The organism is Azospirillum doebereinerae (assembly GCF_003989665.1).
In the GTDB taxonomy this organism is placed as follows: domain Bacteria; phylum Pseudomonadota; class Alphaproteobacteria; order Azospirillales; family Azospirillaceae; genus Azospirillum; species Azospirillum doebereinerae.
The window spans coordinates 1-86,250 of sequence record NZ_RZIJ01000027.1 but is presented as its reverse complement, the minus strand read 5'-3'; the positions used below and the strand labels follow the sequence as shown (position 1 = coordinate 86,250).

Annotated in this window: 92 protein-coding genes, 1 pseudogene and 1 riboswitch; of the genes and pseudogenes, 60 read left to right on the top strand and 33 right to left on the bottom strand. The window is 67.8% G+C overall.

Annotated features, from left to right (window positions below; translation table 11 throughout):
- Positions 1-80: 80 nt before the first annotated feature.
- Both EJ913_RS25890 and EJ913_RS25885 read right to left on the bottom strand, forming a co-directional pair.
- Positions 81-356 carry a hypothetical protein gene (locus tag EJ913_RS25890; protein WP_127003385.1) on the bottom strand — a complete coding sequence of 92 codons (276 nt, stop codon included), beginning with the start codon at positions 354-356 and terminating at the stop codon, positions 81-83.
- Positions 356-652 carry a hypothetical protein gene (locus tag EJ913_RS25885; RefSeq protein ID WP_127003383.1) on the bottom strand — a complete coding sequence of 99 codons (297 nt, stop codon included), beginning with the start codon at positions 650-652 and terminating at the stop codon, positions 356-358. Before EJ913_RS25885 ends, EJ913_RS25890 begins: the two co-directional genes overlap by 1 nt.
- Positions 653-1,040: 388 nt before the next feature.
- Between EJ913_RS25885 and EJ913_RS25880 the strand changes: the two genes are divergently transcribed.
- The 3 genes from EJ913_RS25880 to EJ913_RS25870 all read left to right on the top strand — a co-directional run bounded on the left by EJ913_RS25880 (position 1,041) and on the right by EJ913_RS25870 (position 1,953).
- On the top strand, positions 1,041-1,265 hold the full coding sequence (locus tag EJ913_RS25880) for an AbrB/MazE/SpoVT family DNA-binding domain-containing protein (RefSeq protein WP_127003381.1): 225 nt from the start codon (positions 1,041-1,043) through the stop codon (positions 1,263-1,265).
- A 24-nt stretch (positions 1,266-1,289) separates the two neighbouring features.
- Positions 1,290-1,466, top strand: coding sequence for a hypothetical protein (locus EJ913_RS33290; protein ID WP_127003379.1), 177 nt, complete (start codon positions 1,290-1,292; stop codon positions 1,464-1,466).
- 82 nt (positions 1,467-1,548) lie between these two features.
- Positions 1,549-1,953 (top strand): carboxymuconolactone decarboxylase family protein, encoded by a 405-nt coding sequence (locus EJ913_RS25870; RefSeq protein ID WP_127003377.1) that lies wholly within the window; start codon positions 1,549-1,551, stop codon positions 1,951-1,953.
- Positions 1,954-2,001: 48 nt separating this feature from the next.
- Here EJ913_RS25870 and EJ913_RS25865 read toward each other — a convergent pair whose 3' ends face one another.
- The 6 genes from EJ913_RS25865 to EJ913_RS25840 all read right to left on the bottom strand — a co-directional run bounded on the left by EJ913_RS25865 (position 2,002) and on the right by EJ913_RS25840 (position 6,236).
- Complete coding sequence (locus EJ913_RS25865; RefSeq protein ID WP_127003375.1) at positions 2,002-2,817, bottom strand: hypothetical protein; 816 nt, start codon at positions 2,815-2,817, stop codon at positions 2,002-2,004.
- The gene (locus EJ913_RS25860; RefSeq protein ID WP_127003373.1) at positions 2,814-3,155 is read right to left on the bottom strand and encodes a hypothetical protein; all 342 of its coding nucleotides are present in this window, start codon (positions 3,153-3,155) and stop codon (positions 2,814-2,816) included. The genes EJ913_RS25865 and EJ913_RS25860 overlap by 4 nt, the downstream gene beginning before the upstream one ends.
- 324 nt (positions 3,156-3,479) lie before the next feature.
- Complete coding sequence (locus tag EJ913_RS25855; protein WP_127003371.1) at positions 3,480-4,622, bottom strand: AAA family ATPase; 1,143 nt, start codon at positions 4,620-4,622, stop codon at positions 3,480-3,482.
- Complete coding sequence (locus EJ913_RS25850; RefSeq protein WP_127003369.1) at positions 4,619-5,602, bottom strand: DUF7146 domain-containing protein; 984 nt, start codon at positions 5,600-5,602, stop codon at positions 4,619-4,621. The genes EJ913_RS25855 and EJ913_RS25850 overlap by 4 nt, the downstream gene beginning before the upstream one ends.
- A complete protein-coding gene (locus tag EJ913_RS25845) occupies positions 5,599-5,811 on the bottom strand; it encodes a hypothetical protein (protein WP_127003367.1) in 213 nt (70 codons plus the stop codon). The genes EJ913_RS25850 and EJ913_RS25845 overlap by 4 nt, the downstream gene beginning before the upstream one ends.
- Positions 5,811-6,236 (bottom strand): hypothetical protein, encoded by a 426-nt coding sequence (locus tag EJ913_RS25840; RefSeq protein WP_127003365.1) that lies wholly within the window; start codon positions 6,234-6,236, stop codon positions 5,811-5,813. The genes EJ913_RS25845 and EJ913_RS25840 overlap by 1 nt, the downstream gene beginning before the upstream one ends.
- A gap of 143 nt (positions 6,237-6,379) precedes the next feature.
- Here EJ913_RS25840 and EJ913_RS31885 point away from each other — a divergent pair, with 143 nt between their 5' ends.
- Positions 6,380-6,550, top strand: coding sequence for a hypothetical protein (locus EJ913_RS31885; RefSeq protein ID WP_185909935.1), 171 nt, complete (start codon positions 6,380-6,382; stop codon positions 6,548-6,550).
- A gap of 227 nt (positions 6,551-6,777) precedes the next feature.
- Here EJ913_RS31885 and EJ913_RS25835 read toward each other — a convergent pair whose 3' ends face one another.
- Positions 6,778-7,104 carry a hypothetical protein gene (locus EJ913_RS25835; protein WP_127003363.1) on the bottom strand — a complete coding sequence of 109 codons (327 nt, stop codon included), beginning with the start codon at positions 7,102-7,104 and terminating at the stop codon, positions 6,778-6,780.
- 104 nt (positions 7,105-7,208) lie between these two features.
- Between EJ913_RS25835 and EJ913_RS25830 the strand changes: the two genes are divergently transcribed.
- On the top strand, positions 7,209-7,952 hold the full coding sequence (locus tag EJ913_RS25830; RefSeq protein ID WP_127003361.1) for an XRE family transcriptional regulator: 744 nt from the start codon (positions 7,209-7,211) through the stop codon (positions 7,950-7,952).
- A gap of 51 nt (positions 7,953-8,003) precedes the next feature.
- On the top strand, positions 8,004-8,186 hold the full coding sequence (locus EJ913_RS25825) for a hypothetical protein (protein WP_127003360.1): 183 nt from the start codon (positions 8,004-8,006) through the stop codon (positions 8,184-8,186).
- Positions 8,187-8,301: 115 nt separating this feature from the next.
- Here EJ913_RS25825 and EJ913_RS25820 read toward each other — a convergent pair whose 3' ends face one another.
- Together EJ913_RS25820 and EJ913_RS25815 are read right to left on the bottom strand one after the other, a co-directional pair.
- Positions 8,302-8,610 carry a BrnA antitoxin family protein gene (locus tag EJ913_RS25820; protein WP_127003358.1) on the bottom strand — a complete coding sequence of 103 codons (309 nt, stop codon included), beginning with the start codon at positions 8,608-8,610 and terminating at the stop codon, positions 8,302-8,304.
- Positions 8,607-8,858, bottom strand: a complete 252-nt coding sequence (locus EJ913_RS25815; protein WP_127003356.1) for a BrnT family toxin — start codon at positions 8,856-8,858, stop codon at positions 8,607-8,609. Before EJ913_RS25815 ends, EJ913_RS25820 begins: the two co-directional genes overlap by 4 nt.
- 332 nt (positions 8,859-9,190) lie before the next feature.
- Between EJ913_RS25815 and EJ913_RS25810 the strand changes: the two genes are divergently transcribed.
- From EJ913_RS25810 to EJ913_RS25800, 3 genes are all read left to right on the top strand, one after another.
- The gene (locus EJ913_RS25810; RefSeq protein WP_185909934.1) at positions 9,191-9,964 is read left to right on the top strand and encodes a DUF433 domain-containing protein; all 774 of its coding nucleotides are present in this window, start codon (positions 9,191-9,193) and stop codon (positions 9,962-9,964) included.
- Complete coding sequence (locus EJ913_RS25805; RefSeq protein ID WP_127003352.1) at positions 9,961-10,617, top strand: PIN-like domain-containing protein; 657 nt, start codon at positions 9,961-9,963, stop codon at positions 10,615-10,617. Before EJ913_RS25810 ends, EJ913_RS25805 begins: the two co-directional genes overlap by 4 nt.
- Positions 10,618-10,843: 226 nt before the next feature.
- Positions 10,844-11,176, top strand: a complete 333-nt coding sequence (locus tag EJ913_RS25800) for a hypothetical protein (RefSeq protein ID WP_127003350.1) — start codon at positions 10,844-10,846, stop codon at positions 11,174-11,176.
- A 112-nt stretch (positions 11,177-11,288) separates the two neighbouring features.
- On the opposite strand, the gene EJ913_RS25795 is transcribed toward EJ913_RS25800, so the two are convergent.
- Positions 11,289-11,705: a hypothetical protein gene (locus EJ913_RS25795; RefSeq protein ID WP_127003348.1), complete on the bottom strand. Its 417-nt coding sequence runs from the start codon at positions 11,703-11,705 to the stop codon at positions 11,289-11,291.
- A gap of 133 nt (positions 11,706-11,838) precedes the next feature.
- Here EJ913_RS25795 and EJ913_RS31880 point away from each other — a divergent pair, with 133 nt between their 5' ends.
- From EJ913_RS31880 to nirK, 16 genes are all read left to right on the top strand, one after another.
- The gene (locus EJ913_RS31880) at positions 11,839-12,003 is read left to right on the top strand and encodes a hypothetical protein (protein ID WP_185909933.1); all 165 of its coding nucleotides are present in this window, start codon (positions 11,839-11,841) and stop codon (positions 12,001-12,003) included.
- A gap of 84 nt (positions 12,004-12,087) precedes the next feature.
- Complete coding sequence (locus EJ913_RS25790) at positions 12,088-12,942, top strand: phage antirepressor KilAC domain-containing protein (protein ID WP_211099042.1); 855 nt, start codon at positions 12,088-12,090, stop codon at positions 12,940-12,942.
- 6 nt (positions 12,943-12,948) lie between these two features.
- Entirely contained in the window at positions 12,949-13,368 is a 420-nt protein-coding gene (locus EJ913_RS25785) for a hypothetical protein (protein ID WP_127003346.1), read from the top strand.
- A gap of 224 nt (positions 13,369-13,592) precedes the next feature.
- A complete protein-coding gene (locus EJ913_RS25780; protein ID WP_185909932.1) occupies positions 13,593-14,210 on the top strand; it encodes a BRO-N domain-containing protein in 618 nt (205 codons plus the stop codon).
- 3 nt (positions 14,211-14,213) lie between these two features.
- Entirely contained in the window at positions 14,214-14,816 is a 603-nt protein-coding gene (locus tag EJ913_RS25775; RefSeq protein ID WP_127003342.1) for a hypothetical protein, read from the top strand.
- 3 nt (positions 14,817-14,819) lie between these two features.
- Positions 14,820-15,389, top strand: coding sequence for a hypothetical protein (locus EJ913_RS25770; protein ID WP_127003340.1), 570 nt, complete (start codon positions 14,820-14,822; stop codon positions 15,387-15,389).
- A gap of 100 nt (positions 15,390-15,489) precedes the next feature.
- Complete coding sequence (locus EJ913_RS25765; RefSeq protein WP_127003338.1) at positions 15,490-16,020, top strand: hypothetical protein; 531 nt, start codon at positions 15,490-15,492, stop codon at positions 16,018-16,020.
- Between the two features lie 40 nt (positions 16,021-16,060).
- A complete protein-coding gene (locus EJ913_RS25760; protein ID WP_185909931.1) occupies positions 16,061-16,594 on the top strand; it encodes a ProQ/FINO family protein in 534 nt (177 codons plus the stop codon).
- Entirely contained in the window at positions 16,591-16,848 is a 258-nt protein-coding gene (locus tag EJ913_RS25755; protein WP_127003334.1) for a hypothetical protein, read from the top strand. Before EJ913_RS25760 ends, EJ913_RS25755 begins: the two co-directional genes overlap by 4 nt.
- Positions 16,845-18,656: a hypothetical protein gene (locus EJ913_RS25750; RefSeq protein WP_127003332.1), complete on the top strand. Its 1,812-nt coding sequence runs from the start codon at positions 16,845-16,847 to the stop codon at positions 18,654-18,656. Before EJ913_RS25755 ends, EJ913_RS25750 begins: the two co-directional genes overlap by 4 nt.
- Before the next feature lie 25 nt (positions 18,657-18,681).
- Positions 18,682-19,650 carry a DUF6551 family protein gene (locus tag EJ913_RS25745; protein ID WP_127003330.1) on the top strand — a complete coding sequence of 323 codons (969 nt, stop codon included), beginning with the start codon at positions 18,682-18,684 and terminating at the stop codon, positions 19,648-19,650.
- Complete coding sequence (locus EJ913_RS25740) at positions 19,650-20,123, top strand: hypothetical protein (RefSeq protein WP_127003328.1); 474 nt, start codon at positions 19,650-19,652, stop codon at positions 20,121-20,123. Before EJ913_RS25745 ends, EJ913_RS25740 begins: the two co-directional genes overlap by 1 nt.
- The gene (locus tag EJ913_RS25735; protein WP_127003326.1) at positions 20,123-20,374 is read left to right on the top strand and encodes a hypothetical protein; all 252 of its coding nucleotides are present in this window, start codon (positions 20,123-20,125) and stop codon (positions 20,372-20,374) included. Before EJ913_RS25740 ends, EJ913_RS25735 begins: the two co-directional genes overlap by 1 nt.
- Positions 20,375-20,418: 44 nt before the next feature.
- Complete coding sequence (locus tag EJ913_RS25730; protein ID WP_127003324.1) at positions 20,419-20,694, top strand: excisionase; 276 nt, start codon at positions 20,419-20,421, stop codon at positions 20,692-20,694.
- Positions 20,695-20,722: 28 nt separating this feature from the next.
- Positions 20,723-21,829, top strand: coding sequence for a tyrosine-type recombinase/integrase (locus tag EJ913_RS25725; RefSeq protein WP_244939489.1), 1,107 nt, complete (start codon positions 20,723-20,725; stop codon positions 21,827-21,829).
- Between the two features lie 144 nt (positions 21,830-21,973).
- Positions 21,974-23,038, top strand: a complete 1,065-nt coding sequence (gene nirK, locus EJ913_RS25720) for a copper-containing nitrite reductase (protein WP_127003320.1) — start codon at positions 21,974-21,976, stop codon at positions 23,036-23,038.
- Here nirK and EJ913_RS25715 read toward each other — a convergent pair.
- On the bottom strand, positions 22,983-23,360 hold the full coding sequence (locus EJ913_RS25715; protein ID WP_185909930.1) for a hypothetical protein: 378 nt from the start codon (positions 23,358-23,360) through the stop codon (positions 22,983-22,985). The genes nirK and EJ913_RS25715 overlap by 56 nt on opposite strands.
- A gap of 198 nt (positions 23,361-23,558) precedes the next feature.
- Between EJ913_RS25715 and EJ913_RS25710 the strand changes: the two genes are divergently transcribed.
- Positions 23,559-23,855, top strand: a complete 297-nt coding sequence (locus EJ913_RS25710; RefSeq protein ID WP_127003318.1) for a hypothetical protein — start codon at positions 23,559-23,561, stop codon at positions 23,853-23,855.
- Between the two features lie 196 nt (positions 23,856-24,051).
- Entirely contained in the window at positions 24,052-25,041 is a 990-nt protein-coding gene (locus EJ913_RS25705; protein WP_238521271.1) for a sensor domain-containing diguanylate cyclase, read from the top strand.
- 70 nt (positions 25,042-25,111) lie between these two features.
- Here EJ913_RS25705 and EJ913_RS25700 read toward each other — a convergent pair whose 3' ends face one another.
- Entirely contained in the window at positions 25,112-25,492 is a 381-nt protein-coding gene (locus EJ913_RS25700) for a dihydroneopterin aldolase (RefSeq protein ID WP_127003314.1), read from the bottom strand.
- Positions 25,493-25,755: 263 nt separating this feature from the next.
- Between EJ913_RS25700 and EJ913_RS25695 the strand changes: the two genes are divergently transcribed.
- The 3 genes from EJ913_RS25695 (at position 25,756) to EJ913_RS25685 (ending at position 29,821) form a co-directional block, all read left to right on the top strand.
- A complete protein-coding gene (locus EJ913_RS25695; RefSeq protein ID WP_127003312.1) occupies positions 25,756-25,953 on the top strand; it encodes a hypothetical protein in 198 nt (65 codons plus the stop codon).
- Positions 25,954-26,402: 449 nt separating this feature from the next.
- Positions 26,403-26,628, top strand: a riboswitch (cobalamin riboswitch).
- A gap of 110 nt (positions 26,629-26,738) precedes the next feature.
- The gene (locus EJ913_RS25690) at positions 26,739-28,697 is read left to right on the top strand and encodes a ribonucleoside-diphosphate reductase subunit alpha (protein WP_127003310.1); all 1,959 of its coding nucleotides are present in this window, start codon (positions 26,739-26,741) and stop codon (positions 28,695-28,697) included.
- A 41-nt stretch (positions 28,698-28,738) separates the two neighbouring features.
- A complete protein-coding gene (locus EJ913_RS25685; RefSeq protein ID WP_127003308.1) occupies positions 28,739-29,821 on the top strand; it encodes a ribonucleotide-diphosphate reductase subunit beta in 1,083 nt (360 codons plus the stop codon).
- A gap of 6 nt (positions 29,822-29,827) precedes the next feature.
- On the opposite strand, the gene EJ913_RS25680 is transcribed toward EJ913_RS25685, so the two are convergent.
- From EJ913_RS25680 to EJ913_RS25650, 7 genes are all read right to left on the bottom strand, one after another.
- On the bottom strand, positions 29,828-30,952 hold the full coding sequence (locus tag EJ913_RS25680; RefSeq protein ID WP_127003306.1) for a Kelch repeat-containing protein: 1,125 nt from the start codon (positions 30,950-30,952) through the stop codon (positions 29,828-29,830).
- Between the two features lie 40 nt (positions 30,953-30,992).
- Positions 30,993-31,367 (bottom strand): hypothetical protein, encoded by a 375-nt coding sequence (locus EJ913_RS25675; RefSeq protein ID WP_127003304.1) that lies wholly within the window; start codon positions 31,365-31,367, stop codon positions 30,993-30,995.
- A gap of 182 nt (positions 31,368-31,549) precedes the next feature.
- On the bottom strand, positions 31,550-32,704 hold the full coding sequence (locus tag EJ913_RS25670; protein WP_127003302.1) for an iron-containing alcohol dehydrogenase: 1,155 nt from the start codon (positions 32,702-32,704) through the stop codon (positions 31,550-31,552).
- A gap of 28 nt (positions 32,705-32,732) precedes the next feature.
- Complete coding sequence (locus EJ913_RS25665; protein WP_127003300.1) at positions 32,733-33,179, bottom strand: acyl-CoA thioesterase; 447 nt, start codon at positions 33,177-33,179, stop codon at positions 32,733-32,735.
- Positions 33,180-33,258: 79 nt separating this feature from the next.
- On the bottom strand, positions 33,259-34,461 hold the full coding sequence (locus tag EJ913_RS25660; RefSeq protein WP_127003298.1) for an acetyl-CoA C-acyltransferase: 1,203 nt from the start codon (positions 34,459-34,461) through the stop codon (positions 33,259-33,261).
- A gap of 26 nt (positions 34,462-34,487) precedes the next feature.
- Positions 34,488-35,408, bottom strand: coding sequence for an SDR family NAD(P)-dependent oxidoreductase (locus tag EJ913_RS25655; RefSeq protein ID WP_127003296.1), 921 nt, complete (start codon positions 35,406-35,408; stop codon positions 34,488-34,490).
- Positions 35,405-35,887 (bottom strand): MaoC family dehydratase, encoded by a 483-nt coding sequence (locus tag EJ913_RS25650; protein ID WP_127003294.1) that lies wholly within the window; start codon positions 35,885-35,887, stop codon positions 35,405-35,407. Before EJ913_RS25650 ends, EJ913_RS25655 begins: the two co-directional genes overlap by 4 nt.
- A gap of 235 nt (positions 35,888-36,122) precedes the next feature.
- Here EJ913_RS25650 and EJ913_RS25645 point away from each other — a divergent pair, with 235 nt between their 5' ends.
- Complete coding sequence (locus EJ913_RS25645) at positions 36,123-36,764, top strand: TetR/AcrR family transcriptional regulator (protein ID WP_127003292.1); 642 nt, start codon at positions 36,123-36,125, stop codon at positions 36,762-36,764.
- A gap of 74 nt (positions 36,765-36,838) precedes the next feature.
- Here the strand turns inward: EJ913_RS25645 and EJ913_RS25640 are convergent, their stop codons facing one another.
- Positions 36,839-38,440: an AMP-binding protein gene (locus EJ913_RS25640; protein WP_244939488.1), complete on the bottom strand. Its 1,602-nt coding sequence runs from the start codon at positions 38,438-38,440 to the stop codon at positions 36,839-36,841.
- Positions 38,441-38,643: 203 nt separating this feature from the next.
- On the opposite strand from EJ913_RS25640, the gene EJ913_RS25635 reads away from it, so the two are divergent.
- Both EJ913_RS25635 and EJ913_RS25630 read left to right on the top strand, forming a co-directional pair.
- On the top strand, positions 38,644-39,381 hold the full coding sequence (locus EJ913_RS25635) for an enoyl-CoA hydratase/isomerase family protein (RefSeq protein WP_127003288.1): 738 nt from the start codon (positions 38,644-38,646) through the stop codon (positions 39,379-39,381).
- A 58-nt stretch (positions 39,382-39,439) separates the two neighbouring features.
- Positions 39,440-40,666 carry an ABC transporter substrate-binding protein gene (locus EJ913_RS25630; protein ID WP_127003286.1) on the top strand — a complete coding sequence of 409 codons (1,227 nt, stop codon included), beginning with the start codon at positions 39,440-39,442 and terminating at the stop codon, positions 40,664-40,666.
- On the opposite strand, the gene EJ913_RS25625 is transcribed toward EJ913_RS25630, so the two are convergent.
- Both EJ913_RS25625 and creD read right to left on the bottom strand, forming a co-directional pair.
- Positions 40,625-41,959, bottom strand: coding sequence for a glycoside hydrolase family 3 N-terminal domain-containing protein (locus EJ913_RS25625; protein WP_127003284.1), 1,335 nt, complete (start codon positions 41,957-41,959; stop codon positions 40,625-40,627). The two genes, EJ913_RS25630 and EJ913_RS25625, sit on opposite strands and share 42 nt — an antisense overlap.
- Positions 41,960-41,985: 26 nt before the next feature.
- Positions 41,986-43,338, bottom strand: a complete 1,353-nt coding sequence (creD, locus tag EJ913_RS25620; protein ID WP_127003282.1) for a cell envelope integrity protein CreD — start codon at positions 43,336-43,338, stop codon at positions 41,986-41,988.
- A 174-nt stretch (positions 43,339-43,512) separates the two neighbouring features.
- Between creD and EJ913_RS25615 the strand changes: the two genes are divergently transcribed.
- The 3 genes from EJ913_RS25615 to tyrS all read left to right on the top strand — a co-directional run bounded on the left by EJ913_RS25615 (position 43,513) and on the right by tyrS (position 47,346).
- The gene (locus tag EJ913_RS25615; protein WP_127003280.1) at positions 43,513-44,223 is read left to right on the top strand and encodes a response regulator transcription factor; all 711 of its coding nucleotides are present in this window, start codon (positions 43,513-43,515) and stop codon (positions 44,221-44,223) included.
- Entirely contained in the window at positions 44,223-45,881 is a 1,659-nt protein-coding gene (locus EJ913_RS25610; RefSeq protein WP_127003278.1) for a sensor histidine kinase, read from the top strand. The genes EJ913_RS25615 and EJ913_RS25610 overlap by 1 nt, the downstream gene beginning before the upstream one ends.
- Positions 45,882-46,062: 181 nt before the next feature.
- Positions 46,063-47,346 (top strand): tyrosine--tRNA ligase, encoded by a 1,284-nt coding sequence (tyrS, locus tag EJ913_RS25605; protein ID WP_127003276.1) that lies wholly within the window; start codon positions 46,063-46,065, stop codon positions 47,344-47,346.
- 35 nt (positions 47,347-47,381) lie between these two features.
- Here the strand turns inward: tyrS and EJ913_RS25600 are convergent, their stop codons facing one another.
- The gene (locus EJ913_RS25600; protein WP_127003274.1) at positions 47,382-48,209 is read right to left on the bottom strand and encodes an oxidoreductase; all 828 of its coding nucleotides are present in this window, start codon (positions 48,207-48,209) and stop codon (positions 47,382-47,384) included.
- Between the two features lie 111 nt (positions 48,210-48,320).
- Between EJ913_RS25600 and EJ913_RS25595 the strand changes: the two genes are divergently transcribed.
- Positions 48,321-49,226: a LysR family transcriptional regulator gene (locus EJ913_RS25595; protein ID WP_127003272.1), complete on the top strand. Its 906-nt coding sequence runs from the start codon at positions 48,321-48,323 to the stop codon at positions 49,224-49,226.
- A gap of 181 nt (positions 49,227-49,407) precedes the next feature.
- On the opposite strand, the gene EJ913_RS25590 is transcribed toward EJ913_RS25595, so the two are convergent.
- Complete coding sequence (locus EJ913_RS25590; protein WP_244939487.1) at positions 49,408-51,771, bottom strand: FdhF/YdeP family oxidoreductase; 2,364 nt, start codon at positions 51,769-51,771, stop codon at positions 49,408-49,410.
- Between the two features lie 243 nt (positions 51,772-52,014).
- On the opposite strand from EJ913_RS25590, the gene EJ913_RS25585 reads away from it, so the two are divergent.
- Complete coding sequence (locus tag EJ913_RS25585) at positions 52,015-52,746, top strand: cytochrome c oxidase assembly protein (RefSeq protein ID WP_127003270.1); 732 nt, start codon at positions 52,015-52,017, stop codon at positions 52,744-52,746.
- Complete coding sequence (locus EJ913_RS25580; RefSeq protein WP_127003268.1) at positions 52,743-53,261, top strand: CopD family protein; 519 nt, start codon at positions 52,743-52,745, stop codon at positions 53,259-53,261. The genes EJ913_RS25585 and EJ913_RS25580 overlap by 4 nt, the downstream gene beginning before the upstream one ends.
- On the opposite strand, the gene EJ913_RS25575 is transcribed toward EJ913_RS25580, so the two are convergent.
- Complete coding sequence (locus EJ913_RS25575) at positions 53,239-53,751, bottom strand: DUF2231 domain-containing protein (RefSeq protein WP_127003266.1); 513 nt, start codon at positions 53,749-53,751, stop codon at positions 53,239-53,241. The two genes, EJ913_RS25580 and EJ913_RS25575, sit on opposite strands and share 23 nt — an antisense overlap.
- An 81-nt stretch (positions 53,752-53,832) precedes the next feature.
- Between EJ913_RS25575 and EJ913_RS25570 the strand changes: the two genes are divergently transcribed.
- The 3 genes from EJ913_RS25570 to EJ913_RS25560 are packed head-to-tail and all read left to right on the top strand — an operon-like array spanning position 53,833 to position 57,319.
- A complete protein-coding gene (locus EJ913_RS25570) occupies positions 53,833-54,477 on the top strand; it encodes a cytochrome c oxidase subunit II (RefSeq protein WP_211099041.1) in 645 nt (214 codons plus the stop codon).
- Positions 54,474-56,990, top strand: a complete 2,517-nt coding sequence (gene ctaD / locus EJ913_RS25565; protein WP_127003262.1) for a cytochrome c oxidase subunit I — start codon at positions 54,474-54,476, stop codon at positions 56,988-56,990. The genes EJ913_RS25570 and ctaD overlap by 4 nt, the downstream gene beginning before the upstream one ends.
- Complete coding sequence (locus tag EJ913_RS25560) at positions 56,987-57,319, top strand: hypothetical protein (protein ID WP_127003260.1); 333 nt, start codon at positions 56,987-56,989, stop codon at positions 57,317-57,319. Before ctaD ends, EJ913_RS25560 begins: the two co-directional genes overlap by 4 nt.
- Before the next feature lie 6 nt (positions 57,320-57,325).
- On the opposite strand, the gene EJ913_RS25555 is transcribed toward EJ913_RS25560, so the two are convergent.
- A complete protein-coding gene (locus EJ913_RS25555) occupies positions 57,326-58,645 on the bottom strand; it encodes a hypothetical protein (RefSeq protein WP_127003258.1) in 1,320 nt (439 codons plus the stop codon).
- Between the two features lie 107 nt (positions 58,646-58,752).
- Positions 58,753-58,998: a DUF4167 domain-containing protein gene (locus EJ913_RS25550; protein WP_127003256.1), complete on the bottom strand. Its 246-nt coding sequence runs from the start codon at positions 58,996-58,998 to the stop codon at positions 58,753-58,755.
- A gap of 269 nt (positions 58,999-59,267) precedes the next feature.
- Between EJ913_RS25550 and EJ913_RS25545 the strand changes: the two genes are divergently transcribed.
- Positions 59,268-59,675, top strand: coding sequence for a VOC family protein (locus tag EJ913_RS25545; RefSeq protein ID WP_127003253.1), 408 nt, complete (start codon positions 59,268-59,270; stop codon positions 59,673-59,675).
- Positions 59,676-59,751: 76 nt separating this feature from the next.
- Here the strand turns inward: EJ913_RS25545 and EJ913_RS25540 are convergent, their stop codons facing one another.
- Positions 59,752-60,168 (bottom strand): hypothetical protein, encoded by a 417-nt coding sequence (locus EJ913_RS25540; RefSeq protein ID WP_127003251.1) that lies wholly within the window; start codon positions 60,166-60,168, stop codon positions 59,752-59,754.
- 304 nt (positions 60,169-60,472) lie between these two features.
- Between EJ913_RS25540 and EJ913_RS25535 the strand changes: the two genes are divergently transcribed.
- The 14 genes from EJ913_RS25535 to EJ913_RS25475 all read left to right on the top strand — a co-directional run bounded on the left by EJ913_RS25535 (position 60,473) and on the right by EJ913_RS25475 (position 79,014).
- Entirely contained in the window at positions 60,473-60,856 is a 384-nt protein-coding gene (locus EJ913_RS25535; protein WP_127003249.1) for a phage tail terminator protein, read from the top strand.
- Positions 60,857-60,953: 97 nt separating this feature from the next.
- A complete protein-coding gene (locus EJ913_RS25530) occupies positions 60,954-61,481 on the top strand; it encodes a hypothetical protein (protein ID WP_127003247.1) in 528 nt (175 codons plus the stop codon).
- Positions 61,482-61,566: 85 nt separating this feature from the next.
- Positions 61,567-61,908 carry a hypothetical protein gene (locus EJ913_RS25525; RefSeq protein WP_127003245.1) on the top strand — a complete coding sequence of 114 codons (342 nt, stop codon included), beginning with the start codon at positions 61,567-61,569 and terminating at the stop codon, positions 61,906-61,908.
- A 56-nt stretch (positions 61,909-61,964) separates the two neighbouring features.
- Complete coding sequence (locus tag EJ913_RS25520; protein ID WP_127003243.1) at positions 61,965-62,228, top strand: hypothetical protein; 264 nt, start codon at positions 61,965-61,967, stop codon at positions 62,226-62,228.
- Between the two features lie 15 nt (positions 62,229-62,243).
- Positions 62,244-65,357: a tape measure protein gene (locus EJ913_RS25515; RefSeq protein ID WP_127003241.1), complete on the top strand. Its 3,114-nt coding sequence runs from the start codon at positions 62,244-62,246 to the stop codon at positions 65,355-65,357.
- Between the two features lie 34 nt (positions 65,358-65,391).
- Positions 65,392-65,742, top strand: a complete 351-nt coding sequence (locus EJ913_RS25510) for a phage tail protein (protein WP_185909929.1) — start codon at positions 65,392-65,394, stop codon at positions 65,740-65,742.
- Positions 65,739-66,452, top strand: coding sequence for a phage minor tail protein L (locus EJ913_RS25505; RefSeq protein ID WP_238521302.1), 714 nt, complete (start codon positions 65,739-65,741; stop codon positions 66,450-66,452). The genes EJ913_RS25510 and EJ913_RS25505 overlap by 4 nt, the downstream gene beginning before the upstream one ends.
- Positions 66,452-67,201 (top strand): C40 family peptidase, encoded by a 750-nt coding sequence (locus EJ913_RS25500; protein ID WP_127003235.1) that lies wholly within the window; start codon positions 66,452-66,454, stop codon positions 67,199-67,201. Before EJ913_RS25505 ends, EJ913_RS25500 begins: the two co-directional genes overlap by 1 nt.
- Positions 67,194-72,215 (top strand): TipJ family phage tail tip protein, encoded by a 5,022-nt coding sequence (gene gpJ / locus EJ913_RS25495; protein WP_127003233.1) that lies wholly within the window; start codon positions 67,194-67,196, stop codon positions 72,213-72,215. Before EJ913_RS25500 ends, gpJ begins: the two co-directional genes overlap by 8 nt.
- On the top strand, positions 72,212-72,697 hold the full coding sequence (locus EJ913_RS25490) for a hypothetical protein (protein ID WP_127003231.1): 486 nt from the start codon (positions 72,212-72,214) through the stop codon (positions 72,695-72,697). The genes gpJ and EJ913_RS25490 overlap by 4 nt, the downstream gene beginning before the upstream one ends.
- On the top strand, positions 72,688-72,879 hold the full coding sequence (locus EJ913_RS25485; protein ID WP_127003229.1) for a hypothetical protein: 192 nt from the start codon (positions 72,688-72,690) through the stop codon (positions 72,877-72,879). Before EJ913_RS25490 ends, EJ913_RS25485 begins: the two co-directional genes overlap by 10 nt.
- Positions 72,880-72,929: 50 nt before the next feature.
- Complete coding sequence (locus EJ913_RS33105; protein WP_127003227.1) at positions 72,930-78,452, top strand: tail fiber protein; 5,523 nt, start codon at positions 72,930-72,932, stop codon at positions 78,450-78,452.
- Positions 78,453-78,498: 46 nt separating this feature from the next.
- Positions 78,499-78,645, top strand: a complete 147-nt coding sequence (locus EJ913_RS31875) for a hypothetical protein (RefSeq protein WP_185909928.1) — start codon at positions 78,499-78,501, stop codon at positions 78,643-78,645.
- Between the two features lie 141 nt (positions 78,646-78,786).
- On the top strand, positions 78,787-79,014 hold the full coding sequence (locus EJ913_RS25475) for a hypothetical protein (RefSeq protein WP_127003225.1): 228 nt from the start codon (positions 78,787-78,789) through the stop codon (positions 79,012-79,014).
- 171 nt (positions 79,015-79,185) lie between these two features.
- On the opposite strand, the gene EJ913_RS25470 is transcribed toward EJ913_RS25475, so the two are convergent.
- Positions 79,186-79,386 (bottom strand): hypothetical protein, encoded by a 201-nt coding sequence (locus EJ913_RS25470; RefSeq protein WP_127003223.1) that lies wholly within the window; start codon positions 79,384-79,386, stop codon positions 79,186-79,188.
- Between the two features lie 240 nt (positions 79,387-79,626).
- Here EJ913_RS25470 and EJ913_RS25465 point away from each other — a divergent pair, with 240 nt between their 5' ends.
- Entirely contained in the window at positions 79,627-80,154 is a 528-nt protein-coding gene (locus tag EJ913_RS25465) for a gamma carbonic anhydrase family protein (protein WP_127003221.1), read from the top strand.
- A gap of 46 nt (positions 80,155-80,200) precedes the next feature.
- On the opposite strand, the gene EJ913_RS25460 is transcribed toward EJ913_RS25465, so the two are convergent.
- On the bottom strand, positions 80,201-82,258 hold the full coding sequence (locus EJ913_RS25460) for a multicopper oxidase family protein (RefSeq protein WP_127003219.1): 2,058 nt from the start codon (positions 82,256-82,258) through the stop codon (positions 80,201-80,203).
- Positions 82,259-82,531: 273 nt separating this feature from the next.
- Between EJ913_RS25460 and EJ913_RS25455 the strand changes: the two genes are divergently transcribed.
- Both EJ913_RS25455 and EJ913_RS25450 read left to right on the top strand, forming a co-directional pair.
- Positions 82,532-83,689: an MFS transporter gene (locus tag EJ913_RS25455; RefSeq protein WP_127003217.1), complete on the top strand. Its 1,158-nt coding sequence runs from the start codon at positions 82,532-82,534 to the stop codon at positions 83,687-83,689.
- Positions 83,690-83,920: 231 nt separating this feature from the next.
- Positions 83,921-85,579, top strand: a complete 1,659-nt coding sequence (locus EJ913_RS25450; protein WP_127003215.1) for a Hint domain-containing protein — start codon at positions 83,921-83,923, stop codon at positions 85,577-85,579.
- 22 nt (positions 85,580-85,601) lie between these two features.
- On the opposite strand, the pseudogene EJ913_RS31870 reads toward EJ913_RS25450, so the two are convergent.
- Positions 85,602-86,250 (bottom strand): annotated as a pseudogene (locus EJ913_RS31870) (hypothetical protein); the annotation flags it as partial.

Genomic DNA, 86,250 nt, shown 5'->3' with positions numbered 1-86,250 from the left:
GACAGTGATCGCAACTTCGCCACCCGTATTCCCTCCCCGCCGGGAAGGACCCGCGACCCCACCCCCTCGGGCCGGGCTGCTCAGACCGCCCCTGGCTGCCCGCAGGCTGCCCCGTGGCGCGGGTCTGCCGCGTCGGTGACGATGGAGGCGCCGCGAAGCTCAAGCCCATCGGCGGGCGGGAAACCGGGCTTCGGGATGACCGCCACCCAACCGTCCATAGCCCCGACGGCGATGTGACCGTCCGGGATGCTGTCCATTAGGGGCCGGACAATCTCGGTGGCCTGGGCGTAGGCGGCGCCCACGGCGTCGATCTGCGCGGTGGCCAGGGCGATGCGGTCGGCGGGGGTGTCCAGCATCAAGCCGGCTCCATCGTCTTGACCGGCAGGCGGGCGATGAGCGCGGCGTTCTGCTCGACGATGCGCTCGACCTGCTCGGCCAAGGCGTTCGTGGCCTTCGACTGCTCGTTCAGCGAGTTGATCACGAGCTGGAAGGTTTCCATCCCCGGACCGGAGGGCGGGCGGCGGGTCCAGACCCAGGCCAGCCCGATGAGCCCGATCATGATGACGGCGGCGACCTGGGCGTTGGGCGACAGGCCGGCGAGGCGAACGATGGTGTCCCCGACATCGGGGATCGGCAGGTTGTCCATGGTCATCCTCAGTTCAGGCAAGACAAACCCGCTCATCGCCCGAGCTGGGAGGCCGGGCAATTCAGGGGGATGGTTGGGGATCGGGGTGTGGTCCCAGCCTATGCAAACTGAGGCGGGCGGGGAAGGAATATAATCACAAATTGGTAGCCCGTGCGGGACCGCCCAGACGACGAAACCCCGCAGCGGATTTCTCCGGCGGGGTTTGGTTCGGTCGCAGTTTAGGCGCGGCGCTCTGTCAAATATTGATCAGGCTTCGTTACTTTTTCGTTAACGCAAAAAGGTCTTCCATCTCATGAGGCTTGGCCTTGCTAACCCTTAAGTGCTGAGGTTGACAGGATGTTCACGAGGCCCACTAGTTCTAACAGATATAAGAACGCTGGAATGGTGAAGCGTCATGCTCGCGCTCAAGGTCACGACCATCGGGAACTCCGTTGGCGTCGTGCTGCCGAAGGAAATGACCGCCAAGCTGAAGGTCAAAGAGGGTGACACCCTGTACCTGACCGAGACCCCTGACGGGTACAGGCTCACGCCCTACGACCCGGAGTTCGAGCGGCAGATGCAACTCGCCGAGGAACTGAGACGCGAGCGCCGGAACGTGCTGCACGAACTGGCGAAATGACATCCTGGCGGCTATCACCCATTTGTGGACGGCAACCAGCGAATAACCTTTGTCATCGCCCTGCTGTTCTTGCTGGACAACGGGTACAGGCTGACGGCTTCCGATTCCGACACTTATCAGGCCATGATGGGTGTCGCCGACGGTACCACTTCCGAGGAGGAGTTCGCGGCTTGGATCAGAACGAACATCCAGCCGGCATGAGCACTTCGGTCTCGGTCTTGGCATTGTCGAGAAGAATTGCACCCCTTGTTCAACACCAGGGCCTTAGGAGGGCTTATCCACCATGTCCACCGTGAAACTCTGGACCGACGCGGACGTCGAGCAGAACCCTCGCGTCAAAGCCGTCTTCGATGACATCCGGACGACCCGGAAAAGCGACTTCGTCAACAACATGTGGCGGGCGTTGGCGAACCAGCCGGACCTCCTTGAGGCCACCTGGAACCGCCTGAAGCAGGTGATGGTGGCACCCTCGGCGCTCGATCCGCTGACCAAGGAGCTGATCTACCTCGCCGTCTCGACGGTCAACTCCTGCTCCTACTGCCTTCATTCGCACACGGCCGCCGCGCGGGCCAAGGGGATGACCGACGAGCAGCATCAGGATTTCCTGTCCGTCCTCACCATGGCGATGCAGACCAACGCGTTGGCGACGGCCATGCAGGTGCCGGTCGATCCCGAATTCCAGGCTTGAGCGGACAAGGGAGGCTTGCCGGCCTCCCTTCTCCAGAAGCAGACCGATTTACCGCCACGGCTCGGCCGGCGCGTCGAAGCCGATGCAGCGATGGTCCCGCAGCACCACCCGCCGCAGCGCCCTCTCCAGCGCCAGCATGCCGGCGTGCCACGCGGCGTACAGCGCGTTCGTGTTCACGATCCAGGCGTCCGATGGGGATGGCTCCACTGGGCACCAGCGCACCGCCACCTGCCTCCGGCCGTCGTCGAGCGTCCGGTAGCTGAACCCGTCCTCGGCCGCCGGGAAACGATGCCGGCCGTAGGGGTCGAGGATCCGGTGCCCACGGGCGTGCAGGTCGCGCAGCAGCTCCGACCGGAGCGGCTGCGTCTCCCATTCCGCGACGATCATGTGCCGGACCGCACCGCGCTGGGTCTCCGGCACCGGCACCGGGACCAGCGTCTGGACACCGCTGGACCAGTCCGGCCGGTCCCCAAGCTGGGCGTACTCGAAGACCAGCCCGCGCTGACGCCAGTCCGGGATGGCGCGGATCGCGTCGACGACGGCCTCGGCGTCCGGGTGGACACGGGGCTGCACCCCCCGCATGGGGCCGCCGCCATCGACCCGGCAGCCACCGGTCTCCCGTCGGCGCATCAGCTCGGCAACACCGTCGCGGCTGCTGCCTCGCGGCTCCCAATCGGGCCGGTCGAGCGCCGCCTCCATCTCGAACAGCGCGCCGCCGGTGCGGTCGGCCTTCTGGTCGCGGATCGCCCAGACCGCCAGATCCTCCACGTCCATCGGCCGGCGCGCGTCAACCACGCCACCGTCGGCGGAGGCATCGTTGGCAAGCCGCAGCACCGGGACGGACGCGGCGGTTGCCTTGGTCATGCGGCCCACCTTCCGACCCCGTGCCACGCGTGGTCCACCGCCGTCGAGGCGTGCGGCCCGGCCGTCCGGTGGAGTTCGTCCCAGATGTCCACCATCGCCCCGGTGCCACCGAGCGCGTCGATCCGCTCGCCGAGGACGCGGATCTCCGCCCGAAGGCCAGCCTCGGTGGGATCGTCGCTGGTCATGCCCGGCCAGGACCGCGCTTCCAGACGCGCCCGGTTGGCCAGCAAGGCGCGGGCTTTGGCCTCCAAGGCTTCCCGCAGCCGGAACAGTTCGACCACGCCGTCGGCGTAATGGCCGGCCGACGCCAGCATGGAACGCTCAGGGGAGTTCGTCACGGCAATCGGTCCTCTCGTCGGTTGGTTCGGGCAGGGCGCGCCGATAGCGCCCTACGCCCGTATATCTCCCGCAGGGAGATAGGGGGTGCGAACAGGGGGGTGCGAACCCCTGTGAAGGGGGTACGAAGGGGGGTGCGAACCCCCTGCGAACCCCCCGTGCGAAGGGGGTGCGAAGGGGGTGAACAAGCAGCACTCCTGACCTATTTTCGGCACGAAGAGCACACGCCCGGACGGCCAAGGACACGTCGCGGTCGGCATGTGCGCGGTGAAACCCGGCAGCGGGAATCATGGAAGATCGGTCGGTCCTGCCGGAAGCGGGGATGCTCATCCGGTTTCCCCCGCTTGTTCCCCCGGATACTTGGTATCCAGGGTACGAAGGAAGGCGAAGCAGCGGGAGGGAGGGCCCATCTCCACCACGACGATCTTCCCTGCGTCGATGAGGCGAGTCTGCGCGTCGGCGATGAACTGCCATGTCAGATCCTTGCAGGATGGCAGGCGGCGCGCGAGGGTCGCGAAACTGTTGCGGCTGTTCGGGTCCATGGCGACCCGGTTGCCTTGCTTGACGAGGTAGCGCAGGGCGTCAACCAGCCGGTTGTCGGCGTCGATCCGGTCGATCAGGCTGCGCGCCGGCTGCGGGTGGTCCATCGGCGTGAACACGCCCTCCACCCAGCGCAGCTTCGCGCCGACCCCGGCCTTGCCGTAGTTCGACTTCATCGTCTTGAGCACGCGGTCGTCCGCCTGCTCCTCATCCTCCTCGTCCCAGCCCTTGGGGCGCTTCAGGTACATGTGGCAGCGCACGGTTGCCTTCCAAGCGGTCGAGCCCGACGAGCCGGTGCCGCTCTGCATGCCCTGGGTGCTGGGGTGCGAGGTGAGGATGACGGTGCCGTTGATCTCCATGGCGATGCGGGCCAGCGCGTTGACGAAGGTCGTCACCTGACCCCGGTTGATCTCGACGCCGTTGAACACCTGCGCCGCCGTATCGATGACGACGATCTGCGCCCCCTGGTCCAGCACATGGGTGCGGAGCTGGTCGTACAGCGGCGTGGTCTCGCCCTGGTCGGTGCGCCGGTTGAAAGTCATCAGCGCGTTGTCCTTGCCGACCCGCGAGGTGATCGCCATCCGCAGTTCCAGGTCGCCGGCATCGGCCCCCAGATGGCGGTTGATGTCCTCCTGGCGGCGCTGCAACTCGTCCATCGGGTCTTCGCAGAACATGCCGTAGGTCTTGCAGGGATCGACCCCCATCCCCAGCCAGTCCCGGCCCAGCGCCGCGCAGGTCAGCAACTGCTGCATCAGCAGCGACTTGCCCAACCCGCTGTCGCCGGAGAACAGGCACACCGTCCCGCGCAGCATGGCGCCGTCGACCACCCAGTCGCGCGGCGGCGCCTTCTTCCCCGCCCATTGCGACGGGTAGAAGACCTCGAACGGCTCGATGCGCGACCGCTTCGGCAGGGGCGTGACGTTGTTCATGCCGCCACCGCCATGCGCGCCATCACCACGTCGTTCCAGTCGCCCTCCGGCGGCGCCTCGATGTCCACCAGCAGCCCGCGCCCGGCGAAGTGATCGGCGGCGCGCCGGGCGGCGGCCAGCCCGGTCTCGCCCGCGTCGGCGAACAGCACGACGTGCTCCACCCCCTCGGGCAGCACAACGCTGTGCATCCGCCCGGCGCCGTTGGCCGACCAGACCGGCAGGCTGTAGATCTGGCGCGCCGACAGCGCCGTCTCGATCCCCTCGGCCAGCCCCAGCACCCGGCCCGGCCGCGCCAGACGCACCGCGCCGTCGCGCATCGGCCCCTTGCCCTTCTTGCGCGGCGCCACGTCCAGCTTCCCGCGCCCGTCCGGCGTCAGGTAGACGCGCTGCACCGCCGTGATGGTGCCGACGGAGTCCTGCAACGCGGCGACCAGCGCCGGAAACTCGCGCCGCGCGCCGCTGTGCCACATCGCCGGGGCGAAGCGCAGGGTCGGCGGCAGCGGCAGCCGGACGCCGCGCCAGCGCAGATAGGCCTCGCCCGCCGTGCCGCCGACCGGGCGGGCGTTGAACCAGATCGAGCGGGCGTGCTCCATGCGGGCGCGCTCCTCCTCGTCCGGTTCCCACCCCCGGCCCTCGGAGGCCGTGTATTCCTGCGACGCCTCCACCAGCCGCCGCTCGAAGTCGAGCGCGCCGTTGCGCCGGAGCGCCGGGCGCTCGCCCGCCAGCGTCTCGACGGCGGTGGCGAAGTCCAGCCCGTCCAGGCGGCGCAGCAGGTCGATCACGTCGCCGAAGGCGCCGCAACCGAAGCATTTGAAGATGCCCTTGCGGTCGTTGAGGAAGAAGCTCGGCGAGCTGTCCTCGTGGAAGGGGCAGCACGCCTTGAACTCGCGCCCGGCCTTGGTCAGCCGCAGGCGTTTCGCCGCCACCTGGGACAGCGGGACCGAGCGCGCGCGGTCGAGGACGGCGGTGTCGCGCATCATGCCTCCGCCAGCCCGAGCCGGGCGAACAGCGCCGTCGTCTCGTCCATCGACAGGATCCCGTCCTCGTACAGCGCGCAGACGAGCAACTTCCGCTGCTCCGGCGTGTCGGCGCGGCAGGCGTCGGTGATGACGCGCAGGCGCGCCTCATCCAGCGCCGGAGTGGCGGGCGCGGACTCGACGGACAGATCGGTGGGCGGGAGGAGGTGCATCAGCGGAGCACCCCCCGCCCGGTCAGCGCCGCTCCTGCTCCTTGCGCAGGCGCCGCCGCAGCCGGTTCAGCCTCCACCGCACCCAGGCTCGGTACAGCCGCAGCATCCAGGCGGGCGGTGATGGCGGCATCCAGGGTCTCCAGTCGGGCAATTTCGGCTTTCAGCCGGGCGATCCTCCGGGCCTTGCCGGCTTCGGCGCGGGCCTTCATCGATAGGTACTCGACAGCCCACAGCCTCTCAACCCGGCCGTAGTAGATGGCCCAGGCGCGGTTGAAGCTGATCCCCAGCTCCTTGGCCGCGCAGGCCAGCGACGCCTTGGTGGTCGGCGCGCCGTCCCCGGCGTCGCGCAGCCACCCCCGCGCCTCGTCGATGAGTGCCTGATCCGTCACAGACATTGGCGGATTGACCTCACGGTTGTGATGCATCCGACACGACTCCCCATGCCATGGTTTGCGGACGGGGAGGCGGACGCCTCGTCGTTGGAAATGGAGACCTCGCCCGTCTTCGGACGGGCGCCTTTTTCGAAGCCACCAGCCGCACCGGCCCAACCGGGATGGAGCCCCCCACGATGACCGACAGCCTGGGCACCGAGTTCACCCGGCACACCGAGGAAGTCCTGGCCAGCATGACGCTGATGGCCGAGCTGCTGCCGGCCGGCGAGCGCCGCGACCTGCTGGCGCTGAAGGGGCGCGTGAAGGTGCTGGCGGAGCGGGCGACCCGCAAGCCGGCCCCTCATTGACCACGCCCGTGCAAGAGGCTGTCTCAATGCCGGAAAATCCGGCAATGAGCCTTTCGCCCTCATCGACCGAGCCCGCGCAAGGGGATGCGCCGTTTGCCCCGGCGACACCACCATCGCGCGCGTTGCCCCGGAACCGGCCAAGCGGCAAATCTGGTCTGGGAAGGCACTCACCCGATCCTCCTTCCTCATGTGCCGGGACGGTTCGCACCCGCCGCCGGCACGGCTGATCAATCTGCGGCGCCTTGGGCTTCTGCCTCCCGAGGCGCCGCAGCGGTCTTGGCCCGGCGGCTGGCCCCCGTCCTCTTGCGGTAGGGCCGCCGAGGCCGCTTGATCCGCTGGGCGCCCCTCGGCCGGGCCGCCGCCGCCCACGCCAGAACCTCCAGCGTCACCGGCAGGCGTCGTTGCGCCGCCCCCCGCACCACCTCCAGCCAGCGGTTGGCCGGGATGCTGTTCCTGTGCCGCCAGACGATGACGAGCGAGGGCTTGACCCCGGCGTCCTCGGCGAGGGCTGCGTCGTTCGGCCATTGGGCAATGATGTCGATGAAGGTCTCCATGCATTCAAAAATCGCCCGGCGCAATTCATTTGTCAAGAGTGTGCAATGCGTAATGTAATTTATCGCTGCTTGCGTAAGCGTCGCTTACCCCTACGCTCCCCCTCATGAAGCGCGACATTGCACAACGTCTGCGCCTTGCGCGCACGGCGGCCGGCTATCGGACCGCCAAGGAGTTCGCCTCCAGCCACGGCGTGCCCCAGCCGACCTACGCCCTGCACGAGAGCGGCGAGCGCGGGCTGCGGCCCGACGTGGCCGAGCGCTACGCCACCCTCCTGGGCGTGTCCCCCGCCTGGTTGCTGACCGGGGAAGGCCAAGGGCCGCTCGGCACCGTGACGCGCCCGGAGCCGGTCTCCCCGGCCGACGCCCAAGGCACGACCGCGCCGGACGACGAGACCGACGGCGTCATCCCGGAGATCGACGTGCGCGCCGGCCTGGGCGCCGGTGGCGAAGCCCTGCTCGATGACCAGCCCGACGGCGACGGCGGTTCCAGCGAGTCCGACCGGATCACCGGCCTGTGGGAGCTGCCGCCGGACTACCTGCGGCAGGAGTTGCGCATCGCGAAGGGCGCGGCCCGGATCGTCGCGGTGCAGGGCGACAGCATGGAGCCGACCCTGCTCACCGGCGACCGGGTGATGATCCACCTCCCGGACCGCTTCCCGTCACCGCCCGGCGTCTTCGCCCTGTGGGACGGCTTCGGCGTGGTGGTGAAGCGGCTGGAGTTCGTCCCCAACAGCGATCCGCCGAGGATCACCATCTCCTCCGATAACCCCCGCCACGGCCGCTACGAGCGCACCGCCGGGGAGGTCAACATCATTGGCCGCGTCGTCTGGTTTGCGAGAAGGATGTAGAAGGCGTTGTGTTGGCGCTGAAAGACGCCAGCCTAGCCCTGCGGAGGCAGCATGGAAAAGAACCCGAAGAACTATGGCTTGAAGAGGTCGGGCATGCTCTTGAGTATCTCACAGAAGCAGAAGGCAGCTATCTATGCCGAGCCGCGACCCTTGACCGAATCCGAAATCAAATGGCTAAAGCGGCAGCGCGGCACGGTGGTGGCGGCTCACCGGAAGCGGCATGAGGCGGCATAGGGACTTCCTCTTTTCTTCTGAAGCCCAAGCATCAAGGCCGTCTCCTACCGGGCGGCCTTTTTCATGAGCGGGTGCGCCGTGTTCGCGCAAGGCCGGGAACGGATCGCCTCGGGCGTCAGAGCCCCGCGGCTTTCCGGAGGGCGTCGTTGATCCGGGACTGCCAGCCCGGCCCCTCGGCCTTGAAGCGCCCAATCACCTCGGCGTCCAGCCGCAAGGTGACCTGTTGCTTCGGGTTTTCGGCCGGCGGGCGCCCTCGGCCCCGCTTTATGCTCTCGGCGAATTGCGGGAACACCTCGGCGAAGGGCTTGGCCTTCTTGATGTCGTCCTCGGTCCATTCCGGGTTGTCCGAAACGGCATCCCAGTCCTCCCTCGTGTAGCCGTGCCCCGGCTCGAAATCGTCCAGTGGCTTCCGTTCCTCGGTCATCGCAGGAGGCTCCTTTCCTTCGTGCTGGCTGGCCGCATGCTGATGATGGAGATCCCCTCGGTGCCCAGCAGCGCGAACACGACGGAGATGGTCCCATCGGCAAGCCGGCCGATTGCCATGAAGCGCCCGTCCTTGGCAGGGCGGACCAAGGCGGTTTCGAAGAACACTCCGTCCTCCAGGTCGGCAAAGTCCAACCCGTGCTTATCCAGGTTGGCCGCGCGCTTGGGAGGGTCGTAAACGATCTTCATGGGAATTAGCGTAACGCCAAAAAATAGCGCGGTCAATATTCGTAGTTACAAAAATAGAGGAATGTCTTGGTCGCTTCTGAAGGCCCTCGACGGAGCGGGCGGTGTCGTCCGGGCCTACACCGTCACCAAGTTTCCGCATACCGACCGCCGATGACCACAGGGCCGTTCCTCACCGGGCGGCCCTTGCTCGTTCCGCTGGGTTGTCGGATCGAGATATTGAAGCTGGGTATCGACTTAGGAGTTACACTCTGGCATGGTTAGGGTTACGGATTGCAGCCTGCATTCACGCAAGAATAGGTCCTCAATGCTCTCTCTTGTCAGATATAATGGACTTGCCGCCAATCCTTCTGGAAATAATATTCGCGCCTGAGTATGTTAGTAATGTATTGAAATCCTCTGAATACCTCTGCGTTTGGGTTGTAATGGAAGCACCGAATCTCCTTGAGACAGGCATCTTCACCGTTGCTGAGGCTGCGGAGTTGGTTGGCGTCTCCGAACGGAAGATTCGGGGCTGGATTGCTGGCTATCCTAATGGGGCAGCACCGATCCTAAAAAACGATCTGGGATGGCTTGATGGACATTTAGCCTTCAGTTTTTCTAATCTTATGGAGCTTCGGTTCATAGCATTCTTTAATGATGCGGGCGTAAAGGTTCGTGAGATTAGAAATATTATGAATGAAGCGAGAAATACTATTGCACATCCGCACCCATTCGCGACCGACATCGTATTTAAAACTGACGGAAAGAAGATAGTTGCAGAGATTGCAAAAAATAATGGAATCCAAGATATTTATGATCTAAAGACAAAAAACTATGAAATGCAGATGATTGTTTTGGCATCACTTAAAGACGAAGTGATATTCGATCCTAACGGGGATGCTATGGCTTGGTACCCTCGGCCAAAAATTGCCCCGAATGTTATAGTGCATCCACGCTTCTCTTTTGGAAAACCCATCCTTAAGGATAGCCGTATTCCTACGAGAACAATTGCGGAAGCGGTTAAAGTTGAAGGAAGCCAAAAATCTGTAGCTGAGATTTATGAAATTAGTGAGCGGCGAGTTAGTGAAGCCGTTCGATTTGAAACCAAGGTTCGCGAGGCAGCTTGAAGATCGCATTCGACGAGAATGTGCCGGCGCCAATGGTTAGGGTGTTCTCCGCCTTAGCCAGCGAAAAGGGATTCCAACGGAAAGTTGGCGCCTTTGAGATTGTTAGCGCCAAAGATTATGCGCCAAATACAAACGACCTTGATTATCTAAGAAAAAATGATGTTCCTTGGCTTCAGAGATTTTCTGCTGATGGAGGAAAAGCGGTAATAACTGGAGACGTGGAAATGCGGTACGTCCCGCATGAGAGATTAGCGTTACAGCAATTGGGTTTTGTTGTTGTATTTTTTGAAAGAAACTGGGGTCAGTGGAATTTTTTCTCGAAGTCTGCTTTATTGCTTAAATGGTGGCCAAAGGTTGCGGTCAAGCTACAGAAATCAGAGCCCGGTACCATGTGGTGCATTCCTAATGATTGGCGAGACTCAGAAGACGTGGACTTGCGCAATGTAACGCCAAAGCAAGAGACAATATCCATTGTCGCTCCGAGCGTGCTCAATAAGGGAAGAAGGCATGGAAAAGCGGATGGGGAAAGCGGAAATATTGTATCTACGATAGAGGAAAGCAATTCTTCTAAAACAAAAACACGGAGGAATGGCAGAAATTCAGACGAAAGGCAACAGGAATTGACGTTAATAAGCAAGAAAGAACACGATTAAGCATTGTGTGAATTTTATTAACATCTGCCATAGTAATTGATTTTTAAATATAGAATAATTCGAGATATTTTTAACTAATAACTGCTGTTTCATGAATGATCGCCCACTAATCCCCTATGGCCTCGGCCCCCGCTGCGCGGCATTCCTGCGGACACGGTATCCGGAGGGCGAGGTCATCAAGGGGGCAATGCGGGATCTTCGGTGCGGGCGGTCGCGGGCGAAGGAGTTGCTGGCCGGACAGGCGCCAACCTCCTCTCAGCTTGAAGAGATGGTTGGCCTCTGGGGTGACGATCTTCTCCGAGCCGTGTTCGTGGAGGCCTGGGAACGGCAAGACAAGCGAATCGAGCTGGTGCAGCAGCGTGAGGAGGAGATGAGGCGCCGGGCAGAAGCTGCTGAAGCGCTGATCGAAGCCTACAAGCAGGGAATGAGATTCCGTATCCCGAAGCCAGAATATGCCCAGGCATTGGAGCAGTTAACCGACGAACTAACCCTCGATCAGCCACTTACCAGTTGGGCACGCTTCCGCATCTGGCTGCGTGGACTCCTTGTATCTGCATAGACCTGTCCTGGATGACCACCGTGTTGAAGGCCGCTTTTCCCGGCCACCGGAACGCTTCAGCTCACGCTGGATTGGCGGCATGATCTGGGTGTGCGGGCCGCCTCAGGCGGCCCTACTCGGTAGGGGGATTGGGATACTTGGCTCCAGTGCTGGCGCCTGAAATTTGCTCACCTTGCTTAGCGGCCTCGGCCTTCCGAAGGGCTTTGCGGTACTCATCATAAAAGCCAGCATCCGCAAAATCATTGACAGTTTTAGCTAGGGCTTTCACAAAATCAAGCATTAATTCACCAGTTTGTTTCTTGATTTCGTCTGGAACATCGGCAGAGGAAATTATTGCACCAAAGAGAGCCACCTCTTTGTTTGCCAGTTTTGCGTGATCTTCAAATCTTAGCCCATATTCTATTAGAACGCGCATAGCTTCTGCTTCTGTTTTTGCACGGCTTTCAAAGCGGTAGTTCTCAACCTTTTCCCAAAGGTCTTTGGGTAGGGTGAAGATCTTCCTGACTGTAGTTTCGGGATTGTGAGCCATATGGAAACTCCGCCGGTCAGGTGGCTAAAGAGGTTGAGGTGATAGCACTTTCCCACTTGCGCGCAAGAGGATACGGGGGATATGGTGATATCACCACAGTCACTCAGGAGGGAGCGTGCCGAGACCGAAGACGATGAGCGCAAGGAAGATCATCTGCTTCCCGCAGGGCATCATCGACGCTGTGAAGAAGTACCGGTTTGACAGCAAGATTGAGACGGAGTCCGAAGCCTATCGGACGCTGGTCAAGGCCGGGCTGGAGGCCGAAGCGGCAAAGGGCAATGCCCATGTGGGCGCCTGAAACGAAAAAAGCCGATCTCGGTGCCGCCCTAGGAAAGCACACCGAAACCGGCCTCTACACTCGAACCCATAGGAAGGACGAGCAATGAGTAACAATATGGGCCATGGCGGCAGCGATGGCAACGACCTGATCCCGATGGGAACCAGCGACATGGGCGGGCAGCCGGTACGCACAGTGAACCTGCGTGACCTGCACACCTTCCTGGAGGTGAAGTCCAACTTCCGAGATTGGGTCAAGAACCGGATCCAGGACTTCGGATTTTTGGAAAATCAGGATTTCGTGACCGCGATAGAAATTTATCGGGGTGGGGAGCGCCGGGACTATCACGGCACCCTCGACATGGCGAAGGAACTCGCCATGGTGGAGCGGAACGAGAAGGGCAAACAGGCCCGGCTCTACTTCATCGAATGCGAGCGCCGCGCGAAGGAAGGGCCGGCGCTCCCCGACCTGTCCGACCCTCTGGTCCTGCAACACCTGCTGGCCGACCACCTGTCCAAGCGGATCGAGGCGGAGCGCCGGGCCGTGACGGCGGAGAAGGTGGCCGAGGCGGCGACCGAGACCGTCGCGGCGTTCGACCGGATCGCCAACGCCGACGGCTCGATGTGCATCACCGACGCGGCGAAGGCGTTGCAGGTCCGGCCCTCGGACCTGTTCAAGTTCCTGCGTCAGAACGCCTGGATCTACAGCCGTCCCGGCAAGGCGGGCGACATCGCCCACCAGGACAAGATCAAGATCGGCTACCTGGAGCACAAGGTGACGACCGTCTCCCGGTCGGACGGATCGGAGAAGACGGTCGAACAGGTCCGCGTCACCCCGAAGGGCCTCGCCAAGCTGGCGAAGCTGCTGGGCGGTTCCGGCGGCGCGCCGGCCACCCTGCCTCTTCTCCGCCCCAACGGCCTGGGCGGCTCCTCCGTCCACCACGCTCCCGCGACGGAGTAACCGCCCATGCATCCTGACTTATCGACCCGCCGGGGCATCCTGGCGGGAACGGTGGCGGCTTGCCTGATGCCGGCGGCCCTCCTTCCGCACCCCCTCGTGATCGACCCTCCCCAGCCCGACGCCGAGCTTCTGGCGCTGGGGAACGAGATGGACGAGTTGGTCGCCGCTCTCTACAGCGCGGACACCGACGAGGCCCGCGACGCCCTGTCCGCCCGCTACGCGGCGGTGCAGGACCGCGTCGCGGTTCTGGTTCCCCACACGCCCGCCGGCCTCGCCGTGCGGCTCCGGCTGGCCTGGGACTTCTACGTCGAGCAGGACGAGACGGAACACCGCCACGGGCCGCAGCCCTACAGCGACGACCGCACCCGCCTGCTGTGGGCGCTGATCCGCGATGCCGAGCGGCTGGCGATCCCGCCCGCCGCCTGATTCATGCCGGGTGGGCGGCTCGGCTGCCCACCCCGTTCCCGCCCTGTCCCGTTCCGCCCGAGTCGGGCGCGCCGGACACGCCCTCGGCAGGAACGCAATTTATCGCTTCGCAACGCGATTTGCGTATTGACGCTTTAAATCGCTTATCGCAATATAACGCCACCCTCCACATGGAGGCGGGTCCGATCCTTCCCCGCCTCCCCCGAACCGGGAGCATGGGACGCATGGCTTCGTTCCTCGCGCACATCTTCGACAACGAGCGCTTCGTGCGCAGTCTCCTGGCTGCCAACGGGGAGCCGTGGTTCGTGGCGGCGGACTCCTGCCGCTGCCTCGACCTGAAGGACAACAAGGGCTCCTTCGGCCACCATCTGGACAAGCTGGACGAGGACGAGAAGCGCCTCGTGCCGCGCTCGGTCCTCGACGGCTCCACCCCCTTCCCGGACATGGGGGTACCCCCCGGTCAGGCCACGGGGTCGGAACTCTGGATGGTCAGCGAGTCCGGCCTCTACACCCTGATCCTGCGGTCCGACAAGGCGACGGCCAAACCCTTCCGCCGCTGGGTGACGCACAACGTCCTGCCCTCGCTGCGCAAGACCGGCGGCTTCACGCAGACCGAGGGGGCGGACCTCCGCACTCTCAAGGCCCGCACGGCGGCGGCCAACGCGATCAAGGGCCTGATGGGCGAACTCCGCCGGACGTTGGGATCGCGGGAGGCGGCGAAGGCCGCGCCGGGGCTCATGGCCTCCATCGGCGTGTCCATCGACAGCCGCAACGCCGACTGCCTGCGCCAGGGCGAACTCGACCTTCCGGCGGCTGCCGGCAACACCGAACAGAGGGCTTGAACGATGACTACGATCCAGAGCGGTTCCGACGACAGCAACGTCACCTTGTTGAACTTCACCGACGAATCCGCGACCGACGACGAGATCGTCGCCATCGACGGCGAAGCCCGCATCCGGGACCTCACCCTCGGGCGCGATCTGGAGTTCGACCGGCCGCGCGACATCCGCAAGCTGATCGAGCGCCACATCGAACCGCTCCGGCAGTTCGGGACGTGCGCCACGGTGGCGCGGGTGGTGCGCGGGAACGCCGTCACCGAGTATCTGCTGAACCGCAACCAAGCCATCTTCATCGCGGCGAAGTCCGAGACGCCCAAGGCCACCGAACTGGTGATCGGCGTCATCAAGAAGCTGGACGCCTACGAGAAGGGGTTGATCGCCCCGGCGGCTCCCGCCAAGGGCCTGACCCTCGCCGAACGCCGGGTGCAGGTGCATGAGTTGAACGCCGCCACGAAGGCGCTCGACCGGGTCGGCAAGGTCGGCGGCTCCCGCGCGATGCTGGTGAACATCCAGGAGGTCTACGGCAAGGTCGGCCTGCGCATCGACCTCTCCACCGCCCAGGTCCAGCACGAGATGAGCTTGGCCGGCACCGCCGAACGGAGTGCCTGAACGATGGCAACCACCGGGACCGTCACCCTTTCGCCGGAACTCCGCCTGTTCGCCCAGATGCTGGGCGCCAAGCTCGACCGGCTCGTCCCCGGAAGCTGGGTGTCGGAGGAATACACGGACATCGCCGAACTGCGCCTGTCGCAGACGCTGGGCAAGCCCCTCAAGGATCCCGAGTTCATCCGCATCTGGAGCGCCGTGTTCGACGAGGCGTGCACCCACATGCAGGACGACGACCCTGCCGACCCGTTGCCCAACGACACGGTTCCCACGGAAGCGGAAATGGCCGGCCTTCCGTTCCGGCAATGGCATGTCAGCGTCAACGACCTGCACGGCCGGGCCATTCCCGGCGTTCTGGTGAACGCCCGCACGATGGGCGAGGCATACCGGCTGGCCCAGGCGATGAACATCCCCGGCGCCATTGGCTACGGCTTCACCCCGGCCGAGAACATTCCGCGCTGCATCGTCCGCGACCTCCGGAAGACGTGGGACGACAAGGTGGTGCGGGAGATCGCCGCCAAGCTGGGCGTGGACTGCGACAGTCCGCCCACGCCGGACGGCAGCAAGACGCACTGACCGCCCGTCCGGCGCTCCACCGCTTTCCGTGACGACCGCCACCGCTCCGCCGCGCCCCATTTCGCGGTGACGCCCTCCCCTTGCCTGAAAGGACCCGACCATGATCGCCGGCACCCCGTCCTCCAGCCCACCGCCGGGCGGCATCCCGCCCCGGCCCGTCACGATCCACTTGGGCGACCGCTGCTCCGTCGCCTTCGAGGGCTACGGGACCGCCGAGATCTCCGGCCCGCGCCGTGGCGAACTCGCCGGCATGGTGTCGGCCCTGCCGATGGTGTTGAAGGCGCTGGTGTCGGTCGCGGCCGCGTTGCGGAGCGGGACGGCGTTGGACCTGTTCGAGTTGGAGACCGCCCTGGCCGAAGCCGGGATCGCGCCCGGCCCTTTCCCCCGTGAGGGCGACCGGGCGACGCTCCCGGAGCCCGCGCCGGCACCGAACCGGCTGGCCGACCTGCTGGCGGCGGTCGCCGTCGAGTTCAGCACCCTGCTTCAGGACCGGGCGAACTTCCGCGCCCCGCGCGCCCTGAAGGACGCCCTGCTGGTGACGGTGGACACCATCCGCAAGACCCTGATGGAGACCGGCCACGGCGATCCGCTGGCCCGCCCCATCGCCGACGAAGAACCGGCCGCCGCATAGCGCCGGCTCCCGCCTTCCTCATTTCCGGAGGCTGATGCCCATGAAGATGCTGACCGCCCCGCCCTTGGCGGATGATGCCCTGTCCACGCCGGTGACGGGGCTGCTGGAACAGGATGCCCGCTCGCTCACCGCGCGGATGTGCGCGCTGTGGAACCAATGCACGCCGGACCGCCAGCGCACCCTGCTTGAGGCCTGCGAATGGATCGTCGCGGAGGGGGAGACCATTCACTCCCTCCTCGCCGGCTCGTCCTTGCGCAACCCGACCGGCCTGCACGCCGACCGCCGGGCGCTCGCCAGGGCGTTCCCGGCCTGCTTCAACCGGCCGAAATCCAAGGCGCCCAAGCGCCCGCTCAAGGTCGGCATCGTCGCCGACGCGGTGTCGCGCGGCGTCATCGGCGAGGACGGCCACCCGCTGACGGCCAAGCGCATCGAGCGGGCCGTCGCCGACTACTGCACCGGCACGAAGTACGACTCGGCGCTGATCGCCGGGGCGGTCCGCATCGATCTGTACGGCAACCCGGCGGGCCGGGTCTCCGGCAACGCCACGCCTCACAGTCGGGAGGGAAAAGCATGAGCTACATCGCCCCCAACCCGGCGATCGCCGATCCGGCGGACGCTCTCCTCGCCACGCCGGTCGAGCCGGATCCCTACTGGCTGCGCGCCGCCAACGCCGCCGACCATCCGTCGGTGGGTCGCCTCTTCCGCCTGCTGGCGTTCGCCGGCCCCGACGACCGCGCCGACGCCATCGACCAGATCACCGACCACTGCCGCGCGCGCCTCGACGCCGACGCCGTGACCGCCATTTCCACCGGGAGGACCGACGCATGAGCCTGCTGCCCACCACCAAGCCCGTCGCCGAAGCGCCGCTGGTCACCACCGTGTCGGACTGGCGCCCCGCCTCCTTCCGCAACGCCCGTCTGCGGGAGCGCGACGCCGGCCCGCCGGAACTCCTCATCGAACTGGAAGACTGCAGCCTGCGTCCGGCCAGCGCCGACGAACTGCGCGGCTATCTCCAGGAGAACGCGGAGGAATTCCTGTCCGCCTACCACAACCTGTCCATTCCCGGCGCCGCCACGCTGGACCACGCGCCGCCCTGTGTGGTCGCCATGGGCTCGTCCTGGGTGGGGTACTGGCAGAACGAGCGCGAATGGGGCATGCGGCGCTTCATCGAAGAGCTGTGCGAGGGCTTGGCTCCGCTCGACCCGCACACGCAGCGCAAGTGCCTGAACGACATCGCGGCCAAGGCGCGGGAGATCGTCGGGGACGAGCGCGCGGAACGGCGGGTGGTCGAGGATGGTCCTTCGCTGCCGACCTCGCTGGTCACGCTCGACTGGGCCTTGGACTGCGCGAGCGGCCTCATCCTCCAGTCCGAAAGCTCCAAGCAAGCGCTGGGCGTCGCCATCCGCATGTTGCAGGTGGCGCGGCAGCGGTGGGAGGAGCCGGAACGGGAGGTGGCGAACACGAACGCCATGCTCTGCGCCGTTCCCATCGTCACCGGCCTGCTGCATCTGGCAGAACATCCGGACTTCACCGTTCCGACCCGCGCCCCGATGGCCCCGGTGCCGAGCTTCGGCCTCAATGATGAGCTGAGCCCTTCGCTGGTCGATGCCTATCTCGGCTGGCGGCGGATGAAGGTGATCGACGACTGGTCGGACAACGTCTATGGCGGGCTGCCGGGCGACAACGAGGAGGACGCGCTGGGCGATTTCCTGAGCGCCATCGCATCCGTCGAGCGGAAGCTGCGGGACGCCGTGCTCACCCACCCGGCCCCGACCGTCGCCGACAAGCTGCTGAAGCTCCGCTGCCGGCTGGAATACGACGAGGAAGCGTTCCGCGATGCCGGCGACTTCGTCGTCCCCGACCTGACCCACCTGACCGGCTTGGTGTCCGTCCCGGAGCCGGAGGTGGTCGAGCACCCGGAGACGGATGCGGATCGCCGGGACTTCCTGACCGCCAAGCCGGACGCCATCCTGCTCCAGCCGCCGGCCAACCTGCTGCGCCTGTTCACGCCGGAGGAGGGAAGCGAGGTGTTCGCCCTGGCCGCCGCCTATCGCGCCGCCAGGGAGGATGCGTCTTCCGGGCTTCTGCCGACGGTGCTCCAGTCCCTGGCGGTCTACGGCTCCTATGTGGTCGAGCACGACGGCTACAAGAGGGTCGATCCCGCCCATGTGCCCGGTCTGGTCCTGACGCAGGAGGAGCGCAACGGCCTCGGGCGTCTGGGGCATCTGAACGAGGCGGCGATTGTCCGGCTGGACCTCGCCACCGCCGACCGGTGGATCGAGAGCGAGGAACGGCAGAAGCAGGCCAAGGCGGAGGCCGAGGCGACCCGGCTCGCGGCCGAGCGCGCCAAGCACGGCCCGCCGACGCCCGAGCGGCTGATCCCTCTGCTTCCGTCCTTTTCGGAGGCGGCCCGCGAGACGGCGTCGAGCCTGCTGCACGGGGCCAGCATAGCGGTCACCGTTCACGAGATGATCGCCAAGCACGCGGCCACCCTTCAGACGCACGAGTTGGAAGCTCTCCGCACGCTTGATCTCGGAGCCTTGCAGGAGCGGTTCCAGAACGAGGCTCAGGACGTGCTGCGGCAGGAGATCGACCGGGCGCTCCACAGCCGGCAGACCGCCGCCGTGGCCTCGTGAACCCAAGCCCTCGGAGGATCATGCCATGGACGGAATGAACGCCCCTTGGTCGCTGACCGACGTTGCCGACCTCGTCTCCACAGCCGGCGAGTCGCGGACGGTCCGCGACCTCGCCACCGTGGAGACCATCGACACGGGCCCCAGCCATATCACGGAACTCGCGTTCCGGGACCTGGAGCCCTCCCGCGATCTCGGCACCATGCCGGTGTTCGCGTGGCTGCCCAAGGAGGCGCTGCGGATCGACCCCCGCTACCAGCGCAACCTCAGCGACAAGTCGAAGACGCAAATCCGGCGGATGGTCGAGCGGTGGCGCTGGGACAAATGCCAGCCCCTCACGGTGACGGAGATCGACGGGGTGCTGTTCGCCGTGGTGGACGGCCAGCACCGGGCGGCGGCCGCGCTCCTCCACCCGAAAGTCGAGGAACTGCCCTGCTGGATCATCACCACCACCGAGGTGAAGGAGCAGGCCAAGGTGTTCGTCGCGGTGAACGCCGAGCGTACGCCGATGACCACGCTCCAGCTGTTCCGGGGCAAGCTGATCGCCGGGGATCCCGACGCGGTGCAGGTGCTCAACGTCTGCACCCGCTCGGGCATCGAGATCGCCTATCACATCAGCAACACCACCAAGCGTCTGCCGCCGCGCCACACGCAGTCGGTGGCGACCATCCGCAAGCTGATCGCCAAGCACGGCGAGCGGCCGGTGGTGCGCGGGCTGTCCTCGCTGGCCTCGGCCTACCGGGAGGTGCCCGACCAGCTTCGCGGGCCAGTGATCGAGGCCGTCGTCACACTGGTGGCGACGTACCGGGACCGGCTGGACGAAGCCCGGCTGGAGAAAGCGCTCGCCGGAACGGACTGCACCGTGCTGTGCGAGCAAGCCAGCAAGATGCGCAAGCTGGTCGGCCTGTCCGTTCAGGACGCGCTGATCGCCTCGTTGGTGAAGGCCTACGACAGGGGCCTGCCCGACGCCAAGCGCCTCAACCCGCAGGTGGCCTGATGCAGACCCGCGAAGAGATGCTGAGCTTCATCCACGCGATGATCGCGGCCATCGACAACGCTCCCCCCTACCCGAAGCCGCCCGGGGGCTACGCCGTCACGCTGGAGAGCTACGAGGCCCAGTGGGCGCGCGGCATCGAGGTTCCGGTGACGGAACTGTGCGACCTCGCCCAGCTCGACAGCGCCGAGGTTCTGAAGGGCGCCCGCGCCGCCAAGGAGCCGAGCAGCGGCGAACCGGGGAAGGGCTTTTCACGCGCCTACTGGCACGGCTGGTGGACGGCCCGCATGGACGCGGACGATGAGCTGAGCGACGAGGCGCACCAGGAACTCAAGTTCCGGTGCTGGTGGTGGATGCTGCGCCACCATCCCGACGTTCTGCGCCGCATCGCCGCCATCATGCCCGACTGCGATTTCGCCAAGCCCGAGACCTACGCCGATCTGGAACGCGCCTTGGAGCGCGGGGAGGCGGTGTGATGGCTGCCACCGTCATCGCCTTCCCCGGACGCCGGGCGGTCACCGACGCCGAACGGGTGGAGGCCGCCCAGGCCAAGTGCGACGCCGCCCTGGCGTTCGACGGTGACCCGAACCCGGAGAACCGGGAACGCCTGATCGCCGCGCAGCGCCGTCTGGCCGAGGTCCGGCATGCCGGCGTGCCGGGGCTCGTGGAGCGCGACATGGTCGCCTTCCTGCGGATCATGACGCTGAACGAACAGGAGCCCGCGTGACCCGTCGTTCCGCACCGTCGACACCCTTTCCGATGAGATGAGGCATGGACAAGCTGATGACCCTGGAGGAGTGGGCGAGAGCGAACTACACCACCCCTCCGTCGCAAGGCACCCTGTGGCGGTGGGCGCGCGAGGCTCGGATCCATCCGGCGCCGGAAAAGCAGGGCCGCTCCTACTACGTGCGGCCGGACGCCCGCTACATCGACCCGGCGAAGCCGCTGTCCGTATCGTCGTCCCGCCCGCCGCTGCCGCGCCAACGGCGCCGGTCGGCGGCGAGCATCCCCCTGGTGGAAAGGATTGGGAATGGGAAGGCGACGTAGCACCCGCACGCGGGCGCTGCCTCCGAACTTGTATGACCGCAACGGCTACTTTTCATGGCGTGACCCTCGAAACGGCAAGGAGCACGGCCTTGGTCGAGACAAGCGGTCGGCTGTCGCGCAAGCCATCGAGGCGAACCACAAGATTGAGAAAACTCCGGAGAGACGCACACTCGTTGATCGCCTGGAAGAGGGAAACGACAGCAAGGTGACGGATTTCTGCGACATCTTCGAAAAGACTGCGGCGTCCCGACATGAGGCCGGAAAGTTGAGCCTGAACTCCATGAAAGCGGTCAGGCAGCGGACACGGCTCGTTCGGAACAAGTGGGGAAGCCGCCGCATCGATGCGATTTCCACACGCGATGTCGCTGAATATCTGCATCAATGGGAGGAACAGGGTAAGCCGAGAATGGCGCAAGCCATGCGATCATTCCTGCGGGACCTCTTCGCCGCCGCGTTGGCGAAGGGGTGGGTCGCGACAAACCCCGTCAATGCCACGAAAGTCGTGGATGCCGAGGTGCGGAGATCCCGCCTCACCTTGGATGATTTCCGAGCAATCCATGCCGTGGCCCTGAAAGAGTTTTCTCCTTGGCTCGTCCGCGCCATGGAGCTGGCTCTGGTCACAGGTCAGCGGCGAGAGGACATCATCAGCATGGGACCAGCACACATCCGCGACGGAAGGTTGTGGCTAATCCAGGGGAAAACCAAGACGAAGATTTCGATCCCCCTGGATCTCCGGCTCGATGCTGTCGGCTGGTCAATTGGGGACGTGATCGGCCGATGCAGGGACGCTTCGCTGTCCAAGCATCTCATCCACCATTCGAAGCCCATTGCTCAAACCAAGCCCGGCGATCCGGTGCGGCCGGCGACGCTCACGCGGACCTTTGCCGCCGCCCGCGATCTGGCCGGGATCAAATGGGAGAAAGGCGCCACTCCGCCTAGTTTTCATGAACTTCGGTCGTTGGCGGCCCGCCTCTACAGCACCCAAGGCGTGGACGCCCAGGCACTGCTGGGGCACAAATCGGCGGAGATGACGGCGCGGTATCGCGACAGCCGGGGGGCCGAATGGATTGAGGTGCGGCTATCTGTCATCGAACGCGCATCGGAAAATATTGAAACATCTCCGTCAAGTTATTGATACAGAACAATAATTTTTAACCCGCTCCTGCTGCGGCGGGATGTGCGGCTGAACGCCGCGTACCCCTCTTGACGGCCGTCAAGAAACGGTGCGGGGAAGTCTGGGATGCTCGAGTTCTACCAAGCATTCCGAATGGATTGTGCCATGAAGACCAGGACATTCCTCGTCACCGTCAGCGCGGCCGCTCTCTTGATCGTCTCGGGCGTCGGCGCGGCATCGGCCACCACCCTTTACGCGGATCCCAAGGTCAAGGAGCCGACGGTCAGCGTCGTCCAGGACCCGGCCGCGGTGCCCGCACCGGAAAAACCCGGCAAGCGCGCCCCCAAGACCCATCAGGTCGTCCTGACCACGACCGAGGTCGATTCCAAGCTGGACGACGGCACCACCTACACCTACTGGACCTTCAACAACACCATCCCCGGCCCGATGGTGCGGGTGCGGGTCGGCGACACGGTGGACGTCAAGATCTCCAACGCCAAGGAGTCGACGATGAACCACTCCGTCGACTTCCACGCGGCCACCGGCTTCCTCGGCGGCGGTCAGATCACCCAGGTCGAGCCGGGACAGACCAAGGAGTTCTCCTTCAAGGCCCTGACGCCGGGCGTCTATGTCTACCATTGCGCGACGCCGATGGTCGCCCATCACATCTCCAAGGGCATGTACGGGCTGATCGTGGTCGAACCCGAAGCCGGGTTGCCGGCCGTCGACCAGGAGTTCTACGTGATGCAGCAGGAGGTCTACGCGACCAAGGCCAAGAACATCCCCAACGCCGAAGACGATTACGACGGACTGGTCAACGAGCGTCCGAGCTATCTGGTGTTCAACGGCGCCGTCGGCGCGCTGTCCAAGGACAAGCCGCTGAAGGCCAAGGTCGGCGAGACGGTGCGCATCTGGTTCGGCGTCGGCGGCCCCAACCTGACCTCCTCCTTCCACGTCATCGGCGAGATCTTCGACCGCGTCTACAATCTGGGCAGCCTGGAATCGGAGCCGCTGAAGGGCGTGCAGACCGTCACCGTCGCGCCGGGCGGCGCCACCATGGTCGAGTTCAAGGTCGACTACCCCGGTCAATACGCCCTGGTCGACCACGCGCTGAGCCGCGCCACCAAGGGGCTGATTGGCATCCTGGCGGTGGAGGGCCAGGCGGACGACGCCATCATCCGCGACAAGAGCGGCGACTCCCGCAAGAAGATGGGCGAGATGGCCCACTGACCGCCCGCCCCGACCGACCGCAGCGATCCCGTCCGGTGGAGCGGCGCGCCCAGGCCCGCTCCACCACGAGGCTTTTCAAGGGATGCGGGACGCGGGTCCGGTCGATCCAGGCCACCGCGAGCCCGGCAAGCCGGCATTCCGCCGCCAGTTCGCGGCCGTTCTCGTAGCGGTGCTGGTCGAGCGTCGGCCACGCGTCCAGCATCCGGTAGTCGAAGGGACGGCCGAGCCGGAAATCGGTGAAGCCCTGGAAGAATTTGGGGTGCAGCACCACCGGTTTGGCCTGCCGCCACGAGCGCGCGCCGTGGATGCGGTTGTTGGTCACCCCGCCCGCCCCGTCGGCGTCGCCGCCGTTTCCGTTTCCGTTTCCGTTTCCGTTCCACCCCATCGACCGCCCCACTGCCCCTTCGTCAATATGTAACGATATAACGTATCATTTTATCGCTGCACAGCCGTCTTGTGACCCCGGGAATTCTCTTATAACGTTGCGCTTCCTTCGGACGGCACGGGCGGGGAGCGGGACATGGATGCGACGATGCGGCGCCGGGATGTTCTGTGCGGCCTCGCGGTGGCCGGGGCATGGCTGCTGTCGGGAACGGCGGCCCACGCGATCACGGTGCGGACCCGGTCGGATTATGGCGCGGTGCTGGACAACGCCTGCGGTGCCTCCCTCGACCACACCCGCCAGATCGCGGCGGTGGAGGAGGCGCTCGGCCTCGCCTTGCCCGACGACCGCCTGATCGGAGTGCTGCAACGGACGGTCTGCGCGACCTGCGGCTGCCCGCTGATGCCGCCGGCGACCGGTCCCGCCGCCTTCTGAACAAGGGGACGATCGGTCGGGCGCGGACGAGGCGGCACGCCTTACTTCCTATGCCGTCTTGCATAAATCGGTGGATTATCGGCGTTGGACAGGCCAAGCTTGGCGTCATTGTCTATGGCAAACGACCGGGCGACCGATGCTGCAACTAAACGTAGATGTATCGCCGGGTTTCATCGGGGAAATTTCCAGGACGCTGGTGTCGGCCCATACGGTCGGACAACTCACCCGTCCTTTGTTGGAACTGCTGGAATTGGTCACGGGGCTGGAAAGCACCTATCTGACCCGCATCGATGCGGAGGCGGGTTTGCAGACCATCCTTTTCTCCCGCAACAGCAAAACGATGCAGATCCCGGAAGGGCTGTCGGTCCCGTGGAACGACACGCTCTGCAAACGCGCGCTGGAGGAGGGGCGGCTTTACACGGACGACGTCGCCGCCTGCTGGGGGGATTCGGAAGCGGCCCGGAGCCTCGGCATCCAGACCTACGCCAGCACGCCGGTCTATCTGGACGACGACGTCCTGTACGGCACCCTGTGCGCCGCCAGCGCGCAGAGCCAACCGATCTCCCAGCACGGCCAGCAGGTTCTGCTGCTGTTTTCGACGCTGATCGCCCAGCAGATCCAGCGGGAGCATCTTCTTGAGCGCCTTCAGAAGGCGAACACGGCGCTGGAGGCGGAATCCTCGACCGACGCGCTGACGGGGCTGCCGAACCGGCGCTTCACCCTTGCCGCGTTGCAGCGCCTGTTCGCCCTGGCGCAGAGAACGCGCCAGCGCGTGCTGATCGCCTTCATCGACCTGGACGGCTTCAAGGGGATCAACGACACCTACGGTCACGAGGCCGGCGACGCGTTCCTCGTCGAGGTCGGCCGGCGCCTCGCCTCCGGGCTGAGGACCGGCGACGTGGTCGGCCGCCTGGGCGGCGACGAGTTCATCGTCATCGGACTGACGGAGGCGACGGAAGCCGACGAGCGATGGTGCGTGGAGATGACGCGCCAGCGCTTCGCTCCCCTGCTCGAAGGCCAGTTCGACCTGGGCGGCTGCATCATCGATTATCCCGGCGCCAGCGTCGGCGTGATCGCCGCCGATCCGTCGCGGACCTCTCCCGAAGAGGCCGTGCGAATGGCCGACGCGCGGATGTATCTCGAGAAGAGAAGGCGGCGCGAAGAAAGCGGGAGCGCGGAACGATAAGCCGCCTCCCGTTCTCCCGGATGCCGGGCCAACCCTGACGCGGGGCCCGGTCAGGCGCTCCAAGCACGCCCTAGCGCCGGTAGGCGATGGTGACGCCCGCCGCGTCGATCTGCGGGAAGACGTGCGGCTTCTCGATGGACACCTCGGCCTCGACCACGCGCGGGTCGGACAGGCAGAGGTCGCCGATGCGGTCGGCCAGGGATTCCAGAAGCTGGATGTGCGGCCCCTCGGACAAGGTTTCCAGCGCGGCCACCAGCCCTTCGTAGGACAACACCGTCGCCACGTCGTCCGTGAAGCGCGGGGCGGTGCGGCGCACGGTCAGCCGCAGGTCGATGCGCAACCGCTGCCGCCGTCCATGCTCATGGGCGTAGACGCCGATCTCGAAGGGCGCGACGAAGCCGCGGACGGCGATGACGTAGGTGCCGTAAGGGCTGCTGCTCGGTGTGTCCATGACGGTCGCTCCGGTGTGAAGGCTTGAACGGGAAACGCGGCGCGCCCGCCCGAAAGACACGAGGCGTACACGTTCGCCGGACCTTGGCAAGCCCGGCGATGCCTCGGGCTCTGCCAAGGGGGCGTCAGGGACCGGCGAAGGCCCGGCGGGCGACCTCGGGCGATCTTGTCCGGCCTGTCGGCTGGCTCACAGCGGACGAGGTCGCTCGCCGCCATGATGGGCACGTTGACACCGACCGCCCAACCCACCCATGGAGCCTCGACATGAAGACCATCGCCTGCGCCCTTCTGGCCCTGAGCTTCGCGAGTTCGGCCGCCCTGGCCGACACCTCGACCGGCACGATCAAGACCGGGCCGTACAAGCCGATCTGCTCGTCGAACCCGAAGGCGTGCGGCGCCGGGTACGATCCGCTGAAGCGCCCGCACATCCCGACGGTGCCGACCGCTCCCCCGCCCCGCTGACCGTGACGCTTTCGACCGGAGGTCCGCCATGTTCAAGCCGAGCGTCCTATCGACGGTGGTCCTCGGCGCCCTGGTGGTCGCCACCTCGACCGCGTCCAAGCCCGTGATGCCGCCCAGGCCGTGCCCGCCGATGTTCTGCAAGCCGGGGCCACCGCTGCCGATTCCGCGGCATGTCCCCAAGCCGCTCCCCTATTGAGCCCGACCGTCACGCCCGAGCGGACGGCCAGCCGGCATCGGGGTCGCCCCGGACAGGGTCGCACCCGACACGACAGGACAGGCCGAATGGGCGAGGATGGCGGCGAGACAGAACCCCTGTCGCGTTTCCTCCCTCAACTCGGGCGGCCGGCTCTCCGGCCGCCCGTTTTCTTTTGGGAAGGCCGGGCTCTCGCCGATCCGCCCGCGCACCGGCCAAGCCTGCGATAGCGCTTGACGCTTCCGCCGGCCATCTCTACCATATTTAGCGTTATGGTTCCCCGCGTTGCCAAGATGCGGGGCTAAGAGGGAAGCCGGTCAACCGCGTCACGATGCGGTCCCAAGCCGGCGCTGCCCCCGCAACTGTGAGCGGAGAGCGGTTTCGTCGTTTCAGCGTCACTGGTGCCTCATCAGCACCGGGAAGGCCGGACGAAGCCGCGACGACCCGCGAGCCAGGAGACCTGCCATGACCCGATGAACGTCCACGGGCGGGGTGCCCCGGTGGTGCGCTTGCCCTTGCGCGGCGTTTCGCCCGCATTCCCGCAAGTCGTGCTTTCCGTGCCCTCCCGCCGCACAAGAACAAGGGATCACGGATGCCGGCGCTCGCTCAAGACATCGCCCAGGACTTTGGCCGGGAACTCTCCCAGGGCTTCGACCGCCACGGGAATCTGCCGACCCTGCCCCGGACGACCCCGGAGCGCGGCGGCGACCGAAACGACGGTGACCGGAACGCCGTCAGCCGCGCGCCCGTGCAGAGCTGGACGCCGCCCGATCCCTCCGTCATCCGCATCGACCGCAGCCGCGACGCCCTGCTGACCGGCTTCGGCAAGGCGACGCTGACCGACCGCTATTTGATGCCGGGCGAGAGTTACCAGGACCTGTTCGCCCGCGTCGCCGCCGCCTACGCCGACGATGCCGCGCACGCTCAACGGATCTACGACGCCATCTCCCGGCTGTGGTTCATGCCGGCGACGCCGATCCTCAGCAACGGCGGCACCACGCGCGGCTTGCCGATCTCCTGCTTCCTCAACGCCGTACCCGATTCGCTCGACGGCATCGTCGATGTCTGGAACGAGAACGTCCGGCTGGCGTCGAACGGCGGCGGCATCGGCACCTATTGGGGCGGGGTGCGCTCCATCGGCGAACCGGTGAAGGGCAACGGCAGCACGTCGGGCATCATCCCCTTCATCCGGGTGATGGACAGCCTGACGCTGGCGATCAGCCAGGGCTCGCTGCGGCGCGGCTCGGCCGCCGTCTACCTCGACATCCACCACCCGGAGATCGAGGAGTTCCTGGAGATCCGCAAATCCTCGGGCGACTTCAACCGCAAGAGCCTGAACCTGCACCACGCGGTCGTCGTCACCGACGCCTTCATGGAGGCCGTGCGCGACGACAAGCCCTTCCCGCTGCGCAGCCCCAAGACCGGGGCCGTCCTGAAGCACGCCAACGCGCGTCAGGTCTGGCAGAAGATCCTGGAGGCCCGCATGCAGACCGGCGAGCCCTATCTGCTGTTCGGCGACACGGTGAACCGCGCGCTCCCCAAGCACCAGCGCGACCTCGGCCTGTCGGTGCGCTCCAGCAACCTGTGCAGCGAGATCACGCTGGCGACCGGCAAGGACCATCTGGGCAACGAGCGCACGGCGGTGTGCTGCCTCGCCTCGATGAACCTGGAGACCTGGGACGAGTGGAACCGCGAGGAGGGGCTGGTCGAGGACGTGCTGCGCTTCCTCGACAACGTGCTGACCCGCTTCATCGAATCGGCGCCGGAGGGGATGGGGAACGCCGTCTATTCGGCGATGCGCGAGCGCTCGGTGGGCTTGGGGGTGATGGGGTTCCACTCCTTCCTCCAGGCGCGCGGCGTGCCGTTCGAGAGCGCCATGGCGAAGGCGTGGAACCTGCGCTTCTTCCGCAAGATCCGCCGCGACGCCGACGCCGCCTCGGTCGCGCTGGCCCACGAGCGCGGCCCCTGCCCGGACGCCGCCGACCGCGGCATGACGGTGCGCTTCAGCCACAAGCTGGCGATCGCGCCGACCGCGTCCATCAGCATCATCTGCGGCGGCGCCAGCGCCTGCATCGAGCCGATCCCGGCCAACATCTACACCCACAAGACGCTGTCGGGCTCGATGTCGGTGCGCAACCCGCATCTGGAAAAACTGCTGATCGCCAAGGGCGCCGACCGCCCCGAGATCTGGCAGTCGATCATCGAGCATGAGGGCTCGGTCCAGCATCTCGACCTGCTCGACGAGGACGAGAAGGCCGTGTTCCGCACCGCCTTCGAGATCGATCAGCGCTGGATCGTCGAGTTCGCCGCCGACCGCACGCCCTTCGTCTGCCAGAGCCAGTCGATCAACCTCTATCTGCCGGGCGACATCGACAAGTGGGACCTGCACATGCTGCACTGGACCGCCTGGGAGAAGGGGTTGAAGAGCCTCTACTACTGCCGTTCCAAGTCGGTGCAGCGCGCCGCCTTCGCCGGCAAGGATCGCGCGGCCGGCAAGGCGGAGGTCCAGGCCCCGCGCACCGACTACGAGGAATGCCTCGCCTGCCAGTGAGTCGCCGTTCCTCCCCCGCCGCCATCCCGGATCCCCATCGCATGACCTCGCTTCTCCACCTCGACCCCATGAGCCTGATCGGCACCGGCCGCGTCGGGCTTCTCCAGGGCTCCGCCGCCTACAACGTGGACCGCTACCCCTGGGCCTACGCCTACTGGAAGAAGCAGCAGCAGGTCCATTGGATGGGCGAGGAGGTTCCGCTCGGCGAGGACATCAAGGACTGGACCTCCGACCGCGTCACCGAGGGCGAGCGGAACCTGCTGACGCAGATCTTCCGCTTCTTCACCCAGAGCGACGTGGAGGTCAGCGACAACTACCTGAAACGCTACATGCCGATCTTCCAGCCGCTGGAAGTGCAGATGATGATGGCCGCCTTCACCAACATGGAGACGATCCACATCGACGCCTACGCCCTGCTGCTGACCACCATCGGCATGCCGCAGACCGAGTTCGCCGCCTTCCGCGACTATGCGGAGATGCGCGACAAGGCCGACTACATGCACAGCTTCGGCGTCGGCACGGTGGCCGACGTGTCCCGCACGCTGGCGATGTTCGGCGCCTTCACCGAGGGCATGGCGCTGTTCGCCAGCTTCGCCATGCTGCTGAACTTTCCGCGCCACAACAAGATGAAGGGCATGGGCCAGATCGTCACCTGGTCGGTGCGCGACGAGAGCCTGCATTGCGAGGGCATCATCCGGCTGTTCCACGAGTGGAACCGCGAGACCGGCGCCATGACGCCCTCGGTGCGCGACGACATCCTCGACGTCTGCCGCACCATGGTCGGGCTGGAGGAGCGCTTCATCGAGCTGGCCTTCGGCCTCGGCCCGGTGCAGGGGATGCGGGCGGAGGACATCCGCGCCTACGTCCACTACATCGCCGACTGGCGGCTGACCCAGCTTCGGTTGCCGACGCTGTACGGGTATTTCAAGGCGACCGATGGCGGCTACGAGCCGGTCAAGCCGCACCCGCTACCCTGGCTGATCGAGATCCTGAACGGGGTCGAGCACGCCAACTTCTTCGAGCAGCGCTCCACCGAATACTCCAAGGCCGCCAGCCAGGGGAGTTGGGACGGGGCGGACGGCGTGTGGGCCAGCTTCGACCGGATGCGCGCCGCCGGCGCGTGAGGATGGTCAGCCCTGGAGCGTGAAGGCCTCGTGCACGGCGGATTGCACCGATCCGCCCAGCACGGCGCCGCCGCCGGCCACGTAAATCCAGTCGCCGATGGCGACGGCCCCCACCGCGTGGCGCGGGGTCGGCATCGGCGCGTGGCGCTGCCACGCGTCGGCCGCCGGGTCGTAGCTCTCCATCTGCCCGAACACCTTGGCCTGACGCGGCACCCCGCCGCTCAGGATGCCGCCCTCCCCGCCCATGGCGAAGAAACGCCCCCGGTAAACGACGAGGCCGTGCCCGGACCGCGCCGTCGGCAGCGGCGCCAGCGCCTCCCAGGTGTCGCGGTCCGGGCGGTAGACGTGGTGGAGGTCGGTGTTGTACTCGAAGGTGTTGAAACGCCCGCCGACGACGTGGATGGAGCCGTCATGGGCGACGCAGCCGACATGGTCGCGGGCGCCCGGCAGCGGCTTGCGGGCCGACCAGCGGTCCGCCGCCGGGTCGTAGACCTCGTGCCAGCCGACGCTCGCCCGCTCGCTGGCCGGTTCCGAGGCGCCGCCGATCAGGTGGAGGGCGCCGTTCAGCACCACGGCCGCCGCCGCCCCGCGCTGGCGCGGCAGCGGCGCGATGACCGTCCAGGCATCCATCGCCCCGTCGTAGACGTAGGCGTTGGCGTCGGAGCGCCGGTTCTGCTCCGTGAAGCCGCCGAAGGCGTAGACCCGCCCATCGATGGCGGCGACCGCGACGTGGTTGGCGCCGCGCGGCAGCGCCGCCGCCCCGTGCCAGCGGTCCGCCGCCGGGTCGTAGACGTGATGGTAGGCGCGGTTGACCGCCCCCTCGCCATAGCCGCCGACCACGTGCATCCGCCCGTTCGACACCGTGGCCCAGGCCATCTCGCTGCGCGGGATCGGCAGGGCGGCACGGCCGACCCAGCGTCCGGACGGCCCGGCCGGGGCGGGGCTGTCGGTGACGCGCTGGGCTTCCTGGTCCGGCGTCAGGTGGTGGGGAACGCCGCCCTGCAAGCGGGCGTAGGGATCGGCGGCGGGCGCCAGTTCGGGCAGCGGCGCCTGCGCGGCAGCCGGCCGGAGTCCGGCGATGCCCGCCGCCACGCCGCCGGCCAGGCTCAAAAGGACGGTCCTACGCTTCATGACGCTTCCTCCCGAGACTGGCCGATGGATGGAGTGGCGGTCAGAACGGCTTGACGGCCATCAGATAGGAAGCCACCAGCAGCATGACCACCTGGATCGCGACGGCGCCGGCCACCGTCTTGCGGCTCCCCGCGATCACCGCCCGCTTGGCCATGCCCCCGGCCACCCCATGCCCCGCGACGGCGGCGAGGCCCAGATAGGGGAACAGCATCGACGCCCACGGCCCCGCGAAGGTCACCGCGAGGCCGGTCAGCCCCGCGATCCCGGTGGAGGCCATCGCCGCGACGTACAGCCCCTTCCGGCGGGCCGTCAGGCCGGGGGCGGCGCCGCGCAACGCCCCGAAGGCCCAGACCAGCGTGCCGAGAATCGCCAGCACGGCGGTGAGCCGGTGCAGCATCATGGCAACGTCGTACATGAACATCCCCTCTCGTCTCTGCTATCGGGTCCAACCGGACCGAACGAGCGGGGACCCTACCCTTTTGCGTTCCAGGCGTCGCGCACGATAACGCCGACGGCCTTCAATCGACGCCTTGCCCACCCCTCCACGTGACAACGGAAAAGACGGGTGGGGAGGAAACGTCGCCGCAGTCTTTGGTCTCAGTACGCCTGCCCGTAGATCGCCAGGGCGTCGTCGTAGGACACCTCGCGCGGGTTGTTGATCAGCAGCCGTTGCACCTTCATGGCGTCGGCGGCCAGCATGGGCAGATCCTCGCGCCGCACCCCGACCTCCTCCAGCCGCTGCTCCATCGGCATGGCGGCAACCAGATCCCGCATGGCGCCGATGAAGCCCACCGCCGCCTCGGCCGGGGTGGCGAAGGAGCGGCCGGGCAGGATCGCCGGGGCGAGTTCGGCGTAGAGCGTTTCGGCGGCCGGGCGGTTGAACTCCAGCACCGGAAGCAGCACCAGCGCGTTGCTCAGGCCGTGCGGCACATGGAAATGGCCGCCCAGCGGATAGGCCAGGGCGTGGACCGCCCCGACCGGCGCGTTGGCGAAGGCGATGCCGGCCAGCAGCGAGCCCTGGAGCATCGCCGCGCGGGCGGCGACGTTCCGCCCGTCCTCGATCACGGTGCGGATGTTGGCGCCCAGCAGGCTCAGCGCCCGCAGCGCGAGGCTGTCGGACAGCGGGTTCTTCTTGTGGCGGGTGGTGTAGGCCTCGATGGCGTGGACCATCGCGTCGATGCCGGTCATCGCGGTGACGCGCGGCGGCAACCCCAGCGTCAGACGGGCGTCCAGCACCGCCAGATCGGGGTAGAGCAGGCTGGAGACGACGCCCTTCTTCTCGCTGGTCGGCGTGGTGACGATGGCGATGGGCGTCACCTCCGACCCGGTGCCGGCGGTGGTCGGCACCTGGATCAACGGCAGGCGCGGCCCCTTGGCAAGGCCGATGCCGTAGATGTCCGGCAGATCCTGCGGCGTGCCGGCCAGCAGGGCGACCAGCTTCGCGGTGTCCAGCGAACTGCCGCCACCGAAACCGATCACGCCGTCGGCACCGGCGTCGCGCGCCGCCTGGACCGCCAGCGCGACCGACGCCTCGGGCGGGTCGGCCAGCACGTCGGAGAACAGGACGCAGGCGGAGCCCGCCGCCGCGAATCCGGCCTGGACCGGTTCCAGCAGCCCGGCGGCCACCAGCCCGGCGTCGGTGACGATCAGGGCGCGGCGGATGCCCAGCGCCTTCGCCATCTCGCCCAGCCGGGCCGCCGCCCCCGCCTCGCACACCAGCTTCGGGGTGGTCTCGAAAACGAAGTCCGTCATGTCTCTGGTCCTCGACGAGAAAGGGGGATCAGGCGGTTTGGGCGGGCGCGACCAGCCGTTCGAGCACGGCGCGAAGGGGAGCCGGCAGCGGCGCCGGACGGCGCGTCTCGCGGTCGACGTAGACATGCACGAAATGGCCGCAGGCCGCCGGGGTGGGATCGTCGTTGCGGAACAGCCCGACCTCGTAGCGGACGCTGCTGGTGCCCAGCCGCGCCACCCGCAGCCCGGCCTCGACCCGGTCGGGGAAGGTCACCGGCGCGTAGTAGCTGCACCCGGTGTCCACCACCAGCCCGATCACCGGGCTGGCCGCGATGTCGAGCGCGCCGGTCTCGATCAGGTACTGGTTCACCACCGTGTCGAAATAGCTGTAATAGACCACGTTGTTGACGTGGCCGTAGGCGTCGTTGTCCATCCAGCGGGTCGGGACCCTCTGGAAATGCGGGTAGCCGTCGCGGGTGTCGTTCTTGCGGTCCATGCGTGGATGTCCTCCCTGTTGATTCGTGGTTTCCGGAAACTTACCCTGCTTCCCTTCGGTCAGGGATGACATGGGCTGTTCAGGCGATGTCGAACAGACCGGCCGCGCCCATGCCGCCGCCGACGCACATGGTGACGACGACGTGGCGCACGCCCCGGCGCCGGCCCTCGATCAGGGCGTGCCCGACCAACCGGGCGCCCGACATGCCGTAGGGATGGCCGACCGCGATGGCGCCGCCGTTGACGTTCAGCCGCTCGTCGGGAATGCCGAGCCGGTCGCGGCAATGGATCACCTGCGCGGCGAAGGCCTCGTTGAGTTCCCACAGCCCGATGTCGTCGACGGTCAGGCCGTGCCGCTTCAGCAGCTTCGGCACCGAGTGGACCGGGCCGACGCCCATCTCGTCCGGGTCGCAGCCGGCGACCGCGATTCCCCGGTAGACGCCCAGCGGACGCAAGCCCCGCCGCTCGGCCTCCCCCGCCTCCATCAGGACGCTGGCCGAGGCGCCGTCCGAGAGCTGGGAGGCGTTGCCGGCGGTGACGAAACGCCCCTCGCGGATGCGCTGGCCGTCGCGGAACACCGGTTTCAGCGCCGACAGCCCGGCCAGCGTGGTGTCGGGCCGGTTGCTCTCGTCGCGCTCCAGCGTGACCGCGTGGTCGGTGGCCGCGCCGGTCGCCTTGTCGTAACGCTTCATGGTCGTCGTCACCGGCACGATCTCGTCGTCGAAGCGCCCGGCCGCCTGCGCCTGCGCGGTCCGCGCCTGGGAGCGGGCGGCGTAGGCGTCCTGCGCCTCGCGCGACACGCCGTAGCGCGCCGCCACGATCTCCGCCGTCTCGATCATCGCCATGTAGACGTCGGGTCGGTGCTCGACCAGCCAGGGGTCGCGCCAGCGCTCCACGTTCATGCGGTCGGTCTGCACCAGCGACAGCGATTCCAGCCCGCCGCCGACCGCGACGGTCATGCCGTCGACGACGATCTGCTTGGCGGCGATGGCGATGGCCATCAGCCCCGACGCGCATTGCCGGTCCACCGACTGCGCCGCCACCGAGGTCGGCAGCCCGGCGCGCAGCGCGCATTGGCGGGCCATGTTCATGTGGGTGGCGCCCTGCTGCAACGCCGCCCCCATCACCACGTCGTCGATCTCGGCGGGATGGATTCCGGCGCGGGCGACGGCGTGGGCGATGGCGTGGCCGCCCAGCGCCTGCGCCTGGGTGTCGTTGAAGGCCCCCCGGTAGGCCTTGCCGATGGGGGTGCGGGCGGTCGACACGATGACGGCTTCTCTCACCGTTTTTCTCCCCTTCTTGAACCGGCTCAGCCGGCGGCGTCCGCCGCGCGCTTCAGGATGCGGTCGACATGGGTCAGGCCGGCGTCGACCTCGTGCTGGCGGTCGAGCGTCGCGATGTCGGCGAAGCGGGCGGCCACGGCCTCCGGCGTCCGCTCGCCCTCGGGCAGGTAGACGCCGTCCGATTCGACGATGGCGAGCCGGGCGTAGGTGCCGGCGCCGGCCAGGATCACCGTGCGGCTCGGTGCCTGCTCCGACACCAGGAACAGCGCCGCCGGGGTGACGAAGTCCGGGTTCAGCCGCGCCAGCGCCGTCTCGTCGAGGATGTCCGAGGTCATGCGGGTCGCCGCCGTGGGGGCGACGGCGTTGACGTGGATGCCGTTGCGGATGCCCTCCAGATGCAGGACGTTCATCAGCCCGACCAGCCCGGCCTTCGCCGCGCCGTAGTTCGACTGGCCGAAATTGCCGTAGACGCCCGACGTCGAGGTCGTCATCAGGATGCGGCCATAATTCTGCGCCCGCATGATCGGCCAGACGGCGTGGGTGACGTTGGCCGCCCCCATCAGATGCACGTCCACCACCGACCGGAAATCCTCCAGTTCCATCTTGGCGAAGCTCTTGTCGCGCAGGATGCCGGCGTTGTTGATCAGGATGTCGATGCGGCCCCACAGCCCGTGGACGCGCCCGACCATCGCCGCGACCTGCGCGGCGTCGGTGACGTTCGCCCCGTCGGCGACGGCCTCGCCGCCCCGGCTGCGGATTTCCTCCACCACCGTCTCGGCCGCGCCCGAGGCGCCCCGGCCGTCGCGCCCGCCGCCCAGGTCGTTGACCACCACCTTGGCGCCGCGCGCCGCCAGTTCCAGCGCGTAGCCGCGTCCCAGGCCGTTCCCCGCCCCGGTGACGATGGCGACGCGCCCGTCGAATCGGATGCCGTCGGGTTGAGTGCTCATGCTGCTTCCACCTGTTCTTCCAGTAGGGTCAGGATGATCCAGTCGGCGGCCAACGCCGGCTTGCCGCCGCCCTCGACCTCGACCGTCACGGCGTAGCGCGCCACCAGTTCCCGCTCCGACCGGCGGTCCGCCCCGCTCAGGACGAAGCGGGCGCGGACCCGCGCGCCGGACTTGACCGGGGCGAGGAAGCGGACGCGGTCGAAACCGTAGTTGATAACCATCGCCTGTCCGGCGATCTCGGGCAAGACGCCCTCCCCCATCGCGGTCAGCAGCGACAGCGACAGGAAGCCGTGGGCGATGGTGCCGCCGAAGGGGCTGTCCCGGCGGGCGCGCTCGGGGTCGACGTGGATGAACTGGTGGTCGTCGATGACGTCGGCGAAGGAGTCGATGCGCGCCTGGTCGATGGCGAACCAGCGCGACACGCCGATCTCGCCGCCGACGCGCCGTTCCAGCTCCCCGACGGGAATGCGTGCGGTCATGGGGCGTCTTCCCGTTCATTGGGTGCGGCCACCGGGTGCGGCCGCCACCGAGTTTGCTTGCGTTGCGCACAAATAACATACCAAGTAGTATGTGAGCCTGCCCGCGCTGTCCAGGCAGAAATGTTGCCTGCCGGATGGATTGGTCCTAGCTTCGCGGAACCGGCCGGTGCCGTGGCGGGACGATGCGGGCGAAACGGGTTGATCGCCGACGAACGAATCGAGTTGGAACTGGACGATGAGTAGCGAAAAGAACCCGCTGTCACCCCGCATCGACAAGAACGGCAACCTCGACATCCTGATCGCCGCCGCCGAATGCTTCATGGAGCAGGGCTATCACGCGGCGAGCATCGACGACGTGGCGCGGCGTCTGGGCTCCACGAAGGGCCGCATCTATCATTACTACCGCTCGAAGACGGAACTGTTCTTCGACGTCCACCGCGAGGGGATGCGGCGCAACTTCGAGGCGGTCACCCCGGTGATGAAGGGGCCGGAACCGGCGGCGCAACGCCTCAGCGCCATGTTCCGCCGGCACGCCCTGTCGATGATGGAGAATCTCGCCCTGGAGGCGGTGGTCGTGCAGGGTGTGGAGATGCACCGTTTCAGCGCCACCACCCCCGAGCAGCGCCGCACGCTGGCCGAGTTGATGACCGTGCGGAACGACTTCGAGAGCCTGTTCAAGCGGGTCGCCTACGAGGGGGTCGAGGACGGCACGATCCGCACCAGCGACGTGTCGGTGGCGGTCAAGGTGGCGCTGGGCGCCATCAACTGGCTGTCGATCTGGTACCGCCCCCGCCCGTCCGAGACCCGCGACGACCGCGAGATCCTCGCCGACAAGATCGTGGAGTCGATCATGCAGGGGCTGAACGCGCCGGGGTGACTGGGGAGTTCTGAAAGCCCTTCTTCCCTTGTGGGAGGAGGGCTTTCAACCGGGATCGTAAACTCAACCGCCTCTTACCCAAGCCTTTCGCGCTTGAGCCGGATGCCCGCCGCCTCGCGGTCCCAGCAATCCTCGGTCAGCCCATCCGCCCGCAGCGTGTGCTTCTGGAGCTTGCCGCTGGCCGTCTTGGGCAATTCCTCCACCACGCGGACGTAGCGCGGCACCATGTAATGCGCCACGCGCGCGGCCAGGAAGCCGACCAGTTCCGCCGGATCGATGACCAGACCGGGAACCGGAGCGACGACGGCCAGCACCTCGTCCTCGCCGACCTCGCTGGGAACGGCGACGGTCACCGCCTCGCGCACGGCCGGGTGGGCGCAGATCTCCGCCTCCAACTCGAAGGACGAGATGTTCTCGCCCCGGCGGCGGATCACGTCCTTCAGGCGGTCGACGAAGAAGAAGCGCCCGTCCGCCTCCATGCGGAAGGCGTCGCCGGTGTGGAACCAGCCGTTGCGCGTGGCCGCCAGCGTGGCCTCCGGGTTGCGGTAATAGCCCGAACCGAGCGCCCAGGGCCGGTGGGAACGAATGATCAACTCACCAACGCTGCCCGGCGGCAGCTCCGCGTCGTTGGAATCCACCACGCGCAGTTCGAAGCAGGGGCGCGGACGGCCGCACAGGCCGGGCACCATGTCGTCCGGGCCGGCCGTCAGCGGGCTGGCGATCTCGGTCATGTTGTAGACGGTGTAAAGGGCGACGCCGAAGCGGGCGCCGAACCGGGGGGCATCCTCGCCGAAGGGAACGATGAAAACCTTCTTGAGGGTATGGTCGCGGTCCCGCGCGGTCGGCGGCGCCTTCAGCAGGAAGTTCGCCATGATGCCCAGCAGCAGGACCACCGTGCTGCCGGTGTCGCGGATCGAGTCCCAGAAATCCGCCGTGCGGAACTCCGGAACCATCGCCATGGAGCCGCCCTTGCCCAGCATGCAATAGACGTAAAGCGTGCTGCCGCAATGGAAAATCGGCCCGGCGATCATGCAGCGGTCGTCCGCCGAGATGCTCGTGAAGGCGTCCGGCCCCATCGTGTAAATCTGCACGTAGGAGGTCACGACGCCCTTGGCCGCCCCCGTGGTGCCCGACGAATACATGATCGCGTGGGGGTCCCAGGGCTGGATCGGCCGCTCAAGCTCCAGGCTCAGGTCCGACTCGGCCGGCGCGTCGGTCAGGGGCGCGATCGCGACTCCAGGCAGTTCGGGCAACTCCGAGTCCGCCGTGCCGACGGTCAGGATTTTCGCCAGCGGTCCCCGGTCGATCTCCGCCAGACGGCCGACCAGGGCGGCGTGGGCGATGAGGATCGAAGCCCCGGCGTTGTCCAGCGTGTGCGCCAACGGGCGGCCCCGGCTGGCCGTGTTGAGCGGCACATAGACCGCGCCAAGATAGTTGATGGCGAACCACGCGGTCAGCAGATCCGGCCCGTTCCCCATCCAGCACAGGACGTGGTCGCCCTGGCGGACACCCTGCGCCCGCAGGGCGGCGGCGCGGCGGCGGACGCGCTCCAGCGTTTCCCGGTAGCTCCAGGTCTCGCCCCGCCAGAAGGTGACGAACACCGCGTCGGGCTGCCGCCCCGCCTGCCCTTCCAGAAGATTGCGCAGCACGCATTCGTCCGCCGTGGGGATCCTCACCCAATCATCGCCGTGCATCGCCAAAACCCCTCTCTCTTCGTCCAACCCTTGGCGTCCTGCCATTGAGCCGCCCGCACCCGGCGGGGGCCGTCCTTCGTATGTTTGCACCACCAACCAAACCATTGCAACATACTCAGTAGAATGTTAGGCAAACGGAACCGGCGCGAACGGTCGCCGGGTCGGCAGGGAAAGGAGCGAACGGGATGAGCCTTGTTTCGATCGAGCAGACGGACGGGGTGGCGCTGGTCCGCTACGACCGGGGCGGGCGCGCCAACGCCCTGAACGCGGCGGCGATGGAGGCGCTGACGGAGACCGCCCACCGTCTGCGCGCCGACACCGCCGCGCGGGCGGTGGTGCTGACCGGCACCGCGACGGTGTTTTCCGGCGGCCTCGACCTGTCCGACCCGCTTCTCTGGCCGACCGGCGGGGATGCGCTGGAGCGGCACGCCGCCGTCGAACGCGGCCGCGCCCTGTGCGACGCCTGGGCCGCCCTGCCCCAACTCACCATCGCCGCCATCGAAGGGCCGGCCATCGGCGGCGGCGGCGTGCTGGCGATGGCCCTGGATCTGCGGGTCTTCGGAAAGGCCGCGCATCTGCGCCTGCCGGAGGCCCGGCTGGGCTTCAACCTCGCCTGGGGCGGGCTGCCGCGTCTGGTGTCGCTGATCGGCCCGGCGCGGGCCAAGCGCCTGCTGTTCACCGACCTGCGGGTCGATTCGGCGCTGGCGCTGGACTGGGGGCTGGCCGACCTCGTCGCCGGGGACGGCGCCGTGGTCGATGAAAGCCTGCGGCTGGCGCGCGAGGCGGCGGCGGTCCCGCCGCTGGCCCTGCGCATGACCAAGCGCGCCATCGACGCCCAGACCGACCAGACGCGGCTGGCCCACGGCGACAGCGACCAGTTCCTGCTGGGCCGCCTGATCCGCGACGCCGCCAGGACGGCCTGACCCGCCGCCGCCAAAGCGTCACCGAACGAACCATCATCAGAACCGGGAGGACAAACCTATGAAGACGCTCAAGACGGCCCTGCTTGCGGGCTTGGCCGGCATCGCGCTGACGGGCGCGCTGGCCGGCGCGGCGCAGGCGCAGATCTCCGACAACGTCGTGAAGATCGCCGTGCTCGACGACATGACGGGCATCTACGCCGACCTCGCCGGGCGCGGCTCGGTGGTCGCCGCGCAGATGGCGGTGGAGGATTTCGGCGGCACGGTCAAGGGCGCGCCGGTCCAGGTCGTCTTCGCCGACCACCAGAACAAGGCGGACATCGCCGCCAGCGTCTCGCGCCAGTGGATCGACCGGGAGCAGGTCGACGTGATCGTCGACGTCGGCAACTCCGCCGCCGCGCTGGCGGTGCAGGAGGTGACGCGGGAGACCGGCCGGGTCCACCTGAACTCCACCGCCGGCACCACCGAGCTGACCAACGAGAAATGCTCCCCCACCGGCGTGCACTGGACCTACGACACCTACGCGCTCGCCAACGGCGCCGGCCGCGCGCTGACCCAGCAGGGCAACAGGAAATGGTTCTTCATCACCGCCGACTACACCTTCGGCCGCAGCCTTGAGACCAACACGGCCAACGCGGTGAAGAAGGCCGGCGGGGAGGTCCTGGGGACGGTCCGGGCGCCGGTCGCCACGCCGGACTTCTCCTCCTTCCTGCTCCAGGCGCAGTCGTCGGGGGCGCAGGTGGTGGCGCTGGCCAACGCGGGCGGCGACTTCGTCAACGCGGTCAAGCAGGCCAACGAGTTCGGCCTGACCCAGGGCGGGCAGAAGATGGTCGGCATGCTGGTCTTCCTGACCGACATCGACAGCCTCGGCCTCGACGTGACCAAGGGGATGATCATCACCACCGGCTGGTACTGGGACACCGACGACCGGACGCGCGAGTTCGCCAGGCGCTTCGGGCAGCGGCACGAGGGCAAGATGCCGACCATGGCGCAGGCCGGCGTCTACTCGGCCGTGCTGAACTACCTGAAAGCCATCGACTCCACCGGCACCGACAAGGGGCTGACCGTGGTGGACCGGCTCAAATCCGTGCCCATCGAGGACATGTTCGCCCGCAACGGCAAGGTCCGCGCCGATGGCCGCATGGTCCACGACATGCATCTCGTCGAGGTCAAGAGCCCGGCCGAATCCAAGGGCCGCTGGGACTATTACAAGATCCTCAGCACCATCCCCGGCGACGACGCCTTCCTACCGCTGTCCGAAAGCAAGTGCCCTCTCGTGAAGGGCTGAGTCGCCGAGCGCCGAGGCCGGTCCGCCGGCGGACGGCTCCCGCCGCAGGCGTTCGCGGCTGGCGGCCAGCGCCGCCGGGTCGAGGGCGCCGCGCCGGCCGGATTCCAGCGCGCAGGCCATGGCGCGGTAGAACTGCCGGCCGTCGAAGGCGACCAGCAGCAGATCGACTCCGGCGTTGAGCGCCTCCTCGACGGCCCGGCACAGCCCGTACTGGTAGACGGGCGTCATCACCAGATCGTCCGTGACGACGAGGCCGTCATAGCCCCAGTCCCGGCGCAGCAGCCCGTCGATCACGCGGCGCGAATGGGAGGCCGGGCGGTCGGGGTCGACCGCGCCCAGCACCACATGGCCGACCATCAGGAGTGCCTGCGGGTTCTCCGCGAGCACGCGGCGGAACGGCCGCCAGTCCGTCGCCTCCAGCGTCTCCCGGGAATCGGGCAGGACGGCGCGGAAGTGATGGGTGTCCGAGGCGACGCGGCCGAGGCCGGGGAAATGCTTGAGCGTCGGGTGGATTCCGGCCTCGGCCAGCCCCCCGGCGTAGGCGGCGGCCACCTCCCCCACCACGGCCGGATCGCTGGAGATCGCCCGCTTGGCGATCAGGCTGTTGAAGTCCAGCGGGTTGGACGGGCGGTCGACCCGCAGGTCGAGCACCGGCGCGAAGTTGATCGTCACGCCGAGCGAGGCCAGATCGCGCCCCTGCTCGGCCCCCAGCCGGCGGGCGGCGGCGCGGCGTTCGGCGGGCGGCAGCTCGGCCAGCGCGGCGGGGGCGGGGCGTTGCGGCAACCAGGGCGACAGCCTGGACACGATCCCGCCCTCCTGGTCGGCCGCCACCCGCAGCGGCGGCAGTCCGGCGCGGCGCCGGATCTCCTGCAGACGGCCGATCTCGTCGCGCAGCTCCTCGGCGGAGCGGCCCTTCAGGTTGCGCCGCGAGACGAAGACACCGCCGATCAACCCGCGCGCGGCCAGAACCTCGACCTCCTCGAACCGCGTGTAGCCGACGATGAAGCGCGAACCAAGCTCCGCCGCCAGAGGCCCCCGCGCCGCGAGGACGGACGCCTTGCGCGTCTGGTACACGCCCTCCGCGCCCAAGGCCGACAGCGACACCGCCGCCCAGAGCAGCGCAAGCAACGGGCGGCGGGGAGCGCCTCGCAGATGGACCAGCAGGCCGCCCAGCCCGGCCAGGGCCAGCACCGGCACCGACCAGCCCCGCACCGGCGTCATGTAGGGGTCGTGGGCGTTGGCGCCGGCGAAGGCCAGCGCCAGACCGCACGGCCACCACAGCGCAATCTTCAAGGACGGGGGCTTTACGAACCGGGCTCTCACGATTCCTCCGCCCGCCAGTCGATGCGCTGGGTGACCGCCATGACCGCCGACAGCACCACGAACAGCGCGACCGACCCCGCCAGCAGCGCGTAGGTTTCCATGCTGAGCAGCACGTAGAGGAAGCCGAACAGGGTGGACAGCACGGCGCCGAAGATCACGGTGGGCAGTGCGCGCCGGGTGACGGCGGCGGTGTAGAGCGTCGCCTGGGTCAGGACCAGCGCCGTGCTGATCCCATAGCCGGCGGCGTAGCCTAGCGGCTCGGCGAAGGACACCAGCAGGAGGTTGAACAGCGTCATCGACAGCCCGAGCAGCCCGTACTGCACATTGTGGATCCGCACGGTGGAAAGCAGTTCGAACAGCGCGTAGACGGTGAAGGACAGGACGACGAAGAGGATCGTGTATTTCGAGGCACGGTTGATCATCCGGTAGGTGGGGACCGCCTCCAGCAGATCGACGCCGACCGACTCGCAGTCCTGGAGCGAAACGTTCTCCGACAGCGTGCCCGTGCTCCGGATCAGCCACTTGGCGTAATTCACGGTGAACCATTCCGCCTCGAAGCCATTGTCGCCGACACGCTGGCGCGACGGCAGCATCGTGCCCACGAAACTCGGCGTCGACCAGGGCGCCTTGATGATCGTCGTGCTCTCCCGTGCGTCCAGGATCTGCCGGAAGTCGCCGGTTCCGCGCAGCGTCACCATCGCCTTGAACGGGATGTCCGTCTCCGACGAGGGATCGGGGGGCATGTTTGGATTGGCGACGAGCACCGCCCCCTTGCAATCGGCGGAACTGCCGATCGCCTCGGCGCAACTGCGCCAAGGCAGCTTCACCCCGTTCCAGACGATGTGATCGTCGGTCGTCATGCCCCCCAGCTCCGTCGCCTGCATCATGACGACCGACTTCTTCCAGTCGATGGTGCTGCCCTCGCCGACGACCTGCTCGATGTTGGGCCAGAACGGGATCGAGACGCTGCCCGTCATCTCCACGGTCGCCGTATAGACGGTGGCGGAAAACAGGCCGCGCTTCTTCTGCTCGGGCACCAGCGTTACCTGCGTGGTCAGCTCCCGGGGGGCCAGCTTCAGGTAATACGGCCCACGGCCCGTGGCGGTGCGGTAGGGCACCGCCAGGGTCGGCGGGCGGACGACCTGCCTCAGCCCCCAGCTCCGCACGAACTCCTCCCGCAGCACGGATTGCCGCGCCTCGCGCTCCTCGACGATCCCCGCGATCGGCCAGCTCGCGGCCAGGGTCAGCAGCAGAAGCAGAATGATTTGCAGGAGCTTCAGGGACCAGCGTCGGCGGGGAACGGGTGGGGCCGGGGCTCTCGGCTTCGGGGGATCGGACGGCATGCTCATACGGGCTCTCCGCGTTGCGGGGTGTGGCCGGCGTTCCGCCAGGGGGCGGCGGACCGGGACCGGGTCATGCCCCACCGTGGCATCCCTCCGTGCCGTGGCGATGACGCGCCCGTGCAACCTTGGCGCAATGTCTGTGCAGAATCGGTGCAGCTTATCGGGTAGAGTGGCGCCGCCATGCCCAAGATCCTGCTGATCGACGACGATCCCCACATCCGCGACATCGTCCGCTTCGCCCTGGCGCGGGAGGGCTTCGCCGTCGTCGAGGCGGGGGACGGCGCCCAGGGGCTGGCGCTGGCGCAAGGGGAGACGCCCGACCTGATCCTGCTGGACATCACGATGCCCGAGCTGGACGGGACCGAGGTTTGCCGCCAACTGCGCCGCACCAGCCGGGTCCCGATCATCTTCCTGTCGTCGCGCGACGACGAGATCGACCGCATCCTCGGCCTGGAACTGGGGGGCGACGACTACGTCACCAAGCCCTTCTCCCCGCGCGAACTGGTGGCGCGGGTCAAGGCGGTGCTGCGCCGCATGGCCCCGCCCGAACCGGCGTCGCCGGCCCCGCCTTCCCCCATGCCGGAGGCTCCCCCGGAGCTTCGCCACAACCGCCTGCGCCTGGATCTCGACGGCGTCCGCGCCTTCTGGGACGCGGCGGAGGTGGTGCTGACCGCCACCGAGTTCGGACTGCTGCGCACCCTGGCCGAGCGTCCGGGCAAGGTGTTCAGCCGCGACGCCCTGATGGACGGCGCCTACGCCACGGAGCGCTACGTGGCCGACCGCACCGTCGACAGCCACATCCGGCGGGTGCGGTCGAAGTTCCAGGCCGTGGGCGGCGCGCCGGTCGAGACCGTCCACGGGCTGGGCTACAAGCTGTCGGACTGCCGCTGATGCGGCGCCGGGTGGCGCGGCGCCTGTCGATCGGGACGGTGCTGCTGGCGATGACCCTGGCGGCGCTGGTGCTGCCGTTGAGCGGCATCTGGTTTCTGCGCCTCTACGAAAGCGCCCTGATCCGCCAGACGGAGTCGGAACTGATCGCCCAGGCCGGCGTCGTCGCGGCCTTCTACCGCGAGGCTTGGCGCCGGTCCGGCGGGCGGCCGGACGACGGCGCCCCGCCGCTCGACCCGGCCTGGATGCGCCCGCCGGGGTTCGAGCCGCCCTGGACCCCACGCTTCGCCAGCCTGGATCTGGCCGACGACCCGATCCTGCCCTCCGCCCCCGACCCGTCGCCCGCCGCGACGCCGCCCGATCCGGCGGCCGTGCTGGCCGGCGCGTCGCTCGGGCCCGTCCTGCGCGAGGCGCAGCGCATCACCCTGGCCGGGATGCGGGTCACCGACCGCCACGGCATCGTCGTCGCCAGCACCGGCGAGGAGTTGGGCCTGTCGCTCGGCGATCAGGAGGAGGTCCGGCGCGCCCTGTCCGGCGAGCCGGCCAGCGTGCTGCGCGAACGCATCAGCCGCCACGCCCTGGCGAACGGCCAGAGCGTGCCGGCGCCCGGCCGTCCGCTGCGGATCTTCACCGCCCAGCCCGTGCTCGACGCCGGGCGTGTCGTCGGGGTGGTGCTGGTGTCGCGCACGCCGCGCAGCCTCGCCGACACCCTCTACGGCAAGCGGTGGCATCTGGCCGGGCTGGCGGCGCTGCTGCTGGTGTCGGTCGGCCTGCTGGCGCGGGTGGGGACCGTCGCCATCGGCCGCCCCCTGCGCGCGGTGACGGCGCTGGCCAAGCGCACGGCGGACGGCGAACGCGGGGTGATGACGCCGTTGCCGGGGCCGCTGGTGCGCGAGGTGGCCGAGCTGTCGGAGGCGCTGACCCGCATGGCCGGGACGCTGGAGCAGCGGGCGGACTACATCCGCGACTTCGCCGCCCATGTCTCGCACGAGTTCAAGACCCCGCTGACGACCATCCGCGGCACCGTCGAGCTGCTGCGCGACCATCTGGACAGCATGTCGCCCGAGGAGCGGGAGCGCTTCCTCGCCAACATGGACGCGGAGGCCGAACGCCTGTCCCGCCTCGTCCGCCGTCTGCTGGAACTGGCGCGGGCCGACGTCATGACGGTGGGCGGGGACGCCGTGACCGACGCCGTGCCGGTCGCGGCCCGGCTCGCCGAACACCACGGCGCTGAGACCTCGCTGCCGGCCTCGCTGCCGGTCGCCATGGGGCTGGAGGCGTTGGAAAGCGTCCTGGCGAACCTTGTCGGCAACGCCCGCCACCACGCGGGCCCGCACGCGCGGGTGGTCGTGACGCTGTCGGCCGTCACACCACCGAACGGGGACGACCGCGCGGTCCTGCGGGTCGAGGACGACGGGCCGGGCGTCTCGCCCGCCAACGCCGGGCGTGTCTTCACCCCGTTCTTCACCACCGCGCGCGGGAGCGGCGGCACCGGCCTCGGCCTTGCCATCGCGCGGGGGCTGGTCGAGGCGCATGGCGGGACCATCGCGCTGCTGCCATCGGAACGCGGTGCGCTGTTCGAGGTCTCGCTGCGCTTGGCCGGACCGGACCGGGGGGCGAACGCCAATGCGGGGATGGATCTTTCGCGCGGGCGGGTGTAGGAGAGCGTCATGACCGACCGCATCGCCTTCCTCGTCACCGTTCCGGTTTATTATCCGCCGCTCCCATAGCGCGGCGTCGATCGGTCATACCCGAAACCATGCCGCCGCACTCCGGCGGCCATGGTCTTCAACGAACAGGACAGTCTCCGGGGGCACGGCCCAACCGTCGAGACCCGTTCCAATGTCATCCTCTTCATCCGCCGCCGATTTCGTCCATGTCCTGCGCGAGCGCGGCTTCCTCCATCAATGCAGCGACCCGGACGCCAATCTGGCCGGGCTGACCGGCGCCGCGCTTGACGGCGCCCCCGGCGGTGCGCTGACCGCCTATGTCGGGTTCGACGCCACGGCGGACAGCCTGCATGTCGGGCATCTGCTGTCGATCATGGCGCTGCGCTGGCTCCAGAAGACCGGCAACCGCCCCATCGTGCTGATCGGCGGCGGCACCACCCGGATCGGGGATCCCAGCTTCCGCGACACCAGCCGGCCGATGCTGGACGACGCCCGGATATCCTCGAACGCCGCCGGGCTGGGCCGCGTGTTCGGCCAGTACCTGGACTTCGGCGAGGGGGCGGCCGACGCCCGCATGGTCGACAACGCCGACTGGCTGGACCGGCTGGACCACGTCCCCTTTCTGCGCGACATCGGCCGGCACTTCACCGTCAACCGCATGCTGAGCTTCGACTCCGTCAAGCAGCGGCTGGAGCGCGAGCAGCCGCTGACCTTCCTGGAGTTCAACTACATGATCCTCCAGGCCTATGATTTCCTGGAGCTGGCGCGCCGCCACGGCTGCCTGTTGCAGATGGGCGGGTCGGACCAATGGGGCAACATCGTCAACGGCATCGAGCTGGCCCGTCGGGTCGAGGGGCGCCAGCTCTTCGGGCTGACCACGCCGTTGCTGACCACCGCGTCGGGCACCAAGATGGGCAAGACGGCGGGCGGCGCCGTGTGGCTGAACGCCGACGCGCGCTCCCCCTTCGATTTCTGGCAGTTCTGGCGCAACACCGAGGACGCCGACGTCGGCCGCTTCCTACGGCTGTTCACCGAGCTGCCGCTCGGCGAGATCGCCCGGCTGGAAAGGCTCCAAGGCGCCGAGATCAACGAGGCGAAGATCGTGCTGGCGACCGAGGCCACCCGGCTCTGCCATGGTCCCGCCGAGGCGGACCGCGCGGCCGCGGCCGCGCGCGGCCTGTCCGGAGCCGGTGGCGGGGGGAATGGCCATGCCGGCGACGGCCTGCCGCAGACCCGGTTGAGCCGGGCTGAGCACCCCGGCGGGTTGCCGTTGGTCGATGCGCTGGTGGCAACCGGCCTGTCGCCGTCCAAGGGCGCCGCGCGGCGCCTGATCCGCGAGGGCGGCGCGCGCTTGGACGGAGAGCCCGTCAGCGATGAGGCGGCCATCGTCACCGTCGCGGAAGCCACGCTGTCGGCGGGACGCAAGAGGCACGCGCGCCTGATCCTGGTGCCGTGACCGGGGTCAGGATTTGGGAGCCGTTACGCACCCCGTCAGGCGTTCACGGTGAAATCGGTGCCGCGCGTCAGATCCTCCCAGGCGTCGATCTCCCCGATCACGGCGTCGAGCTTTTCGCGGGCGCGGCGCAGCGCGTCCGATCCGAGCAGCAGGTGGAGCGGCGGGTTGTCCGACCGCACGAGCGCGAGGATGGCCTGCGCCGCGCGGTCGGGATCGCCGAGCTGGCGGCCGGCCATGGCGTCGAAGGCGGCGGAGCTGCGCCCGACGCTGGCGGCGTAGGCCGGATCGGCGTCGCTCTTGCGGATCGAGTGGGCGGACAGGAAGTCGGTCCGGAACGCGCCGGGGGCCACCGCCGTCACCTTGATCCCGAACGGGGCGACCTCCTGCGCGAGGCTGGCCGACAGCCCTTCGAGCGCGTGCTTGGCCGCCGCGTAGAGGCCGGCACCGGCGCCCGGCGCGCGCCCGGCGATCGACGTGACGTTGACGATGTGACCGGAGCCCTGGGCGCGGAGATGGGGCAAGGCCGCCCGGATAATGCGGAAGGGGCCGAACACGTCGGTCGCGAACAGCCGCGCGACCTCCGCGTCGCTCGCCTGCTCGATGGCCCCCAGCAGGCCGTAGCCCGCGTTGTTGACGATCACGTCGATGCGCCCCGCCTGGGCGAAGGCCTGGGCGACCGCCGCCTCCGCCGCCGCCCCGTCGGACACGTCGAGCGTCACGACGTGCAGCGTGCCCCGGTCCGCCGGCAGGTCGGGGGTGCCGTTTCGGACCGTCCCGATGACCGTGTCGCCCTCCGCCAGCGCCGCCTTGGCCAGGGACAGGCCGAGCCCGCGCGAAATGCCCGTGATGAACCATGTGGTCATGAGTCGTCTCCTTGGTTGCGGAGACAGGGATACACCCGGCGAACTGGGTTCAGAATGCCCCCTCTTCTGACAGCGCTTGTAAGCTGGGCTGAAAAATCGTTTCCTGATCCGATGGAACCCTTGCTGTCGGGCAGCGACTACAACCAGCTCCGGGCCTTCGTGGCGGTCGGCGAGGCGTTGAGCTTCAGCCAGGCCGCGCACCGGCTGGGCGTCTCCCCCTCCGCTCTCAGCCAGCTGGTGCGCGGCTTCGAGGAGCGGGTTGGCGTGCGGCTCTTCAACCGCACCACGCGCAGCGTCGCGCTGACGGAGGCGGGCGAAACCCTGTTCCTGCGCGTGCGCCCCGCCGTGTCGGAACTGGGCGACGCCATCGGGCACGCGCAACGGCACCGCGAACGCCCCGCCGGGACCGTGCGCGTCCACAGCTTCCGGTCGGCGGCGGAGAGGTACATCGACCCCATCCTCCCGGCCTTCGCGCGGGATTATCCGGATGTCGTGCTCGACATCACGCTGGACGACGCGGTGGTCGATGTGGTGGCGGGCGGCTTCGACGCCGCTATCCGGATCGGCGAGGTGATCGAGCGCGACATGGTCGCGGTGCGGCTCGGCCCGGAGCTGCGTCAGATCGCCGTGGCCTCGCCCGCCTATCTCGCGGCGCACGGACGTCCGGACCACCCGCGCGATCTGGTGCACCACCGCTGCCTGCGCTGGCGCTGGCCGGGCCATGTGACGCCCTACGCCTGGGAGTTCTTCGAGAACGGGTCGTGGTTCGAGGTGGCGGTCGACGGACCGCTGATCGTCAACGACAAGGACATGGCGGTCCGCGCGGCGCTGGACGGCATCGGGATTGGTTTCGCGGTCGAGGACGCGGTGGCGCGCCCCATTGCCGAGGGACGGCTGGTCCCGCTGCTCGAGCCCTGGTCCGCGCCGTTTCCCGGGCGTTTCCTGTGCTACCCCCGGCAACGGCAGATGGCGCCCGCCCTGCGCGCCTTCATCGACGCCGTCCGCGCCGCGGCGTGAGAGCGGAGCGGCTTCCAGGAAGGGGTGTGGAGTCCATGCCACGCATGCCCCCACCCCTTCCCTCCCCCGCTGGGCGGGGGAGGGGATAGGAGCTTTGCCAAAATCCAGCGGCCGTCCCCTCCCCCGCTTAGCGGGGGAGGAAGGGTGGGGGCAAACGGGACTTGAACCTCCACAATCCTGCTTAAGCGACGATCCGCACCGGCACGCTCTTCGCCGCCGGGGTCTTCGACGCTTGGTCGTGGTACCAGAGCGGGATCAGGGGGTTCATCTCCGGGTAATAGGAACCGATGCAGCCGCGCGGCAATAGGAAGGGAGTGACGGTCAACCCGCCCACCCGGCGGTCCACCCCGTCCTCCGCGTCGCTCGCCAGCCCGACGACCTGACCTTCGGTCAGCCCCGCCGCCGCGATGTCCTCCGGGTTCATCAGCAGCACGTCGCGGGTGCCCTCGATGCCGCGCAGGCGGTCCGAATAGCCGTAGATCGTCGTGTTGAACTGGTCGTTGGAACGCATGGTGATCAGCCGCCAGCGCTCGGGCGCGTCGCCGACGCCCATCGCGTTCAGCCGCTCCGGCGCGGTGAACTGCGCCTTGCCGCTCTTGGTCTTCCAGATGCGCTCGCGCGCCGTGTTGCCCCGGTAGAAGCCGCCGGGCGTGAACAGGCGCTCGTTGAAGCGGTCGAACTGGTCCGGGTAGGTCTGCTGGATCCGGCTGCGGATCGTGGCGTAGTCGGCGGTCCAGGTCTCCCATGGTGCCTTCGGGTTGGGGGACAGCGTCGCCCTGGCCAGCCCGGCGACGATGGCGACCTCCGACTTGAGGTGTTCGCTCGCCGGTTCGTTCTTGCCGACCGAACCGTGGATGCAGCTCAGGCTGTCCTCGACCGTCACGGTCTGCGGCCCGCTTGCCTGCCGGTCCTCCTCCGAACGGCCAAGGCAGGGCAGCAGATAGGCGACCCTTCCGTTGATCAGGTGGCTGCGGTTCAGCTTGGTCGCGATCTGCACGGTCAGGCGCATCCGTGGCCAAGCCTCCTCCATCCGCTCCCGCTCGGGGATGGCGCGCAGGAAGTTGCCGCCGAGGCCGATGAAGGCCTTCACCTCGCCGGTCAGGATCTTCTCGCAGGCCTTGACGGTGTTCAGCCCTTCGTCGCGCGGCGGCTCGAAGCCGAACTGCTCGGCGATGCGGTCGAGCGGCACCAGTTCAGGCTTCTCGGAGATGCCGACGGTGCGCTGGCCCTGCACGTTGGAATGGCCGCGCACCGGAGAGATGCCGGCGCCGTCGCGGCCGATGTTGCCCTTCAGGAGCCATAGGTTGGTCAGGGCCGCGATGTTGTCGGAGCCGTGGACGTGCTGGGTCAGCCCCATGCCGTACATCGCGATGGAGCGGTCGGCCTCGATGTAGATCCGCGCGGCCTGTTCCAACTCATCGCGGGTCAAGCCCGATTCCTTCTCGATGGCCTCCCAGCCCGTCGCGTCGACCTTGGCCTTCATCGCCTCGAAGCCCGTGGTGTGCTGGGCGATGAAGTCGGTGTCGAGCACCCGCTTGCCGTGCGTGGCGTGGCTGTGCGCGTCGGCGGCGAGCACGTGCTTGATCAGGCCGGTGATGGCCGCGATGTCGCCGCCGGCCCTGACCTGGAAATACAGCGTCGAGATCCGGGTTTCCTGGCCCGTCAGCATCTCGGTCGGGGCCTGGGGGTTCTTGAAGACCTCCAGCCCGCGCTCGCGCACCGGGTTGAAGGTGACGATCTTCGCGCCGCGCTTGACCGCCTCCTGCAAGGGGTGCAGCAGGCGTGGGCTGTTCGAGCCCGTGTTCTGCCCGAAGAAGAAGATCGCGTCGCACTGGTCGAAGTCGGACAGCACGCAGGTCCCCACCGGCGAGCCGATCACGGTCTTGAGCCCGACCGAGGTGGTCTCGTGGCACATGTTGGAGCTGTCGGGCAGGTTGTTGTGCCCGTACATCCGCGCGAACAGCGCGTAGAGATAGGCGGTCTCCAGGCTGGCGCGGCCCGACGCGTAGAAGACCGCCGTCTTCGGATCGATGCCCTTGAGTTCGGCGCCGATGGCCGCGAACGCCTCCTCCCACGTACAGGGGACGTAGCGGTCGGTGCCGGCGTCGTAGCGCATCGGGTGGGTCAACCGCCCCTGCATCTCCAGGTCGTGGTCCTTCCACCCTTTGAGGTCGGTCACCGTGTGCTCGGCGAAGAAATCGGGGGTGCAGCGGCGCTTGGTCATCTCCGCGAAGGTCGCCTTGGCGCCGTTCTCGCAGAATTCGAAGGGGTGCGGCTTGGCGGGCTTGGTCCAGGCGCAGGACACGCACATGAAGCCGCCCGGCTTGTTCTGCCGCCGCAACGTGTCGGCCACCGCCGGCCCCGGCAGATCCCTGGCGAGCGCGTGGGCCAGCGAGCCGACCGATCCCCAGCCGCCCGCCGCACCGTCGTAATGGACGGTCTCGTCCTCCATCTCCGACAGCGGCCTGTGCGCTCCAGGCTGGCCGGGCTCTTCCGGGGCGTCGCTGCGCTGGGGATCGTTGGGGGCGGAGGCGTCGGAAGGCAAAGCGATCTCCGGAGCGTGGGAAAAGGAAGGGAACGGGTTCGATACGATCCCAACACCCGCCGTCCGGCCGGCGTTCCATGCGCACGGCCCATGCCACCCCACCCGCCCCACCCGCCGGACGGCGGAGCAACGGCCAAGCCAAAGGAACAACGGGCGTCCGTCCGGCGTTACGTTTCGACGCGGAACCGAGGGAGGGGGCGTGAGGATCATCGACGGCAAAGGCCCCCGACGGAGCGGCGCGGCATGAACACGGTTCCCTATTGCGGTCCCGCCCCCCTTCCGGACGGCCTGTGGTCCGCATGGAACCTCGATCCGGCCGTCCTGGCGGGGCTTGCCCTGGCGTCCCTGTTCGCCCTTTCCCAGCCCGACCGGTCCGCTCGCCGGGCCGGGATCGGGGCGGTGCTGCTGCTGGCGGTCGCCTTCGTCTCGCCACTCTGCGCGCTGGCCTCGGCGCTGTTCTCGGCGCGGGTCGCCCACCATCTCGTGATCGTCGCCGGGGCGGCGCCGCTGATCGCGCACACGCTGGTCCGCCGGTCGGTGACGCCGCGCGGCGGCGAGGCGGCCTTCGTGGTCCACACCGTCCTGCTGTGGCTGTGGCACACGCCCGGTCCCTACGGCTTCGCCCTGTCGAGCACGCCCGCCTATTGGCTGATGGAGGCGACGCTGACCGTCTCGGCGGTGTGGTTCTGGCACGCGCTGCTGTCGCCGCGCACGGCGCCGGGGACGACGATGGCGCTGGCGCTGGGGGCCATCGTGCAGATGGGGATGCTGGGCGCGCTGCTGACCTTCGCCGGCCGGCCGCTCTTCGCGGAACACGCCCTGACGACGGCCCCCTTCGGGCTGACGCCGCTGGAGGACCAGCAGCTGGCCGGGCTGCTGATGTGGGTGCCGGCGGCGCTGCCCTACCTCGCGGTGGCGCTCCACCGCCTGTTCGCCCTGCTGGGCGGAGCGGCGCGTGGAGACGCGCGTCCATGATCGAGGCCATGAAGTTCGTCCACATCGCCGCCATCGCCCTGTGGACCGCCGGCCTCGTCGGCCTGCCCAGCCTCTACGTGCAGCGCGCCGCCATCACCGACGACCAGTCGCTCTACCGGCTCCAGAAGACGGTCCGCTTCGCCTACACCAACATCCTGTCGCCGGCCGCCTTCACGGCGGTGGCGAGCGGCGTCGCGCTGATCTTCCTGCGCGAGGTCTTCGTTCCCTGGTTTTCCCTGAAGCTCGGATTCGTCGCGCTGCTGGGCGTGGCGCATGTCCTGACCGGCCTCGTCATCATCCGCCTGTTCCGCGAGGGCGAGGGCTATCCCGCCTGGCGCTGCGCCGCCGCCACGGTCCTGACCGCGCTGACGGTTCTGGCCATACTGCTTCTGGTCCTCGCCAAGCCGGCGACGTTGCCGCTGGAGCTTCCGGCGGCGCTGTCCGAGCCGGGCGGGTTGCGGCGCCTGCTCGACCCGCTCAATCCGTGGTCCGTCACCCCTTCGACGACACCATGAGGCCGACCCCGTGATGGAAGATCAGCTTTCCGCCATGCCAACCGGCCAGCACCGTCATGCCCGTCGCCAGCAGGGAGACCAGCAGCCCGTGCGGCAGCACCACCTCGGGATCCTGCAGCCGCAGGCCCCAGTTGAGACCGGCGATCGACAGCATGGTGAGGGCGGCGACGCCGTGCGCCCAACTCGCCACCCGCGCCCGGATGCCGGCGACGAGCAGCAGCTCCACCGTGCCGATGGCCCCGGCGACGAGCCCGGTGAGGAAGGCGGCGCCGGAGGCCCACAGCCCCGCCCGCAGCCAGAAGGAATCGCCCGACCACCAGTAGAAGACGTCGGCGGCCAGCGTGGCGAAGACCAGGGCGATCGGGAAATGCACCGACATCGCGTGGAGCGGATGGCCGGCCACCGCGATCATCGAGGTGGTGTCCTTCTCCTGGACCTTGACGATGACCGGGTTGTCGGCGTCGTCGGCTTCGTTCTTGGCGTCGCTCATGAGGGGACTCCTGTTTTCCCCATAACCCGGCGGGCGGGGGGCCTGTTCCGGAAAGCGCTTCCGTTTTCCGCCCTGCCGGCGTTGGCCGGCTGCGGCGGCGACCTGTCGGCGCTGGACCCGGCGGGGCCGTTCGCGGAGTCCATCGCCCGGCTGTGGTGGGCGATGCTGCTGGGGGCGATCCCGCTCTTCGCGCTGGTCGTCGGGCTGTTCCTGCTGACGGTGCTGCGTCCGGGCTTTGGGCGCCGCCTGTCGGCCAAGGGCTGGATCGTCGCCGGGGGGCTGGCGCTGCCGCTGCCGGTCCTGACGGCGCTGCTCGGCTACGCGCTGTTCCAGGGCGAGTATCGGCTCGGCCGGCCGGGATCCGAGGCGCTGCGCGTCGAGGCCCGCGCCCGCATGGGGCAGTGGAGCTTCGCCTACCCCGATACGCCCGGAGCGCCGGTGACGGTCGGGGTGCTGCACCTGCCCGCCGGGCGCCTCGTCGAAATCACGGTCACCAGCGAGGACGTGATCCACAGCTTCTGGGTGCCCCGGCTGGGCGGCAAGATCGACGCGATCCCCGGCCACGAGACCCGGCTGCGCCTTCTGGCCGAGGCCCCCGGCACCTTCGGCGGGGTCTGCGCCGAGTATTGCGGCGTCAGCCACACCGACATGCGCTTCACCGTGCGCGCCCACGAGGCCGGGCGCTACGCGGCGGAGCTGGCCAAAGCGGAGACGGGAGCCGAATGAGCAACGAGCCCGAACGTCACCCGAACGCGATCCACCGCCATCGCGCGCTCGACGCGATCTGGGCGACCGGCCCCGGCCTGCAACGGCTGGCGGCGGTCAACCACAACGTCATCGGCAAGCGCTTCATGCTGACGGCGCTGGTCTTCTTCTTCATCGGCGGCGTGCTGGCGATGCTGATCCGCACGCAGCTGGCCTCGGCGCAGAGCCCCTTCCTGGATCCGGGCGTCTACGCGCAGGTCTTCACCATGCACGGGACGATCATGATGTTCCTGTTCGCCATCCCCTTCTTCGAGGGCATGGCGATCTACCTGCTGCCCAAGATGCTGGGCGCGCGCGACCTCGCCTTTCCGCGCATGTCCGCCTACGGCTTCTGGTGCTACCTGTTCGGCGGGGGCATCGTCGTCGCGGCGCTGGTCGGTGGGGTGGCGCCCGACAGCGGCTGGTTCATGTACACGCCGCTGTCGTCCCGCCTCTACACGCCGGGCATCAACGCCGACGTCTGGCTGCTGGGGATCACCTTCGTCGAGATCTCCGCGATGACGGCGGCGGTCGAGATCCTGGTCACGGTGCTGAAGCTGCGCGCGCCCGGCATGTCGCTCGACCGCATGCCGATCTTCGCGTGGTACATGCTGGTGGTGGCCGGCATGATGCTGATCGGCTTTCCGCCGCTGATCCTCGGCTCGATCCTGCTGGAGGCCGAGCGCGCCTTCGGCCTGCCCTTCTTCGATCCGACGCGCGGTGGCGACCCGCTGCTGTGGCAGCATCTGTTCTGGCTGTTCGGCCATCCGGAGGTCTACATCATCTTCCTGCCGGCGGCGGGCGTCCTGTCCACCCTGGTGCCGGTCTTCGCCGGAACGCCGCTCGCCGGCTACCGGGTGGTGGTGGCGGCCATCGTCTCCATGGCCTTCCTGTCCTTCGGGCTGTGGGTCCACCACATGTACGCGGCCGGCATCCCGCATGTGGCGCTGTCCTTCTTCTCGGCGGCGAGCGCGCTGGTGGCGGTGCCCACGGCCGTGCAGATCTTCGCCTGGCTCGGCACGCTGGCCCATGGGCGCCCGCGCTTCTCGGTGCCGATGCTGCACGTCTTCGGTTTCTTCACCGTCTTTGTGATCGGCGGGCTGACCGGTGTCATGCTGGCGATGGTGCCCTTCGACTGGCAGGCCCACGACACCCATTTCGTCGTCGCCCATCTGCACTACGTGCTGGTCGGCGGCTTCGTCTTCCCGATGATGGCCGCCGCCTATTACTGGCTGCCGCACCTGACCGGCCGGCAGCCGGTGCACCACCTGTCCAAGATCGCCTTCTGGATGGTGTTCGCAGGCTTCAACCTGACCTTCTTCCTGATGCACCTGACGGGGCTGCGCGGCATGCCGCGCCGGGTCCACAGCTACCCAGCAGACGCCGGCTGGGAGGCGCTGAACTATCTCTCCTCCGTCGGCAGCTTCGTCATGGCGATGGGCTTCGCGCTGGTGGCGCTCGACCTGCTGCTGATCGCGCGGTTCGGCCGGGCCTTCCGCCGCAACCCGTGGAAGGCCGGCACGCTGGAATGGGCGATGCCGACGCCGCCGACCGCCTACGGCTTCGCCGCCCTGCCGGCCATCGACCGCCGGGCGGACACGCTCGACCCCGACCGGATCGGTCCGGAGCTGGCGGCGGGGAGGGGCTATCTCGGCGGAACCCGCAACGGCTGGATGGAGACGCTCGGCGTCGACATGGCGACCGGGCGGCCCGACCAGGTCGTCGTCCTGCCGCGACCGACGCATCTGCCGCTGGCCACCGCCCTGGCCACCGGGGGGTTCTTCCTGGCCCTGCTGTTCAAGGTCTACTGGGCTGCGCCGCTGTTCGCGGCGGTCGTGCTGGCCCTGTTCCTGCGCTGGACGCCGCAGACCGGCCTGACGGCGGATCTCGGCCCCCTGCCGATCGGCCGGGGCGAGGAGGCGCCGCATCACGCCGAGGCCGAAGCCCCGCCCTCGCAGTGGGCGATGGTCTTCACGCTGGCGGCGGACGGCACGCTCTACGTCTCGCTGCTGTTCGGCGCCTTCTTCCTGTGGCTGTCGGCGCCGAACTGGCCGCCGGAGCAGCTGGGCGGCACGGCCTACCCGGCGCAGGCGCTGGGCATGCTCGGCTTGCTGCTGGCGGCCGGGATGGGACGCCGGGCGGTGCGGAAGGCGGCGGGGGCGGTGCCGGCGCTGACCGCCGGCGCGCTCGGTTATGCGGCGGCGCTGGCGGGGATCGCCTGGATGGCCTGGACCGCCCTGCCCGACCCGACCGCCCACGCGGCGGCGGCGTCCATGGCCGCCGTGCTGGCCTATGCCGGGCTGCACGCCGGGATCGGCCTCGTCCTCGCCCTCTACGGGATCCACCGCGTTCGCCGGGGCTTCGTGTCCCCCCGCCGCACCCTCGACCTACGGATCGGGCGGCTGTGGCACGACTACACGGCGGTCGCGGGCGGCGTGGCGCTGGCCTTCCCGAGCCTGCTCGCCACCCTGGCGCGCCACGGGGCGGTCCCATGAGTGGACGCCCCGCGAGCCGGCCCGTCTTCCTCCCCATCCTCGCGGCGTTCACGATCTGGGCGGTCGGTTTCCTGGCCCTCTACGGCCTTCAGGCGACGGGCTGCCGGCTCGGTTGGCAGGACGCGGAGCTTTTGCCGGGGGTCACACACCTCCGGCTTGCGCTCTGCCTGCTGCTCGCCGGGCTCGCCGCCGCCGTCGTGGCGGTCGTCCTGCGGCTGAGGCGGCTGCCCGCCGGCTTCGCCCGCACGGTGGGACTCGCCGTGTCGCTGGCGGCGGCGGCATCGACGCTGTTCAGCTTTTCCGGCGTGTTCTGGCTGTCGCTCTGCTGAGAAGCGTCAGGACTGCTTGAGGAAAAGCGCCGCCGATTCGTTGTTGAGCGGCGCCCCGATCAGCGTCCAGCGTCCGGCGCGGAACTGGAGGGTGTCGAAGCGGGAGGTCGGCCGCCCGCTGCCGTGCAGGAAGTCGACGCCATGGTCCTTGATCCGCCATTTGGCTTCGCTTCCCCGCCCGCCCTCGACCCGTCCGTCGGCCAGCAGGCGCAGGACGCCAAGGCGGTTTCCGCCGTTGTCCTCCAGCGTCCAATCGCCGACCGTCAGGGTCACCGGCAGCGCGGCCTCCCCGGACGGCGCTTCCGCATCCCGCTGCTGCGCCTGCGGGCGAAGCGTGAAGCTCCGGTCCGGACGCGCCGGGTCGTGGCCCGGCAGCACCGGCGCGGTTGCTCCGGAGGCCGGAAGGGCGAAGGCCACCGAGGAACGGCCATCGGTGTCGTAGAAGGTCAGGGTCCCGTCCTCCGCCGACCAGTAGCGCACCCGCGCGTCCCCCCCGGCGATCCCCCCATCGGCCGCCAGGGTGAGCGTGGAGGCCGCGTCGCTGCCGGACTCCCCGAACGACCACACGGTGCCGGCGAACGACTCCGGCGACGGCGGCGCGGCGGTCGGGGGCGGGGCCGGGGCCGGGGCCGGTTCAGGCTCCGGAACGAATTCCGGGGCGGCCGGGGCCGAAGCAAGGGACGGCTGCGGCGACGGGGCTGGGCCGGCCGGGCGCAGGCCGCTGTCGACCACGCGCAGGGAGGACACCGGCACGGTGCCGTACTGGCTGGTGAAGGTGAGCGTCCAGCCGTTGCCCTGCTGCTGCGACACCCCGGAAATCCGGTGGTCGGCGGTGTCGTAGACGGTCAGCGCGCCCGCGATCTCGACCGCCAGACGGCGCGTGTCCTGGAAATAGGCGTAGCGCAGATCGTTCTGCGCGCCGCTGGAATTCGGCATCCCCAGCTCCGCCGGCCACCAGTTGTTGCCGCCGAAACCCGTGCCGAACGACGATCCGTCGCCTTGCCGCTGTTGCTGCCATGAGGAGTTGGCGGCCGGTTCCGCGTCCTGCCACGCGCCCATCGGCGGGTTCAGCAAAAAGTTGGAAAGGTCGTTGCAGAGGTTGTCGACCGTCGCCTTCAACGCGTTGTTGAAGAGGTCGCTGACCATGGTCATGCCGCCCCGCATCCATTGGCCCGACCCGCCGAACTCCGGGTGGCTGAACTGCGCCATGGTGCCGCCGCCGTTGCTCAGCGCCGTCAGCATGGAGCGCACGGCGTCCTCGCTGACGCCGTGGCGGCGGGCAATCTCCGAAAGGCGCTGCTGGCCGTCCGACGTCAAACTCCGCATGGCCATCGACCGGGTCTTTCAGGTTGTTCGGCACCGGGGGATTCTTATCACGACGCGCCCCCAAGCGTCAGCGGGAAGCAGGGGGCGGCCCCATGCCTTGCCGCCGGTCAATCCTGGCCGCGCGTCACGCGGAACCAGTGTTCGGCGTGCTGCCGGCAATTCTCCGCCTCGATGGTGTCGCCGGCCCGCTCCGCGTCGGCCATGCGACTCAGCCATTGCGTGTGCTTCTGCTGGGCGGAGCCGTTCACGCCGGAGGACGACCGGGACGCCGGCCTCGGGCCGTTGTTCTGCGGACGGGACTTGTTGTACTGGGGACGCGGCACGCGCGGACCCGAGGATTTTTCAAACGACATGCAAAGAGAACTTCCGTATGGGGAATCTTCGGCCAAATGACGGTCCCGGCCGATGCACCCAATATAACGGAGAAACCGCCGGAAGTCAGGCGGCATGGCGCTCCTCGCCAAAAGCCCGCAGCGGAATTCCACCAGAGCGCCGACGCCGGGCGCCGATGCCCCACCGTCCGGACAACGCCACCTTCGCGCGGGACGGGGATGGCGGACCGAGACTCGAGGCGCGCCACGCGGTTATCGGGAGGACACGCGGAATTGACGGGAGCGGAGCCATGGAACTCAAGCGCGGACGCCTGATCGACCACATCCATCTGCGCGCCAGGGACCTTGCGGCGACCAAACGCTTCTACAAGGCGGTGCTGGGCACGCTCGACATTCCGGTCGACGAGGACGACACCCACCTCGCGGCCGACGAGCTGTGGATCGACGCCGGAAAGCCGGGGACCCACGTCCATCTGGCCTTCCAGGCGCGCGACCACGACGCGGTGCGCCGTTTCCACGCGGCGGGCCTCGCCGCCGGGGGGCGCGACAACGGGGAGCCGGGCGAGCGCGCCTATCATCCCGGCTACTACGCCGCCTTCCTGTTCGACCCCGACGGCAACAACGTCGAGGCGGTCCACCACGGCCCCGCCCAGCGGTCGGCGGACGCCGTCACCCTGACCTTCGACGCGCCCGGCTGACGGATGGACGCGCTCCTCGCCGGTCCCGTTCGCCGCTGGTAACGCGCATCGGCGGCGGCCGGCTTGTGGAACCGCTTCATGGGCAATCCCAGGCTTTTTTCACGGCGTCGCGCAGGATGGCCCGCTTTCCGCCATCCAGGACCACCTCGCTGTCTCCGGCCGCCTCGCGGAGCATCCGCACCACCTCCCATTCGTCGTCGCTGACGACGCGGTCCATGAAATGCGCGAGCTTTTCCGTTTCGCCCGTCATGAACTGTTCGATTCCAAGGCGCAGCAGATAACCGAAATCGACTTCCAGGGATTTGGCGAGGGCCGGAATCTTGTCCAGCGGAACCTTGGTGTCGCCCTGCTTGAACATGGAGATGATGTTCGGCCGCTCGTAACCGAGATCGGCGGCGATTTCGCGCTGGTTCTTCACGCCCTTCAGATCTTCGATGCGCTTGCCGAGGAACCGGACCATCTCGTTCCTGGGCCGCTGGGCAGCGTCGTTCATGGCCAATTCCCCACCTTCTGCCACGGGCCGTGCCGGAAACCGTCACGCCCTGCCGGCACCATAGCGAAAACGCGGAGACCCGCAAATCGAAAATCAGTCACTTTTTAGTGAATGGTTCAATGTCGGGAACGCCGACCATCGACGAGATCGGACGCGTCGAGTGGTTTTCGACCGGAGCTGGACAAAAAGTCAATAATGACTTACTTTTGAGTCCAATGGTGCCGATCCGGAGCGCGTTCCTGTGGCGGACGCCGCAGCGTTCCGCAACTCCACCGCCATCGACCTTACTCAAGGAGCTCCACCGATGCGTCTCGAAGCCTTCCAAGACCGACTGCACGACGCCGGTCTCGGCACTGCCGGCATCGATCTCTTCACCTACGCGATGCCCTCCAGCGCCATCGAAGGCGTGATGCTGCGCGCCACCCAGACGCCGACCCCGATCAATCACGAGATGCCCGGCTATTTTCCGGCCGGAAGCTTTCAACTCGTCGTCCGCGCCCCCGACCCCGACAGCGGCTTCACCAAGGTCCAGGCCTGCACCGTCGCCCTCGACATCCGCTCCGAGACGGTCGGCGGCTATCATGTCCACCACTGCCGGCCGCGCCACCTGCCGCTGGTCTCGCCGCAGGCGGACGGCGCCGGCCTGGAGTTCGCGGTGACGTTCGATGTGAATTTTTCCCTAGACTAAACAGTCAATTTTGACTGATAAATGGCGACGCCGGGCCATCCGGCGCCGCGCGATCCTTTCCAAGCACAGCCTTCCATCACAAGGGAGTTTTTCCGTCATGGCGTCCGATACCAAGAACGTTAAGCTCGGCGTCTGCTCCGTCCTCTTCGACGGCGTCGACCTCGGCTACACCAAGGGCGGCGTCGAAGTCGCCGTCAGCACCGAAACGCACAAGGTGACGGTCGACCAGTTCGGCAACACCGAGATCAACGAATACGTGATGGGCCGCACGGTGAAGGTCACCTGCCCGCTCGCCGAGACGACGCTGGGCAATCTGGTCAAGGTGATGCCCGGCGCCACCCTGATCACCGACGGCGCCGACGCGACCAAGAAGAAGGTCGAGGTCACCAACGGCGTCGGCCGCGACCTGCTGTCGGTCGCCAAGACGCTGGTTCTCCACCCGGTCGCCCTGCCCGCCTCGGACAAGTCGGAGGACTTCACCGTGCCGCTGGCGGCGACCGCCGGCGCCATGACCTTCGCCTACAAGCTCGACGAGGAGCGCGTCTTCAAGGTCGAGTTCACCGGCTACCCCGACCCGGTCAGCAAGGTGCTGTTCGTCGTCGGCGACGAAACCGCCACGGTGTGACGACCAAGTGACGGCAGGCGGCCACGGCGCCGTGGCCGCCCCCTTTCCCCTCTCCGTCCGGCCCCTTTTCCGTTTGGAACGCCCCATGACCAAGCTTTTGAACCTGGACGAACTGCCCACCCGCGATCTCGGCAAGACCGTCGTGCTGAAGGGCCAGACCCACGTCATGCAGCCGATGAGCCTCGGCGCCTTCGTGGACACCCAGCGGCTGGCCCAGTCGATCGGCGAAGCCGGCGACGTCGGCGAGCAGCTGGACGCCGTGATCCGGCAGATCCGCGGCGTCTTCCCGACGATGCCGGAGGCCGACCTGCGCGAGCTGCGCATGGACCAGCTCCAGGCGCTGTTCACCTTCCTGGCCAACCAGGAGACCGACGCCGTGGGGGAGTCGCCCGCCGCGACGGTCGATCCGACGGCCCAGCGGCGCTAGACTTCGCCTATCTGGTCCACCGGGTCCAGGCCTTCTACGGCCTGGATCACTGGACCGTGATCGACACGCCGATCGCCGCCTTCTGGGGATTGCTGCGCGACATCGACCGCATCAGCGCCGAACGCGACAGCCGGGCCCTGCGGCTCCACCTGATCGCCGGGCGCGGCGACGTGGCGAACGTGCAGGACACCCAGCGCGCGCTGATGGCCGAGATGGGAATCCCGGCCTTCCCCGAAGCGAATCCCGAACGCGACCGCGCCGGCCTGCTGGCGTTGAAGTCGATGAACACCGACCCGTCGGCCAGAGCCTGGCGCGGGTAGACGAGGAGCTGCCCGATGGCCTCGGCCGCGACCATTTCCGTCGAGCTGAACCTCGACACCAAGAACTTCAGCACCCGCATCACCGCCGCGGCGAGCGCCATGACGCAGCTCGGCAACGCCGCGCGCGCCGCCGAGCCGCGTGTCTCCGGCCTCGGCCAGTCGATGCACCAATGGGTGCAGACGCTGGGCTCGCTGCAGGACGCGCTCGGCGTCGTCGGCGTGGCGACCGTCGGCTGGGTCGGCGGCATCGTCAAGGCCAACGCCGACCTCGAACGGACGAACAGCCTGCTGGTCGCCATGGCGACCGCCAGCACCCAGTTGGGGCGCGAGCAGGACGCGCTGGGCAAGATCAACGCCCTGGGCCAGATGGCCAAGACCGTTCCCTTCGACGCCAAGACGCTGACCGATGCCATGGTGTCGCTCTCCGGTGCCGGTCTCGATCCGATGAGCGGTTCGCTCCGGACCCTGGCCGACGCCGTGGCGGCCTTCGGCGGCACGTCGGGCCAGTTGGGGGGGGCCGCCACCGCCATCGGGGCCATGGCCGACAAGGGCGTCGTCTCGATGGATCTGCTGCGCGGCCGGTTGAGCGACGGCGTGCCAAACGCCGCCGACCTTATGGCGCGCGGCATGGGCCTGAGCATGGCCGAGTTCACCCGTGCCGTGTCGTCGGGTTCCGTCGAGGCCTCGGTCGCGCTGGAGAAGATGTTCAACGAGATGCGACGCAGCTACGGCGGCAGCGCGGCGGAGGCGATGGGGAATTTCAGCGGGCAGATGAGCCTGCTGAAGACCAACCTGAACGACCTGATGACGCAGAACACCGGCATGTCGGGATTCTTCGATCAGGTCATCCTGTCGCTGGGCGACGTGAACGCGCTGCTCGCCAGCCCGACGGGGAAAGCGTGGGCGACCGACCTCGGCGACGGCCTGCGCGACATCCTGCGCGGCGGAAGCGACACCCTGCTCTGGGTCGTGGATTTCCGCCACGAGCTGGCCGAGCTGGCGACGATCATGGCCAGCGTCTTCGTCGGCCGCACCGTCCTCGTCGGGCTGTTCGACATGATCGCCGCGATGCGCACGGCCACGCTGACCGCGCGGGGCCTCGGCGTCGCCGTCGGCGGCATGCTGGGGCCGATTTCCCTGGTCGTTTCGGTGCTCTACGAGCTGGCCAACGCCACCGGCGTCTTTTCGGGCAGCACCGAGAACGCCATCAAGGACATCGAGAACGGCATCATCACCGACCGTGCCGTGAAGCTGGTGTCCGAACGCCGGGCTCAGATCAGCGATGAAGTTGCCCGGTTGACCGCAGAAATCGAGCCCTTCCAGAAACGCCTCGATCAAGCGAACGCTGTGGATCCGACCAGCGGCCCCGCCCAGGCTTTTCAGCGTCAATTCGATATCCGAATGGGCGTTTTGAACGAACGTAAGAAAGAACTCGAAAAATACGACGGCCTCCTTAAAAAAGGCAACGATGAGCTAACCGAACGGAATGCCACGACGGCTTCGACGGGCGCCCTGCGTGTCACTGCGAATCTCTACGATGACCAGCGCGCTCAATTGGAGGTCAAGCAACTCGACTTCGCCAAACGTCGCGAAGGCTTGACGGCCGGCAGCGATGCGATGAAGAAGCTCGACGCCGAGGTGTTGAGCGAGATCAAGAAATTCTATGCGGATTACCTCGGCGAGCTGGATAAGCGAATCCAGGTTGCGCGCGAACAAGCCGATAGTGAGGACGCCGGCAAAATGGCTGCCGGCAAGAAGACGTTGCTGGCACTGACCCAACAGCGCAAGCAAACAGTGATGACGATGGAGGCCGACCTGCGCACGGTCGGCAAGCCCGTCGATACCAGCAAGCCCATCGACACCGGCAAGCCCGGCAATGGCGGGAATACGCCGCGTCTGGCACCACGGATCACCGCTGCAATCCCCACCGCCGAAAATCCGGAGGCCAAGAAGGCTGCCGACGCCGCTCAGGCGCTCAAGCAAATCGAAGACAAGAAAAACGAATTTGCCGCGCAAGCCGAAGAGGTGCGGCTGGCGCTGGTCTCGGGCATGGCGGCGGTCGATCCCAAGGGCTTCAAGGCGAAAATCGCCGAAATCGACGCGCCACTGTCCAAGCTGGCCAAGGGCACACCGGAATACGACAGGGCGGAAGCGGACACCAAGCGGACGCGGGCCGACGCCGCCAGCGTCCAGAGCGGCCAGCTGGGTCTCGATCTGCGCTCCAAGACCAAGGGAATCGACCTCGGTTTGATGGAGGACCAGCGCGCGGCGCGGGAGGCGACCCTTCAGAACGACATCGACGTTCTGGATCGGGAGCTGGCGCTCTATGCCGAGCATGGTGGCAACGTCAAGGCAATCGAGGCCGACGTCCAGGACTACAAGCGGGCGCTTCAGGACAAGGCGGCGCGCGACAACGAGTTCGCGTTCCAGAAAACGCTGCGCGACTGGCGCGACGTCACCACGCAGTTGGGCAACGCGGCGTCGGGTTGGCTGACCAGCGCCAGCGACGAGTTGACCACCTTTGTGATGACCGGCAAGGCGAACTTCACCAACCTCGCCCAGTCGATCATCAAGGACCTGATCCGGATCAGCATCCAGACGGCCATCGGCAACGCCGCCGGCGGTTCAGGGATCTTTGGTTTCTTGTCCAAAGGCGTCAGTCTCCTGGGAGGAGCGCTCGGCTTCGGCGGTGGAACGGCCCCGATCAATGACGCCAGCATAGGCACCCTTCCCAATGTGGATGTTGCCCACACCGGCGGCATCATCGGTCGCGACGGGCTGGAGATGCGCAGCGTGCTCTCCAGCGTTTTCGTCGGCGCCAAGCGCTTCCACACCGGCGGCATGCCGGGACTGTCCTCCGGCGAGGTGCCGGCCATCCTGAGACGCGGCGAAGGCGTCTTCACCGAGGGGCAGATGGCGGCGCTCGGCGCCGGGCTCGGCGGCGGTGCACCGGGCGTGACCGTTGCCAACACCTTCAACATCCAGGCCGGTGCCGGCAGCGGCGACACCGCCAAGGACCAGGCGCTGGCCCAGCAGATCGGCGCCCAGGTCACCAACCAGGTGCGCGGGCTGGTGGTCGACGAGCTGTACCGCCAGGGCCAGCCCGGCGGCCTGCTTTACGGCCGCTGATACCCAGTCAAAAATGACTTATCAAGAGGTCGTCATGGTTCTTCACACGCTGACCCCTCCCACCGGCCCGCTGATCGACTACACCTCGGAACCGACGGTCAAGGTGCTGACCGCCGAGTTCGGCGACGGCCACATCCAGGCCACGCCGGACGGCGTGAACAGCGTGCGCTACAGCCACGCCTTCAGCTGGACCCTGCCCAAGGCGGACATCGACGCGATGGACGATTTCCTGAAGGCGCGGGCCGGTGCCTTCCCCTTCCTGTTCCGTCCGCCCTGGGGGGCGGCGGGCACGACCCAGCGCTTCCTCTGCAAGAAATGGTCGCGCGCGCGCGTCAGCCCGCTGATCCACACCCTCACCGCCACCTTCGAGGAGGATTTCGGTTGACCACCCCCGCGCTGGCCAATGAGGCCCAAAGCCTGTCGCCGAGCGCCTACGTCACGCTGTTCCAGCTCGACGCCCTGGCCCTCGGAGGCGCCGTCTACGCCTTCACCCAATCCGCCGCCGAAGGAGGACCGCTGGTGTTCGGCGGGGTCACCTACACGCCGGTCGACATCGAGGCCGAAGGCTTCGAATGGACCGGGTCGGGGCCGCTGCCGCGCCCGAAGATCCGCATCACCAACGTCAACCGCGCCTTCTCGGCGCTGGTCGGCGCCTATGGCGACCTGCTCGGCGCGCAGCTCACCCGCATCCGCACCTTCCGCCGCTTCCTCGACGACCAGCCCGACGCCGACCCCTCGGCCCATTTCCCGCTCGACATCTACCGCTTCGACCGCAAGAGCGTGCAGAACAAGGTCTTCGTCGAGTGGGAGCTGGCGGCGGCCATCGACCAGCAGAACCGCATGCTGCCGGGCCGCCAGCTGCTGCGCGACAACTGCGACCGCAGCTACCGGCGCTGGACCGGTTCGGGCTTCGACTACAGTCAGGCGACCTGCCCCTATTCCGGCGCGGCCTGCTTCAACGCCTTCAACGAGCCGACCGGCAACCCGGCCGAGGACATGTGCTCGCAGTTCCTGTCGGGCTGCCGGAAGCGGTTCGGCGCCGAACCCCTGCCCTTCGGCGGCTTCCCCGGCGTCGCCAGCGTGAGGGGCAGCTGATGAAACCGACCGCACGCTGCATCGCCGCCATGCAGGCCCACGCCCTCCAGGACTACCCGCGCGAAAGCTGTGGCGTGATCGTGCGCGGGCGCTACATCCCGCTGGCGAACGCCGCCGCCGACCCCGAACGCGCCTTCCGCATCGCCGACGCCGATCTGGCGCGCCACCGCGCCGCCCTCCAGGCCATCGTCCACTCACACCCCCACCGCCGCGAATGGCCGGCGGCCGAGCGCTTCATGCCCTGGCCGAGCCGCGCGGACATGGAGGGGCAGGTCGCCACCGACGTTCCCTGGATCATCGTGCCGACCGACGGCGAGCAGGCCGGCGTCCCGGTGCAATGGGGGGACCGCGCCGACCTGCCCCCGCTGCTCGGCCGTCCCTTCGTCCACGGCGTCACCGATTGCTACAGCCTGATCCGCGACTACTACTGGCTGGAGCTGAAGATCGACCTTCCCGAGGGGCCGCGCGACGATTCGTGGTGGGCCGAGGGCGGCGACCTCTACCGCGACAACTTCCAGCGCGCCGGATTCCGCAACCTGGGCGGTTTCGACGCCCTGGCCACGGCCCGGCCCGGCGACGTCGCGCTGTTCGCGATCCGCGCGCCGGTGCCCAACCACGGCGCCGTCCTGCTCGCCGACGGCCAGATGCTTCATCACCTGCAACACCGCGTCTCCGGCCGCGATCCCCTGATCAACTGGCAGCGCAAGATCACCCATCTGCTGCGTCACAAGGAGATGGAGCATGCTTAGGACGGTTCATCTGCACGGCAGCCTGGGCCGCAGCTTCGGCCGCAGCTTCACGCTCAACGCCGACAGCGTCGTCGAGGTCGTGCGCCTGCTGGAAGCCAACTTCCCCGGCCGCTTCGGCAAGGCGATCGAGGCCGGCGCCTTCAAGCTGGTGCGCGGCGACCGCGCCAAGGGCCTGGCGCTCGGCGAGAGCATGCTGACCTTCAAGCTGGGCGCCGCCGACCTGCACATCACCCCGGTGGCGGCCGGCGCCGGCGGCAAGGGCAAGGGCGGCGTCAAGGCGGTGATCGGCGTCGCCATCATGGCCATCGCCATCATCGCCGCCCCGGTCACCGGCGGCACTTCACTCGGCGGCTTGGTGGCAGTCTCGGCCAGCGGTACCGTCACCGGCCTCACGGCCTATGGCAGCATCGCCATGATGGGCCTTTCCATGGCCCTGTCCGGCATCAGCCAGATCATCGCGCCGCAGCCGGGCGTCTCCGGCAGTCTGGAGAGCGCCGACAAGCAGCAATCCTTCCTGTTCAACGGCGCGGTCAACTCTGTGGAGCAGGGCGGCCCGGTGCCGCTGATCTACGGCCGCATGCGCGTCGGCTCGGTCGTCGGATCGGCCGGGCTGACCGTCGAGCAGGTGTTGCCGCCGCCGACCGACAACAGCGCGTCGAACGCCAGCGGCCCGATCGTCGGACTGATCGCGCCGACGCCGCTGGGCGGCATGAGCCCGGTCTTCACCATTCAGCCGAGCACCACCGAGGCGACGCACCTGTCCTTCGGCATCACCAGCGACGGCGGCCAGCTCTATCAGGCCGACGGCGTCACCGCGATCAAGCCGAACGATCTGATCGAGGTCGCGCGCGGCGTGCAGTACCGCTTCAAGCTGGCCGAGTCGCTGGGCGGCTCGTCCAACGGCGGCTTCACCGTGTCGAACGCCCGCATCACCAACAACACGGTCGAGCTGCTCGGGCGTACCATCACCGGCATCGTGATGGTCGCGGCGTCCGGCGATGGCGGTTACAGCGGCGGTGGCGACAGCGGCCATGGCGACGGCAGCGGCGAAGGCGCCCGCCGGGGGGCGCCTGCCGACACCGGCTGGATGGTCGCCGAAGGCCGGGGCGGCGGCGGCAAGGGCGGCGGCGAGGGCGGCGGCACCGGGGCTGTCGAGGATCCCAACACCCTGCAATCGAAATCGACCGCGCGCGTCCTCGACATCCTGGGCGAGGGCGAGATCGTCGGGCTGGTCGATGGCGGCAAGTCGATCTTCCTCAACGACACGCCGCTGATCGCGCAGGACGGGTCGGAGAACTTCAAGGGCGTCACCTGGGCGCAGCGCTTCGGCCTGCCGGTCCAGCCGCACATCGACGGCTTCGCGGCTGCCGAGACGGCGATCGGCGTCGGCATCGAGGTGACCGCCGACGCCCCGGTGACGCGCACGATCACCGACCCCGACGCCGACGCGGCGCGCATCATCATCCGCCTGCCGGCGCTGACCGAACAGGATCCCAAGACCGGCGATCTGCACGGCAGCCGGGTCGACATCGTCATCGCGGTGCGCGCGCAGGGCGGCGGCTGGTCGGACAAAGTGACCGACGGCATCGTCGGCAAGACGACCAGCCCCTACGAGCGCGCCTATTACGTGCCGCTGCCGGCCGGCGGCGCCCCCTGGGACATCCGGGTGACCCGCCGCACCGCCGACAGCGACAAGGCGACGGTGCAGAACCAGACCTATTTCCAGACCTGCATCGTCCTCACCGAGGGCAAGTTCATCCACCCCGACACGGCGACCATCGCGCTGACCGTCGACGCCGAGCGCTTCGGCAGCCAGATCCCGGCGCGCGCCTACGACGTCAAGGGGCTGAAGGTGCCGGTGCCGGCCAACTACGACCCGGTCAAGCGCACCTATTCCGGCTTCTGGGACGGCACCTTCAAGGAGGAATGGTCCGACAACCCGGTCTGGTGCCTGGTCGATCTGCTGACCCAGCGGCGCTACGGCCTGGGCAAGTACCTCGACCTGTCGCAGATCAATCTCGGCACCCTCTACACCATCGCGCGCTACTGCGACCAGCCGGTGCCGGCCGGCTACAAGGATCCGCAGGGCAACCCGGTCACCGAACCGCGCTACTCCTTCAACGCGGTGATCAACACCCGCGAGGACGCCTACAAGGTGATCCAGGCCTTCGCCTCGACGGTGCGCGGGCTGGTCTACTGGTCCTCGGGGCAGATCTACCTGCGCGCCGACATGCCGCGCGACGTCAAGAAGATCGTCGCCCCGGCCAACGTCATCGACGGCACCTTCACCTATTCGGGCACCGCCCTGAAGGCGCGCCATTCGGTGGTGAAGGTCCAGTGGAACGATCCGAACGACACCTACAAGGCCGCGATCGAGCGGGTCGAGGACCCGGCGCTGATCCGCAAATACGGCTACAACGAGACCAGCTTCACCGCCTACGGCTGCACCTCGCGCAGCCAGGCCCGGCGGATGGGCCGCTGGCTGCTTTACACCGAGGACCGCGAGACCGAGAGCGTCACCTACGAATGCGCCTTCGACCAGGCCGATGTCAGCCCCGGCGACCTGATCGCCATCGTCGATCCCAGCTATGTCGGCGGTGACGCCAACGACGTTTCCAGCGGGCGCTACGGCGGCCGGGTCATGGGGGCGACCGCCAGCGTGGTGACGCTCGACGCCCCGGTGCAGCTCAACCCCGGCCGGCGCTACACCCTGACCGTGGTGATCGATGGCGCGCTGGTCGAACGCGACGTGGTGAACGTCGACGGCCTCTACCCGACCCTGACCGTCAACCCGCCCTTCGACGCGCCGCCGCTGGCCAACGCCATGTGGGCGCTGACCGGAAGCGACGTGGCGCCCCGCCCCTTCAACGTCGAGGCGGTGCGCGAGCGCTCGCCCGGCCGCTTCGAAGTCACCGGCCTGTTCCACGACGCCACCAAGTTCGCGGCCATCGAGGACGGCCTTTTCATCGACCCGCCCAGCTTCCAACTGGTCGGCAGCGCCCTGCCCGCCCCGGAGAATCTGACGGCGCAGGAGACGACCTACTGGGTCAACGGCCTGCCGCAGAGCCGGATCACCGTCAGCTGGACACCGTCGCCGCTGCCCGAGGTGATGGGCTACATCGCGCGCGTGCTGACGCCCGGCGGGCAATGGCAGGACTGGCAGGTCCAGAGCCGCATGGGCTTCGACATCGAGCCGGCAGCCGAGGGGCGCTACCTCATCCGGGTCCAGGCCGCCAGCCGCGACGGCCGGCAGTCCGCCCCGGCGGAGCTCTCGATCGCCGCGCGGGGCAAGGGCACGCCGCCCGGCAAGCCGACGGGCCTGCGCGCCGTCGGCGGCATCCGCCAGATCACGCTCGACTGGTCCAACCCCGGCGACAGCGACCTCGACCACGTCGAGGTGCACGTGTCGGAGACCGAGGACATCGCCGCCGCCACCTATGTCGGCGAGGCCAAGGGCACCCATTTCGTCCACGCCGGACTCGGCGGGCTGGAGCACCGCTGGTACTGGGTGCGGGCCGTCGACATCGCCGGCAACGTCGGCGACTTCAACGCCAACCTCGGCACCGACGCCGAGACCGAGCTGGTCAGCGTCAACGACGTCGGCCGCGAACTGTACGAGATGTTCTACGCCGACCTGCCCAAGCGCATCCCGGCCATCGACTTCTCCTTCCTCGACGAGCAGGTCGAGAACGTCATCGGCGACGGCCCGCTCGGCCACGCCCTGCTGGAAACGGTGCGCCAAGGCTACGACCGCTTCGAGGAGATCAGGACCGAACGCGGCGTTTCCGACGCCCGCTTCGCCGCGGTCGACACCCAGATCACCGAACTGGTCACCGACACCGAGGCGACCGCCAGCCAATTGACCGTCGTCGGTTCCGAGTTCAACGCCAACAAGGCGCTGGTGCTCGACCGGCTGACCACGCTGGCCAACGCCGACAGCGCCATGGCCGAGCGCGTGCAGCTGGTCGACGCGCGCGTCGCCGGCAACAGCGCCTCGATCCTGACCGAGACCCGCGCGCGGGTCGACGCCGTGCAGTCGGTCGCCACCCAATCCCAGCTGCTGCGCACCGATTTCGAGAACAACAAGGCCGGTGTGGCGAGCGAGATCAAGGTGGTGTCCGACGCCGCCAGCGCCACCGCGCGCACCGTCAACACGCTGGTCAGCCGCGTCGGCGACAACGAGGGCGCCATCGCCAGCGAGGCGCGCACGCGGGCCGATCAGGACGGCGCGCTGTCCTGGCGCATCGACCAGCAGCGCTCCTACACCGACGGCGCCATCGCCGGCTACGACAGCCAGATCAAGACCTGGGTCAACAACTCCTCGTCCGTGGCGTCGAGCATTCAGACTCTGCAATCAACTGTCGGCCAACACAACACCTCGATCCAGCAATACGCCAGCGTCGTCGATGGGTTGAAGGGGCGCTGGGGCGTTTCGATCGACAACAACGGCCACGTCGTCGGCATCGCCTTGGTCAACGATGGCGTCTACCGCAACGCCTTCATCGTCTCGGCCGACAATTTCCTCGTGTCGAAGCCGGGCTTCAACAGCGAGGTGCCCTTCGCGGTCTCCAACGTCTACGGCCAGCCGCGCGTCACCATCACCCGCGCGATGATCGGCGACGCGCTGATCGACAACGCGGCCATCCAGGTGGCCGCCATTGACCGCGCCAACATCCGCGACCTGACCGTCAACGGCCAGAAGATCGAGGATTTCTCGTGCTCCAACATGAACGCCTCCAGCGGCGTCTTCGAGGCGCGGGTCGGGCTGGTCACCACCGGGAAGCGGGTGCTGATCACGGCGACGCGCGGTTGGAAGATTGACACCGTGGTCGGCTACGGCGGCGGCGAGAACGCCAGCGAACGCTACGAGCGAACCTGGAGCAGCGTCTCGGTCAGCGTCATCGAAACGCCGGGCGCCGGCTATCATGAGTGGGTCACCGCCAACAGCGACATCTACGGCCGCAACCCCAGCGATTTCTTCTGCACCATCTCAGTCGTGGAGCTGCGCAAATGATCGACACCATCGTCGGCATCACCCGCAAGACCCTTTACGAGACCCCATCCGAACTGCTGTATGAAACCGGCCCCGTCCACCAGAAGATCCCGGTGGTCCATTACGACCCGGCGACCGGCCGCATCGCCCAGGTCGCCCAGCTCGGACAGGTCGAGGCCGATTTCCTGAAAGTGCCGGGCTGCGCAGCGCTGCGCATGCCGGCCAACCCGCAGCGCGATTGGGTCAACATCACGCTGGCCGAGCCGGCGGTCGAACCACGGCCGACGCTGACCGGCTTCGATAGAACGACGATCGCCGCCGACGGTATGGAAAAGGCGAGCTTGAACGGTCTGCCGGTGCCCTGCGCCGTCACCATCGACGGCATCGTCCACACCGTCACCACCGGAGAGTTGGCGATCAGTGCCGCTTATCTCGGCGAATACCGGATCGAGATCGACCATTTCCCCTACTTCCCCTTCACCGAGACCGTGACATGCACCTGACCGTCAGGAAAACCCGTGAGCAGATCAAGGCGATGCGCCAAGCCGCCTATCTGAAAGCGTGGCCCGCCGCCCAGCAGCTGGAGGCCCAGATGGACCGGGTCAACGGCGACCCGACCAAATGGACCCGCATGCAGGCCGAGTTCGCCGCCATCCGCTCCGTTTACCCATGGCCCATTGAATAAGTCAGTTTTGACTGATATACCCATTCATCCCCTTCCGCGAGGTCAGCATCATGTCGCATCCTTGGTATCGCGCCGGCACCGTCGCCGTCGTCAATGGCTCCGACGCCGTGGTTGGCGACGGGACCCTGTGGACCAGCCAGACCCAGGCCGGCGACATCTTCACCGTCGACCGCGACCAGCTCTACATGGTGGTCCACGTCGCCGACAACACGCACCTGACGATCTGGCCGACCTACGCCGGCACGGACCACACGGCCGCTGCCTACGCGATCATCAACCAGTTCAACTCGACCACCCAGGGCGACCTCGCCAAGCGGTTGGCCGACCTGATCCGCCAGTGGCAGATCCGCGAGGACCAGTACGGCCGCTGGGTCGGCGGCGGCAGCACCGGCGGCAGCGGGGCGGACGGGACCGGGACCGGCGGCTATTACCCGCTGACCGACGCCAACGGCGTCGTCCGCTACGTGCGCTCCCCCCAGGCGCTGCTCGACTTCGTCGGCGACGGCGTGGTCCGGACGGCCGAGGAGATCGTCGCGCTGCTGACCGACGACGTCGACCGGGCGGAGGGCTACGCCGACACCGCCCAGGCCGCGCTGGACGGCATGACCGCGCTCGCCGAAACGACCCGGCAGAACATCGATGCCGCCGCCACGCTGGTCGTCACCGCCACCGCCCAGGCCAACCACGCGATCGCCGCCGCGTCCGACGCCGCCACCAGCGCCACGGGCATCGCGTCCGTGCTCGACAGCGTCACCGGCCTGAAGACCGAGGTCACCGTCCTGCGCGACACGACCCTGGTGGCCCAGGCCGACGTGACCGCCAAGCAGGCGCAGACCGCCGCGTCGCAGACCGCCGCCGCCGCCGCCCTGACCGCCGCCGAAACCGCGCGCGCCCTCGCCCGGGATTGGGCCGCGAAGACCGGCAGCCCGGTCGACGGGGTCGAGGTCTCGGCCAAGCAGCACGCGCTCAACGCCGCGCAGAGCGAGTCGGCGACGGCGCTTCTGCACGACGCCACCGAAGCCAAGCGGCAGGCGGTCTCCGCGCTGGCCGGCACCGTCGCCGGCTACGCCAACACGGTGACCCTGGCCCAGGGCGACGTCGCCGCCAAGCAGACGCAGGTCGCCGCCGCCGCCGCCACGGTGGCCAGCGACAAGGCGCTGGTGGCGATCGACCGCGGCGTCGTGGCCGAGGACCGCGCATCGGTCACGGCCGCCGCCGCCGCCGTCGCCGGCAACAAGACCGCCGTGGACGCCGCCAGGACCGCCGTGGACACCGTCAAAACGGCGGTGGACGCCGCGAAGTCCGCCGTGGAGACCGCCAGGACCGCCGCCGATCTGGCGCTGAGCGGCGCCCAACTGGCCCAAAGCAACGCCGCGTCCAGCGCCACCGAGGCCGCCCAGTCGGCAACCGCCGCCGCCGCCCAGGCCGGCATCGCCACGGAAAAAGCGACGGCGACCACCGCCGCGGCGACCAACGCCACCGAAAAGGCGGCCATCGCCACGACCGCCGCGGCCACGGCCGCCGCAGCCCAGGCCGAGGTCGCCGCCAACGCGGCGGCGGCGGCGGCGGCCGTCTCCACGGTGACGAACGCCGCAACCACCGCATCGACCGCCGCGACCACCGCCACTGACAAGGCGGCCATCGCCGCGAGCGCCGCCGCGACCGCCACGACCAAGGCGGCGAGCGCCGACAGCGCCTCGGTCAACAGCGCCAACAGCGCCCAGGCCGCCGCCGGCGCGGCGACCGACGCCATCAACGCCAAGACCGACACGGTCAACGCGCGCGACCTGACGGCGGGCTACCGCGACGCCGCCCTGACCCACATGAACAAGGCGCAGGGCTGGGCCGAGACCGCGCGCGGCACCGAGGTGGAGCCGGGTCTCTACTCGGCCAAGAACTACGCGCTGGAGGCCAAGGACCTGCGCGACCAGGCGGCGACCATCGTCGGCGGCAACAGCTTCGGGCTGATCGGCGACGGCACCTCCATGCGCATCACCGCCGCCGCCCCGGCCTCGATCGTCAACCTGGTCGGCGCCCAGGGCACCGGGCTCGACTACAACTCGGCCAGCCAGACCGTCACCTTCCGCACCGTCGCCACCGGCGTGCCGGTCACCCCGGCGGGCAATCTGACCGAAACGACGCTCCAGGCGACGCTCTACCAACTCGACACGCTCAAGGCCGACAAGGCGACGACCTACACCAGGACCGAGGTCGATACGGCGCTCAGCGGATTGTCGCCCAACGAGATACGGCAGAGTGGCGGCGCGGTCACCATCGACAGTCTGGGAGCCGTGGTCATCGCCCCAGCCGCCGGGCAGAGCGCCACCGTCAACGGCAGCCCGATCGTCACCGCCGCCGACGTGCCGTTGATCCCGGCCGGGCAAATCCTGGAGTTCGCCGGGACGACGCTGCCGCCCCGCGCGCTGTGGTGCGACGGCGCCTTGCACACGGTCGCTGCCTACCCGGAACTGTTCGCCGCGATCGGCTACGCCTACGGCGGCTCGGGCGAGGTCTTCGCCGTCCCCGATCTTCGCGGTCGCGTGCCGATGGGCGCCGGCCACGGCCCCGGTCTGACCGAGCGTCTGCTGGGGACCACCGGCGGCGTCGAAGGGACCACGCTGACCCCCGCTCAACTGGCGGCTCACAGCCACGGACTGACCAGCGTGCCGGTGACCGGCACGGTGACGGTGAAGCCCTTCACCGACGCCTTTACCGGCGGCGTCAACCTTCCCACCACTACCAACTACATCGCCGGGCGGGACTCGGCGGCCAGCGCCAACTTCTACCAGCCCACCCAGGGCACGCGCGTTGGTCCGTCCGACGCGACCGTCGACCTGCACGCCAGCGGCACCACCAGCGCCACCGCCGCGCCGACCGATCCGGTGCCGGTGGTTCAGCCCTTCCTGGCCGTCAACTACATCATCACCACCGGGGCGGGGATCGCCCACACCGGCAGCCCCGACGATCTGGCGGTGGTCGCGGTGTCGGGCAGCTACAACGACCTGGACAACAAGCCCGATCTGTCCGACGTGCTGCGCACCGGCGACATCGGCGGCAGCGACGGTCTGCTGCCGCTGGTCGATGGCAAGATCGCGGCCATGTATTTGCCGTCTTACGTTGACGATGTGATCGAGGTAGCAAGTTTTGCCGCGCTGCCGGTCGCGGGGGAAGGCGGCAAGATCTACGTCCTGCTCGACGGCGGTCCCGGCGGCAGCAAGCCGCAATACCGCTGGTCCGGCTCCGAGTACATCGCCATCGTGTCGTCGCCCGGCTCGACCGACGCCGTGCCCGAAGGCACGGCCAACCTCTATTTCACCGACGCCCGCGCCAGCGCCGCCGTGGCGTCGGCGTTGTCCGGCAAGCAGGCAAGCGACGCCACCTTGACCGCATTGAGCGGGCGCACCATCGGCTACAGCGCCGCCACCGACATTCCCGCCAAGAGCGACGTGGCGAGTGCCATCAATTCGGCGATCGCTGCGTCCAATCCGGCATGGAGCAGCATCGCCAGCAAGCCGACGACCATCGCCGGTTACGGGATCACGGACGCCTTGACCGCCAACGGCAATCACTCGGACCCTTCCGGCTTTGCGGCCGGGGGGGCCTCCAGCGTCCATTATGGCTGGAACGTCCGTTTGGACAATGGCGTGTGGAAGACGATCAACACCGGGGTGTCGGCCTACATGCGGCAGGACAACGATTCCGGCAAGATTGTCCTTGCTGTCGCTCCTTCGGCAACCGCCGGCTCGATCCCCTCGTTCACCAACGCCTACGACGTGACGTACTCGACCAAGGTGGTCGATTTCAAGGCGACGCCGACCGTTAACGGCAGCGCCATCTGGCACGCCGGCAACTTCACCCCTGCCTCCAAGCTCGACACCACCGCCACCGCGGCGGCTTCGACCAAGCTCTCCACCGCCCGGACCATCAACGGTGTTTCCTTCGACGGCAGCGCGAACATCAGCGTGCCCGCGTCTTCCACTCCTTTTACGGCTACAGGAAACATCGCCGCGACGAACGTGCAGGCCGCGCTTGTGGAGTTGGACTCGGAAAAGGCTTCCACCGCGGTGGCAACGGCTTCGGCAAACGGCTTGATGTCCTCTGCCGATAAGACGAAGCTGGACGGCCTGGGCTCCGGCAAAATGGAAGCGACGTATACCGCGGGAGCCGCCGTTGCGGCGAACACCTTTGTAACCCTTGATTCAAATGGAAACGTTGTTCCGATCACGGGTCGCATGACCAGCATCGTAAGTTCGATGGATATCTATGCGGGGAACGTGACCTTCTTGTGCCAGACCCAATACATGGACGCTACGCAGATTCTTATTGTTTACCATGAAACCGCCAGCAATAGGACTGTAGTTCAGGCTCTTGACATGAATTGGTCCGGAGGTTTTTCCAAAGGCGCTTCAGTTGTGTTGGATCCGGGAGGATTGATCTCGGATATCGACATCGCTTTTGACGGCACGACTTTTGTTGTGGCCTACCGTGACCGCACGACTGGCCAGGGTATTGCTGTCGCGGGGACCGTTTCGGGGACCACGATCACTCTCGGAACCCCCGCCGTCTTCCGGGCTTCCTCTGTGTTCTATGTCAATATCGAATTCGCACCCGACACCGTCCCCTTTGCGATTTGCTACAGCGACGTGGCGAATGGAAACAAAGGATATGTTGTTGCCCCGACGGTCTCTGGATTGACGCTTTCGTACGGAACCGCCGTGCAATTTTCCAACACAGCGGTGCGTCGACTGAAAATGATCGCGACCCCAGGGCAAATGGCGTATGTGATGGTCTATTGTGACCAAGGAAACTCAAACTACGGAACAATTACTGTCGTATCGGTTTCTCAGAGTGGTGTATTTTCTCCCAAAACACCTGTGGTTTTTGACAGTAGTGATTTTTCGTCTCGAACTGCCCTACTGACTTACACGGGAATCAATCCAACCCTTGTCCACATCTGTTACAACGGTTATGGGCTGGATGGGGACATAATTTATACCACAACAGTAAAAATTTCCACTGGATACCCAGTATCAATCTTTTCCACCACAAAATGCTTGACTAATACATCAATATCTAGTTATCCTACATTTATTACATGTGACAAGGCTAATTACCCAAGCCTATATTTGCTAACCTACTCTTCTATTGTTAGTGGAATGTGTTTACGTGAGATGAATTTTGATATCACCAACCACAGTTTTTCCCTTCGACCTATACAAAAGGTCCCCCTCTTCGCTAAAAGCTCTTCAGAGACTTTCAGCTTTTCCTTCCAACCGTACGTCAGAAAGTTGTTTTGTCTTTACCGGAACCAAAATACGAACTCTCTAGCCATTGCCTCTCTTCCTTCCAACCCTTCCACAGCCAATGCTTGGATTGGCCTGGCAAAATCTACCGCAAACGCAGGACAGTCTGTAACTGTTGTTCTCCCTGGAGGAATAGCAGATACAGGATACGGCTATATAGGGTTGGGAGGTAATACTTATATCGACGATACCGGAAATGTGGCCTACTACGGCTCTGGTGTGTGTGTTGGGGTTCCTCTGCAGTCCGGTACGCTTCTGCTTTCAAAGTAGAAGCAAAATAGGCCACATCCTCGTCACTCTGTTCTGCATTGCGGCGATGCTGGCCTGGATCGTGATGCGGGGGAGTGACACCCGGCTGAACGCACAGATCGCCCTGGCGCTGATCGGATTCGCCCACGCGATCATCCCGGTCTCTGCACCAGGCACCGTCCATGACGACAGGAACGAAGGAAGGGAGACGTAAGCTCTGCGTCACCGAGCATCATCCTCTTGAACCTTTGTTTCCAAGAAAACCCTGCTCTTCAACGCTCTGGTCAGCCGCCCTTCCCCAACCCACCGATGCGCCCAGGATGGATGCTGGGCGCATCGTTCAGGAGATGCCACGATGGCCATGAAAGACCTGCTCGACCGCTTCAGCAACGGCGGGAGACTGGACAGCAGCGAACTGGAACAACTCCGGATCTTCTACGAGACACTGGAACCGCGCATGCGGGACCTTGCCGCCTCTCTTCACCCGACACCGGCCGCGACGGAGGCCCACGCCGCGGTGATGGAGAAATTGCGCAGGATCACGGCGATGTCGCCTTCCGCGACGATGCCGCCACCGCCGTGATTTGGTCGGAGCGGTGGAACGGCGAACCAGCGGCGCTCCACCGCTCCACATCGACCGGGTCTGTCCTTTGCCGCACCGCCAGCGATGCGAAACCTTCGTCGGTCATGTCAACCACCCACGATGACGCGAACGTCCAGCACGGGCTGTTGCGCCCTGTGCCGCCGTCATCCGTCAAGGGACAGCGGCGATCCGGTCCATGGCGTCGAGGTCGTCGCGCACCCGTTGGGACCACAGTCCGGCTTCGGCGAGCACCCAGGCGGCGCGGTCGCGTCGATCCAACATCGGCCGCTCCTCGTCGAATTCCGGCAGTTTCGCTGCAAGTGCGGATGTCAGTGCATCGTAGACGTCGTTCGGAAGGTACAGGTCGGTCATGGCTTCCGCAATCAAGATAGAGGACAACGATCCTATAACCTCTTCTCCCACACGAGTCAGCGACCTTATGAAAAAACGCCTCCCGGACCTGCGCGACCGGAACGCCGACGCCGTCGCGACGGGGGCGGCGCCCGCCAACCCCTGTCCTGCCACGCCACACGGCGTTGCATCGGCAACCATCCTCGCGCAGGATGCGCCGCCGCGCGGCGGCCTCACGCGACCAGGGCAGGAGTCATGGGCATGCCAATCTACGATCTCGACGATTTCCACCCCGACATCGCGAGCGACGTCGCCTGGATCGCGCCGGACGCGGTCATCGCCGGCCATGTGCGCCTGCGCAGCGATTCCAGCGTCTGGTTCGGCGCCATCATCCGGGGCGACAACGAGCTGATCGACGTCGGCACCGGCAGCAACCTCCAGGACGGGGCCGTCCTGCACAGCGACCCCGGCTTCCCGCTGACCATCGCGGAGAATTGCACCATCGGCCACCGCGCCATCCTGCACGGCTGCACCATCGGGGCCACGACCACCATCGGCATGGGGGCGACGATCCTCAACGGCGCCGTCATCGGCCGGAACTGCATCGTCGGGGCGAACGCGCTGGTGACGGAAGGCAAGGTCATCCCGGACAACAGCCTCGTGGTCGGCGCGCCGGGAAAAGTCGTGCGCCAACTGGACGAGGCGGCCGTCGCCAAGCTGCTGGAGACGGCCCGGCACTACGTCCGCAACGGCCGCCGCTTCGCCACGGGACTCCAGCGCCGGGGATGAGCGGTCTCCCCCCTGCCCCTGCCGGGGAAGGCGGGAGACCACGCCGTCAGTGATGCGCGTGCGCGATCCCGCCCTTGCCGTCGGGAACGGAGATGCGGACGTTCTGCATCATGCCCTGGTCCTCATGGTCCAGGATGTGGCAGTGCAGCACGAACTCGCCGATGTAGCGCTGGTAGCGGGTGCGGACGACGACCGTGTACTTCCCCTTGTTCGGGGTGGACGACCCTGCGTTCTGCACCCACAGCGTGTCTTTCCAGGTTCCCTTGAGGCCGCGGTACTGCTCGTCGGCCGCGTTCGCCGGCAGGGCGTTGCCGCTGACGTCCACCCCTTCGTTGTTGCGGATCTCGACGATCTGGAACGGGTTGACGTGGATGTGGAAGGGATGGCTGGCGAGTTCGGAGGTCAGGGTCCACTGATCGACGCTGCCCAGCAGCAGATCGCGGTCGATCCGGTTCGGCTGGAAGGACTCGCCGTTGACCTGGAACACCGCGTTGCCGGACGGGTCGGTGGTGATGTTGAAGACCAGTTCCTGCGCGCCGGTCAGCTCCTTCTCCTCGACGGTCTTGTGCCAGACGAAGTTCTCCAGCCGCAGGTTGTTGGCCAGCCCGGCGACGACCTCCTCCAGCACGGCGCCGTCCAGGGTCCGGCGCGCCGCCTCGGTCATCTGGTCGCGCAGGAGCGCCGCCGGATCCGCCGAGGACGGCGCCGTCCCCTTGGTCGCCTGCACCACGCCCAGCAGGCGGGCCTCCTTGTCGGTGGCGCTGACGTTGGCGCTGCCGGTGCTGCTGGAATCGAGGACGCAGTAGCTCCCCTCGTCGGGGAAATAGGTCACGAGATCGACGCGGTAGCCCGGCTGCAGGATCGACCGCGCGGTCTGGCGCGCCTGGGCGCGGGTCAGGCCGTCCAGCGCGATTTCCCAGGACGGCAGCGGGGCGCCCTGGCAGTTGGCGGCGATCCAGGCCGGCTGGTCGGCGGCGGCCACGGTGCGGGCGTCGGGGGCGCCGGGCTTCAGGCGCTGGAACTGGACGTTCACCGTCTCGCGCACGCCGGCGTGGATCAGGCGCCAACGCTCGAACCGGCCGGCGGTGACGCCGTCGATCAGGGGCTGGACCCGCCCGTTGATCGAGGTGAAGCGGCCGGAGTTCTGCCACTGGGTGTTCGGGCCGAACTGGTCGTAGCTGGTGATCTGGCCGACCTGCCCCTTCTCGCAATCCCAGGGGGACAGGGTCACGCCCAGGCTCTTGTCCCAGGGCTCGATGTGCCCCTCGGCGTCGCGGCAGGCGTATTGGACCTGCTCGAACACGATGGCCTTGTCGGGGAACGCCTCGCCCTTCGAATCCTTCAGCAGGATGTCGATGTCGCCCGGCACCTTCCGTCCCTCCCCGGTGACGAAGGGCTTGCGCTCGTCCTTGATGATCAGGGCGCCGGCCATGCCGCTCGACACCTGGAGCGCGGTCGATCCGTGGTTGTGCGGGTGGTACCAGAAGGTGCCGGCCGGATGGTCGTTCGGCACGTTGTACTCATACTGGAAGCTGACCCCCGGCTTGATCGTGATCATCACGTTGTCGCTGTTGCCGGTGGGCGACACCCACAGCCCGTGGCTGTGCAGATTTGTGGTGTTGAAGCAGTGCGGGACGTTGACCGACAGGATGTTGCGCTCGCAGCCCGGCTCCGGCTCCAGCCTGTTGTTCAGCGTGATGCGGGCCGTCTGGTCGGGCTTCATGGTGATGGTCGGCGCCAGGAAGGGCACGGCCGGATCCACCATGGTGCCCTGGTAGGCCCGCAATTTCACCGTGTCGTCCGTCTTGGTCCAGGGGTTGTAGATCTTCCCCTCGACCATCCTGATGTCGAAATCATAGACGATGGTGCCGCGCGTGTCGGGAGCGGCGACGGCGCCGCGCTTCTGCTCCACCAGGGAGGACGGCGGCGGAACCCCCAACGACGCCTCCGGCAACGCCACCGGCGGGTTGGCGAAACGGCGAAGCGCGGCGTCCTGCGCCCCGGCCGGGGCGGCGGCCAGCAGCGCCGGCAGGGTCAGGGTCGCCAGCGCCGCCAAGCCGGCGCGGGACCGGCGGAGATCGGCCGGTCGTTTCGGAATGGGCATCGGGTCAGCCTCCGGGAAATCCCTGTTTTCGGGAAATTCATTCAATTCACTCATCTAATGAGAGATAACATTTCTTCTCAAGCAACTTGTCGAACTCGACCGCTCTTGCGGTCTCCCACGAAACGGAGCCCCGCGACGCAGCCTCCGCCGGGGCGCCGCCTCCGCACCCCGCGCATGACAGCCACGCCCAACCCTCACCACCACGTCGCCCGGCAACGCGGTTAAGCTTCGGCCTCTTAACCGTCCTCCGTCTCCCGAGCCAGCCATCCGCCCATGCGCCTGATCTTCCTCCTCGGCCTCGCCGGTTTCGCGAGCGCCTTCTCGCTGCGCACCACCGACCCGATGCTGACCATCATCGCCGCCGACCTCGACGTGACGGTGCGGCAGGCGGCGCTGCTGGCCTCGGCCTACACCCTGCCCTACGCGCTGATGCAGGTCGTGCTGGGCCCCGTCGGCGACGCCATCGGCAAGTCGCGGCTGGTGCGGCTGGCGCTGGCCATCCTGACCGTCGGGCTGGCGCTGTCGGCCATCGCCCCCAGCTACGCCACGGTGATGGCCGGGCGCATCCTGGCCGGCGCCTTCGCGGGCGGCATCATCCCGGCCTCGATGGCGCTGATCGGCGACCGCGTCGCCTACGAGGAGCGCCAGATCTCCATCAGCCGCTTCCTGCTGGCGGTCATCCTCGGCCAGATGTCGGGATCGGTGGTGGCGGGGATGATGGCGGAGGCCTTCGGCTGGCGCGCCGTCTTCGGGCTGGCCGCCGGGCTGACGGCGCTGATCTGCGCCGCCGCCATGATCGGCCTGCGCGGCGAGGTGGAGACCCGTTCCCCCCTGTCGGTCGCCGACGCCAAGCGCCGCTACGCCACCGTGCTGAGCAACCCGGCCTCGCTGTTCGTCTTCGCCACGGTGGCCGGCGAGGGGCTGCTGATCTTCGGCATCTTCCCCTTCGTCGCCCCGGTCCTGATGTCCCACGGCGCGGCCGGCGCCTTCGAGGCGGGGCTGACCATCGCCGCCTTCGCCATCGGCGGCGTCGCCTACAGCGCGGTGGTGCGCCGGCTGATCGCCTCGCTCGGCCAATGGGGCATGATGAAAGGCGGCGGTCTGCTGGCCGGGCTGGCCTATCTGGTGATCGCCTTCCCGGTGCCCTGGCCGGTGGTCAGCGCCGCCTTCCTGGTCGCCGGGTTCGGCTTCTACATGCTGCACAACACCATGCAGACCCAGGCGACGGAGCTGGCCCCGACCGCGCGCGGGTCGGCGCTGGCGCTGTTCGCCTCGTCCTTCTTCATCGGGCAGGGCATCGGGCCGGTGCTGTACGGCGCCATCTCCGACCACACCGGCTTCCCACCGCTGTTCCTGGGGGTCGGCGCGCTGACCGCGCTGCTGGGCTTCGCCTCGGTGCGGCTGATCCGGAAACGCCCCCGGCCGGCGTGACGCGGCGCGTTCTTTCCTCAACCCATGCGCTTCACCCCGGCCTCGATTCCCTGGTTGAAAAAGCAATCACCATGAAGTTTACTGGTTGCATGAGCCGTCAAAAAATCACTCATTGGTAATCATTGCAAATTCTGCCAAATGATTATCTCTCGGGAGACGCATGTATTCCGGGTGTGATTTTCGATCGCTCGAAAAAATCGGCAATAACTGATTGATCGGGGGAATCGATTTATGCAGGTCTCGTTGAACCAGTCCCAGAACGACCATTTGGCCCAGGTTCTGGATGCGTTGAAGACCGACGGCGCCCCGCCGGCGGGCGATCCGCTGCACACGGCGTTCCTGCAGGACAACGCCGAACGCAGCGGGCTGACCCCCGCGCGCTACCCGGGGCTGTTCAAGGCCATCGGGAGCGGAGGCACGGCGACGAGCAGAGCGACCGAGAGCAGCGGCGTTACCGACGGCCAGTATGTCGAGTTCATTTCGAGCCTTCAGAGCAACAAGGCGGTCACCGCCCGCGCCGTCCTGAGCCGGATCCGGCCGGTGGCCCAGGCCATCGTCTGGCTGAACGTCGTCAACGAGAACGGCGGCACCAGGACCTCGCTGGCCTCCGGTGTCGCGGTCAGCTTCGCCACCCAGACGATCTTCGTGGAGACCAACCCGGAAACCGCCCTGCCGGCGCTGCCGACGGGCACGATGACCGGCATCATCTCCTTCGCGATCACCTACCAGGACGGCACGGTCGAAGTGTCCTCGACGGCGGCTCCCTGGGCCTCCCAGGCGTCGCGCGACCCGGTCGTCGTCGATCCCACCATCCGCAGCGACCGCAAGACCGGCGACCTGAACGACATCGTCATCGGTCTGGCGCGCGGCTACGACAACAACCAAGGTACAAGGAATAAAACCGATATTGATTACTGGTATTGGCAAAATATGTCCAATCTTGGCAATAATCCTCTGCTTCTTCCGCTGGCCGGAAGTATGAAGTTTGACTACAAGCTGGCTCCGCTCGACAGCTACCCCCCGTTCTTGGAATTTTACCTGGCTCACAAGGAGGGCGGCATCTCCGAACTGACCGGCGGCGACGCTTCGCGCTACCTGCCGCACTTCCGAATCGACGATACCGATCCCGAAGGGCGGACGCTGACGTTCCTGCTGAGGGCGTCCTACGACAGTGCGGGCGACGCCATCGAATTCCCTTCCAAAAATTGGGCTGCGGACACGCAGGCCTTCTTCAGCGCCCGCGTCACCGTGACCTTCGAGGACTATGAAAGGCACGGATCGGGCTGGTCGAGCATCGTCAGCTCGCAATCGCCGGACACCGATTCGAAGGACGGCGTCGCCTTCATCAAGCCCATCGTCTATGTCTGGCACTGCCTGGTCGCCGGCACGCAGATCACGCTCGCCGATGGCACGACCAAGGCGGTGGAGGACTTCACGTCCGAGGACGTCGTCGTCAGCGGCGACGGTACCCGGCCGGTGCAGGCGACCCTGGCGCAGCCGCACAGCGGGCCGATCACCGTGCTGGAGTTCGCCGACGGCGCCACCCTCGCCGGATCGGCCACCCACCCGGTGGTGACGCCGGCCGGCACGGTCCAGGCGGGGGCGCTGGCGGTCGGCGACACGGTGCTGACCCGCGACGGCACGACGACGGTGACCGCCACCCGCCAGGAGACCCAGACCAACGGCGGCCTGTTCAACCTGTGGCTCGTTCCCGAGGGGGCCGGACCGACGACCATGATCGCCAACGGCATCGTGGTCGGCGACTACCAGATCCAGGTCCAGCTTCTGCGGGACGCCGCCCAGGACGACCGCGCCGTCCGGGCCAAGCTGCCGGAAAGCCTGCACGTGGACTTCGACAGCTGGGTGGCCGACCGGGTGGCGTCGGCCTGATCCAGGCTCACCGCATCCACGCTCACCGCGCGGCCCGGCGGCTCCAGAAGGGGGCGTCGGGCCAGCGGCCCCCGGCGGTGTAATGGTGGGTCCGCTCGGCCAGATAGCGGCGCAGCGTGTCCTCGGCGCGCCGGGCGTAGCCGATCGCGGCGTCGCGCGCCGCGGCGCCGTCGCCGGAGAACCAGCGCAGGATGGTGTCGGCGGCGGCCAGCGCGTCGTCGAGCGCCCCGGCGATGCCGGAGGAGGTCAGCGGGTCGAAGCCGATCAGCGCGTCGCCGACGGCGATCCAGCCGGCGCCGACCGCCCGGTCGACGTGCTGCGAGGCGGCCGAGAAGACCGCCGGGGCCGTTCCGGCGCCGGGGCCGTCTTCCGGCGGCGGAACCAGATCGCGCAGGCGCGCGGTGGCCGCCCAGGCGGAGCGGAAGGCGTCCGCGCCGGCCAGACCGCCGGCGCGGGCGATGTCGTCGTCGGTCATCAGCGTGACGATGGCCCGCCCGCCCGGCAGCACCGCCGCGTACCACCAGCCGATCTCCACCGCCTCCACGAAGGAGCGGCCGTGGAAGCCCCCGCCGGCGGGCCCGGCGGCCGGAGCGGCTTCGACCGCCAGGGCGATCAGGCGGTCGAGCCGCCGCCGCCGCGCGCCGAGCGCGGTCGCCAGCGGCGCCCGCCGG

Coding starts and splice junctions, on each gene's coding strand:
- EJ913_RS25710 (WP_127003318.1), top strand. CDS start 23,559: ATGGATGCGACGATGCGGCGCCGGGATGTTCTGTGCGGCCTCGCGGTG.
- EJ913_RS25830 (WP_127003361.1), top strand. CDS start 7,209: ATGAAGCGCGACATTGCACAACGTCTGCGCCTTGCGCGCACGGCGGCC.
- EJ913_RS25750 (WP_127003332.1), top strand. CDS start 16,845: ATGAGCCTGCTGCCCACCACCAAGCCCGTCGCCGAAGCGCCGCTGGTC.
- EJ913_RS25795 (WP_127003348.1), bottom strand. CDS start 11,705: ATGGCTCACAATCCCGAAACTACAGTCAGGAAGATCTTCACCCTACCC.
- EJ913_RS25615 (WP_127003280.1), top strand. CDS start 43,513: ATGCCCAAGATCCTGCTGATCGACGACGATCCCCACATCCGCGACATC.
- EJ913_RS25700 (WP_127003314.1), bottom strand. CDS start 25,492: ATGGACACACCGAGCAGCAGCCCTTACGGCACCTACGTCATCGCCGTC.
- EJ913_RS25695 (WP_127003312.1), top strand. CDS start 25,756: ATGAAGACCATCGCCTGCGCCCTTCTGGCCCTGAGCTTCGCGAGTTCG.
- EJ913_RS25815 (WP_127003356.1), bottom strand. CDS start 8,858: ATGAAGATCGTTTACGACCCTCCCAAGCGCGCGGCCAACCTGGATAAG.
- EJ913_RS25775 (WP_127003342.1), top strand. CDS start 14,214: ATGACTACGATCCAGAGCGGTTCCGACGACAGCAACGTCACCTTGTTG.
- EJ913_RS25850 (WP_127003369.1), bottom strand. CDS start 5,602: ATGATGCGCGACACCGCCGTCCTCGACCGCGCGCGCTCGGTCCCGCTG.
- nirK (WP_127003320.1), top strand. CDS start 21,974: ATGAAGACCAGGACATTCCTCGTCACCGTCAGCGCGGCCGCTCTCTTG.
- EJ913_RS25790 (WP_211099042.1), top strand. CDS start 12,088: ATGAGTAACAATATGGGCCATGGCGGCAGCGATGGCAACGACCTGATC.
- EJ913_RS25530 (WP_127003247.1), top strand. CDS start 60,954: ATGGCGTCCGATACCAAGAACGTTAAGCTCGGCGTCTGCTCCGTCCTC.
- EJ913_RS25885 (WP_127003383.1), bottom strand. CDS start 652: ATGACCATGGACAACCTGCCGATCCCCGATGTCGGGGACACCATCGTT.
- EJ913_RS25870 (WP_127003377.1), top strand. CDS start 1,549: ATGTCCACCGTGAAACTCTGGACCGACGCGGACGTCGAGCAGAACCCT.
- EJ913_RS25475 (WP_127003225.1), top strand. CDS start 78,787: ATGGCCATGAAAGACCTGCTCGACCGCTTCAGCAACGGCGGGAGACTG.
- EJ913_RS25545 (WP_127003253.1), top strand. CDS start 59,268: ATGGAACTCAAGCGCGGACGCCTGATCGACCACATCCATCTGCGCGCC.
- EJ913_RS25665 (WP_127003300.1), bottom strand. CDS start 33,179: ATGGACCGCAAGAACGACACCCGCGACGGCTACCCGCATTTCCAGAGG.
- gpJ (WP_127003233.1), top strand. CDS start 67,194: ATGCTTAGGACGGTTCATCTGCACGGCAGCCTGGGCCGCAGCTTCGGC.
- EJ913_RS25485 (WP_127003229.1), top strand. CDS start 72,688: ATGCACCTGACCGTCAGGAAAACCCGTGAGCAGATCAAGGCGATGCGC.
- EJ913_RS25525 (WP_127003245.1), top strand. CDS start 61,567: ATGACCAAGCTTTTGAACCTGGACGAACTGCCCACCCGCGATCTCGGC.
- EJ913_RS33105 (WP_127003227.1), top strand. CDS start 72,930: ATGTCGCATCCTTGGTATCGCGCCGGCACCGTCGCCGTCGTCAATGGC.
- EJ913_RS25675 (WP_127003304.1), bottom strand. CDS start 31,367: ATGTACGACGTTGCCATGATGCTGCACCGGCTCACCGCCGTGCTGGCG.
- EJ913_RS25785 (WP_127003346.1), top strand. CDS start 12,949: ATGCATCCTGACTTATCGACCCGCCGGGGCATCCTGGCGGGAACGGTG.
- EJ913_RS25880 (WP_127003381.1), top strand. CDS start 1,041: ATGCTCGCGCTCAAGGTCACGACCATCGGGAACTCCGTTGGCGTCGTG.
- EJ913_RS25745 (WP_127003330.1), top strand. CDS start 18,682: ATGGACGGAATGAACGCCCCTTGGTCGCTGACCGACGTTGCCGACCTC.
- EJ913_RS25540 (WP_127003251.1), bottom strand. CDS start 60,168: ATGAACGACGCTGCCCAGCGGCCCAGGAACGAGATGGTCCGGTTCCTC.
- EJ913_RS25650 (WP_127003294.1), bottom strand. CDS start 35,887: ATGACCGCACGCATTCCCGTCGGGGAGCTGGAACGGCGCGTCGGCGGC.
- EJ913_RS25820 (WP_127003358.1), bottom strand. CDS start 8,610: ATGACCGAGGAACGGAAGCCACTGGACGATTTCGAGCCGGGGCACGGC.
- EJ913_RS25600 (WP_127003274.1), bottom strand. CDS start 48,209: ATGACCACATGGTTCATCACGGGCATTTCGCGCGGGCTCGGCCTGTCC.
- EJ913_RS25835 (WP_127003363.1), bottom strand. CDS start 7,104: ATGGAGACCTTCATCGACATCATTGCCCAATGGCCGAACGACGCAGCC.
- EJ913_RS25765 (WP_127003338.1), top strand. CDS start 15,490: ATGATCGCCGGCACCCCGTCCTCCAGCCCACCGCCGGGCGGCATCCCG.
- EJ913_RS25515 (WP_127003241.1), top strand. CDS start 62,244: ATGGCCTCGGCCGCGACCATTTCCGTCGAGCTGAACCTCGACACCAAG.
- EJ913_RS25550 (WP_127003256.1), bottom strand. CDS start 58,998: ATGTCGTTTGAAAAATCCTCGGGTCCGCGCGTGCCGCGTCCCCAGTAC.
- EJ913_RS25655 (WP_127003296.1), bottom strand. CDS start 35,408: ATGAGCACTCAACCCGACGGCATCCGATTCGACGGGCGCGTCGCCATC.
- tyrS (WP_127003276.1), top strand. CDS start 46,063: ATGTCATCCTCTTCATCCGCCGCCGATTTCGTCCATGTCCTGCGCGAG.
- EJ913_RS25575 (WP_127003266.1), bottom strand. CDS start 53,751: ATGAGCGACGCCAAGAACGAAGCCGACGACGCCGACAACCCGGTCATC.
- EJ913_RS25555 (WP_127003258.1), bottom strand. CDS start 58,645: ATGCGGAGTTTGACGTCGGACGGCCAGCAGCGCCTTTCGGAGATTGCC.
- EJ913_RS25685 (WP_127003308.1), top strand. CDS start 28,739: ATGACCTCGCTTCTCCACCTCGACCCCATGAGCCTGATCGGCACCGGC.
- EJ913_RS25755 (WP_127003334.1), top strand. CDS start 16,591: ATGAGCTACATCGCCCCCAACCCGGCGATCGCCGATCCGGCGGACGCT.
- EJ913_RS25560 (WP_127003260.1), top strand. CDS start 56,987: ATGAGTGGACGCCCCGCGAGCCGGCCCGTCTTCCTCCCCATCCTCGCG.
- EJ913_RS25825 (WP_127003360.1), top strand. CDS start 8,004: ATGGAAAAGAACCCGAAGAACTATGGCTTGAAGAGGTCGGGCATGCTC.
- EJ913_RS25580 (WP_127003268.1), top strand. CDS start 52,743: ATGATCGAGGCCATGAAGTTCGTCCACATCGCCGCCATCGCCCTGTGG.
- EJ913_RS25535 (WP_127003249.1), top strand. CDS start 60,473: ATGCGTCTCGAAGCCTTCCAAGACCGACTGCACGACGCCGGTCTCGGC.
- EJ913_RS25770 (WP_127003340.1), top strand. CDS start 14,820: ATGGCAACCACCGGGACCGTCACCCTTTCGCCGGAACTCCGCCTGTTC.
- EJ913_RS25630 (WP_127003286.1), top strand. CDS start 39,440: ATGAAGACGCTCAAGACGGCCCTGCTTGCGGGCTTGGCCGGCATCGCG.
- ctaD (WP_127003262.1), top strand. CDS start 54,474: ATGAGCAACGAGCCCGAACGTCACCCGAACGCGATCCACCGCCATCGC.
- EJ913_RS25740 (WP_127003328.1), top strand. CDS start 19,650: ATGCAGACCCGCGAAGAGATGCTGAGCTTCATCCACGCGATGATCGCG.
- EJ913_RS25465 (WP_127003221.1), top strand. CDS start 79,627: ATGCCAATCTACGATCTCGACGATTTCCACCCCGACATCGCGAGCGAC.
- EJ913_RS25680 (WP_127003306.1), bottom strand. CDS start 30,952: ATGAAGCGTAGGACCGTCCTTTTGAGCCTGGCCGGCGGCGTGGCGGCG.
- EJ913_RS25610 (WP_127003278.1), top strand. CDS start 44,223: ATGCGGCGCCGGGTGGCGCGGCGCCTGTCGATCGGGACGGTGCTGCTG.
- EJ913_RS25595 (WP_127003272.1), top strand. CDS start 48,321: ATGGAACCCTTGCTGTCGGGCAGCGACTACAACCAGCTCCGGGCCTTC.
- EJ913_RS25455 (WP_127003217.1), top strand. CDS start 82,532: ATGCGCCTGATCTTCCTCCTCGGCCTCGCCGGTTTCGCGAGCGCCTTC.
- EJ913_RS25670 (WP_127003302.1), bottom strand. CDS start 32,704: ATGACGGACTTCGTTTTCGAGACCACCCCGAAGCTGGTGTGCGAGGCG.
- EJ913_RS25845 (WP_127003367.1), bottom strand. CDS start 5,811: ATGCACCTCCTCCCGCCCACCGATCTGTCCGTCGAGTCCGCGCCCGCC.
- EJ913_RS25730 (WP_127003324.1), top strand. CDS start 20,419: ATGGACAAGCTGATGACCCTGGAGGAGTGGGCGAGAGCGAACTACACC.
- EJ913_RS25690 (WP_127003310.1), top strand. CDS start 26,739: ATGCCGGCGCTCGCTCAAGACATCGCCCAGGACTTTGGCCGGGAACTC.
- EJ913_RS25890 (WP_127003385.1), bottom strand. CDS start 356: ATGCTGGACACCCCCGCCGACCGCATCGCCCTGGCCACCGCGCAGATC.
- EJ913_RS25470 (WP_127003223.1), bottom strand. CDS start 79,386: ATGACCGACCTGTACCTTCCGAACGACGTCTACGATGCACTGACATCC.
- EJ913_RS25735 (WP_127003326.1), top strand. CDS start 20,123: ATGGCTGCCACCGTCATCGCCTTCCCCGGACGCCGGGCGGTCACCGAC.
- EJ913_RS25645 (WP_127003292.1), top strand. CDS start 36,123: ATGAGTAGCGAAAAGAACCCGCTGTCACCCCGCATCGACAAGAACGGC.
- creD (WP_127003282.1), bottom strand. CDS start 43,338: ATGAGCATGCCGTCCGATCCCCCGAAGCCGAGAGCCCCGGCCCCACCC.
- EJ913_RS25510 (WP_185909929.1), top strand. CDS start 65,392: ATGGTTCTTCACACGCTGACCCCTCCCACCGGCCCGCTGATCGACTAC.
- EJ913_RS31880 (WP_185909933.1), top strand. CDS start 11,839: ATGAGCGCAAGGAAGATCATCTGCTTCCCGCAGGGCATCATCGACGCT.
- EJ913_RS25840 (WP_127003365.1), bottom strand. CDS start 6,236: ATGCATCACAACCGTGAGGTCAATCCGCCAATGTCTGTGACGGATCAG.
- EJ913_RS25490 (WP_127003231.1), top strand. CDS start 72,212: ATGATCGACACCATCGTCGGCATCACCCGCAAGACCCTTTACGAGACC.
- EJ913_RS25450 (WP_127003215.1), top strand. CDS start 83,921: ATGCAGGTCTCGTTGAACCAGTCCCAGAACGACCATTTGGCCCAGGTT.
- EJ913_RS25780 (WP_185909932.1), top strand. CDS start 13,593: ATGGCTTCGTTCCTCGCGCACATCTTCGACAACGAGCGCTTCGTGCGC.
- EJ913_RS25635 (WP_127003288.1), top strand. CDS start 38,644: ATGAGCCTTGTTTCGATCGAGCAGACGGACGGGGTGGCGCTGGTCCGC.
- EJ913_RS25500 (WP_127003235.1), top strand. CDS start 66,452: ATGAAACCGACCGCACGCTGCATCGCCGCCATGCAGGCCCACGCCCTC.
- EJ913_RS31875 (WP_185909928.1), top strand. CDS start 78,499: ATGCTGGCCTGGATCGTGATGCGGGGGAGTGACACCCGGCTGAACGCA.
- EJ913_RS25585 (WP_127003270.1), top strand. CDS start 52,015: ATGAACACGGTTCCCTATTGCGGTCCCGCCCCCCTTCCGGACGGCCTG.
- EJ913_RS25760 (WP_185909931.1), top strand. CDS start 16,061: ATGAAGATGCTGACCGCCCCGCCCTTGGCGGATGATGCCCTGTCCACG.
- EJ913_RS25460 (WP_127003219.1), bottom strand. CDS start 82,258: ATGCCCATTCCGAAACGACCGGCCGATCTCCGCCGGTCCCGCGCCGGC.
- EJ913_RS25865 (WP_127003375.1), bottom strand. CDS start 2,817: ATGACCAAGGCAACCGCCGCGTCCGTCCCGGTGCTGCGGCTTGCCAAC.
- EJ913_RS31885 (WP_185909935.1), top strand. CDS start 6,380: ATGACCGACAGCCTGGGCACCGAGTTCACCCGGCACACCGAGGAAGTC.
- EJ913_RS25855 (WP_127003371.1), bottom strand. CDS start 4,622: ATGAACAACGTCACGCCCCTGCCGAAGCGGTCGCGCATCGAGCCGTTC.